This is a genomic window from Stutzerimonas urumqiensis (genome assembly GCF_003640395.1).
In the GTDB taxonomy this organism is placed as follows: domain Bacteria; phylum Pseudomonadota; class Gammaproteobacteria; order Pseudomonadales; family Pseudomonadaceae; genus Stutzerimonas; species Stutzerimonas urumqiensis.
Map to the genome: position 1 here is coordinate 170733 of NZ_RBZQ01000006.1, position 113506 is coordinate 284238.

The window sequence follows — 113506 nt, forward strand, 5'->3', positions numbered from 1 at the left end:
TGACCATTTCCTACCTCGGCATCAGCAAGCGCGCGATCAAGCAGAGCCAGGAAGACGCCGTGCGCGAGCATCCGTTCTGGCGTGCGCTGTCCGGTTTCGCCAGCCCTAAGGTCGCGCCGATCTCGGTCTTCCTGGCGCTGCTCGCGCTGCTCGGCGGGCTCTGGTACAGCCAGAACCTGAAGATCGGCGACCTCGATCAGGGCGCGCCGGAGCTGCACCCGGATTCGCGCTACAACCTCGACAACGACTTCATCATCCGCAACTACTCGACCAGTTCCGACGTGCTGGTAATCATGGTCAAGACCGCGCCGGAAGGCTGTGCGGCCTATGACACGCTCGCCGCGATGGACGAGCTGATGTGGAAGATGCAGAACACCGAGGGCGTGCAGTCGGCGGTATCGATGGTCACGGTCGCGCGGCAGGGCATCAAGGGCATGAACGAGGGCAGCCTGAAGTGGGAGACGCTGTCGCGTAACCAGTTCGTGCTGAACAACTCGATTGCACGTGCCGAGGGCATGTACAACAACGACTGCTCGCTGGCCCCGGTGATCGTCTATCTCAACGACCACAAGGCCGAAACGCTCGAGCACGTGATCGAGGCCGCCCGTGAGTTCGCCGAGGAGAACAACCGCGAGGGGCTGGAATTCGTGCTCGCCGCCGGCAATGCCGGTATCGAGGCGGCGACCAACGAGGTCATCGCCGAGTCGGAAACCACCATGCTCATCGCGGTCTACGCGGCCGTCGGCTTCATGTGCCTGCTGACGTTCCGCTCCATCGCCGCGACGCTCTGCGTGATGCTGCCGCTGGTGCTGACGTCGATCCTGGGCAACGCGCTGATGGCGTTCATGGGCATCGGGGTGAAGGTCGCGACGCTGCCGGTGATCGCGCTCGGCGTCGGCATCGGCGTGGACTACGGCATCTACATCTACAGCCGGCTGGAAACCTACCTCAAGGCCGGCATGCCGTTGCAGGAGGCGTACTACGAAACGCTCAAGTCGACCGGCAAGGCCGTGCTGTTCACCGGTGTCTGCCTGAGTATCGGCGTGGTGACCTGGGTGTTCTCGGCCATCAAGTTCCAGGCCGACATGGGCCTGATGCTGACCTTCATGTTCCTGTGGAACATGTTCGGTGCGATCTGGCTGTTGCCAGCGCTGGCCCGCTTCCTGGTGCGTCCGGCCAAGATCAAGGCGGCGTAGCGATCAGGCGTTGACCGAACCGCGGCCTTAGGCCGCGGTTTTTTTTGGATTGCGGGAAGCCGGGGGCGTGAGGTTCGGCCCTGGCTTCAAGCGCCCTGGCCGGCTGCTGGTCAGCGTGGGTAGAGCGGGGGCAGTGCGCTCTGGTCCTGCTCGATCGCTTGCTGCTCCTGTGCCGGCAGCGCCTGCACCGCTCGCCAGAGACCTTCGCCTTGCCAGCGCTGGCCGGTTTCGCTGTAAAGCGCGCCGTTGAGCTCGTCCAGGGCGTCGGACAGCGGGACGAAGCGGGCTGCCATGTCGGCGAGGGTCTCCGGTTGCTGGCGGGCCCAGGCATCGAGGGCCTGGCGTGTCGCCTGGCTATCGTTGGCCAGGCAGGCGCGCTTGAGGTCGTCGAGCAAGGTGCGCGGGCTCGGACCGCTGGCTGCGCTGCGGTGCACCGCCGGCTGGCGCCGGGCATGCCACCACAGGCCGAAACCCAGCAGCGTGGTGCATGCAAGGACCAGCGTGCTGATCTGCCACGGCCAGGCCGGCCACGCCGAAGGGGCCGCTACAGGAGCGGGCAGTGATTCCAGGGGCGGCTGTTCGATCGTCGGGTTCATCGCCACGTCGAGCGTATGCGCCGGCAGTTCGGTGACCTCGAGCCGATCGGTCTCGGTGTTCCACCAGGTCACGGAAATCGGTGGCAGCGTGGCTTTGCCGGGCTCGGTCGGTACCAGCGCCACGCGCTGCTCGCGACTGCCGGTCACCCCGCCGGGGCCAACTTCGTTGGCCAGGCTCGGCTGGTCCGGGTAACGGCGCAGACCAGGAACCTCGGCCGTTTCGATCGGCGGCAACTGGGCGCTCGACAGGCCTTCGGCCTGCAACAGCAGGCTGCGCGTCAGTGACTCACCGACCTGCGCCTCGGCTGGCGCCGGGGTCCAGGCCTCGACCAGCGTCAGGCGACGGGCCGGCAGCCAGGGCTGGTCCTTCGGATAGGACGGCGGAATCGGTGCCACCTCCAGCGGAATCACCGGCGATTTCACTTCGGTCACCCGGCCCGGCGTCGGCCCGAAGGGCGAATAGCCGTCCGTGGCCGCCACCGTGGTGGCGCTGAACAGCTGCGCGGGGATGGTCAGGTGCCCACTCTGCTGCGGAAAGATCGCGTAGCGCACCTCGATGACCCCATGAAGCATGCCGTTCACCCGCTTCTCGTAGGTACGCGGCTCGCCGAGCCGCTCGACGATGGCGTTTGGCATCTGCAAGGGCGACAGGCTGCTGTCGTCATAGAGTGAGACGGAGTGAAAGATGCGCAGCGTCAGCACGATCTGGCCCTGCACATACACATGATCGCGATCGAGCGTCGCATCGATGAACACCGGAGCGAGCGTTTCGCTGGCGGGGTCGTCGGCTTGCACGGTGAGCTGGATGGGTTCGCTGCGCCATTGCCCGAGGCTTAGTGCGGGTATTTCCAGCGAGCCCGTCTTGCGCGGCTGCAACGTAATGAGCCAGCGCGTCAGGGCCCGCGCCTGGCCGTCGACGGTGGCCAACTGGTTCTGCTGACGGGTCGATGCCACCTGGAAACTGGCGGCGAGCGGGCCGAGGTCCGGGGCGCCGAACTGGGTGGCGTCCTCGGTTTCGAGGGTGAGCTCCAGTGTTTCGTGCAGCGCCAGGCGGGTGCGGTCGACCCGCGCGGTCAGACCGGCGGCGCAGGCTTGCCCGCTCAGCAACAGCAGTACCAGGCAGGGGAGCAGGCGGGTCATGGTCGGGTTTCCTGTCGCATACGTTGCTCGATGAGAAATTTGCGCCTCAGCAGCTCGCCGGGATCATCGGGAATGCGGCGCAGCCACTGTTCGGTGGCCAGTGCGCGCTCCTGACCCGGTTCGTCGCTGGCGGATGGCTGCGGTTCGGCCTCTGACGGCGAGGCGGCCGCACCGCCCGACGCTTCATCGGTCGCGGGGGAGGCGGCCGAGTCCGTTGTGCCGGTCGACGAAGACTCGGACGACGCCTCGTCGGACGATTCGGAGCGACCCTTGGCCTCCTGCTCCGAGGGCGGGCTGGCGGGTGAAGGGGCGGACTGTCCGCCGGTTGCCTCGCGTGCGGGCGGTGCCTCGGGTTCGCCGGCGGCGGGCTGACTGCCGGCGCTTTCGCGTCGTTCGAGCAGGGACTCGACCAGCGCCTTGTTGCGCTCGGCCTGCTCGAGCGTGGGTTGCCGTTCGAGGGCCTGGTCGTAGGCCTCGATGGCTTCGGCCAAGGCCCCCTGCCGGGCGAGGGCATTGCCGCGGTTGTAGTGGTCGGCGGCGGTATCGCCTGCGGCGAAGGCTTCGGCTGCGGCGGTGTAATCCCCCGCGAGGTAGTGGGCGAGGCCCCGCCAGCGGCGGTCCTCGAAGCGCGTCGCGGCTTCTTCGGGTCGCTGTTCCCGCAACAGCCGCGCACCCTGCTGGTCCGCGCGCCACCACAGATCCTGCCAGAGCGAGGCCTCCGCCGGCGGTGCGCTCACCAGCAGCAGCGGGACGCAGAACAGCCAGCCCTTGCGCCCGGCGAAGGCCGCCAGCAGCACCAACGGCAGGAGCAGCCAGTGACCCTGGTCCTCCCAGGTGTCCAGCCGGGTGAGCTCGTCTTGGGTATGCAGCGCCCCCCGCGCCTCCAGCAGCTCGAGTCGACGCAGGTCGGCATCGTCCAGCCGCGCAGTCTGATACCGGCCGCCGAGTTCGCGGGCGAAGGCGCGCAATCCGGCAGCATCCAGCCGGGGCAGCAGGATGGAGCCGGCATCGTCCTTGAGCAGGCTGCCGTCTTCCAACACGATCGGCCCGCCCGCAGCGGTACCGATGCCGAGGATCGACAGCCGCTCGCCATCGTCACCCAAGGCCTCGCGAATGGTGCGCTCGGCCTCGGGATCGATACCGGTACCGATCAGCAGCAGGCGACCATCGGGTTGTCCGCCCTGTTCCAGCAGGGCCAGCGCCTGCCTGACCGCCAGGTCCGTGCGTCGGCCCTCCTCGGGCATGATCGATGGCTTGACCGCTTCGAGCAGGTTGCCGGTGGTGGCGATGTCGCTCGACAGCGGCACGAGGGTATGGGCGCTGCCGGCGAACACCACCACGGCGGTCTGCGCATCGGGGCGGGCGGCGAGCAGGTCGAGCAGCTTGCGCTTGGCCCGTTCCAGCCGCGTCGGGGCGACATCCGAGGCGAGCATCCGGGGGGTGACTTCGAGCAGCACGACCAGCGGATCGGACCGTTCCAGCGACGGCTGTTCGAGCTGCCGCCAGCTCGGGCCGACAAGGCTGATGCCGGCCAGCAGCCAGCCGATGCCGAGCAGGACCCAGGGCAGCCGGCTGTTGCGCAGGCGGCCGCGGGTCAGCAGGTAAGGTTGAAAGCGCTCGGGCAGCAGACGCTGCCAGCGGCCGGTGCGGCGTTGGCGATGCCAGAGCGACCACAGCAGCCAGCCGAGCGCTGGCCAGGCGAGCAGCCAGTACGGGCGCAACAGATGGGGCAGCCAATCGTTCATGGGGCGACTCGCCGGCGTCGACGCGTCAGCCGCTTGGGCCAGAGGCTCGCGACGACGAGCCATCCGCTGCCGACCAGCGCCAGCCCGAGCGGCCAGGGATGCAAGGGATAGGCGTAGCGCGCCTGCTCCGGCGGCTGGGCGGCTGGCTCCAGCTCGTCGAGCACGGCGCCGACCGCGGCGAGCTCCTGGCGCGTTCCGGCCCGAAAATAGCGGCCACCGGTCAGCGCAGCCACCTCGCGCAGTGTCGCCTCGTCCAGCTCGACACCGAGCGAGAAGCCGAACGGCATCGCCGGGTCCGCGGCGTCGGCGGGCGCGCCGATGCCGATGGTGTGGATCTTCACGCCTTGCCGCGCGGCGATGCGCGCGGCGACCAGCGGATCGATCTCGCCGCCATTGTTGGCACCGTCGGTCACCAGGACCAGCACGCGGCTGTCCGCGGGGCGGTCGCGCAGGCGCTTGACCGCCAGGCCGATGGCATCGCCGATAGCGGTGTTGCCGCCGGCGATGCCGATCAGGGCTTCGTCCAGCCAGGCGCGTACCGTCTGACGGTCGAAGGTCAGTGGCGATTGCAGGTAGGCCTGGCTGCCGAACAGGATCAGGCCGACGCGATCGCCGTGGCGCCCCTCGATGAAATCACCGAGCAGCCGCTGCACCAGTTCCAGCCGGCTGATCTGCTCGCCTTCCCATTCCATGTCGGGGTATTCCATCGAGCCGGACACGTCGACGGCCAGCAGCAGGTCGCGGCCGCTGGTGGGTTGCGGTGCGGGCTCGCCCACCCAGAGCGGCCGCGCTGCCGCGGTGAGCAGCAGCAGCCAGATGGCCGCGTACGGTAATTGCTGCTTCCAGCCCGGCAGGCCAATGCCGGCATGACGTCCGGCAAGGGCGGCCAACTCGGGCAGGAAGGCGACCTTCAGCGCCGCCTCGCGACTGTCCGACGCCGGCAGCCACCAGCGCAGCAGCCAGGGCAGCGGCAGCAGGACGAACAGCCATGGCCAGGCGAACTCAAGCATGCTTGCGAATCCAGGTATCGACCGCCTGGTAGAGGCCGTCGATCGCCTTGTCATCGAGTCGGCACTCGGCACGGTAGGCGCCCTCGGCGAGCACCATCCAGCGGGTCAGGCCGGCGGCCGGGCAGCGATTGTCGAGAAACGCGAGCCAGGCGCGGCCGCTCAACGTATGGGGATTGTCCTGCGCATAGCGCGTCCGGCACAGCCGCTTGAGCAGGGCGTTGATCTGCTGGAGCCAGAGGTTGGCGGGCTGGCCCGAGTAGGGACGCGGCAAGGCCGCGAGTTCGGCCAGCGCGGCTTCGCGGTGCGGATCGAGCGCCGGTGGGTTCGTCGCCCCGGCGCGCTGGGCACGCAGCCGCCGGATGAGCCGCCACGACAGCCAGCCACCGACGATCAGCACTGCGAGAAGCGCCCACCACCCCGGGGCCGGCGGCCACCAGGGCACCGCTGGCGGAGCGATCGGCGGGGCGAGCTGATCGAGCGGGTTCATCGCCGCGCGCCTCCTTGCAGGCCCAGGTGCAGGCGCAGCTGCTCGATCAGATCGGTGTGCGTATCCAGCGGCAGCAGGGGCACGCCGAGCTGGCTCGCCAGGCGTTCCCAGCGCGCGGTGCGCGCCTGGGCCTGCTGTTTATAGGCCAGGCGCAGGTTGTGGTCGTGGCTGTCCAGCTCGAGGCGGCCGCGGCCCTGGGCGAAACGCAGCAGGCCGGCGGCTGGCAGGGCGTGGTCCAGCGGATCGGAAACGGGGAGCAGCAACAGATCGACATGACGTCCCAGCAAATGCAGCTGCCGTTTGGCGGCGTCGGTCAGGGCACGGACGTCGCAGAGCACCACCGCCAGACTGCCCGGACGCAGCACCTCGCGGGCCCGGCGCGCCGCCTGTGCGAAGCAATCGGCCGGGTCGGCGAGCCCGGCGCCGAGCGCCCGGTTGGCAGCCACCAGCCGGTCGAGCAGGCGCAGCTGGCTGTGCTTGTCGCGCCGCGGCCGTATTTCGTGATGGTCGCGCTCGCTGAACACGAGTCCGCCGACCCGATCGTTGTTGGCCAGCGCGGCCCAGCCGATCAGCCCGGCGGCGCGCGCGGCGAGCACCGACTTGAACAGGTTCGCGCTGCCGAAGAACAGCCGATGGCTCTGTTCGACGAGGATGAAGATCGGTCGCTCCCGCTCTTCGTGGAAGAGTTTGGTGTGCGGCTCCTGGGTGCGGGCCGTGACGCGCCAGTCGATCGTGCGCACGTCGTCGCCAGGCTGGTAGATGCGCACCTGATCGAAGTCCACGCCGCGGCCGCGCAGCCTGGAATGATGCAGGCCCACCAGCGGGCTGCGCCGTGGCGGGGTCACGAACAAGGGGGTTTCACGGGCGCGATGACGCAGGTCGATCAGCTCGGCCAGGCTGGTGTAGACGCCCTCGTCTTCGGGCGCGGTGGGCACTGGGTCGGGCGGCCGCGGCTGCATCAGGCCACCGCCACCACGTCGAGAATGCGCTGGATGACGCGGTCCTGATCCATGCCGGCGGCTTCTGCCTCGAACGACAGGATGATCCGATGACGCAGGACGTCGAACAGCATGGCCTGGATGTCTTCCGGGCTGACGAAGTCGCGCCCGGCGAGCCAGGCGTGCGCCCGGGCGCAGCGATCGAGCGCGATGGAGCCGCGCGGGCTCGAGCCATAGGCGATCCATTGCGCCAGCTCGGCATCGAACTTGGCCGGCGTGCGCGTGGCCATGACCAGCTGGACCAGGTATTCCTCCACGGCATCGGCCATGTAGAGCCCGAGGATCTCCTTGCGGGCGGCGAAGATCGCCTGCTGGCTGACGCGATGCTCCGGCGCCGCCTCGCCATTGATCGCCTCGCCGCGCGCCTGCTGGAGGATGCGTCGCTCCACCGCGGCATCGGGAAAACCGATCTTCACGTGCAGCAGGAAGCGATCGAGCTGCGCTTCGGGCAGCGGGTAGGTGCCTTCCTGCTCGATCGGGTTCTGCGTGGCCATCACCAGGAACAGCGGCGACAGGTCGTAGGTGCTGCGACCGACGCTGACCTGCCGCTCGGCCATCGCCTCGAGCAGGGCCGACTGAACCTTGGCCGGCGCGCGGTTGATCTCGTCGGCGAGCACCAGGTTGTGGAAGATCGGCCCCTGCTGGAAGACGAAGCTGCCGGTCTCCGGGCGGTAGATTTCCGTGCCGGTGATATCCGCCGGGAGCAGGTCGGGGGTGAACTGGATGCGATGGAACTCGGCTTCGAGGCCGTCGGCCAGCTCCTTGATCGCACGGGTCTTGGCCAGGCCCGGTGCGCCTTCGACCAGCATGTGGCCATCGGCGAGCAGGGCGATCAGCAAACGTTCGACCAGGCGCTCCTGGCCGAGGATCTGGCTCGAGAGAAACTGTCGCAGCGCAAGCAGCGCTTCACGGTGGTCCATCACGGCATCCTGTGTAATCAAACCCGACATGACCCGGCGTCCGTGCGGCGCGCGGGCCGGTGGGCGATTGTATTGCAGGCGCGATGGCGATGCGTACAGCCGGCTCTGGTTTGTGAGCCAGGCGGCGCGGCGGGTGCCTGCCGCTGGCGGATCGGTGCCGGTGTGCGCTAGGGCCAGCTGGCGAGCGCACGACGGTGCGCCTGTTGCGCCTGGGCGGCGACGACCGGCCGCAAACGGACCGCGGAGCCCGGCAGGCACTGGGCGAGACGGGCGATCGCCAGCGGGGTCAGCGCCCCGATCCGCGGGTAGCCGCCGATGGTCTGGCGATCGTTGAGCAGCACGATCGGCTGGCCGTCGGGCGGGACCTGCACCGCGCCCAGCGGCACACCTTCGGAAATCATCGTGCGGGTCTTGCTGCGCAGGGCCGGCCCCAGCAGGCGCATGCCCATCCGATCGCTGCGGGTATCGATCTGCCACGGCGTGTTGAACGCATCGAACAGGCTCTGACCATCGAAGCCGCCGATCTGCGCGCCAACCACGACATCCAGCGTGGCGGAACCAGACCAGTCGGGGATGGCAGTGGCCGGCATGCGGCGGTGTTCCGGCAGCGGACCGCGCCAGCGCAGCACGTCGCCCTCGGCCACTGGTTTGCCGTCGCCTTCCAGCCCGCCCAGGCCTTCGCGCACGACCGTGGCGCAGCTGCCGAGCAGGGCGGGCGCTTCGAACCCGCCGGGCGCCGCGAGGTAGGCGCGCACGCCCAGCTTCGGTCCGTCGAAGGCGAGGCGCTGCCCGCGGCGAACGGCGACTGCGCGCCACGGCGGCAGCGGCGCGCCGTCGAGCGTTGCGCCGAGATCGGCACCCGCGAGCCCCAGCACGCCATCCGCTTCGACAGAAAGCGCGAGCCCGCCGAGGGTGATCTCCAGGACCGGAGCCGCCAAGGCATTGCCGAGCAGCCAGTTGGCCCAGCGCATCGATACCCAATCCAGCGCGCCGCCCTGGGTGACCCCGAGGTGGCGGACGCCGAAGCGGCCATCGTCCTGCAGCAGCGCCAACGCACGGGTTCGTTCGATGCGCAGGCTCATCGGTCGTGCTCCATAGCGGGCATGGCGCTGTCGTCGCCGCCCAGTCGCAGGAAGGCCGCATGGTCGATCGGCTCGAAGCGCACGCGATCGCCCGGGCGCAGCAGGCTATAGCCGTCCTGCCGATAGTCGAACAGGCGCACCGGCGTGCGACCGATCAGGTTCCAGCCGCCCGGCGAGGCGACCGGGTAGGCGGCGGTCTGGCGGTCGGCGATACCGACGCTGCCGGCCGCGACCCGCTTGCGTGGCGTGGCCAGCCGCGGTGTCGCCAGGCATTCCTCGACCAGCCCCATGAAGGCGAAGCCCGGTGCGAAACCCAGCGCAAACACCTGGTAGGCATGGGCCGCGTGGCGCTCGATCACGGTGTCGACCTCCAGCCCGGCGCGCTCGGCGATGAGCGCCAGTTCCGGCCCGACACGGCGGTCGTACCACACGGGCACGAGATGTTCCCGGCCGCCCAGGTCTTCGGCCGCGGTCAGTCCGTTCAGCGCGTCGAGTACCGCGGCGCGCGCCTGATCGACCGTGAGCCGATTGAGGTCGTAGTGGATCAGCAGCGTCGTGTAGGACGGCACCAGGTCGATCAGCGCGCTGCCCAGGCGCTCGGTCAGCCGCTCGGCGGCGGCCAGCAGCCAGGGCATGTTGCGCTCGTCGATGCGGTCGAACAGCCGCAGCGTTAGGCAGTCGAGCGCCGAGACCTCGATCCGCGGCGTCATGCCGGCTCCAGCGCCTGCAGCGCTTCGCGGATACGACGTACCGCGGCGACGGAGCCGGCGTTGTCGCCGTGCACGCAGAGGGTGTCGGAGCGCAACCGCAGGGCGCTGCCGTCGCTGGCCGTCAGGGCGTCGCCGCGGGCCAGGGCGATGGCCTGGGCGACGATCATCTCGCTGTCGTGGTGCACCGCGCCCGGTTCGCTACGGGCGACCAGATAGCCGGCGCGATCGTAGGCGCGGTCGGCGAAGGTCTCGAACAGGAGCGCAACGCCGTGCTCGTCGGCCAGCCGTTGCGCGGCGGTGTTGTCCGCCGTGCTCATCAGCATCAGCGGCAGGTCGCCCCCGTAGCTGGCCACCGCCCGCAGGACCGCGGCGAGCTTGGCCGGGTCGCGCATCATGTCCTGGTACATCGCGCCGTGCGGCTTCACGTAGCGCACCTGCTGGCCCTGGGCCCGGCACAGGCCGTCCAGCGCGCCGACCTGGTAGAGCACCATGTCTTCGATCTCCTGTGGCGAGCAGGCCATCGAGCGGCGACCGAAGCCGACCAGGTCGGGGTAGGCCGGATGGGCGCCGATGCGGACCGAGTGCTCGGCCGCGAGCGCCACGGTGCGGCGCATGGTGCCCGGATCGGAGGCATGGAAGCCGCAGGCGATGTTGGCGCAATCGATGTAGGGCATGACCTCGGCATCGAGGCCCATGCGCCAGGCGCCGAAACTTTCGCCGATGTCGCAGTTGAGCAGCAGCTTGGGCACGGTGGTCCCTCCGATCGGTGTGCGTGTCGATGGCCGCATCTTGGTTTTGCCTCGACGGGTCGTCCAACAAATTATGGCGAGCGCCGGGGATAGGAATTTCCGTTGCCCGGCGCACTTGCGCATCCACTGCGGGCTGGCTCATGGTGCGCCCGAGGGCTTGCGGCGCTATGCAAGCCGGCAACCGCACGGCCAGGAGGCGCGGCGCCATGAACCTGAGATTTCTCGAGACCTTCGTCTGGGTCGCCCGGCTCAAGAGCTTCCGCCTGACGGCAGAGAAGCTGTTCAGCACCCAGGCGTCCATTTCCAGCCGCATCGCCGCGCTGGAGAGCGAGCTGGGCGTGCAGCTGTTCCTGCGCGATTCGCGCGGCGTGACGCTGACCGCCGAAGGCGTGCGGGTGCTCGAATACGCCGAGCAGGTGATGGACACCATGCAGGCGATGAAGCAGGCGATCAGCCAGCCGGGCGATGCGGGCGGACTGATCCGCGTCGGCGCGATGGACACCGTGGTGCACACCTGGCTGAGCCCCTTCGTCGCGCGGCTGATGGAGCGATACCCCTCGGTGGAGATCGAGCTGACCGCCGACACCGCCCGCAACCTGTGCGAGCAGCTGCACAAGGGCTACCTGGACCTCGTCTTCCAGACCGACATGTTGCGCAGCGATACGGTGCGCAACCAGGCGCTGGCGCGTTTCGCGGTCAACTGGGTGGTGTCGTCGCGGTCACTGCTGAACCGACCTTACCACTCGCTGGAGGCGCTGAGCGGCGAGCGCATCATCACCTTCTCCAAGAACTCCCGTCCCCACCAGGACCTGCTCAACCTGCTGCACACCGGGAATATCCAGAACCCGCGGGTGAGCTGCGTGAACTCGGTGGCGGCCATGACCCGGCTGATCCGCGATGGCTTCGGCGTTGGCGCGTTGCCGGCGGCGCTGGTGGTCGACGAACTGGCCGATGGCTCGCTGGCCCTCGTGGAAGGCGTACCGGAGCTGCCGCCGATGGACATCGTGGCGACCTGGCGCACCGGCGTCGGCCTCGAGCTGAGCGAAAACCTGGTGGCGCTGGCGCAGCGGGTGGTCGCCGAGTTCGCCCAGCAGGCGGGCGACGACCGTGTGCTGCTGCCGGACGGCATCGCCGACACCCCGTGAGCGATCGGCGCTAAAGAACCGTCCGCCGTGGCCGACACAGTTGTCTGACAACTACCAACAAAGTGATACCGGCATGCCTATCTACTTGTCATGGAAGCAAAAGTTCCGGCTGCTGATCGGCGTCTCGCTCGTCAGCTTCGTCGTCATGGTGGGCTCGGCCCTCTGGGTCAACGATCGACTGGCCGATTCCTTTCAAGCGCAGCAATCGGCCGCGGATTTCCGCAGCGCATCGATCGAACTGCTCAACGGCTGGCTTCGTCTGCGTGGCCTGCGCGGCCAGCTTTCGGCCGATACCGCGCCGCGCCTGACCGAGCAGCTGGAACGGGTGCAAGCGCAGGCGCAGGCGTTCGAGCAGCGCTCGCGCGCCCTTGGCGATGCCGGTGTCACCGCCGCGGCGCAGCAGATAGCCGCCACCGTACTGGCCGACGTGCAGGCGCACCGGCAGTGGCTCGCGCTCAACCAGACGCTCGGCCTCAGCCCCAAGGACAACGAGCGCCTGGCGCTTGCCAATGCCGGCAAGGCGCTGGATGCGATCAAGATCAGCCTCATCGCGCCGTTCATCAGCGATGCCCTGTCGGCGCAGCGCGACTACCTGTCGACCTTCAACGCCGAGTTCGCCGCCAAGGCCCGCGAGGCGATCGAGGGACTCAACGCGCAGATCGTCGAGCTGGACTGGCAGGACAGCAAGATCGGCGAGGACGCCCGCGCCTTCGCCGCGGTATTCGCTCGTGTCGATGGCTTGATCGCGCAGCTGCGCGACCTGGAATCGGCGATGGCGACGCGCAGCCAGGCGATCGAAGGCGAGGTCGACCGGCTGGATGCCAGCCTCACCGAAGGCATCATCGCGGCCACTGCTAAGGACGTGGAAGCCGCGCAATCCTCGGCGCGGACGATCCTGGGCCTGGCTTTCCTGGCGGCCGCCGCGCTGGTGCTGGTCACCCTGATCCGTGCGTCGCAGGCGCTGCTCGGCCAGTTGGGCAAGGTCAGCGCCTTGTTGTCGCAGGTTGCCGCGGGCGACCTGACCGGCAAGATGGCGGTCGGCAAGAATCCGCGCGACGAATTCAACCGCCTGGGCATGGCCGTCAACGACATGATCGGCAGCATCGCCGGGCTAATCCGCCAGGTCGTGGACGCCAACCGCGACCTGACCCAGCTGCATGCCTACCTCAACGATGCGATGAAGCGCCTGGACGAGAACAGCGGCCAGGTCGAGCAGCAGACCGAGCAGGCCGCGTCCGCCTCGCATCAGATTTCCGCCACGGTGAACGAAATCGCCCAGCGGGCCACCGACGTCGGCGCCGCGACCGATGCCGCCTGCGCCTCGGCGCAAAATGGCAGCCGGGTGATCGGCGGCAGCGTCGACAACATGCGCCGCCTGTCCGGGCTGATCCATGACACCCACGCCCAGGTCGCCTCGCTGACCCGCTGCGGCAGCCAGGTCAGCAGCATCATCGATGTGATCAACAGCCTCGCCGACCAGACCAACCTGCTGGCGCTCAACGCCGCCATCGAGGCGGCGCGTGCCGGCGAAGCGGGGCGGGGCTTCTCGGTGGTGGCCGACGAGGTGCGCTCGCTGGCGCAAAAGACCGTCGCCGCGACCACCGACATCACCCGCATCGTCGCCGAGCTGGATCAGCAGACCCGCAAGGTCGACGAACTCACCGGGTCGGGGCTCGCGCTGGCCAAGCGCAGCGAGGAGGACGCCGGCGAGGTGGCGTCCTCGATCGATCGCATCACCCAATCGGTCGAGCAGCTCGCCTCCGAGATGAACCAGGTGGTCGTGGCGGTGGAAGAGATTTCCGCGACCACCGACGAGATCGCCCACAAGATGGAAGACATCAATACCCACACGGGCGAAACCCGCGATCTGCGCCTGACCCTCGATGGCCATACGCGCGGGTTGTCCGATCAGGTCCGCGCGCTGGGCGAGCGCACCAGTCGCTTCCGCATCGGCTGAGACCGACGCTTCCCTCCAAGGCCCCGTCCGAACGCACGGGGCCTTTTTCGTTGCGCCTCCGGCAGCGTCTATAACCTTTTCTGATCGTCTGGCGCCGATTTTTCTAGTTGGACAGGCGCGGGATGACTGCCGAGACTCGGTCCCACGCCAGCGCTGCGCCGGCGACATAACAACAATGACGACGAGGGAAGGGCCATGATCCTATCGAAGAACCGCTTCGCCCCGGCCATGCTGGCCGGCCTGCTAGGCCTGGCCGGCGCGACCGCCCAGGCTGCCGACAAATGGAACATGACGGTCGAGAACCCCGAGGGGAATTCGATCACCCAGGTGGCCAAGGCTTTCGCCGAAGACGTGGAAAGAGCAACCGATGGCGAACTGAAGATCCGCGTGCATTCCAACTCGGTGCTGTTCAAGCGCCCCGAGGTCAAGCGCGCGGTGCAGACCGGCCAGGTCCAGCTCGGCGACATGCTGATCTCGGCGCTGGGCAACGAAGATCCGATCTTCGAGGTCGACAGCGTGCCCTTCCTGGTGCGCGGTTACGACGACGCGAAGAAGCTTTGGCAGGCCAGCCGGCCGGCCATCGAGCAGCGCCTCGAGAAGGACGGGCTGAAGCTGCTGTACGCCATGCCCTGGTCGCCGCAAAGCATCTACACCCAGCAGCCGGTCACCAGCATGGCGGATTTCGAGGGAATGAAGTTCCGCGCCTACAACCCGGCGACCTCGCGCATGGTCGAGCTGATGGGCGCGATCCCGACCGTGATCAACGTGACCGAAGTACCGCAGGCCTTCAGCACCGGCATGATCAACGGGATGCTGACTTCGCCGACCACGGGCGTCGACACCCAGGCCTGGGACTTCGCCAAGCACTATTACGACGTGCGTGCCTTCATTCCGAAGAACTTCGTGATCGTCAATGCGCGCGCCTTCAAGCGCCTGCCCGAGGCGACGCAGACCGCCGTGCTCGAAGCCGCCGCGCGTGCCAAGGAAAAGGGCTGGGCGACTGCCGAGGCGGAAACCGCCGAGCTGATCGAGACGCTGGCCAAGAACGGCATGCAGGTCCATGCCGACGCGCCCGACGACGTCGAGCAGGGCCTGCGCACGATCGGCGAGACCATGACCCGCGAATGGCTGGACAAGTCCGGCGCCGATGGCGCGGCGATCATCGAGCAATACCGTCAGTGACCCACAGCCACCTGCCGTGCCCGAAGGGCGCGGCTTGCGCAAGAGGTGACGCATGAAATCACTGACACGACTCTATGGCCTGTGCGGCGTGCTGTCGGGGGTGTTCATGGTGCTGATCTGCCTGCTGATCGTGGCGCAGATCATCGCCCGCCTGGCCGGCACGATGGTGCCGGCTTCCGATGAACTGGCGGCCTATGCGATGGCGGCGTCGGGTTTTCTCGGCTTGCCGTATGCGCTGCACCGGGGCGCGCACATCCGCGTTTCGCTGTTGTTCAAGGCACTGCCGGCGCGCGGTCGCCAGGGGCTGGACGTGGTGGCCAATGTCGTCGGCCTTGGCATCAGCGCCTACCTGGCCTGGTACAGCGCGCTGTTCGTCTATGAGAGCTACGTTTTCGGCGACCTGTCCTCGGGGCTGATCCCGGTGCCGATGTGGATTCCCCAAGTCCCGATGGTGATCGGCACGCTGGTGCTGGTCGTGGCGATGCTCGACCGACTCGTCAGCCTGCTGCGCGGTCGCCCCTTCGAGGTTGCCGACGGCCAGGCGGTCATGAGCGAGTGAGCAGGCTTTCTTTCCGGCAATTACTTACGGACGACTTCGCGTGGATTATCTGATCATCGCGACGACCTTGCTGGTCTCGCTCTTCGTGCTGCTGGCCGGTGGCGTCTGGGTGGCGCTGGCGCTGCTCGGCGTCGGCATCACCGGCATGGAATTCTTCGGCGGCGCGCCGGCCGGTTCCATCCTGGCCACCACCAGCTGGGCGGCGAGCGCCAGCTGGACGCTCACGGCGCTGCCGTTGTTCATCTGGATGGGGGAAATCCTCTACCGCACCCGCCTGTCGCAGGACATGTTCCGTGGCCTGTCGCCCTGGGTGCGCGGGCTGCCGGGTCGGCTGCTGCACGTCAACGTGCTCGGCTGCGGCATCTTCGCGGCGGTCAGCGGTTCGTCGGCCGCGACGGCGGCGACCATCGGCCGTATCTCGCTGCCCGAGCTGAAGCAGCGCGGCTACCCGGACGCCATCGCGATGGGCTCGCTGGCCGGCGCGGGGACGCTCGGCCTGCTGATTCCGCCCTCGATCATGATGATCGTGTACGGCGTGGCGGCGCAGGTGTCGATCTCGCGCCTGTTCATCGCCGGGCTGGTGCCGGGGCTGATGCTGTTGACGATCTTCTCCGGCTACCTGGTGCTCTGGTCGCTGTTCAATCGCCGCAGCATCCCGGACGAGCCCGAGCGGCTGGGGTTCGTCGACCGCCTGCGGCGCGCCAAGCTGCTGATCCCGGTCGGCCTGCTGATCGTCGCGGTGATCGGCTCGATCTACGGCGGCTTCGCGACCGCGACCGAGGCGGCGGCCGTCGGGGTGGTGGGGGCGCTGGTCATCGCCCTGGTGTCCGGTTCGCTGACGCGCGAGACCTTCATGGCCAGCCTGCTCGGCGCGGTGTGCACCTCCTGCATGATCTTCTTCATCCTGCTCGGCGCCCATTACCTGACCGCGGCGATGAGCTTCACCGGGCTGCCGGCGGAGCTGGCCGACTGGATCGTCGATCGCCAGCTCTCGCCCTACCTGCTGCTGCTGGCGCTGACCCTGTTGTTCGTGGTGCTGGGCTGCTTCCTGGACGGCATCTCGATCATCCTGCTGACCACCGCGGTGATCATGCCGGCGGTCGAGGCGGCGGGCATCGACCTGCTGTGGTTCGGCATCTTCCTCATCCTGATCGTCGAGATGGCGCAGATCACGCCGCCGGTGGGCTTCAACCTGTTCGTGATCCAGAGCCTCACCGGCCGCGACCTGGGCGCCGTGGCGCGGGCCAGCCTGCCGTTCTTCGGGCTGATCGTGCTGGCGGCGATCATCATCACCGCGTTCCCGGACATCGTCCTGTTCCTGCCGCAGATGGTCCACACCAGCTGAGCCGACGGTCTGCGCCGGTCCGCCTATGCTGTAGCGACGAACGAGGGAACTGGCCGGGCCGGTATCTATCAGAACACGCGTGACGTGCACGACGGATGGCGCGTCACGCTCTTTGAGCCGGCATGGATGCAAGGCTGTCCAGCGCTGAACTCCAACGATGGGCCACCGCGTTCGAACCGGCACAGCCGGCGGATCGGTCACGCTGCAGCACCCGTGCCCGATCCGCCATCACTTCGACAAGATCAAGCGGAGCGTAAACATGGCGTTCTTCAGTGCGACCAGCAAGGCCGACTTCCAGCACCAACTGAAAGCGGCTCTGGCGCAGCATGTGAGTGACGAGTTCCTGCCACAAGTGGGGCTCTTCGCGGAGCAGTTCTTCGGCATCACCCCTCTGACGGAACTCACACAGCGGCGAATGTCCGATCTGGTCGGCTCGACGCTGGCCACCTGGCGATTGCTCGAGCATCGCGAACCGGACGTGGCGATGGTCAACGTCTTCAACCCCGATTACGAAAAGCATGGCTGGCAGTCGACGCACACGGTGGTCGAGGTGCTGCATCCGGACATGCCCTTCCTCGTCGACTCGGTGCGCATGGAGCTGACGCGTCGCCGCTACAGCATCCACACCCTGCAGAACAGCGTGTTGCAGGTCTGCCGCGACGCCGACGACAACCTCGTCGAGCTGTTGCCCAAGGGCTGCGCGAACGAACGCAGCAAGCCCGAGTCGCTGATCTTCCTGGAGATCGATCGCTGCGCCAGTGCCGCCGAACTGCGCGAGCTGGAGCAGGCGCTGCACAGCGTGCTGGCCGATGTGCGGCTGGCGGTCGGCGACTTCCAGGCCATGAAGGCGCGGGCGGCCGAGCTGGCTGTCGGCCTGCGCGAAGGCGATGGCGAGCGCGGTGGCGTCGAAACGTCCGAGGTGCGGGCGTTCATCGAGTGGCTGGCCGATGACCACTTCACCTTCCTCGGCTATGAAGAATTCACCGTGACCGAGGAAGCGGGCGGCGGTCGCATCGTCTATGACGAGCCCTCGCTGCTGGGCCTGTCGCGCCGGCTGCGCACCGGGCTGGACGCCGAGGACCTGCGCATCGAACCGCGCGCGGTCGCCTACCTGGCCGAGCCGCTGCTGCTGTCGTTCGCCAAGGCCGCCGTGCCGAGTCGCGTGCACCGGCCGGCTTATCCGGATTTCGTATCGATCCGCCAGTTCGACGAGCAGGGCCGGGTGCTGCGCGAATGCCGCTTCATGGGCCTGTTCACGTCGTCGGTCTACACCCAGAGCGTCTGGGAGATTCCGTTCATCCGCCGCAAGGTCGAGATCATGGTGGAGCGCTCGGGCTTCAACGACTCGGCTCACCTGGGCAAGGAGCTCGGCCAGGTGCTTGAAGTGCTGCCGCGCGACGAGCTGTTCCAGACGCCGGTCGACGCGTTGTTCGAAACGGCGATCGCCATCGTGCAGATCCAGGAGCGCAACAAGCTGCGCCTGTTCCTGCGTACCGATCCCTACGGCCGCTTCTGCTATTGCCTGGTCTATGTGCCGCGCGACCTGTATTCGACCGAGACCCGCCTGAAGATCCAGCAGGTGCTGATGGATCGCCTGCAGGCGAGCGACTGCGAGTTCTGGACCTATTTCTCCGAGTCGGTGCTCACGCGGGTGCAGTTCATCCTGCGCATCGACCCGAGCCGCGAGCTGCGCATCGATCCGGCGCAGCTCGAGCAGGAAGTCATGCAAGCCTGCCGGACCTGGCAGGACGAATATTCCAGCCTGATCATCGAGCGCTTCGGCGAGGCGCAGGGCACCGTCCTGCTGCACGATTTCCCGAAGGGGTTCCCGGCCGGCTACCGCGAGCGCTTCGCCGCCAACTCCGCGGCGGTCGACATGCAGCACATCCTCAGCCTGAGCGACGACCGCCCGCTGGTGATGAGCTTCTACCAGCCGATCACGGCCGAAGATAACCAGCTGCACTGCAAGCTGTACCACCTCGACAGCCCGCTGCCGCTGTCGGACATGCTGCCGATCCTTGAGAACCTCGGCCTGCGGGTGCTGGGCGAGTTTCCCTACAAGCTGCATCAGCGCAATGGGCGGCAGTACTGGATTCATGACTTCGCGTTCACCTACGCCGAAGGGCTCGAAATCGACCTGCTGGAAATCAACGAGCCGCTGCAGGACGCCTTCATTGCCATCCTCGACGGCCGGGCCGAGAACGACGCCTTCAACCGGCTGGTGCTGACCGCCGGCCTGACCTGGCGCGAAGTGGCGTTGCTGCGCGCCTATGCGCGTTATCTCAAACAGATCCGCATGGGTTTCGACGTTGGCTACATCGCCTCGGCGTTGCTCAATCACACGGCGATCTCGCGCGAACTGGTGCGGCTGTTCAAGACCCGTTTCTACCTGGCGCGCAAGCTGGGCGACGAAGACCTGGCCGACAAGCAGCAACGGCTCGAACAGGCCATCCTGACTGCGCTCGACAGCGTCGCGGTGCTTAACGAAGACCGCATCCTGCGGCGCTACCTCTCGCTGATCAAGGCGACCCTGCGGACCAACTTCTACCAGCCGGACGAGCAGGGCCGGGCCAAGGACTACTTCAGCTTCAAGTTCGATCCGCGTGCCATCCCTGAGATGCCGCGGCCGGTGCCGCGCTTCGAGATCTTCGTCTATTCGCCGCGGGTCGAGGGCGTGCACCTGCGCGGCGGCAAGGTCGCTCGCGGCGGGCTGCGCTGGTCGGACCGCGAAGAGGATTACCGCACCGAGGTATTGGGCCTGGTCAAGGCGCAGCAGGTGAAGAACGCCGTCATCGTGCCGGTCGGCGCCAAGGGCGGTTTCGTTCCGCGCCGGCTGCCGGTCGGCGGTACCCGCGACGAGGTGCAGGCCGAGGCGATCGCCTGCTACCGGATCTTCATCAGCGGCCTGCTCGACATCACCGACAACCTGCGCGAAGGCCAGGTGGTGCCGCCCGCCAACGTGGTGCGCTTCGACGAGGACGATCCCTACCTGGTCGTCGCCGCCGACAAGGGCACCGCGACCTTCTCCGACATCGCCAACGGCATCGCCGCTCACTATGGCTTCTGGCTCGGCGATGCCTTCGCCTCCGGCGGCTCGGCCGGCTATGACCACAAGAAGATGGGCATCACGGCCAAGGGCGCCTGGGTGTCGGTGCAGCGGCATTTCCGCGAGCATGGCATCAACGTCCAGACCGACCCGATCACCGTGATCGGCATCGGCGACATGGCTGGCGACGTCTTCGGCAATGGACTGCTGCAATCGGAGGCGGTGCAGTTGGTGGCCGCGTTCAACCACCTGCACATCTTCATCGACCCGAACCCGGACGCGGCGGCAAGCTTCGCCGAACGCCAACGCCTGTTCGACCTGCCGCGTTCGTCCTGGACCGACTACGACCGCTCGCTGATTTCGGCGGGCGGCGGCATCTTCGAACGGTCGGCCAAGCGCATCGCGATCAGCGAGCCGATGAAAAGCCGCTTCGACATCCAGGCCGACGAACTGACCCCGGCCGAGCTGATTCACGCGCTGCTCAAGGCGCCGGTCGACCTGATCTGGAACGGGGGCATCGGCACCTACGTCAAATCCAGCCAGGAGAGCCATGCGGACGTCGGCGACAAGGCCAACGACGTCTTGCGCGTCAACGGCTCCGAGCTGCGGGCGAAGGTGGTGGGCGAGGGCGGCAACCTCGGCATGACCCAGCTCGGGCGGGTGGAATACAACCTCGCCGGCGGCGCCAGCTACACCGACTTCATCGACAACGCCGGCGGCGTGAACTGCTCGGACCATGAGGTCAACATCAAGATCCTGCTCAACGAGGTGGTCAGCGCGGGCGACATGACCGAGAAGCAGCGCAACCTGCTGCTGGCGGAAATGACCGATGCGGTCGGTGACCTGGTGCTGCACGACAATTACAAGCAGACCCAGGCGATTTCCCAGGCCAATCATCGCTCGGTGCAGCGCGCCGGCGAATACAAGCGGTTGATCGCCACCCTGGAAGCCGAGGGGTCGCTCGACCGTACGCTCGAGTTCCTGCCCTCGGACGAGGTGATGGCCCAGCGTGCCGCGGCCGGCCTGGGCCTGACCCGCGCCGAGCTGTCGGTGCTCATCTCCTACAGCAAGATCGACCTGAAGCAGGCGCTGCTGCGCTCCGATATTCCGGACGATCCGTACTTCGTTCGTGAAATGGAAACCGCCTTCCCGCGCCGGTTGGCCGAAGACTATCGCGAGGCGATGTACCGGCACCGGTTGCGGCGCGAAATCGTCAGTACCCAGATCGCCAACGACCTGGTCAACAACGTCGGCATCAGCTTCGCCCATCGCCTGATGGAGGCGACCGGAATGAGCCACGCCAGCGTGGCCGGTGCCTATATCGTGGTGCGCGACGTGTTCCGGCTCCCGCATTGGTGGCGCGAGATCGAGGCGCTGGACTACCGCGTCCCCGCGTCGCTGCAACTGACGCTGCTCGACGAGCTGACTCGGCTGGCACGTCGTGCGACGCGCTGGTTCCTGCGCAACCGCCGCAGCGAGCTGGACGCGACGCGCGACGTCGAGCATTTCGGCCCTCGGGTCGAGTCGCTCTACACGCGTCTCGACGAACTGCTGCAGGGTGACGCGCACAGCCAGTGGCAGGCACGCTTCCGGCACTACATCGAAGCGGGCGTACCCGAGGCGCTGGCGCGCGTCGTGGCGGGTACCAGCCATCTCTATACGCTGCTGCCCATCATCGAAGCGGCCGAAGCCACCGGTCAGCCGCTGGAGCAGGTCGCGGCGACCTACTTCTCCGTCGGCGGCGCGCTGGAGCTGTCGTGGTACCTGTCGCAGCTGACCTCGCTACCGGTCGACAGCAATTGGCAGGCGCTTGCGCGCGAGGGCTTCCGCGACGACGTGGACCAGCAGCAGCGGGCGATCACGGTATCGGTGCTGAACATGGTCGCGGGCGCCGATCAGCTCGACGACCGGCTCGCGCAATGGATGGATCAGCGCGAGGGGCAGGTGCAGCGCTGGCGGCGGATGCTTGGCGAGCTGCGCAGCGCCAGCCAGCCGGACTACGCCATGTACGCGGTCGCCAGCCGCGAGCTGCAGGACCTCGCGCAAAGCGGGCCACGAGGCTAGCACGCGCAGCATCGCCGCCGAACGTGCGGCGGCGATGCTGCGAGGAACGTATCTTCTTCGGCGCTAAGACAGCGAGGCCGGCATTGCGCCGGCCTCGTTCATTCCAGGGTGTTGCCTCGGCGAAAGCGCGTGATGCGCGGAAGGTCGCGCAGGTAACCGATCATGTCCGGTGCGCCGGCCAGCTTCAGCCCTTCGCCCAGTGCATCGGCGATGGGGTGACGCTTTTCCAGCAGCAACAGCTCGGAGTTGCCTTCGCTACGCAGCAGCGTCAGGCGCGCGTAGGGTGTGCGATCGTCCAGCAGCAGGCTCATGAACTGCCGGTCATTCCAGGCCGGCGCCGGCATCGCGAGCACATGGTAGGTCTGATCCAGCGTTTGCAAGCCGCCGAGATCGAGGCGGTAATCGGTGAGGCGCGCCGGTCGCATCAGCTCGAGCCCGCGCAGGCGGGCATAGGCGATCGCGCTGGCGAAGGCATCGACATGGTGGTCGCCCGCCCAGAACAGCCGCTCGCCCAGCCAGGTGGCCTGGCGCAGTTCGACGGGCGTTTCGCTGTCGATGACGGGCAGCGCGGTGCGCAGCGCACGCATGCAGTCCTTGAAGCTGATGATGCGCAGCCGGCGGCATTCGGGCGTGGCGGCGAAGGCTTCCAGCGTCAGCAACGGCGTGCCGGGAATGCCATGGCCGCCCACGCCATCGACGAGGCGCAGGTCGAATGCGGCGTGAAGCTCGGATTCGCGTGTCACCAGGCGCTGCAAGGCGGCGTGGGCGCGGTCCTTGTCATCCTTCACCGGCCCGGACAAGGCGCCGCGAGGCAGCTCGAGCAGGTATTGAAGCGGTGGACCGTCGTGCCAGAAGATGCTCGGCGAGGGTTCGGGAAGCGGCTGGAATGGCAAGCGCACGCGGCTCGCCTGTTCCAGCACCTGTCGCGCACGCGCGCCGCGGGCACTGAAGCCAAGGCGCGAAGCCAACTGGGAGAGACGGGAACTGAGGGATGGCATCTGCTCGGACAGGCTCGGCATCATGGGCGAGCTCCACGAATTCGTGAGGCAGTGTGGCAGAGCCGAAACGGCGTTGCATCCGTTTTGCACGACCGCTCGGCGACCGGCGTGGCGGGGCGCTGTGGCAGTATCGCTAGGTTCATCCTTGAGGAGCCTCCATGCAAAGCCTGGTACTTGACATTGCCTTGCCTGCAGAACGGCTGGTCGCCGTCTATCAGGGCCGCGCCAATCGGATCATGGCCACCAGCCGGGACGGGCGGCGCGTCAGTCTTCCGGTACACCATTTGCGCCCGTATCTGACTCGCGAAGGCATCCATGGTTCCTTTCGCCTCGAGTTTTCGGACTCAGGCGAGCTCAAAGCCCTGACGCGCCTGGCCTGAACGCCTGCACGGACGGGGCCGGGCGGCTATACTCCGCGCCTGACTTTTTTCCGATACAAGAGTGCGCATGTACAGCCTGGCCCGCGACCTGCTTTTCAAGTTGTCCCCGGAAACCTCGCATGATCTTTCGATCGACCTGATCGGTGCCGGCGGCCGGCTCGGCCTGAACGGCATGCTGTGCAAGACACCGAAACTGCCGGTCACGGCGATGGGAATCGAGTTCCCGAACCCCGTGGGATTGGCGGCCGGGCTCGACAAGAATGGCGCAGCGATCCAGGGCTTTTCGCAGCTCGGATTCGGCTTCGTCGAGATCGGCACCGTCACGCCGCGCCCGCAGCCGGGCAACCCCAAGCCGCGCATCTTTCGTCTGCCGGAAGGGCAAGCCATCATCAACCGCATGGGCTTCAACAATCAGGGGGTCGATGCGTTGCTCGCGCGCGTCGCGGCCGCGCGGTTCAAGGGTGTGCTCGGCATCAACATCGGCAAGAACTTCGATACGCCCGTCGAGCGTGCCGAGGACGATTACCTGCTATGCCTGGAGAAGGTCTACCCGCACGCCAGCTATGTCACGGTGAACGTCAGCTCGCCGAACACGCCGGGTCTGCGCAGCCTGCAGTTCGGCGATTCGCTCAAGCAACTGCTCGAGGCGCTGCGGTTGAAGCGCGAGGACCTGGACGTACGCTTCGGCAAGCGGGTGCCCGTGGCCATCAAGATCGCGCCGGACATGACCGACGAGGAAGTCGCCCTCGTCGCCGAGGCGGTGTTCCAGGCCGGCATGGACGGCATCATCGCGACCAACACCACGCTCGGGCGCGACGGGGTGGCGGGGCTGGCCCATGCGGATGAAGCGGGCGGTCTGTCGGGTGCGCCGGTTCGTGAAAAGAGCACCCATACGGTACGCGTGCTGGCGCAGGCACTCTCCGGTCGGTTGCCCATCATCGCGGCGGGAGGTGTCACCGAAGGCCGGCATGCGGCAGAGAAGATCGAGGCGGGCGCCACGCTGGTTCAGCTCTATACCGGCTTCATCTACAAGGGACCGGCGTTGATTCGTGAATCGGTGGATGCGATCGCGGCGTTGCCGCGTCGGTAGTCGTCCCGGCGGAAGGGCTCCTTGCGGAGCCCTGGGCCTTCAGGCCCGCCGCCCGGGTAGGGCGTGCCTTGTGAATTCGCTGTGATCCGAGATCAGCCTACGGCGTGAAGTTGATTCAAACGATGCAGACCGGCCGTGCCGACCAAGCCATCCCAATTGTCTCCCCGGCCTTCACGCCAGCCGTTGAGCCAGGCATGCCGGGTGTTGGGATGGGTAAAGGGACAAAGGTCGCGGGACTTGCCATGAACGCCGTGTTGATAACCGCGCTGAAATGCTCGTTCCATCGGATCACGCTTGAGTCTTCTCATTGGGTATTGCCCTCAGTGGTTGACTGGTGTTTCCGTGGGTCTGCTTGGAGACCGGGCAGACAGGCTGCCGACGGAATGCGCTGCCGGCGTGGCGCATTCCTCCCGACGGCATTGCGTCGTCGAGTCGAGTCCGTTCTAACCCATTCCAGCGGCCGGCTGGAATGATCGTTTTGTCATAAGCAGGTAACGATCCTGCCGCGTTACCCATAAGCAAGGTGTCCAGCTGCCGGCATTGCCTGTCGAGCGCTGAACCAAACGCACATTCCTGTTCCCTTCGCCTGAAATGGCCCGCTGGAAACCACATGACCGACCGCTACGAATTGATCCTGACCTGTCCCAAGAGCCTCGAAGGGTTGCTGCTCCAGGAGGCCGCCGACCTCGGACTCGAAGCGGCCCGGGAACAGGTGGCTGCGGTGGTCGGCCAGGCGACCCTGGAAACGGCCTATCGGCTGTGCTTGTGGTCGCGCCTGGCGAACCGTGTGCTGCTGTCGCTGGGACGCTTCGAGGTCGATAGCGCGCAGCAGCTCTACGAGGCGATCCATGGGATCGATTGGCATGAGCATTTGCTCCCTGAGGGCAGCCTCGCCGTCGAGTTCAGCGGTCGCGGGGCAGGCATCGACAACACGCATTTCGGCGCGCTGAAGGTCAAGGACGCCATTGTCGATCGGTTGCGCACGGCGTCCGGCCAGCGACCGAGCATCGACAAGATCGCGCCCGACTTGCGTGTTCATGTGCGGCTGGAGAGAGGGCAGGCGGTCGTTTCCATCGATCTGGCCGGGCAAAGCCTGCACCAGCGTGGCTATCGCCTACAGCAAGGTGCCGCGCCGCTGAAAGAGAACCTTGCGGCGGCGCTGCTGCTGCGGGCCGGCTGGCCGGCGCTGGCCGAGCAGGGACGCGCACTGGCCGATCCGATGTGCGGGGTCGGCACCTTTCTGATCGAAGCGGCGATGATGGCCGCCGATATCGCACCGAACCTGCGGCGCGAGCGCTGGGGATTCAGCGGTTGGCTGGGCCATGTGCCGGCGCTGTGGAGCCGCCTGCATGCGCAGGCGCAGGCCAGGGCGACCGCAGGGCTGGCCAAGCCGCCGTTGTGGATTCGAGGCTACGAGGCCGATCCGCGGTTGATCCAGCCTGCGCGCAACAACATCGAGCGCGCGGGTTTGTCCGCGTGGGTGAAGGTCTACCAGGGTGAGCTGGCCACGTTCGAGCCAGTGCCCGATCGCGGCCAGGCCGGTCTCGTCATCTGCAATCCACCCTATGGCGAGCGACTCGGCGACGAGGCCAGCCTGCTGTATCTCTATCAGCATCTGGGTGAGCGGCTGCGGGTGGCTTGCCTGGGCTGGGAGGCGGCGATCTTCACCGCTGCGCCGGAGCTCGGCAAGCGCATGGGATTGCGCAGCCACAAGCAATACGCCTTCTGGAACGGTGCGCTGCCGAGCAAGCTGCTGCTGATTCGCGTCGAGCCGACGCAATTCGTGATCGGCGCACGTGAGGCGGGCAAGGAAGCCCAGGGCCAGCAGGATCGGCCGGAAAGCGCGCCGGTGCGGTTGAGCGAAGGCGGGCAGATGTTCGCCAACCGGCTGAAGAAGAACCTTCGACAGTTCGCTAAATGGGCCCGTCGCGAAAGCATCGAATGCTACCGCCTGTATGACGCCGACATGCCCGAGTACGCCCTGGCGATCGACCTGTATGGCGATCGCGTCCATGTTCAGGAATACGCTCCTCCGCGCTCGATCGACGCCGACAAGGCGCAGGCCCGCCTGCTCGATGCCCTGGCGGCCATTCCCCAGGCGCTCGGGATCGACGCATCGCAGGTGGTGGTCAAGCGACGCGAACGCCAGAGCGGCACTCGGCAGTATGAGCGTCAGGGCTCGGAAGGTACGTTCCGCGAGGTCGAGGAAGGTGGTGTCAAGCTGCTGGTCAACCTGACCGACTATCTGGACACCGGACTGTTCCTGGATCACCGGCCGCTGCGGTTGCGCATCCAGCGCGAAGCGGCGGGCAAGCGGTTTCTCAATTTGTTCTGCTACACCGCGACGGCAACGGTGCATGCCGCCAAGGGTGGCGCACGCAGCACACTGAGCGTGGACCTCTCACGGACCTATCTGGACTGGGCGCGTCGTAACCTCGCGCTGAACGGCTTCTCCGAGAAGCATCGCCTGGAGCAGGGCGACGTCATGGAGTGGCTGGACGCGGACCGCGGCCAGTACGACCTGATCTTCATGGATCCACCCACCTTTTCCAATTCCAAGCGCATGGAAGGTGTGTTCGATGTGCAGCGGGATCAGGTCCGCCTGATCGACCTAGCGATGGCTCGGCTTGCGCCCGGCGGCACGCTGTACTTCTCCAACAACTTCCGTCGTTTCGCGCTCGAAGAAGGGCTCTGCCAGCGTTATCGGGTGGAGGAAATCAGCGATCAGACGATCGACGAGGATTTCAGGCGCAATCCGAAAATTCACCGCGCCTGGAAGATCCAGGCGCGGTGATCGGGTCAGCGTTGCGCGGTGGTGGTACCGGGGGTTTGTCCCGAGAGGCTGACGAGCACCTGGTCGAGGATCGACGAGGCGCCCCATGGGCGCGGGTCGTTGAGAATCGCGACCACTGCCCAGGTGTTGCCGTTGCCGTCGCGGCTGTAGCCGGCGATCGCCCGAACGGTATTGAGGGTGCCCGTCTTGATGTGTGCCTTGCCTGCCACGGGTGTATTGCGCAACCGCTTGCGCATGGTGCCGTCTATGGCGGCCAGCGGCAGCGATGAAATGAACTCGGCAGCGTAGGGGCTCTGCCAGGCTGCTTGCAGCAGGATGGCGAGTTCTCGCGCGCTGACGCGCTCGTCCCTCGACAGGCCGGAGCCGTTCTCGATCACCAGGTGGGGCGCCGTGATGCCTTTCTTGGCCAGCCACTGACGGATCACGCGCTGTGCCGCCTTGGAGTCGTCGCCATCGGCCTCGTTGCGGAATTCCGCGCCGAGGCTGAGGAACAACTGCCGTGCCATCGTGTTGTTACTGTACTTGTTGATGTCGCGGATGATTTCGACGAGGTCCGGCGAATAAGCGCGTGCCAGCAGCTGCGCGCCCTTCGGTACGTCGCCCATGCGGTCCGCGCCGCGGATGGTCCCGCCCAGCTCCTTCCACAGCGCGCGCACCGTGCCGGCGGCGTAGCTGGGGTGGTCGAGCATGGACAGGTATGTCTGGCCGCTACAGCCCTGGGCGAGCTTGCCGGTCACCACGACGGTCACGCCGCCGTCTGCGTTGGCGATAGGGTTGTAGCGTACATCGGGCCAGCCCGGGCACTTGGCGCGCGGCAGCGCCTGGACGCGGTTGTCGATGCGGATGGTGTCGATCGGCGGCTCGGCGACGATCGACACCTTGCCACCATCGTTGCGGGCAATGAAGCGAACGACCTTCAGGTTGACCAGGAGCGAATCCGGTCCGACCAGGAAGGGTTTGTTCTGATCGCCACCATCATCCTTGAACACGGGCAGATCCGGCTTGATGAAATGGCCCCGATCGAGCACCAGGTCGCCTGTCACTTCCCGAACACCGTTTGCCCGCAAGTCACGCAGCAACAGCCAGAGCTTCTCCATGTTCAGCTTCGGATCGCCGCCGCCCTTGAGATAGAGGTCGCCGTCCAGGACGCCATTCTTGACCGGGCCGTCCGCGTAGAACTCGGTGGTCCACTTGTGATCGGGGCCGAGAAGCTCGAGCGCGGCATAGGTGGTGACCAGCTTCATCGTCGAAGCCGGGTTCACCGATACATCCGCATTGACGAACGTAGGGGCGCCGCTGCCGTTGAGCGGCAGCATCGCGACCGACAGGGATTCGCTGGAAATCTTGTTGGCCTTCAGCGCTTGTTCGACGCGGCGCGGCAGCTCCTGATTGGCTGCCACGGCAGGGAGTGAAAGCGGGATGGACAAGGCAAGCATCGCCAGACCACGAAGCGCCGATGTCGCGGCGGAACGGCGAAAAGACAGAATTCGCTGCATGTTTCTGTGACCCACAGCTAGAGGGGAAAAATTGGCGCCATTATGCCCGACGCTCACGGCGATGTGCCGCTATCCGACAGGCGACGATACTTGCACGCTAGCAGAGGATCGCTCCTGCCGCTGCGGGTCGTGCCATGCCCCGGTTGCTGCTAGAGTGCCCGCCCATTTCGAAGAAAAAGGTGCCCGGCCGTGGCTATCCGTTCCCGACGTTTGCGCAAGAAGCTCTGTGTGGATGAATTTCAGGAGTTGGGCTGTGAGTTGCAGCTGAACTATCGCGAGGGGCTGGACGCCGAGGCGGTCCGGTCGTTCTTTCAATCGTTCCTGGACGAAGCGATCGAAGCCAACGGTCTGGGTTTCATCGGCGGTGAGGAATACGGCTTCATCTGCCTGGCTCGTCGGGGCTCGGTGACCGAGGAGCAGCGCCAAGCCGTACAAACCTGGCTGGAAGGGCGCCAGGAACTCGCGGGATTTACGCTGAGCCCGCTGATTGACGTCTGGTATCCGAATACTCCGGTTGGCGCGGCCGGCTGATCCGGATCAAGGAACACTGCCGCTCTTCTCTCGACGCTGGTTGCGTCTACCCAGCCAGCGTTGGATGAGATGCATGAACAAGGCCACCGACAGTGCCAGCAGGACCCCGGTCAACGCGTTGACCAGCCTGATCTGTGGAAGATTCCAGTCCTGCGCGAGCGTTTCGGCCAACAGCACGAAACAGAGCGTCGTCTGCAGGACGAACAGGCCGTAGTGATGCGCCTGAAAGGCGCGGGACAGCGTCACCAGCGGCAGCAGGATCATCACCATCAAGGCCGGCTCGGCGAGGCTATGTCCGAGGTAGATCAGGACGGCCGCGGCCAGAAAGATGGCGAGCCCGGCTTGTATCGCGCGGACGATGCTCTTGTTGAGATCGAGTTGCAGCGTCGTGAAGACCGCCAGGGTCAGCCAGTAGCCACGCGGCTGCTCGGTGAGATTCACGACCAGGCCGGCGAGCGCGGCAGCCGAAACATAGGTGATAGCCTGGACACGCCATTGGCGGATAGGCGTGCGCCGGGCATGCCGTCGCAGAACCTTGAGCAGTCCAAGCAGGCGCGGCATGTACGGCCACATCCGCAGGCCATGCATGCCGCGCAGACCGAACGCCAGCAGCGTGACCCAGAGACCGCCCAGCGCGAAAAGCACGGCAACCGCCTGCGCGTTGCCCAAGGTGCTCACGCCGACCTGCCCCTGTCCGAGGCACAGGCAGATCGCAAGCCCGATGCCGAGCTTGCCGGCTTCCTCGCCAAAGCGCTGGAGCCAGGCCAGCAACAGGGCATAAAAGGCGAACAGGCCTAGGCTTGCAAGTGGATGGTGCGCCGACCAGAAGCCGAGGCCTGCGCTGCAGGCGCCGAGGCCGATCAGCAACAGCATGCGCAGCATGCCGAGGCGATGCAGGGGATCGGCTTTCGCCGCCTGGAATGCGCCAACCGTCGCCCAGAGAAAACCGGGGTGGCCGCTGAACAAGCCGAGCAGCAACGGCAGGGCACAGCCAAAGCCGGTAACGGCAGCGGCACCCCATGCCGGGTGGCCTGGCTTCCAGCGAAGAATCTGCCGCAAGTACCGTCTCATCGCTAAACCGGACTGGAGCGGCCCGTCATCTCGCCAGCCATCTCCGTGGCGTAGCTGTCCGTCATGCCGGCGATGAAGTCGATCACGCGTAGGAAGGACTGATACAGCGGCCACTCTGGACGCGGCGCGTTATTGCCGAGCAGGTCCATGATGCGGCGGTTCTTGAACGACAGATCGCCGCCATGGTGCTGTTCCAATGCCGCGCCGCAGAACGCGTTGAGCAGGATTTCGAGCGTGGTGTAGGCGCCGATCTCATGCAGCGTCTTGCGCTTGTCCTGAAAGATCTTCTGGCGGGCCAGCGCCTTGGCTTGCAGGACGCACGTCTTGGCCGGGCCGTGCATGTGCTCGACCAGATCGCCCGCCAGGGTGCCGTTCAGCAGCGCCTGTTGCTGATCGACGAAGGCGCGTGCGGCGGCGTTGGTCAGATGCTCGATCGCCTTGCCGCGAAGAATCGCCAGCTTGCGCCGGCGAGAATCCTGCGGGCCCAGCTGACGATAGGTCTGCGGCAGGTCATCGCCGACGAGGCCCAGCAACAGCGCCTCGACTTCGGCATAGTCCAGCAACTCCATTTCCAGGCCGTCTTCCAGATCGATCAGGCCATAGCAGATGTCGTCGGCTGCCTCCATCAGGTAAACGAGCGGATGGCGGGCCCAGCGCTGGTCTTCGATCTGTGGCAGGCCCAGCTTGGATGCGATCTGCTCGAGCAGCGGCAGCTCGTTCTGGTAGCAACCGAACTTGTGCTTCTTGTAGCCCAGCGCTTCGGCGTGGCGGGAGGTCCACGGATATTTCAGGTAGGTACCGAGCGTGGCGTAGGTGAGTCGCGTGCCGCCGTCGAACTGGTGATATTCGAGCTGCGTGAGTACGCGGAATCCTTGCGCATTGCCTTCGAAACTGAGGAAGTCATGGCGCTCCGCCTCGCTCATCCGATCCAGCCAGCCGCGATCCGCAGCCTGCCGGAACCAGTGACGAATCGCGTCTTCACCGGAATGACCGAAGGGAGGATTGCCGATGTCGTGTGCCAGGCAGGCTGACTGGACGATCATCCCGAGGTCCGCAGGGCTGCACCAGGCGGGCAGCGCATCGCGTAACACTTCGCCAACCCGCATGCCGAGCGAGCGGCCGACGCAGCTCACCTCCAGCGAATGGGTCAGGCGCGTATGGATATGGTCGTTGCTCGAAACGGGGTGAACCTGCGTCTTGCGACCGAGCCGGCGGAACGCACCGGAAAAGATGATCCGATCATGATCCTTGTGGAAAGGGCTTCGGCCTAATTCGTCGTCGCTCTGCACCGCCTTACCCAGGCGCTCGCGTGTCAGTAGTGTTTCCCACTCCAAAGGGCGATCTCCGTCATCAAAACGCCGTCCATAGTCACGCGTGCTGCCACGGCCAGGCCGGCACGCGCCGAGATTAACACTGGATGACGAAGCTGCTCAGTGCCGCTGAAGCCGTTGCTTGCCTTTGATCAAGGGGTAGACGGCGAGCGCGATCCTTGCCAGCCGCCCGACCTTGCCCAAACGCTTGCCGAAGAGCGCAAGCACCACGGTGGTGGCGAGCATGAGCGGGCGCTTGTTCGAAGCCGAGGCCGTCGCCCGATGCGCCAGCATTCCCTTGAATTGCTGAACCGGGTTGGAGAGCGGCTGGGCGTTGTACAGCAGCTGCTGGCGGTGCATCTCCATGCGCAGGCGTACCAGGTCCTTGCGCATGCTCAGCTCCGTCGCATTACTGAGGGGAAGACTCATGGCAGCAACCTCTCTCGGTTTCGGGCCAGCTCTTCGAGGGTGGCCCTGAAGGGATCGGCACATTCGCGTGCGAGGTTGACGGCACGTAGCACGCATACCGCCAGCGCGATGGCGTACACCAGGCACAGCACGAGGATCGCTGCGATGCGATGCGTTTCCCAGAAGGCGATGACTACAGCGGCCGACAATCCGACAAGTATGAGCAGCGCCAGAATGAGGCTGATGCCGGCCAGCAGGAACAGGCGGAACGTACGAATCTTCTCTTCCTTGAACTCGATACCGATCAGTTCAAGGTGACCTTGCAGCAATCCCACGAAGGCGCCGCCCAGCTTTTTCAACGATGGCTTGGGTGCGTCATCGCCCGGTTGAGTCGCATCCATCGTCCGGTCCTTGTCAGCGGCGCGCGCTTATCAGTCCAAGCAAGAAGCCAACGCCCGCGGCAATGCCGAGCGACTGCCAAGGATGGGTATGTACGTATTCCTCAGTGCATTGGATGGCGGCCTGGCCTTGTGTATTCAGCTGGCCCTGGCGCTCTTTCATCATGCCCTGGGCACGGCTGATGTTGGCGCTGATGCGGGTGCGCAGTTCCTGAGCCTGGGTGCCGGCGGTGTCCTGGGTGTGCTTGAGCAAACGTTCAGTGTCGGCGATCAGTGTCTGGAATTCTTCAATCAATGCATTTTGCGCCGTCCGAAGATTGCGCTTGTGGGCTTCGGTATCGAACAGCGCCCCGTGCGACTGGGAGGCTTGGCTGGTCGTGCCCGTTTCGTCGTCGGTAAGTGGAGTGGTCGGTTCTAGCGCCATCGTGCAGTTCCTTTTTCGAAGAGATGCCTGGGTGGGCTTTCGATGCCACTGCTTTCGAGCATGGACCGCAAGCAAGGTTCCCTCCGGACGACCGCCCAAAAAGAAACCCGCCAATTGGCGGGTTTCCTTACTGCGCGTTGCTATTTACAGCAGCGGCAGGGTGTAGCTGACGATCAGGCGGTTCTGGTCGATTTCGCGATCAGCGCCAGCGGCGGTTTCACCGCGGTAGCTACCGTTACGCCATTTGATGCCCAGGTTCTTCAGCGGACCACCCTGAATCACATAAGCGATATCCGTGTCGCGTTCCCACTCTTCGCCGTTGCCGTTGGCACCGAAATCTTCGCCTTTGACGTAGCGAGTCATGAAGGTGAGGCCCGGAATGCCCATGGCTGCAAAGTTGTAGTCGTAACGAGCCTGCCAGGACTTTTCGTCCGCATCGGCGAAGGCCGGATCGATCATCACATAGTTGACCAAGAATGCATCGGTACCAGTGATGTACGGATAAGCAGTGTCTCCGCTCATGTCCTGATAGCCAAGGCCAAAGGAGTGGCCGCTGAGGCTATAGGTAAACATCGCTCCGATCGCCTTGTTATCGACGTTGGCGTTGCCATCTTCAGTAGAGCGGGCATAGCGCAAATCGGTCTTCAGGGATTGACCTTCGCTGATCGGCAATACATGCAGCAGGTTGACGATGTGCTGCTTGTAGTTCTCGTCCAGGTGACCGTAGTTGTAGGAGGTAGTAAGACCGCTATCGCCCCACTTGTAGCTGGCGCTGGCGAAATCGAACTTGTCGGTTGCCTTGCCGCCCGACACGTTGGTGGCGGTAAGGTCTTCGTAACCGGCTTCGCTACGGAGGCTGTTTTCGGTCAGTCGGCCCAAATCAACAGTCAGGTTCTTGATTTCGCCTGAATTGATGTGTGCGCCACGGAACGTCTGCGGCAGGATGCGCGAGTCGGTTGGAAGCACGGTCGGCAGCTTAGGAATCAAGGTGCCTACTTTCAGCGTCGACTTGGAAATGCGTGCCTTGAAAGTCGGGCCGAACGCACTCATGTCGTCATCGGTCCGGCCATCGGAGCCGACCGGCAGCATGCCAGAACCCGTGCGATCCGGGCTCGAATCCAGCTTGACGCCTAGCAGGCCGATAGCGTCCAGACCGAATCCAACGGTGCCTTCGGTAAAACCAGACTCATAGCGCAGGATGAACCCCTGTGCCCACTCTTCCGACTTGGAATCTTCAGAGGCCAGGCCGGATTGACGGTTATCTGCGTTGAAGTAGAAGTTACGCATTTCCAAGCTGGCTTTGCTGTCTTTCAAGAACTCAGCCTGAGCCATCGATGGAATTGCCAGACTTGCTCCCAGAGTGGCGAGGGCAACGCCACGGGCGATTGGGGTTTTGAGCATTTCTTATATTCTCCTGATATGGGTGATGCTCTGTGTCGCTAGGTGCGGCGCTGTGAATAAAGCATGACGGAATTACAGCGACAGTTAGACTTTAGTCAGCCTGCCTTATCCGTCAAAGTACTCATTGGCACTTGCCTATATCACGGTTGGCTTTCTTGCCGCACGCTTCCCGCTGAGCCGATTGACCGGGTTACCGATGCATCGGCACTAAGCCTTTCATTGTATGAAGTGCTCCCTCAGGCAGCCGTCGAGCCTGCCGGAGGTGGCGACATCCTAGCGTCACATTTCACCGGCGTCGAATGGTTATCCTGCATGGGCTATAGCGTGCGGCACTGTTCACAACTCTTTGCCGAATTCCGGTCATCAAACGACTGTCAGGGGCGGGTGCTAGACTTGCCGGCGATGATGGAGAGAGAACAGTGAACCTACCTGATTGCCAGTTGTTTGGAACCCTTGGTTGCCACTTGTGCGAACAGGCCGAACTGCTGCTGATGCCGCTCGTCGAGCACGGATTGATGGTCGAACTGATCGAGATATCGGATCGGGACGAGTGGTTGGAAGATTATGGGGTGCGTATTCCCGTATTGCGGCGTGCCGACAATGGGGCCGAACTCGATTGGCCGTTCAACACCGAGCAAGTCGTCCGTTTTCTTTTGCCGGCCGATTGCTGAAACCCTGTCTACGCCAGTGCTTGCAAGACGGCCATGCTGAGTGACCCGAGGGTAATGATCAGCGACAACAGGGCGGCCGAGCCCATTGCCAATCCGTGCGGTAGCGTTGGCGCCGTAATGGAGAACTTGTAGAAGCCCAGTGTGACCGCGGCAAGAATGCCAGTGAGCAGTAGCCAGGACATGTGCGTATCGTTCGACGAAAGCGGGGTGCGCATATGATGGCACTGTGCTTCCATCGTGACTAGCTATGGCCGTTCGGCCAACTGAAACGAAAAAACCCCACCGAAGTGGGGTTTTTCATGTACGACCGGACAGCTTCGTACGCGGGAATTGGTCGGAGCGACTGGATTCGAACCAGCGACCTTCTCGTCCCGAACGAGACGCGCTACCAAGCTGCGCTACGCTCCGAGGGCTGGCGCGCATTGTACATAAATTGTTTTGATGCACAAGCGCTTAGCGGGGCTTTCGACAAAGCCGGCCCAGCCGATCCGTATGAGGTCTTCAGAGCTCCTCGATGGTGCGTACCTGATCCTTGTTGACCCGGCCGGGATTGCCGTCCAGTTGCTCGAACTCGTAGAAGCCTTCGTCTTCTTCGTATTCGGGTTCGTCGAGCGTCTGGATCTGCCGACCGTCATTGAGGGTGATTACGCTCGGGCTCGAGCAGGCGGTAAGTGCGGCAAGCGCGATAACCGCGAGGAGGGCATTGAGAGGGCGGCAAATCATGGCGGATTCCTCATATGTCTGGGATTGCATCGCTGTGATGGGTGCGAAAGACGTTAGTTCCCGCTTCGCGTTTGGAGTTCGGCGAGCGTATTGAGGTTGGCCAGGCGCTCGTCATGTGGGGCCAGCTCAAGGAGAGAGGGCGAGTTCGTCAGCAGTATGCGAAGCAGGCTCCGTTCGCCGTTGGCCCAGGCCTGTTCGATCGTCGGAGCGAGCAAGACTGGCAGCACGCTAAACAAGGGTTCGAACTGCCCGCCACGCTTGCACAGAACAGGACGGGACGGATCGACCTTCGCCAGTTCGATGAGCTGGCGCACGAGCACCGAGTCGATGCGAGGACAGTCGCACGGCAGAATCAGCAGCGAAGCATGCCGGGCTACGGCCAGACCCGCCCGTATACCGGCGAGCGGGCCGGCAAACCCTGGTCCGGCATCCATGACGAGCCGATCCGCGTACGTTCGGTAGATTGTCGCGTTGCGGTTGCAGGAAATGATCAGGTCATCGGTGAGTCCACGTATAGCGTCGTGAACCCAGGAAACCATGGGTTTGCCACGCCATTGCACCAGTCCCTTGTCTGCTCCACCCATGCGAGAACCTTGGCCGCCAGCGAGGATCAGGATCGAGCAAGAGGGTGCGTCAGTCACGTCAGGGCTCCGCCGAAAAGCCTGTGATATAACACCCCGAACTTCGACTTCTCAACGGAAAGGCCCCATGAGTCATCTGGCTTCGCAGGATTTCGTAGCGCTCAATATCGCCGTCCTGACGGTGAGTGACACCCGTACGTTCGAAACCGACACCTCGGGACAACTGTTCGTCGACTCGCTCACCGAGGCCGGTCATCGCCTCGCTGCACGGGTGCTGCTGAAGGATGACCTGTACCGGATACGCGCACAGGTCGCCAGCTGGATTGCCGAGGATGATATACAGGTGGTGCTCATTACCGGCGGAACGGGCTTCACCGGGCGTGACAGCACGCCCGAAGCGGTTGCCTGCCTGCTGGATAAGCAGGTCGATGGCTTCGGCGAGCTGTTCCGCCAGCTTTCGGAGCGGGAGATCGGCACCTCGACGATCCAGTCGCGCGCGCTGGCCGGCTTGGCGAACGGAACCCTGGTCTGCTGTCTCCCCGGCTCGACCGGTGCATGCCGGACTGCCTGGAACGGCATTCTTCGCGAACAGCTCGACGCGCGGCATCGGCCCTGCAATTTCGTCGCGCACTTGAAGAAAGCCCTGCCATGCGAGACGCGCGGATGAGTTGCTGCGCCGGGGACGGCTTGATCAGCGTCGAACAAGCACTCGAGCGGTTGCTGGGCCAGGCGCAACCCCTACAGGAAGTCGAGCGCGTCCCGCTGGCGTCGGCTCGAGGCCGAGTGCTCGCCAAGCCGCTGGTGACCGAGATCGATCTGCCGCCGTGGCCGAACAGCGCGATGGATGGGTACGCCATTCGGTACGCGGAAGCCGGCGTACCGTTGCCTGTGAGCCAGAAGGTCTTCGCCGGCACCGCTCCCGAGCCGCTGCAGCCGGGAACCTGCGCGAGGATTTTTACCGGCGCCCCTGTTCCGGCGGGTGCCGACGCGGTCGAAATGCAGGAAAACACCGAGTTGCTCGACGAGCAGCGGGTGCGATTCCTACAGCCGATCAAACCCGGCCAGCACATTCGTCCGCAGGGAGGGGAGGCCCGGTGCGGAGATGTGATGCTGCCGGCGGGCACGGTGATCGGGCCTTTCGAACTTGGCCTGGCGGCGTCCATCGGCGCGGACAGTCTGGAGGTCATCCGGCGGCCTCGCGTCGCGTTGCTGTCGACAGGCGATGAACTGATCGAGCCCGGCCATGCGCTCGGCGCGGGGCAGATTTACAACAGCAACCGCTACCTGCTCGCGGCCTGGCTCGAGCGGCTCGGTTGCGAGGTGATCGATGCCGGCGTCCTGTGCGATGACCTCGAAGCGGTCAAGCAGCGCCTTGGTTCGCTGGCCGGAGCCGACCTGATCCTCTCGACGGGCGGTGTATCGGTCGGAGAGGCGGACTTCCTGGGCCAAGCACTGCGCGCGGCCGGCGACATAGCCTTCTGGAAGCTCGCCATCAAACCGGGCAAGCCCCTCACGTTCGGACACTACGAGGGGACGCCCGTCATTGGCTTGCCCGGCAATCCCGCTTCGACGCTCGTCACCTTCGGCATGCTGGCCCGCCCGTATCTGCTGCGCCGGATGGGCGTCGCGCAGGTGGCGCCGCTAGGCTTCGAGGTGCCGATCGGCTTCGATTGGCCCAAGCCAGGTACGCGGCGTGAGTATCTCCGGGCGCGGCTGGAAGGCGGCGTTGCGGTGCTCTATGCAAATCAGAGCTCATCGGTCTTGCGGGGCGCTGCCTGGGCGCACGGGCTGGTCGAGATACGCGAGGGAAGCACCTTGCGCGAGCGCGACACCGCCACCTTCATTCCGTTTTCGGAACTGCTTGGCTGACAGGCGCTGACGGTGGCGACCAGGCATGCGATGCCTGCGTCGCCGCCGCACCAACCCCTTTTCCGATTGTCTACTGCTCCTGTTCGGGCCGGCTGCCGGCGGTTCGAGTGCCTTACTACACAAGGAGACAGTGATGCAGGAGAGAAATGTCTGGGTCGATTACGCCAAAGCCATCGGCATCATCCTGGTGGTGTACGGGCATGTGGCCAGGGGCGTATTCAATGCCGGCCTGCCGATGGACGAAGGCAGCTATCGGTTGGTCGATAGCATCATCTACAGCTTCCACATGCCCTTGTTCTTCTTCCTCTCCGGGTTGTTTTTCTACGACTCGCTGATGAAGCGTGGACGTACCGGTCTGGTCGTCAACAAGGTCGACACCATCGTTTACCCCTTCATTGTCTGGTCGCTCTTGCAGGGGCTGCTGGAAGTCGTCCTGTCGAACTACACCAATGGCCAGGTCACGCTGACCGAGGTGCTGTCGCTGTTATGGATGCCCAGAGCGCAGTTCTGGTTTCTGTATGCGCTGTTCTTCATTTTCGTGGTGTGCACGTTCATTTATGCCATGTTCGATCGGCGCGCCTTCCCTGTGTTGTTCATTGCCTTTGCCATGCTCTACGTGTTCAAGGAGCCGTTGAGCATCGATACCATCACGCGCTTCGTATTTGGCAACGCCGTGTTCTTTGCGCTAGGCGTGTGGTTCAACGAGATCAAGGGCTTTTTCGCCGAACGTTGCGTGGCGCTCAGTGCGCTCTTCGGTGTGCTGTTTCTGGCCGGTCAGTATGTGTTTCATGTCACCTTCGGCCTGAACTACGAGGTGGGCGGCGTGCCGGTGCTGGCGCTGGCGACGGTCTCGATATTGTTCGTCGTGTCCGTTTCGATGTGGGCGGGACGATCGCCGAATCGCTTCATGATGTACGTCGGTGCTTCGTCGATGACGATCTACCTGATGCACATCCTCGCCGGAAGCGGAGCCCGGGTGATCCTCAGCTCGTTTCTCGGCATCGACTCCGTTGTGCTTCACCTGATCGTCGGGACCGTGATCGGCCTTGCTGGTCCGCTTGTCGCCCAGGTCATCATCGAGCGCTACAAGCTGTATTTCCTGCTGACCCCTCCGAAGCCGTTGTCGGCGACGCGACTGCGCGTGCGCAAGGCGATGGCCTGACGTAAGACACGCAGAAGGCGCCAGGATCGCTGACGCCTTCTTGCTTTCCTTCTTGTGTCTTCACTCAGTGCGGGCGAACGACCAACGCAGGTGCGCTTTCGTGCCCCTCCGAGGGCTCGTGCGCGTCATCAGCCGAGTGAACATGCCGCTCGGTGTGGCTGTGCCGCCGTCGTTTATGGCGCTTCTTGCGCCGGCTGGGTTTGGTGTGTCCGCGAGGATGATCCTGATCGCCGCTGAGCAGCTGAGTGATCGCCAAGCCACTCAAGACCCCCACGATATTGACGGTCAGGTCCGCCAGTGAGGTCGTGCGGTCGGGGGACAGGGTTTGCAGCAACTCGATTCCGGCAGAACCGGCGATGATCGTCAGGCACAGCAGCGGTAACGGAAGGCGGGGATAGGCATAGTGCGCGGTTACCGTCAGGACCGTGAACGCAAGCCAGTGGTAGAACTTGTCGGCGCCCGAGAACAGCTGCGTGTTGGGTGTGCTCTTGACGCCCAGATAAAGAATGGAGACCACGGCGATCCAGAACGCGAATCTCCAGGGATTGATGCGGTACTTCATGAACCACTCCTTGTACGGGCGGGGGCCAGCCGGTTTGAGACTCCCAGGGGAGCAAGCGCCGTAGCGTCTCCTTGAATGGACGGTTAGAGGCCTGAAAAGAAAAAGGCCACGAGGCCAGGGCTAGCCCTGGCCTCGTGCCCTCGGCGGATCGGTGTGCCACCGATCCGCTGGGCGGTGAGGGACGCTGTCGTGTCACCGGGACAGGTTGTAATCGGCGGCTGCACCGGTGCCGATCACGCTTGCCGATGGCAGGAGCTGGCTGATGAAGCGATTCCAGCGCGTGATGTTGGCCGGTCCGACGAAGACCACGTCCTGCGGTTGCAGCGGAAAGTGCTTGGCCAGCGCGAACGCGGTTGGCGATTCGGCATTGAGCTGGAACACCGTCGCGGTTTCGGTCGCGATGTTCTCGGCGCCGCGAATGACGTAGACCGCCTCGCCGTCGGCCGTGTCCTGGCGCAAGCCGCCGGAGCTGCCGATGGCATCCATCAGATTCAGGCTGGTGGCCTTGAAGGTCATGGCCTGGGGCTGCATGACTTCGCCCAGGACATAGATCTTCTTCTGATCGTTGTAGGGCAGGTGCAGTTGATCACCGTTCTTCAGGTAGATCTGGTGAATCCATGAATCCGGACGGTTGAGCGAGTCGATGTCCAGCAGGTATTCCTGCCCGTCGCGCTTGAGCGTAAGGCCGGTGAGATCGGCGTTCTCGGTGTCGATGCCCGCCTGGCCCAGTGCCTGGGTGATGGTCATCGGCGCGGTGGTGATCGGCACCTCGCCGGCGGTATCGAAGGCGCCGGTCATGATGACGCGCTGGCTACCGAAGCGAAGGATGGCGACGTCCACCTGGGGGCTGTCGATATAGCTCTTCAGGCGATTGGCGATGGTCGAGCGCAGCTCCTCGATCGTCATGCCCGCGGCCTGGATGTTGCCGATGTACGGGTAGAACAGGGTGCCGTCAGGGCGTACCAGGCGACCGTTCGCATCGATCTGCTGCTGCGGGCCGGAGGGGGCGGTCAGCTCGGGGTGGTCCCAGACCGTGATGTACAGCAGGTCGTTCGGGCCGATTTCGTAGGCTTGCGGCTTGTAGGACAGCAGCACGTCCTTGCTGGCGGTGCCGTCGGTGGAGGACAGGTCGCCTTTGAGCAATTCGGGGGTGATGCGGACCAGCTTGACGTTGCCGTCTTCGGCCGTCGCACCCTTCTGATCGAATTCATCCGGATCCAGGTGCTGGCCAGGAGCGAAGGCACAACCCTGCAGAATGAGCGTGGAAGCGACGGTCAGCGCGAGTAGCGATTTCATGCGTTGTTCATCCTTGACGGAGAGTTTTCGGGAGCTGTGAGTCTTGTTGCGCTCACGTTTACGAAAAGGGGCGGCGTACGGGTGGTGCTCGGCTTCATCGCTCCGAGCTCCAGGGCGACCCGAAAGAGGCGGTAGCCAACGTGCGTTCTCCTTATAGATTTGTCATCGGCTGGCAGGCCGGACCTGACGAGTCGGGCGGCCAAGGGCCGGCCCGATCGAAGTGATTCCGCCTGCTGGGCATCAAAACGATATCGCTTTGACATCGAAGTGCTGCCTTGCAGTAGGGATAGACCGTCTCGTCAGATGAGGGTTCAGCGCGCGAGTTATTTCCGTCCTGTTACGTGTCTTGTTTGGCAGGTTTGGCCCGGTGATGCTTGCGGGCACGCTCGCGCAGGTAGGCGGGCACGATGTAGAGGGCGTCCTGCACGTAGCGTTTCACCAGCCGGCCGGGTTCGGACAGCATGCGGTGGAACCACTCCAGGTGGGCCTTTTGCATCCAGACCGGGGCACGCTTGATGCTGCCGGTCGCAAAGGAAATCGAGGCGCCGATACAAAAGCCCATACCGCTTCGCTCGTGCGGCTGGATCATTGCCGCGAGCAACTCCTGACGCGGCGCGCCGACGGCGTAGAAGACCAGTTCGGACGGATGCGCCTTGACGAAGTCGAGGCAGCGCTGGACCTCGTCAGGCTTGTTGATGAAGCCCATCGGCGGGTTGTGGTGGTAAAGGGTGATACCGGGGTAGAGGTCGCGTAGCTTGCGGCACTCGGCCTCCTGCGAGCCGATCAGCACCAGCCGCAGGCGCTCGCGATCGGCCCAGCGAAGCAGGTCTATCGTCAGGTCGCTGCCGGGAATAACTTCCTCGATCGGCACGTCGAGCGAGCGGAGCAATGGCGTCAGGATGCGGCTGTCGCATACCCGCAGGCGGGCCCGCGCGTAGGCATCGCGAAGGGGCTGGCTCGTCTCCAGCTGGGCGAGGTGGTCGACATTGGGCGTGACGATGAACGAGTACGGCTGTTTGACGCCGTCCCGAATGCAAGCCAGCAGAGCCGCCTTACTGCCGGTGTAGAACTGCACACCGAATGCCTGGTTTGTCTCACTTGACACTCATCGTTACTCCCTTGAAGGCGCCCTTGATGCCTGACCAGGCGAGGGCGGGGCGTCTGATTTCCTTGGCGACGGTGATCGCCGACAGAAAACAGGCCGAGGCCAGTGCGAACACCGGCCCGTAGAAACGCTTGTTGAAGCGAGTCGCCGCGCGATTGCGGTAGTAGTGATAGAACGCCGAACGACCGCCATTGGAGCTGAGCGACCCGTAGTGATAAAGCCGGCTCTGCGGAACGACGTGGATGCCGATGCCCAGGCGCTTGGCGCGGAACTGCCAGTCCACCTCCTCGGAATACATGAAGTAGGTTTCATCCATCAGACCGACCTTGTCGATCAGCGCGGCGGAGAAGGCGAGGCTGCACCCCATGACGTAGTCGGGCTGTTCGCCGGTCTGGATCATCTCTTCGACGGTACGGCCCTTGCCGAGCAGCTTGGCCTTGCCCAGCAGCGGGAAGAGCTTTCCGCCGCCATAGCATTCCAGCCGACCGTTGTCGGCGGCCAGAATAGCCGAGCCAACGAACTGGCGATCGTTCTCGCGCAATGCGTCGAGCAGCGGCGTCAGGGCATCGGAGTCGACGTAGGTATCGTTGTTCACGACCCAGAAGTTCGTCACGTCCAGGTTCGCCATGGCCCACTTCAGGCCGTAGTTGTTGCCCCCGGCATAGCCGTTGTTCTCTGGATTGGCGAGCACCGTGGCGCGGCTTGGCGCCTTGGCTGCCTGCCATTCGCGGAACGCTTCGACCGAACCATCCTGCGAGTCGTTGTCGATGATCACGACGTGGTCCAGCGCAGGGCAGTGCGCCAGCAGGCTCTCGACGCAGCTGATGGTTTCAGTAGCAGCTTTGTAGTTGAGAATAAGCGCGACGTTCATGGATACGTTCCTGACTGCGAAGGTGGCGAGCTTTGAGCGAATGGATCACGTAGAGCATGGCGAATACCGGTTGGCAGTACTCGAACAGACCGTTGAGCGGCCATATCACGAAGAACGCCAGCACCGTCGGGTAGATGAAGGTCATGTCGCGGGTGATGGTCTTGGCCATCCGGTGATAGAAGAACAGCGTGATCGGCACGATCAGGAAGGCCAGGAAGCCAAAGCGGAACAGGGTGCCGAACAGCCCGACGTCCGACAGGAAGAAGTGCTCGCCGAAATAAGGCACGAAGCCGTCCTGCCACATCAGCGACAGCGAGCCGCTGGGCAGCCAGTTGACCATGTCCAGGTGGCCGAAGATCAGCCGGATGGTCTGCGATCGCACGCCTTCCTCGATGTCGCCATCCAGCGTTTCGCCATAGAAGTCGGCATTGAACCCCAGCACTTCGAGCAGGCTCGGGTAGAAATAGAAGGGCGACAGCAACACGCACAGGGCCGCCGCCCAGATGACCGCCTTGGCGCGCAGGCAGAACAGCGTGAAGCACAGGCACAGCACGATGAGCTGGCGCGTCTGGGTCGCGAATACCAGGGTCAGCAGCAGGATCGCCGCGATGATCAGGTAGAAGTTCTTGCTGCGCTTGTCGCCGTCGATCGGCGAGGCGCCCTTGGACCACACCTGGATGCAATAGAAGTAGGCCAGGCACAGCAACAGCGGGCCGATGGACGAACGATCCGGACGGTCGTCCGAGCGCACTTCTTCGCGCAGGTCGGGAATCACGCCGAATTTGAAGCACCAGGACAGGAAGGCCGCCATGAGGGCCGCGTACAGGAAGGCGCGCTCGAATTGCAGCGTGGTCAGTCGCTTGGATAGAAACAGCAGCGGTGCGAACCCGAGGCAGAACATCACCCGTCGTTCTTCGACGATGCCGTAGAAAATCGGCTGGCCATAGGTGAAGCGGGAGAACACCGCCGGCAGCAGGACGAAGACGAAAATGCTGTAGGCGCAGTAATAGATCAGCAGGCGGAATTCACGCGGCGCCTCGTCGGTCTGGCCGAGCACCAGCACGAACACGAAGAGGATGCACATCGCCAGGTAGGCTTCGTTGATGCCGGTCAGACCATAGGGGTTGTGCGGACTTTCCCCGAATACCGAAAAGTGCAGCGCGATCGTCAGCACCAGGATCGGAAAGTAGAAAATTCGTGAACTGATGGTTGTCATGGCGAACCTGAATCCCTAGTTGTTTGTCCCTGTGCGGCCATCCGCTTCACGCCGTCTCGAGCGCACGCTTCTTGATCTTCTTGCGCCTGACCAGCAGCCCTGTAAAGGCCTTGAAGCTCTGGTACAGACCGATCTCCCGCATGCCCTTGCCGAGTTCGAACCCCTTGTAGCTCGGTGTCTTGAGCAACAGCAGCTTCATCGCCATCAGCCGCGGCAGGATGGTGGTCCTGCGGTAGTACTGGAAGGGCTGGATGGCGAAGATGCCGCCGACGTCGAAGGCTTCGGCTTTGACCACGCCATCGGCCTCGGCGTTGCGGAACAATGCGCGCCCCGTCTCGGAACGGATCAAGATCAGCGAGTTGCCTTCCCGCTCCTCGAACGAGGGGTAACCCTTCTCGTCACCTTCCCAGCCATCGGCGCAGACGATGTCGGCGAACTCGCCGATGCCATCCGGGCAGATCTTGCAGCGGGTCTGCAGGTGCCGGTTGAGGACCTTACCCCAGGAGTCGTTGTAGGTCATGGTCTTCGCTTCGCCGTTCCTCAAGGTGGCCTTGGTCAGGCCGGGCCAGCCGTCACCGCGATAGCGGAAGGCCGTCACCTCGTCGCGTGGCGCGCCGAGTTTTTCCAGCACCTGATGAGTGCCTTCCAGGCTCGGGGTTCCCGCGCACATGAAGGAAACGACATACGGAATGTTTTCCCGCAGGCGTGGGCTATGTGCCTGCATCTGGCGGACGGCGGCGACATCGCAGGGCTTGCCGATGAAGAGGTACTTCTCGGTCGACATCCCGACCCAGCGCAAGGCCTCGGCGGGGGAGGCTGGTGCGTAGCGCGAACCGGACGAGGCGATCACGTTCTGCCGGGAGCGGCTGATGACCGCGACGTTCTCGAGCGGATCCTGCTCGGATGCCTGAATCTGGATCACGCCATCGACCAGCCCCTTGGCCAGGCAATACTGCGCCAGGGCCGAGATCACGCCACCCGAAGAGCCGGCCCGGCGGATTTCCTCGTCGCCGGCATAGCCTTTGAGCGCCTCCAGCACTTCGCCCCAGATGGGGTGGTAGTGCTCGGTCTTGTACGGGCGGATGTCCAGCCCGAGCGCCGGGCATGAGGCCCCGAACGCACGGCTGGTCTGCTCGCTGGCGATGGGCTTGTCGCTGAACGCGGCGTTGAGGAAGGGACGACGATAGCCGTCGCGGTTGATCCGCATCTGGATCGCGTCTTCCTCGGCCACTGCGCTGCACATGCCGCAGCCGCTGCACAGGTCGTTCTTCAGGATGCGATTCAAGCGAGCTTTCATAACGAACCAGTCCTCATCGTCGGCGCCTCAGCGCTCGTCCGTTGGCGGCGGTAGATCGAACTCACCGCGCCGCCGTAGATAATCGTCAGCACGACCATGCCCAGGGTCGAAACCCAGGGCGCGGCCTGAATGCCGTAAAGCGGGATGAACCACCAGTAGCAGGCGACGGTGATCACGCCGGAGGCGATGATGCCGAACGTCCGCAGGAAGCCGGTACCCAGCGCCATGAGCTGTACGCCCAGGCCCGCCGCGACGAAGCGCGCCGCGGTGAAGCAGGCGAACGCCAGCCACAGGGTGTTGAGCTCGGCGTAGTCCGGGCCCAGGAAGTGATTGGTGAACAGCGGCCCGATGAAATAGAACGCTAGCGCGAAGATCAGGCCCAGCACGACGTACTCGAGCTCGATCCGCGCGCCGTAGCGCAGCAGATCGCGCGCGCCGGTGTGTAGCCGATGGGCGAACCGCGGGATATGCACGCTGGCCAGCAGGACGCTGAAAGGCACCGCGCCTTGCAACAGGCGCGAGCCGGCGAAGTAAATGCCAGCCGCCTCGCGTCCGGCGAGGTGATTGACCAGGATGACGTCGAGCTGCGCGAAGATGTTGGTCGCGCCGCTGTCGACCGCGAAGCTCGTCGAGCTGGCAAAGCGCTGCGCGACGGCCTGGCGCGTCGAGCGCAGGATGCTGCCCAGATGCACCAGCCGGGACAGCGCCCCGAGCGCCATCGCCGCATAGATCAACCGCGAAACCAGGAACGCCAGCCCCACGGCGATCACGTCATTGCGCAGCAGGATCGCCAGTGCGATGAGCGCGAAATGCAGCAGGGCGGTCACCACCACGATGCGCGTCTCGCGCTGGAACTGGCCGATGCTGCGGAACACCGTCAGGGTCAGGTCGCCGTAGGAGAACGCCAGCTGGCCCAGAAGGAACAGCACCGCGGCGATTCGCTCCTCGGTCGTCAGGTCCAGCCCCAGCAGGATCAGCGGAACCAGCACCAGGCAGGCCGGAATGACCAGCAGGGTCTTGGCCGCCAGGCTCGAGGACATGATTTCGCCGGCTCGCTCGCGCTCTGCGCCAATATCGCGCAGCGCCCGCATGCCGAAGCCGTAATCGGTCACCAGGGCGACGATGGTCGACCAGGTGATCACGATCGAAATGAAGCCGAAGTCCGTCGGGCCGAGCGTGCGAGCCAGAATCAGCAGGGTGCCGAGCGCCACGGCGGTCCGTGCCGCGGTGGTCACTCCCATCAGAGCGTGATCGCGCATGTCAGTCCTGCAGGACAGGCTGGCCCTGGCGTAGCGAGGTCATCAGCGACTCCAGCGAATAGCTGTACGCGGCGAGCTTGCGCTTGATGATCTCGGCGCTGGCCGCCACTTCCGCCTTGAGCTGGTCGCGCTCGGCCATGTGGGCGAACACCTTTGCCAGCGCTCCTTCCGTGGTCTCGGTTTTCAGATCGACGACACGGTGATAGTCGAGCGACTCGTACAAGCCTGCGAACTTGCGGCTGTAGGCGAGCGGCACGACCGGCACGCCGGCGGAGAACGCGGCGATGGTGGCGTGCATCCGGGCGCCGATGAAGAAGTCCATCCCACTGACGTAGGACTTGGCCTCGATCGGACCGCGGAAGCGCGGTGCGACCTTCAGCGCGGGGTAGCGCTCTTGCAGGCTGCGCGATACGGCGTAGTCGTCCTCGGCCGGAAACCCGAGCGGAATGACGTGCGGTACCAGATGGACCTCATGACCCTCGGCCAGCAGACGGGCGATCAGTGCGTCGGTGAGCGCCTTGTAGTCGGCCTTCAGGCCGAACTGGTTGGCGGTACCCTCGTAGCCACCGTGGTGGAGCAGGGCGGAGACACTGATGCCTACGGCCAGCCGCGACGGGTCGCGTGGCTCGATCTTGCGCTCGAAGGGCAGGTGGAACGCCACGTCGATGACTTCGTCGCGGTTGGTGATGCCCAACTGCTCGAGCACGGCGAACGACTGGTGATCGCGCGCGAAGACCAGCGTGCTCTTGCGCATCGCCCAGGCGGCCGCCTTGGCATTGGTATCCGACTTGAACGGGCCGATGGTCTGCGGCGAGAGGATCAGCGGTACCCGCGCCGCCAGCGCCATGCCCTTGCTGAGCAGCAGCTTGATCAGGCGCTTGCTGCCATAGATGTCGGAGAAGCTGTCGCCTTCGCCGATGTCGAAGATCGCATCACAGGACTTGATCGCCTGGAACAGCCCGACGGGATTCTTCAGCAGGCTTTTCTCGTTGAACTCGATGAACTCGTACTTGAACCGGTCGGCCGCTGGCGGGTAGTCGCAGGGGCCGGACGAGCCGATGATCAGAAATTCGGGCTCGATTCCCTTGCGTCGCGCGGCTTCATCGATGAGCAGCATGTTCGACAGGCTGAGTGCGCCGACGCCTAGATTGCCGGAAGAGAACGAATGCCAAAGCAGTCCGAATTTCATGGTCGAGGTGTCTCCAAAGGGGGTTGTTCGTGGGCGAGCGACGGTCAGGCGTCGGGCGTCTGTTCGGGCGTCTGGACCGCCGGCTCGGGGCCGAATTCGGTGCAGTCGTTCTCAAGATGCTTTTGCAGCACGGCCATCTGCGGCCGGTCCTTGCCGTCGCGCGGTTCGACCGACAGCGCGTAATCGCCCCAGCCGGGGCCGCCCGCCCAGTACGCGCTGGGTACGCAATGCTCGTTGAGGTAGGCGAGCATGTTGTCCATCGCCTCGAGCATGGCGGGTGAGTCGCCCGGTATGCCGTATTCGCCGAGGAAACCCTTCTGGCCGTTGGCCTTGAGCCACTCGACGAAGGGGCGCGCCCGCTCGACGCCGATCATCGGGTCCACGTTCTGGGCATCGCCTTTCTGGTAGCGCCCCGAAAAGTCGGGGTCGAAATAGAGGTGGCCTTCGTAGACGATCCGGTCGGCCGGGTCTTCGATGAGCAGGTTCTTGTTGACCTGGGGCCAGTGGAAGGCGCTCGACCAGCGTTCGCCTTCGATGAAGATCAGCGTTTCGTCATCCACTTCGCGGATCGCGTCGACCGCCGCCTGCGCCGCGCCTGGCCAGAGACCGGCGGTGCCGTGCGGCTCGTTCATGATGTCGTAGCCGAGCAGGGCAGGGTGGTCCTTGAATTTCTCCGCGAGCTGGCGCCAGACATCGGCGAAAGCCTCGTAAGGCACGTTCGGGCTGCCGATGATGTCGCCTTTGTAGCGGGCATAGTTGTGCATATCGAGGATGACCTTCTGGCCATGGTCCTCGGCGTAGTCGAGCGTGCGCTCGAGCAGTCGCAGGTAGTCGAAGTTCAGCCCCTTGTCGAGATCGTGCTGGATACGCTCCCAGATGAAGGGGAAACGAATCAGCTCGATGCCTTTTTCCTGGTAATAGGCGAAGTGCTTTTTCTCCGGGAAGAAGTAATTGGTGCCGTGTTTTCCCGGAAGGGCGCCGGGCGCGAAGCCGGCCGCGGAAAGGTTGATACCCACCAGCGCAATGCCGGCTTCGTCCTTATCGTTCGCCGCGAGCGTGGGTGCCATCCAACCGAGGCACAGGCCAAGGGCGAGGGCGGCGCTGAGGGTGCGTCTTTCGAAAAAGCTGTTCATGGCTGTACCTGGATCAACCTGTGTCGATGCGTTTCGCACGAGTTCGGGTTGCGAACCGCCGTTCGGCGCTTCACACGGGGCTCCGTCAGGCAGCGGTGGCTGCGAGGCGGATCATTGACAACATGAGCGTCGTCCAAATTCCATTTCAGTTGCCGGCCGCATGTTCTTGTTGGAGGGGCCTGGTGCAGCTGCGGTGGGCGGGTGCAGGGCCGCCCACCGCAGGTGTTACTTGGTGGTCTGGTATTCGTACTGGTAGTAGCCGTATTCGCCATAGGCGGATGTCTTGCGTTCGACGGCGTTGAAGATCACGCCCTTGACCAGCAGTCCGTTCTGTTCGAGGCGACGCTTCGCCGCTTCGATTTCCTTGATGCCGTTGAGGCCGTAGCGGGTCACCATCAGCGTGGTGCCGGCCTGGCTGCCGACCAGCGCGGCATCGGTCACCGCCAGGATCGGCGGGGTGTCGAAGATGACCAGGTCGTACATGGCGCCGACTTCCTTGACGAAGCGAGCGAAGTTCTCGTGCATCAGCAGTTCGGACGGGTTCGGCGGGAGCTGGCCGTGCGTCACGACGTGCAGGTTGTTCAGCTGCGTCTTCTGGATGGCATCGAACAGGGTGATGCGCCCGGAAAGGATGTCCGACAGGCCTTTGTCCGACTGGCAGCGCATGACCTTGTGCAGGTAACCCTTGCGCATGTCGGCATCGATCAGCAGGACCTTCTTGCCGGACTGGGCGGTGACGACCGCGAGGTTGCTGGTCACGAACGACTTGCCGACGCCCGGGCTCGGGCCGGTGATCATGAGGACGTTGTTCTTGGCCTCGATCATGGCGAAGTGCAGGCTGGTACGCAGGCTGCGCATCGCCTCGGTGGCCAGGTCGGCCGGATCGTTCACCGACAGCAGGTAGGAGGCGCTGCTCTTGTCGCGCTTGAAGTTGGCCAGGCGCTTCTCCAGCTGGCCTTGCTTCTCGCTGAACGGGATCGCGGCGTACACCGGAATGCCCTGGCGCTCGATGTCCTCGGGGTTTTCCACGCCGCGCTTGAGCGCTTCGCGAACGTATACGAAGAGCACCGCGATCAGGCCGCCAAGCAGCGTGGCGACGATGACGACCAGCGGCTTGTTGGGCTTGACCGGATCGTCCAGGTCGGCCGCGGCGTGGTCGATGATGCGCACGTTGCCCACGGTGCCGGCGCGGATGATGTCCAGCTCCTGGGTCTTGTTGAGCAGCATCGAGTAGGTTTCGGTCGCCACTTCCACGTCCCGGTTCAGACGCAGCAGCTCCTGCTGGGTGGACGGCAGCGTCTTGATCTGCGCTTCGAGTTCGGCCTTCTTCTGCTCGAGCAAGCCGATCTGATTCATCAGCGCCTGGAAATTGGGGTGCTGGCGGGTGAAGCGGCGCTCCATCTCGCTGCGTTGCAGGTTGAGCTCGGAAATCTGCTTTTCCAGATCGACAATACGGTCGAGGACAGACTGCGTTTCCGCACTGATATCCACCGAACTTGCACCGGTCTGGTACTTGTTCAAGGCTGTCTGGGCGCGTTCGAGCTGCTTGCGGACTTCCGGTACCTGCTTGCTCAGGAACTCGAGGCTCTGGGTGGCTTCGGCCGCGTTGCGTGCGACGTTCTGCTCCACATAGAGCTGGGCGACTTCTTCCAGGACGCGCACGGCCTTTTGCGGGTCGGTGTCTTCGAGCGTCACGTTGACGATGCCCGACTGCTTGCCGCGCTCACCGGCCGCCAGGCGCTCCTGGTAGCTCTCGGTGGTGTTGTAGGTGCGGTTCTTGATGACCGTGAAGGTCGTGCCCGGCCGCGCGATCAGCTTGGTCACGGTGATGGTGAATGCGTCACTGGTGACGGTATCGCCGACGCTGCCCTGCAGGACGACTTCGCCCGATGGGTCGCGCAGGATGAAGGCGTTGCCCTCGGCCGCTTCGAGCGTCAGCTCTTCGCCGTAGAGCGTCTCCGGCACGATGAGGTCGGTGATCTCGAGCACCTCGCCACCCCAGGCGTAGGTGTCGAAACCGGCGGGGTACCAGCCCAGCTCGCCTTCCTCGGAGGGTTCGAAGCGGCGCGCCATGAACCCGCCGATGATCGGGAAGTGGTGCGGCTTGATGATGATGTCGAGGTTCAGGTTATCGACTGCCTGGCCCACGACCGAGCGCGACTTCAGCAGCGCGATTTCGGTCTGCGCCGGAGAAACCGGCGGATTCGACGAGACGACGTCGGTCAGGCTGGGCAGACCGTTCTTGGGCTCGATCTGGATCATCGCGGTGGCCATGTACACCGGCGTGGCGAGCAGAGCGTAGGCGATGCCGAGGGCGGCGAAGAAGCCGGTGATGCCGAGGATCAGGCCGCGGTTGTTGACGAAGGTGGCAAAGAGGTGGGCAAGGTCGATGTCCTTTTCCTCTTTGGTTTCGTAGATCGGACGAGGCATGGTTGTCATCGAAGTTCCTTCTTCTTTATTTCAGGTAAGGAAGCCAGCTCTCGACGGACTGCGTCAGGAGGCTGTAGACGTGTTCGAAGGCAGGGCGGGCCTGACGGTAGGGGTCTGGGATTTCCAGGTCGTCACGCCATTTGCCGATGAGAAAGGTCTTGCCATGCACCTCGGGCGCGATTTGCCGCAGGTGCTGGATATGGCTGTGTTCCATCGCAAGGATCAGATCGGCCTGGTGCAGCATGTCGCTTTCGACTTGCCGCGCCCGGTGGGTCGGGAATTCCAGCCCGTTGTCCTGCAAAACGTCGTGGGCGGTCTTGTCCATCGGATGTCCTACTAATGCTCCGATACCTGCCGAGCTGACGGCGAGGTCTCGTCCCTGAAGCTTGTGGGCGAGCAACGCCTCAGCGGTTGGGCTGCGGCAGATGTTTCCCACACAAACGACCAGAATGTTCTTGAACATGGGTCAGCTCCCCGAACCGCGGACAGCGGTTCGCGACTGCCACGAATCGGCGAACAAGACTGAGAGATTGGCGTTGGTCATTAAGTTCCTTCCGCGTGATACGGCAAGTACGCGGTGCGCGTCCTGGCTAATGTCTGGCTGGTGGATGTGCGAGGCGGGCGTGCCGCCGCCCCGCGCAGTCGTCAGTACACGTCCTTGTTGAACAGCAAGGCCGGTACCGTTCTGAAGAGGATGTAGAGGTCGAACCACACCGACCACCGCTCGATGTAGTCGAGGTCGAACTCGACGCGCTTTTCGATCTTCTCGAGCGTGTCGGTCTCGCCGCGATAGCCATTGATCTGCGCCCATCCGGTGATGCCCGGCTTGACGCGATGGCGCGCGGAGTATTCGGCGACAGCCTCTTCGAACAGGACCCCGGCGGCCTTGGTCGCGGTGGCATGGGGTCGCGGGCCGACCATCGACATGCTGCCCAGGAAGACGTTCAGCAGCTGGGGCAATTCGTCCAGGCTGGTCTTGCGGATGAAGCGGCCGACGCGGGTGATCCGATCGTCATGGCGCGTGGTCTGGCGGTCGGCGTTGGCGTCCGACTTCTCGTGGTACATCGAGCGGAACTTGAATACCTCGATCAGCCGGTTGTTGTAGCCATAGCGCTTCTGGCGGAACAGCACCGGGCCACGCGAGTCGAGCTTGATGGCCAGCGCGATCAGCAGCATGACCGGGGCCGCTGCCAGCAGGGCCAGGCTCGACAGGAGGATGTCTTCGAGACGCTTGAACAGCGGCGACCAGCCGCGCAGGGGCAGGTCGGAGGCGATCAGGGTCGGCAGGCCGGCGACTTCGGTGATGCGCTTGTTGGCATGACGGAAGGCGACCATGTCCGGCACCAGCAGCACGTTGACCGGCAGGCGGCGCAGCTCGTTGATCAGCTGGCCGATGCGGCTGTCGGCGAACCAGGGCAGGGCAACCAGCACCTGGGTGACCTTTTCCTCGCGGATCATGCGCTCCAGGTCACGCATGTTGCCGAGCAGCGGCAGGTTGCCGAGGGTGCTGGGCAGGCGTTCCAGACGGTCGTCGATGAAGCCGAGCACGCCGGTGCGGATGTCGCGGTTGTGCTGCAGGTATTCGGCGACGCGCACGCCGTTGTCGGTGCCGCCGAGGATCACGGCGTTCTGCAGGAACATGCCGCGGTTCATGAGGCGGCGGAAGATCGAGAGCATCAGCAGGCGCTCGGCCCCGAACAGCACCATGCTGGTGGCGAACCAGAAGGCCAGGTGCGAAGGCTCCAGGTAATCGAGCAGGCCCATGCCCTGGTGCATGAAGATCAGCAGCGTGAACGCCGCGGCCCAGGCCAGCAGCATCGACCGGAAGCGGAGCAGCGTGCTGAAGATTTCCTCGCTGTAGATCCCGAGCGTCTGGAAGATCACGATGCTGAGGATGCCGAAGAACACCAGGAAGGCACTGAACGGCGCGCCGGCATTAGGCATGTCCAGCGGCAGGAAAGCCATCAGCAGCACGCCGGGCAATACCGCCGTGATGCCGTGAATGAGCCTGACGCTGGCAAGGAAATAGTCGACGAAACTGGGGTGTGCGTACTCGAGGGTTCCTACGGACTGAAAGCGCATACAAGGCTCCTTCCTCAGCTATTGCTAGCTCGATACTCAATTAATCGCCGCGACACGTGGGCCCTTGATGGCAGGCGGCCATCGCATCCCGTCTCCGGACCCCACCTCCGACCGCCGCTCTCGACCCGAGTTCACAGCATGGCCACTTGCCGTCAAAAAAATGCTTAATCCTGGTTCGAAGCGGCAGATCCTTGTTTTGCCGCGGAATTTTCCTGCCGACGGGTTGTCGTCGCCGGTTGGATCGATCCGTCTTTTCCAGACCGACGGCAGCGGCAGGGCCGATACAACTTCGTCTGCCGGGCTGGGTCTGAGCTTCTGGGATCGATACGGAGCATTGTTATGAACGACGCCAAGGCCTTCCTGGTCCTGCATGGCAAGCAGGCCTGCAACGACGAGGTACGCGAGGCCGTCAAGGCGCAGCGCGAACTTGGCTGGGACATCGCCGTCCGGCTGACCTGGGAAGCCGGCGACGCGCGCCGGGCGACACTCGATGCGCTGGATGCCGGCTACCCGACGGTGATCGCCGGCGGCGGCGACGGCACGCTGCGCGACGTGTGCGAGACCCTGGTGACCGCGCGCGCGCAGGCCAGCCTGGCCATGATGCCGCTGGGCACGGCCAATGACTTCGCCCGATCCGCGGGCGTGCCGGCGCTCCCCTTCGATGCGCTCGCACTGCTCGACGAGCCGGCCGTGACCATCGATATCGGCCAGATGAACGACCACTTCTTCCTGAACATGGCGACGGGCGGCTTCGGCTCGAAGGTGACCGCGACGACATCCGAGGAGTTGAAAAAAATGCTCGGGGGCGGTGCCTATCTGCTGACAGGGCTGACGCATTTCGCCGACGTGCATTCGATGTATGGCGAGTTCGATGGCCCCGATTTCCACTGGGCCGGCGAATTCCTCGCGATCGGGATCGGCAACGGCCGCCAGGCCGGCGGCGGGCAGGTGCTGTGCCCGCAGGCCAGCGTCGACGACGGTTTGCTGGATCTGTGCATTGTCCCCGCGCCCGAGGGGCCGCTCGACACCTTGAGCACCTTGTTCAATGGCAGCCTGCACGGCGTCGATTCGGTGGCGGTGACGGCCCGGCTTGCAAACGTCCGGGTTCAGGCGCCCGAGCCGGTCTACGTCAACCTCGACGGGGAGCCGCTGTGCTGCCGAGACATGCAGTTCAGCGTTCGCCCCAAGGCGCTGCGGGTGCATCTGCCGGCACATTCCCCCTTGCTGCGCGACGCCTTGCCACTCGCGACCGAGCCAATGCCCGGCAGCGGCTGAGCGACCCTCCGGATCGGCCTTTGCGCAACAGGAGTGATGGCGCGATGATGGCGCTCGATCGCCGACAGACTGCGGTCAAGAGTCCGCACTGGCGGCCGATACCCCTTGGGTCAGTTCATTAAGGAGCCTGCAATGGCCGGCATTCTCGATACGGTCGATCAACGCACCCAGCTGGTGGGCGAGAATCGCCTGGAAATTCTCATGTTCCGCTTGTCCGGCCGTCAGTTGTTCGCGATCAACGTCTTCAAGGTGCAGGAGGTCGTTCAGCTGCCGAAGCTCACGCTGATGCCGCACCGCCATCCGCATGTGCGCGGCGTAGTCAACCTGCGCGGACAGACCCTGCCCGTCATCGATCTTTCCCAGGCGATCGGCCTGCGGCCGCTGACGGTCGATGAGCGCAGCACCATCATCGTGACCGAGTACAACCGCTCCGTGCAGGCGTTCCTGGTCGGCGGGGTGGACCGCATCCTCAACCTGAACTGGGAATCCATCATGCCGCCGCCCGGCAGCGCGGGGCGTCATCACTACCTGACGGCGATCACCAAGGTCGAGGAGCAGCTGGTCGAGATCATCGACGTGGAAAAGGTGCTGGCCGAGATCGTGCCGTACGACACCCGCATCGCCGCCGAGCGCCTGGCCGATCCGTTGCTGGAAAAGGCCCGCGGACGCGAAGTGCTGCTGGTCGACGACTCGACGGTCGCGCTGTCCCAGCTGCGCGAGACGCTCAGCCAGCTCGGGTTGAAGATCCACACCGCCAGCGACGGCCTCAAGGGGCTGAATACCCTGCGTGGCTGGGCCGATGCCGGCCATTGCCTGACCGACAAGCTGCTGATGGTATTCACCGACGCCGAAATGCCAGAGATGGACGGCTACCGTCTGACGACCGAAATCCGCCATGACCCGCGGCTGCGCGACCTCTATGTCGTCCTGCACACGTCGTTGTCGGGCAGCTTCAACCAGGCGATGGTGCAAAAGGTCGGCTGCGACAATTTCCTCTCCAAGTTCCAGCCCGACAAGCTGGTGGACGTCATTCGCGATCGCCTGATGCGCGACGAGCCGGCCTGATTCCTGGGTTATCCTGCGCGCCTTCGTCCTGGAGGTGCGCATGGAGCTGTCCTCGATCTACCGTTTCCCCGTCAAATCCGCCGCCGGTCACGCCCTGCAGCGGGCTGAGGCCGATGCGTTGGGCCTGGTCGGCGATCGTCGCTGGATGGTGGTCGCCGCGGACAGCGGGCGCTTTCTCACCCAGCGGGTGCTTCCTCAGATGGCGCGCATCCAGCCGCAGTGGCTGGGTGGTGACGGCCTGTTGCTGCGTGCTCCGGGTCTGCCCGATCTGCCTGTCGCCTTGCCCGGTCGCGGGGCGGAAGCTCGTCTGGTAACCATCTGGGGGCGCCAGGTCAGCGCGCCCGATGCGGGCAATGCGGCAGCCGACTGGCTCGGTCAGGCGCTCGGGCGGCCCTGCCGGCTGGTGTATCTGCCGGCGGAGCAGGGGTTGCAGGTCGATCTCGATTACGCCTCGCCCGGCGACAAGGCGGCCTTCAGCGACGGTTTCCCCTTTCTTCTGATCGGCCAGTCTTCGCTGGATGACCTGTCGGCGCGCGTCGGTCGGGCCCTCGACATGATTCGTTTCCGGCCGAACCTGGTCGTCGCGGGCGCCGCGCCGTTCGCCGAGGACGACTGGCGGCGCATCCGCATCGGCGACATGACGTTTCGCGTCGCCAAGCCCTGTTCGCGCTGCGTCATCCCCACGGTCGACCCGGTGACGGGCGAGCGCGCCGCGGATGGCGAGCCGCTGGCGACGCTCATGCGCTACCGCAAGCGCGAGGGTGGGGTGTTCTTCGGCCAGAACCTGATCGCCGATGGCCCCGGCGTACTGGACGTTGGCATGCCGGTCGAGCGGCTGGAATGAAAAAAGGGACGGCCAGGCCGTCCCTTCGTTCGAGGCCGCGGCCAATCACTGGCTGTCGAAATAGCGCTCGTGCCATTCCACCAAGGGCTGAGGCGCATTGAGCTTCTGCCCGTAGATCACTGCGTAGGTCAGCACGTTCTGCACGTACTGGCGGGTTTCGTCGAAGGGAATGTTCTCCACCCAGACATCGACGGGCAGGTGGCGAGCGTCGCGCAGCCATTGCCGGACACGTCCGGGACCTGCGTTGTAGGCGGCCGAGGCGAGCACGCGGTTACCGTTGAACTGGCCGTAGACCTGGCTCAGGTAGGCCGCGCCGAGCTGCACGTTGGTCGCCGGATTGAGCACCTGGCTGTTCGATGACAGCGGAATGTCGAAACGCCGGGCCGTTTCCTTGGCGGTCGCCGGCATCAGCTGCATCAAACCCGTGGCGCCGGCATGGGAACGAGCATCGGCCATGAAGGCGCTTTCCTGCCGGGTGATGGCGAATACCCAGCTGGCATGGATGTCTCGCGCGCGCGCCGCCTGCACGAGGCTGCTGCGATAGGCCATGGGGAAGCGAATGTCCATATCGTCCCAGTATTCCGCCTGGCTCATGGTGCGGATCGCCGGGAAGTACCACTCCATGTCATAGGCGATGCGCGCCTGGGCGACCAGTTCGTCGCGATCGAAGAAGCGGCTCGCGTGGTACCACTCGCGCCGGCCGTCGACGATCTGGCCGCGGGCGTGGAATTCCAGCGCGCGGCGTATGCCGGGCGCGTTGCGAACGCGCGCGATCAGGGCATCGCTCAGTTCGAGCGGATCGTGGTTGAGCTTGTACGGGGCCTTGATGCGATCGGCTGACATGAACCCGTAGAAATCGCGCTCGCCGGACACCGGTCCGTAAAGCGAAGCGATCTGCTGATCTTTTTCGGGCTGCGCCAACTCGAGGGTGCGCGCCTTCCAGTAGCGCCAGCGGTTGGTCTGCGCCAGCGAAGCGGGGAATCGCGCGATCAGTGCATGGGCCTCGTCCCAGCGGCCAAGGCGCAGCAACAGCCGTGCGCGCCACTCGCTGACCGTGTCGTCGCGCAGCTCCGGATCGTATTCAGCCATGACCGCCAGGGCGCGCGGATCGAAGCGACGTGCCAGGGTCAGGCCCACCTGACGGGCGATGGCCACCTTTTCCTCGGCCGAGAACGACAGGCGGCGGGCATAGCCGTCGAGCAGCTGGAGCGCCTTCTCCGGGTCCTGTCGTGCCAGCCGGCGCAGACCGACCGAGACAATGTCGCCCATCGCTTCGCTCGGCGGCGCGAAGCGTCCGGTCTGCTGCAACAGGCGTGGCTTCTGCGCCGTCTCGACCAGCAGCTTGGCTTCGTCCTTCAGCGAGGTCATGCCTTTGCTCAGGTAGTTGGCCAGGCTGTAGTTGCCCGCTTCGACCGCCAGCTTCGCGCGCTTCCAGCGCATCTGTTCGGTGAGCTGGCCCTCGGCCGCCCAGTTGTCGAACAGCCGATCGCAGGCATCGGGCTGGGACTTGCCGACCAGCCACAGACGTTCGGCCGTCTTGAAGCCTTCGGCCAGCTGATCGTGCCCCAGCTGGTACTGCCCGTAGAGGCAGTCCAGCTCGGTGAAATTCATCTTCGGATCGTAATAACGGACGAAGGTGTCCCAGTCGCCGCGCTTGGCCAGCCGACGCAGCCAGCGCAGCTTCATCCAGTTGGCTTGCGGCAGGTCGCCGTGATCGGCCAGGAAGCGCTCGATCTCCGCGTTGCTCGCACTGTCGAGACGGTTGGTCAGGTCTTCGTATTCGAGATAGGGCGCCAGCGGGTAGTCGGCCAGCGCATCGGCGCTGCGCAGGTACGGGCCGCGGTCGCCCTTGGCCAGGGCGCGTTTGGCTTCATCGTAGAGTTGGCGTTGCTGGGTGAGGCTGGTTGCCTGGGTGGCCTCGATCGTGAGCGTGCCGAGGACGAGGCAAAGGAACAAACGGGAAAATCGGCCGCGCATGAAAGACTACCGGGGCGAGGGAACGGCGGGTTCGGGCGGCTAGCTTAACGCGGGGCCAGGGGCAATCAACCGTACGGCCAGTCTTGCATGCGGATTAATGCCGGGCTTCCGACGAACGCCCCTCTTCGGGCCGATCGATGGCCGTGATGATGCGCGCGGCGTTCGGCGCAAGTGCCTTCTGCTACTATGCGCGGCCTGTTTTCGGAGGTACCCATGACCCTGCTCAAGTTCACCGACGTGTCCCTCGCCTACGGCACTACGCCGCTGCTGGATCATGTGTCCTGGCAGATCGCGCGCGGGGAGCGGGTCTGCATCATCGGCCGCAACGGAGCCGGCAAATCGAGCCTGCTGCGCCTGGTGCAGGGCGGTTCGCCGGACGATGGCGAGATCTGGCGAGCGCCTGGACTGAAGATCGGCGAGCTGCCGCAGGAGCTGCCGCGGGCCGATGCGCGTACCGTCTACGACGTCGTGGCCGAAGGGCTGACGGGCGTCGGCGAGCTGCTGGCCCGCTACCACCATCTGAGCCAGAACATCGTCACCGACGCCGACCTCCAGCAGCTGATGCATGTTCAGCAGGAGCTCGAGGCCCGTGACGGATGGCGTCTTGGGCAACTGGTCGAAAGCACGCTCAGCCGCTTGCAACTGCCGGCCGAGAAGACGCTGGCCGAGCTGTCCGGCGGTTGGCGTCGTCGCGTCCTGCTCGCCCAGGCGCTGGTCAGCGAGCCCGATCTGCTGCTGCTCGACGAACCCACCAACCATCTCGACATCGGCGCCATTGCCTGGCTCGAGGATGCGCTCGCCGGGTTCAATGGCGCGGTCCTGTTCATCACCCACGACCGCGCATTCCTGCAGAATCTCGCGACGCGGATTCTCGAGCTCGATCGCGGCAACCTGATCGACTGGAACGGCGACTACGCGAGCTTTCTCGTGCACAAGGAGCAGCAGCTCGCGGCCGAGGAAACGGCCAATGCGCTGTTCGACAAGAGGCTCGCGCAGGAAGAAGTCTGGATTCGCCAGGGCATCAAGGCTCGCCGTACCCGCAACGAAGGCCGCGTGCGGGCCCTCAAGGCGATGCGCGCCGAGCGCAGCGAGCGGCGCGAACGTCAGGGCAAGGCCAGTTTCCAGGTGGAATCCGCCGAGAAGTCCGGCAAGCAGGTCATCGTCGCCGAGCAGGTCTCGTTCGGTTACCCGGGCCAGCCGCCGCTGGTTCGCGATTTCTCGATGGTGCTCCAGCGCGGCGACCGCATCGGCCTGCTCGGCGCCAACGGTACCGGCAAGACCACCCTGCTCAAGCTGTTGCTCGGCGACCTGCAGCCGACCGAGGGCCGGATCGAGTTCGGCACCAAGCTCGAGGTCGCCTATTTCGACCAACTCCGCCATCAGCTCGAGCCGGAGAAGACGGTCATCGACAACCTCGCCGAGGGGCGCGAGTTCATCACCATCGATGGCCAGAACCGGCATGTCTTGAGCTATCTCGGCGACTTCCTCTTCAGCCCGCAGCGGGCACGCACGCCGGTAAAGGCGCTGTCCGGCGGAGAGCGCGCCCGGCTGTTGCTGGCCAAGCTGTTCAGCAAACCCGCGAACCTGCTGGTACTCGACGAGCCGACCAACGACCTCGACGTGGAAACGCTCGAGCTGCTCGAGGAGGTGCTGCTCGGGTTCCAGGGCACGGTATTGATGGTCAGCCACGACCGCGTGTTCCTCGACAACGTGGTGACCAGCACGCTGGTGTTCGAGGGCCAGGGCGTGGTACGCGAGTATGTCGGCGGGTATCAGGACTGGCTCCGCCAGGGCGGCTCGACGCGGCTGCTTGGCGTCGGCGAAGGGCCGGGCAAGGCGGGGCAGGGGGCCGAGCCGTCGACCGCGCCGGAGCCCGCGCAGCCGACCAGCGCAGCCCAGCCGGCGGCACCAACGCCGCGTAAGAAGCTGAGCTACAAGTTGCAGCGTGAGCTGGAGGCGTTGCCCGGCGAGATCGAGCGTGTCGAGACGGCCCTGGCGGCAGCGCAGGCGGAAATCGCCGCGCCGACCTTCTACCAGCGACCTGCCGGCGAGACGACCGAGGTGCTCGCTCGCCTCGATGCCCTGCAGAACGAACTCGACCAGCTGCTGGAACGCTGGGCCGAGCTCGAGGACTAGTAAAGGCGGAGCCTCGGATGGCCATCGAATATCGGATCACGCTCGACGACGAGCACGAGTTCAACTACCGCATCGTGCTTGACCGGGTCCATGACCCGGAGTCGGCCGCTCGTGCGCCCGCCTGGACGCGCCTCGGGCATCATCAGTGCAGCAACTGCCCGCTGAGCAGGGAGCGCTTCGCCCACTGCCCGGCGGCGGTGGACCTGCACCGGGTGATCGAGGATTTCCAGGGCCTGCCTGCGATCCAGAAGGCGCACGTTCGCGTTCGTACGCCCGATCGCGAGTACGCGAAGCTGGTCGGGTTGGAGGAGGGGCTGCGGGCGCTATTGGGCGTGATCATGGCGACCAGTGCCTGCCCGGTGCTGTCGCGGCTGAGGCCGATGGCGCAGCAGCATCTGCCGTTCGCCAGCAACCAGGAGTTCGTGCTGCGTGCCGTCTCGCTCTACCTGACGCGGCAGTATTTCAACCTGCGCGAGGGGCGGCAGCCCGACTGGGAATTGCGCGGGCTGGTGGAGGCGTTCCAGGCCTTGCAGCTGGTCAATCAGGCGTTCTGGCAGCGCATTCACGACACCTGCAAGGGCGATTCGAACCTCAAGGCATTCCTGACATTTTTCTCGATGGCGTCGAGCCTGACGTATTCGCTCGAAGCGCAGCTGCGCAAGATACGCCCGCTCGTGATGATCACCGACGACGACATCGAGACCGCGTGATCCCGCGTGCCCGTTGCTGCGGGGCACGCGGGCGGCGGGCGCTCATTCCCCGCGGTTGAGCCGAACCGCAAGCACATCGCAGGGTGCGCCGTGCAGCACGTCATTGGCCGTCGAGCCCAGCAGTAGCGCCAGGCCGTGTCGGCCATGACTGCCGACCAGGATCAGATCGCAACCCTGTTCACGCGCCAGTCGGTGAATTTCCTGGCGTGGCTGGCCGTAGGCGAGGTGGCGCTGTTCGGAGGGCAGGCCCGCGTAGCGGCCGGCGAAGGTATCCAGCCGCTCGCGGGCCTGGTCGAACTGCTGTTGCTGCAGCATCGACAGGTCCATCGGCACGTCTCCGCCAAAGGCCATGGCCATCGGTTCGATCACATGCACCAGGGTGAGTTTGGCGCCGCTGGCGTTGGCCAGGTCCTGCGCGCGCTCGACTACGGGATGGCACTCGTCGTTAAGGTCGGTGGCAACCAGAATGTTCCGGTACGGCATGGTGTCTCCTCCTGAGCAAGTAGGTCTGTCGCAAGTATGGCACCGGCATGGCGGACATTCCCACCGCTGTGGCATTGCGGCATCTTGCGAGCGGTCGACGGCAGCCGCGACGGGGTTCGGGGACCGCGCGGAGGGCTGCTATCATGCCGGCCGGACCGAATGCGCGCTGCGACGATCCGTTCCACAGAGAGACTCCCATGCTGATCTTCGAAAACGATTACTCGATGGCCTGGGCCGCTTACGGCATCGCTGCCCTGGGCTGCCTGCTGGTCTGGTTCCGGATGACGCGGCCGCTCTGGCGTTGGCTGCGCGAACCGCTGCGGCTGCTGGTCGCCGTGCTGCTGGCGACGCCGACCATCGTCGATGCCGAGCGCGAACTCTTCGCCCCGGCGATTGCCATCACGGCCCTCGATATCCTGCTTGACGTAGGCAACAACGCCTGGCGCGCGGTCGCCGACCTGGCGTTGTATGGTTTCATCGCCTTCGCGCTTTACCTCATTCTGGCGGGGGTGCGCTGGCTGTTCGAGCGTCGGCGGGCGCACCGTGGCGAACCCGCGCAGCCCGCCGAGGCGGATGGGCGAACGCTGCGCGAGCGGCTGGCCGATGGCGAACGCTTCGATGGGCCACGCGCAAGCTTCGGCGGCGCGGGGGGACCGCGCGTCGAGCCACGGCTCTAGCGAACCTCACACCGAGACGACCCGTCGAATCGATAACGGCCCGGGGACCAGCAGATGTGCGAATTGCTAGGCATGAGCGCCAACGTACCGACCGACATCGTGTTCAGCTTCACCGGCCTGATGCAGCGCGGCGGCAAGACCGGCCCGCACAAGGACGGCTGGGGGCTGGCCTTCTACGAGGGCAAGGGCTTGCGGCTGTTCCAGGACCCGGTGGCCAGCTGCGAGTCGGAGGTCGCCAAGATGGTCCAGCACTACCTGATCAAGAGCGAGGTGGTGATCGGCCACATTCGCCAGGCCAACGTCGGCAAGGTGTCGCTGGTCAATACGCATCCGTTCGTGCGCGAGCTCTGGGGCCGGAACTGGTGCTTTGCGCACAACGGCCAACTGGCCGATTTCCGGCCCGCGCAGGGGCACTATCGGCCGGTCGGCGAAACCGACAGCGAGCTGGCGTTCTGCGACCTGCTCAACCGCATTCGCCACGACTTTCCCGAGCCGTGCGCGGCTGAGGCCATCTTGCCGATCATGGTCGAGGCCTGTGCGCAGTACCGCTCGCATGGGGTGTTCAACTGCCTGCTGAGCAACGGCGACTGGCTGTTCAGCTTTTGCACCACCAAGCTGGTCGAGATCACCCGCAAAGCTCCGTTCGGCCATGCGCAGTTGCGGGATGCCGAGCTGACCGTCGACTTCCAGCATGAAACCACGCCCAAGGATGTGGTCACGGTGCTGGCCACCGAGCCGCTTACCCAGAACGAAACCTGGACGACTCATCGCTCCGGTGAATGGAGCCTGTGGCGGCTGGGCGCCTGTGTCGCGCGCGGGCAGGTGGAGTCGCCGGCATGTTGAGAAGCTACCTGCGCCTGGTGGTGTTTGCGCTGGGATTGCTGGTGGGCGTGCAGGTGCCGGGCTTCATCGAGGCCTACGACCGCCACGTCGAGGCGAGGCGCCTGGAGGCGCAGGAAGGGTTGCAGGGCTTTCGGGAGACCGCTCGGCGGTTTTTCTCCGGCGACATGGCGGCGCTGGTCGAGCATTACCGCAACAGTGAGGATGCGGTGTTCCAGAGCGATGCGCAGAGCATCGAGCGGCTGGTCGAGCGTGCCCGCATCCTCGAACTGGAGTGGCGCGCCATGCAAGGGCCCTGGTACGCGCGCGTATGGCACCTGGCGTTCAGGGCCGATCGCTCGCTGATCGCCGAGGTCTGGCGGAGTTACCACTTCCAGGTTCTGCTCAGTCCGGCGGCCATCGCCTGGGGCTTGGGCTGCGCGCTCGTGCTGGCCTGGCTGGTGGAGTTGGCCGGTTTGCTGCTGTTTCGCCTGGCCGGCGGTCGGCGGCACCGTTCCCGGCGCCGTCGCCTGGCCTGATTGGTTCAACCGCGCGAGAGAAACCGCATCCCTTCTTCGAGCCCGCTGAGCGTCAGGGGGTACATCCGGTCCTCGACCAGTTCACGCACGATGCCGGTCGAGCTGGTATAGCCCCAGGTGTCCTTCGGGTAGGGATTGATCCAGACGAGCTTCTTGTACTTCTCCATGAAGCGCTGCATCCACACGTAGCCGGCTTCTTCGTTCCAGTGCTCGACGCTGCCGCCCGGCTGGGTGATCTCATAGGGGGCCATGGCCGCATCGCCGACGAACACTACTTTGTAATCCGGGCCGTACTTGTGCAGCAGGTCGAGCGTCGAAGTGCGCTCGGAAGTGCGGCGGAAGTTGTTCTTCCACACCGATTCATAGATGAAGTTGTGGAAGTAGAAGTACTCCAGGTGTTTGAACTCGGTCTTGCAGGCCGAGAACAGCTCCTCGCAGACCTTCACGTGGGCGTCCATCGAGCCGCCGATGTCGAACAGCAGCAGCAACTTGACCGTATTGCGTCGCTCGGGCCGCATCTGGATGTTGAGCAGGCCGGCGTCCTTGGCGGTGTGGTCGATGGTGCCGTCGATGTCCAGCTCCTCGGCGGCGCCTTCGCGCGCGAACTTGCGTAGCCGACGCAGGGCGATCTTGATGTTGCGGGTGCCGAGCTCGACCTGGTCGTCGAGGTTCTTGTATTCGCGCTGATCCCAGACTTTCACGGCTCGACCCTGGCGCTTGCCGGCGTCGCCGACGCGGATGCCCTCGGGATTGAAGCCGCCCGAGCCGAACGGGCTGGTGCCGCCGGTACCGATCCACTTGTTGCCGCCGGCGTGCTTCTCCTTTTGCTCCTCGAGGCGCTTCTTGAATTCCTCGATGAGCTTGTCGAGCCCGCCGAGTGACTGGATCTGCGCCTTTTCCTCGTCGGTCAGCAGCCGCTCGAATTCCTTGCGCAGCCATTCCTCGGGAATCAGTGCCTGCAAGTATTGGTCGAGGTTCTCCAGACCCTTGAAGTAGGCACCGAAGGCCCGGTCGAACTTATCGAAGTGGCGTTCGTCCTTGACCATGATGGTGCGGGCCAGAAAGTAGAACTCGTCCATGTCGGCGAAGACGACCTTGTGGTCGAGCGCATCGATCAGGTCGAGCAGTTCGCGCACTGAAACCGGCACCTTGGCCGCGCGCATTTCATTGAACAGGCCAAGCAGCATAGCTACCTCTGGCCGCGCCCGCTCCGGCGCGGCGGATGTGATGACTGTCAGGCGTCGTCCGCATGTTGCGGCAACCCGTCCCGGATCTCGTACCAGTCGGCTTTCGATCCGGTGTAAATGTGTGACTGCGGCGGCGGTGGCAGCGGCGAATCGAGGGTGCCCGCGGCAACGCCGACCTCATGCTCGCGATTGTCGACGAACTGGAGGTTCGCCCCGCAATGCTTGCAGAAGGTTCGCGTCACGTGCTCGGACGAGTGGTAGACGCCCAGCTCCTCCTTGCCCTCGGTGAAGTGAAAGCGATCCAGCGGCACGCTCGCGTAGGTGGCGAACGCCGCGCCATGCACCTTGCGGCACATGCTGCAGTGGCAATGAGTCAGCGAATCGATGTCCGCATCGATGCGGTATTTGACCGCGCCGCAAAGGCAGCTTCCGGTATGCATGTCGAATTCTCCAGCCGAGGGTTCGAACGGTGCCGGGGCGGTGGCGAATCGACTCAGCGGCTGGCGCGGCGGCTCATGAACGCCAGGCGTTCGAGCAGCTGGACATCCTGCTCGTTCTTCACCAGCGCGCCGGCCAGTGGCGGAATCGCCTTGGTCGGATCGCGCTCGCGCAGAACGGCTTCGCCGATTTCGTCTGCCATCAGCAGTTTCAACCAGTCGACCAGTTCCGAGGTCGAGGGTTTCTTCTTCAGGCCCGGCACCTTGCGCACGTCGAAGAAGATATCCAGCGCTTCGCTGACCAGCGATTGCTTGATGGCGGGGAAATGCACGTCGACGATCTTTTGCAGCGTGTCGCGATCGGGGAAGGCGATGTAATGAAAGAAGCAGCGGCGCAGGAAGGCGTCCGGCAGCTCCTTCTCGTTGTTCGAGGTGATGATGATGATCGGACGCTGCCTGGCCTTGATGGTCTCGTTCGTCTCGTAGACGAAGAATTCCATCTTGTCGAGTTCCTGCAACAGGTCGTTGGGGAATTCGATGTCCGCCTTGTCGATTTCGTCGATCAGCAGGATCACGCGCTCCTCGGCTTCGAAGGCCTCCCAGAGCTTGCCCTTCTTGATGTAGTTCTTCACGTCGTGGACCTTGTCCACGCCCAGCTGCGAGTCGCGCAGACGGCTGACCGCGTCGTACTCGTACAGGCCCTGGTGCGCCTTGGTGGTCGACTTGATGTGCCAGGTGATCAGCTTGGCACCGAAGGATTCGGCCAGCTGCTCGGCGAGCATCGTCTTGCCGGTGCCGGGCTCGCCCTTGACCAGCAGGGGTCGTTGCAGGGTGATGGCGGCATTGACCGCGAGCTTCAGATCGTCGGTGGCGACGTAGGACTGAGTGCCTTCGAACTTCATTGGGATTTCCTTTGTGCTGGGGCCCGGGCTGACGCGTGAGCAGGCGATCGACTATACCGGCGGTCGCCGATGCTGTGAACGAAGTGCCGGCATTCAGTCACTGAATGATCGTTGCGCCCGCACCTGGCTGCGGGCGGCCCGTCATTGCTCGGGGTTTTCGAAGCGCGGCTGGAAGGCTTCGATGAAGGCGTTGCGCAGGATGGCAACGAACATCTGGAACGGGCTGACCTCCGGGTCTTTCAGGCTGCCATCGAGTTCGACGCGCGTCGCGACCTGATCCTTCGGCTGGTTCTGCAGGACGCTCTCCGCCGCGCCCACCAGGCCCTCCCAGACATTGCGCCAGAAGCCCTTGTCCTGCTGCTCGACGTCCTGTTGCCAGTCGAACACTTCGGCGTGGTGCAGCAGCGGCTTGATGTAGCCATCGAGCTGGCTGTCGACCACGTCGACCTCGACGACCAGATCGCCGGTGCCGCTCTTGAAATCGAAATTGGCGTAGGCACGGGCGAAGTCGTTCAGGCGGGTCAGTTGCACGTCGACGATGCGCAACATGAAATGGAAGTCCTCCATCCGCACCAGAGGGTCGAACTCGGCCTGCACATCCAGCGGCGCATGGGCGAGAAACAGTGCGCTGCCGACGAGGCTGGCGCTGCGCTTGGCCTGCGCGTCGCCCGCGTTGCTGAGCCCGTGGACGGTCAGGTCGATCTGGTTCGCATAGAGGTTGACCGGCGGCTCGGAGGTGAAATTGCGAAAGTGCACCGCGCCGTCGATGACTTCCACGATTTCCAGCCGGATCGGCACCATTTCGCGCAGCTTGTCGCGCCAGTCGACGCCTTCGCCGGTCTGGTCCTCTTCCCCTTCACCGTCGACGAAGTTCAGCTCGGGACTGTGCAGCGTCAGCTTCGCCACCAGTGCCCCATCGCCGAACAGCGACGCCCAGCTCACCGCGATGTCCACTTCCGGCACTTCCAGGAAGGGAATCTCCGCTTCGTCGGTCACCTGTTCGATGGTCAGCCCGTTGAGCTGGTAGGCGCCTCGCCAGAGCGAAATGTCGACGTCATCGATGTGCCCGGAATAACTGCCCATGTCCGCCATCTTCTCGTTGAGATAGTCGCGAACCAGGCCGGGCAACGCCACGCGCAAGGCCACCAGGAGCAGCGCGATGACGATCAGGGTGACGAGAGTGATGCGAGCTGACTTTCTCATGCCTAAACTGACTGCCTTCGGAAACAGGGGTTCAGCGTGTTCATCGCCCTTTTCCGCACCCACGGCACGCCAGGCAAACGACAAAGGAACAGTGACCATGAGCCGCATATACACAGATAACGCACAGTCGATCGGCAACACGCCGCTGGTCCGGATCAACCGGCTGGGCCCGCAGGGCGTGACGCTGCTGGCCAAGGTCGAGGGTCGCAACCCGGCGTACTCGGTCAAGTGCCGCATCGGCGCGAGCATGATCTGGGCGGCAGAGGAGTCGGGCCGTCTCAAGCCCGGCATGACCATCGTCGAGCCGACTTCCGGCAACACCGGCATCGGCCTGGCATTCGTCGCGGCGGCCAAGGGCTACAAGCTGATGCTGACCATGCCGGCCTCCATGAGCCTGGAACGGCGCAAGGTGCTCAAGGCGCTGGGCGCGGAACTGGTGCTGACGGAGCCGGCCAAGGGCATGAAGGGTGCGATCGAGAAGGCCGCGGAGATCGCCAACGCCGATCCGGCGCAGTATTTCCTGCCGCAACAGTTCGAGAACCCGGCCAACCCGGCGATCCACGAGAAAACCACCGGGCCGGAAATCTGGAACGACACGGACGGTGCGATCGACGTGCTGGTTGCCGGCGTCGGCACGGGCGGAACCATCACCGGCGTGTCGCGTTACATCAAGGGGACGCAGGGCAAGCCGATCCTGTCGGTGGCGGTCGAGCCGGCGGCGTCGCCGATCATCACCCAGGCGATGGCTGGCGACGAACTCAAGCCCAGCCCGCACAAGATCCAGGGGCTCGGTGCCGGGTTCATCCCGAAGAACCTGGACCTCTCGATGGTCGACCGCGCCCTGTGCGTGACTGACGAGGAATCCAAGGAGATGGCCCTGCGCCTGATGCGCGAAGAGGGCATGCTCTGCGGCATTTCGGGAGGCGCCGCCGTGGCTGCGGCGGTCCGGCTGGCCCAGGAGCCCGACATGCAGGGCAAGACGATCGTCGTGGTGCTGCCCGATTCGGGCGAGCGCTACCTGTCGAGCATGCTGTTTGCCGACCTGTTCACCGACCAGGAAATGGTGCAGTAAGGCCCACGGCGCCAGGCCGCTTGTTGGGCCTGGCGCCGGTGTCTGCGATCAGGGTGCGCGCCGCTCCGGCTCCAACTCGGCGGTTTGCACCTCCGAGGGTATAGCCGGCTCCGGCTCGGCCGGCGCGGGCTTGAGAACCAGCCACAGCGCGATGGCGATCAGCGTGCCGCCTTGCAGGTAAGCCCAGGACAGCGGCTCGTCCAGCAGCAGGACGCCCCAGAACACGCCGAACGGTGGGATCAGGAAGGTCACGGTCAGCGTACGTACCGGGCCGATATCGGCGAGCAGGCGGAAATAGAGGATGTAGGCGAAGGCCGTGCAACCGATCCCCAAGGCCAGCAGGCTTGCCCAGAGCGTGCCGTCGCCCCAGGAGGCCGGCGGTTCGATCGCGACCGACACACCGAACAACGGTAGCATCGCCAGGGCGGCGCCGGCCTGGCTGGCGAAGGCCACCAGGCGGCTGTCCAGACCGCCGCGGTCGTTGATCCAGCGGCGGGTGAGGAAGCCGCCCAGGCCATAGCAGGCGGTCGCACCGAGACAGGCGAGGGCGCCGACCAATAATTCCATGTCGTAGGCCACCGGCCCGGTGCGGGTCAGCAGCGCAACGCCCACCAGCCCGAAGCAGACCCCGGCCAGCTTGGCGCCGGTCATCTTCTCGGCGAAGAGCAGCGCACCGATCAGCACGCCCATCAAAGGCGTCGTGGCGTTGAAGATCGCCGAGTAGCCGGCCGGCAGCAACTGTGCCGCGACCGCGTAGCAGGCGAAGGGAATGCCGGAATTCACCACGCCGAGTACCAGGCAGGCGCCCAGCTTGCCGTCGAACGACCAGCGCGTTCGCATCGCCAGCAGGATGGCCAGGAGCCCGACCGTCGCCAGCAGCACGCGGAAGAACGCCGTCGGGAAGGTGCCGAGCACCGGCGCGATGATGCGCATGAACAGAAAGCTGGCGCCCCAGATGGCGGCCAGGCCGGTGAGACGAAGCAGATCGAGGGTACGCATGCGAGCGACTCCAGAGGGACCTGGCCAGTCTCGTCCGCGCATCCGTGAGTGGCAATCCGAATCCTGCTCATCGAGTTCGCGACCAAGCCGACATGCGGCACCAGCGGACAGATGGCAGTTCTCCAGAAAGGTGGGCTGAAGCCCACCCTGCCGGCAGCCCGGACAATGAGTGGGTTCTGCGCATGCCGTCGTGGCCCAAGGACGCCTTCGCCTCCTCGGCGTCATCATCGCGACCAAAGTGCTGCTTTCCTTGCCCTGGTCCGCTGGCTACTCTCGCCGTCCAGGCTCCCTGAGAGAACGCTCCATGTCACAGCAATGGCCGGCCGCGGAGATCGCCCGCCGCATCCTTCTCGGTTTCGATGATTATCGCGACCATTTCCGCCAGATCACCGAGGGCGCGCGGCAGCGCTTCGAACAGGCGCAGTGGCAGGAGGCGCAGCAGGCCTCCGCTGCGCGGATTCGGCTCTACGAGGAGAAGGTCGCCGAGACCGGCGAGGCGCTGCGTGCGCACTTCGCTGACCTGGATCTGTTGCAGGTCGAGCGCTGGCCCGAGGTCAAGCAGGCCTACATCGACCTGATTGACGTGCGGCTGGACGATGAGCTGTCCGAGACCTGGTACAACTCGATCTTCTGCTGCCTGTTCAGCCATGACTGCATCAGCGACAACACTATGTTCATCCACAGCACGCGTCCGGCCGTGCGCCTTCATGCGCGCCCGGCGCAGACACGCGTGTACCGGCCGGCGGGCGATCTGGCCGGCATGCTGCGGCGGATGCTCGACGAGTACGCCTTCGCCGTGCCTTACGAGGACATCGATCGGGACGTCGAGCGCCTGCTCGGCGAGCTGGTCGACTGCCTGCCCGACTGGGTCTGCAAGGACCCGCAGCTGACCGTCGAGCTGTTCTCCTCGGTGCTCTATCGCAACAAGGGCGCCTATCTGGTCGGGCGCATCCAGACGCTCGACGAGCAATGGCCGCTGGTGATTCCGCTGCTCAACCGCGAAGGCCGCGGCATCGTCCCCGACACGCTGATCACCGACGAGGCCGAGGTTTCGATCATCTTTTCCTTCACCCGCTCGTACTTCATGGTGGAAGTGCCGGTTCCGGCGGAGTTCATCGGCTTTCTCAAGCGCATCCTGCCCGGCAAGCACATCGCCGAGCTGTATACCTCCATCGGCTTCTACAAACAGGGCAAGTCGGAGTTCTACCGCGCGCTGATCAACCACCTGGCGACGACCGACGACCGCTTCGTCATGGCGCCGGGCGTGCGCGGCATGGTCATGAGCGTGTTCACGCTGCCGGGCTTCAACACGGTGTTCAAGATCGTCAAGGACCGTTTCTCGCCGACCAAGAACATCAGCCGCGACACCGTCATCGAGAAGTACCGGCTGGTGAAGAACGTCGACCGCGTCGGGCGGATGGCCGATACCCAGGAGTTCGCCGACTTCCGCTTTCCGCTGGCCAAGTTCGAGCCGGAGTGCCTGGCCGAGCTGCTGGAGGTCGCGCCCTCGACCGTGGTGGTGGAGGGCGACACCGTGCTGATCCGCCATTGCTGGACCGAACGCCGCATGACGCCGCTCAACCTCTATCTGGAATCGGCCAGCGAACAGCAGACCCTCCAGGCGCTGGAAGACTACGGGCTGGCGATCAAGCAACTGGCCGCGGCGAACATCTTCCCGGGCGACATGCTGCTCAAGAACTTCGGCGTCACCCGGCACGGCCGCGTGGTGTTCTACGACTACGACGAGATCTGCTACCTGACCGAGGTGAATTTTCGCTACATCCCGGAGGCGCGTTACCCCGAGGACGAGTTGTCCTCGGAGCCCTGGTACTCGGTCGGGCCGAACGACGTCTTTCCCGAGGAGTTCCCGCGCTTCCTGTTCGCCGACCAGGCCCAACGCCGGTTGTTCGCGCGGCTGCATGGCGATCTGTACGACGCCGACTACTGGAAGAGCCTTCAGCAGGCCATCAATGCGGGCAAGGTGATCGATGTCTTTCCCTACCGGCGCAGGGCGTCGGATGCCGAGCGAACCCATCGAGCGGAGCATTGATCGCCGATCGCTGTCCATTGCAGGCTCGCCGGTTCGCCGGCAGGCCCAAGACGATAAGGCCGTGCGTCGACACGGCCTGTTTTGCCTGGGTGCGAATCCCTCTAGCCGAACAAGGACAGTGCCGTGTCGTTTCACACCAATCACAACACCTGCGGCGCCTGGCTGCTGGCCGCGGCCACAGCCGGCCTGTCGCCGCTCGCCTGCGCCCAGGAGGCGCTCGAGACCGAGCCGCTGATCATCACCGCGCCGCGCACCGAGTCGGCCTGGATTCGCACGCCGGCCGCCGTCGGTAGCGTGTCGTCCGCCGATGTCGAAGGCGAGCAGCGGCTTGCGCTCGATCGTCTGCTGGCGCCAATCCCCGGCGTGCTGACGCAGAACCGCTACAACCTGGCCCAGGGCATGCGCCTGTCGATTCGCGGTTTCGGCGCGCGGGCGAGCTTTGGCGTGCGGGGCGTGCGGGTGCTGGTCGATGGCGTACCGCTGACCATGCCTGATGGGCAGACCGAACTGGACGGCCTGGACCTCGGTTTGGTGGAAAATGTCGAGGTCCTGCGTGGCCCGGCTTCGACGCTGTACGGCAACGCCGCCGGTGGCGTGCTGCTGATCGAGACCCGCGAGCCTCCGGCCGTGCCTTATACGCAACTCGACCTGAGCGTCGGCGAGCTGGGCTATCGCCGGGCGCGTGTCGAGGCCGGCACCAGCGTGGGCGACTGGGGCGGGCTGGTCGCGTTCAGCCGGACCGAGCTCGACGGCTATCGCGAGCACGGCTACGCCGAGACCTACAACGTCACCGGCAAGCTGAAGTGGTACGCCACCGCCGGCCAGCTGGGATTGACCGTGAATGCCATCGACAACCGCATCGAGGATCCGGGCGGCCTGCGGATAGGCGAGGTCCGTGCGGATCGCGATCAGGCGGCGCCGAACAACCTGCGCTTCGGCGGCGACGAGACGATTCGCCAGCAGCGCATGGCGCTGATCTGGGATGGCTACGCACCGGGCGAGGACAGCTACCGGCTGCGCACCTGGTACGGGCATCGCGATTTCGCCAACCGCCTGCCGTTCCAGGACGGCGGGCAGGGCGCGTTCGACCGGCATTTCGCCGGCGCCAGCGCGCAGTACACCCATCGCACCACCGCATTCGGCCTGCCGCATGCCGTGACCGGCGGGGTGGATGTGGAGGCGCAACGCGATAACCGCACGCGTCATGACAATCTGCTCGGCGAGCGCGGCGCACTGACCAGCGACCAGCGTGAAAAAGCCGACAGCTGGGCGTTGTTCGTCGAAGACCAGGTCAGCCTGGGCGAACGCTGGCTGGCGGCGCTTGGCGCCCGCTATGACGTGGTCGAACTGGAAGTCGACGATGCCTTCGTGACGGCCACCGATCCGGACGAATCCGGTTCGCGCAGGCTCGAGGACTGGAACTACAGTGCCGGCCTTAGTTACCGGCTCGATGCGCACCACAGTCTCTACGGCCGTGTTGCCACCTCCTTCGAGACGCCGACCATCAACGAGCTGGCCAACCCGGCCGGCGGCGGCTTCAACCCGTCGCTGGGCCCGGCGCAGGCGTTCAACCGTGAGGTTGGGCTGAAGGGCGAGTGGTCCGATCTGCGCTACGAGGTCGCGATCTTCCGCGTCGATATCGAAGACGAGCTGGTGCCCTACACTCTGGCAGGGCAGGCCGGGCGCAGCTATTACCGCAACGCCGGCGAATCGCGCCGCGACGGCCTCGAGGCGAGCCTGGACTGGCGCTTCGCGCCGAGCTGGCAGCTCATCGCGGCCTACACCCTCAACGACTTCGAGTACGTCGACTACCGGACCGAGGACGGTGTGTTCGACGGCAACCGGCTGCCGGGCATCGCCCGCCAGGCGCTGTTCACCGAACTGGCCTACGAACGCGACGGCTGGTACGGCCGCATCAACCTCAATGCCTTCGGCCCCCAGTACGCCGACGATGCCAACCAGACCCGCATCGGCGGCTATGCGCTGATCAACCTGCGGCTGGGCAAGCGCTTCGAATGGGCCGGCCAGCAGTTCGAGCCTTACCTCGGTATCGACAACCTGGCCGACCGGGACTACTACGACAATATCCGTATCAACGCGACCTTCGGCCGCTACTTCGAGCCGGGGCCGGGGCGCACCCTCTACGCCGGGCTCAAGGCGACGTTCTGACCGTATGACTCCGCCCGGCGAACTCATGTCGGCGGTACCGGTCGCACCTTATGAGGGCCGGCGCATCGGTGACGATGCGAGGCCTCCGATGTCGGGCCAGGCGGCACGGCCCGAGCGGCGCTGGCTGCGGCCGGCGCAGGAGCGGGCGTCACGGAATGAATCAAGTCGCCGCACCGGTGGCAATGGGCTAGGCTGTCAGGCAGGCAGCATGCGCCGCCGGCGGTACCCAACCATTGCGTTGTAGGAGGGTCGATTCATGAAAGCATGGCTCAATCGTGTCAGCTGGAACCTGGCGGTGCTGTTGGGGTGGGTCGAACCCCCGCGGCCGCAGCCGATTCCGGTCCGGGTCCAGCCTCGCCGGGCGCCGCCGCGCCGTTGAGCCTGCCCCGTCAGGCGGTGTGCTCCAGCACGGAGACCGCCGCCTGAGCCGCCACCTCACCGATCACCAGAATCGCCGGGCTCTTGAGCGCGAAGGTGAGCGCGTGGGCGGCCATTTCGCCGAGCGTCGTGCGGCATTCGCGTTGCTGTGGCAGTGAGGCATTTTCGATCATCGCCACAGGTGTCGACGCGGGGAGCCCACCGTCGAGCAATCCACTCTGAACCTGCTCCAGCCGCGCCACGCCCATGTACACGACCAGCGTCGTGCCGGTGTTGGCCAGCGCCCGCCACTGGAGGCTGCTTTCGTCGAGCGTGTGGGCGGTGACCAGCGTGACGCCCCGTGCCACGCCACGGTGCGTGAGCGAGATGCCGCATTGCGTGGCCCCGGCCAGTCCGGCGGTGATGCCGTTGACCAGCTCGACCTCGATCCCGCGTGCGGCCAGCCAATCGGCTTCTTCCTTGCCGCGTCCGAAGATGCAGGGGTCGCCGCCTTTCAGGCGCACCACGCACAGGCCCTGCCGCGCGTAGCGCGCCATCAGCCGATGGATGAACGCCTGCGGTGTCGAGCGACAGCCGCCGCGCTTGCCGACAGGAATCACCCGCGCGTTCGGGCAATGCTCGAGAACGGCGGGGTTGACCAGATCGTCGATCAGCACCACCTCGGCTTCACCCAGTGCGCGCACCGCCTTGAGCGTAAGCAACTCCGGATCGCCCGGACCCGCACCGACCAGCCAGACTTTCGCTGCCATGCCATTTCCTCGTCGGGCATTGCCCGTACCTCGTTTGCTTCCGGCGCCGCCGTGGGCGAGCGCCGATCGTCCTGTGCTACGCATCGACCGGCTGCCGAGCGATCAGGCGTCGGATTTCCGGGATGCAGGAGCCACATTGGGTGCCGCAGCCCAGCTCGCGCTTGAGGCCCTCGAGATCGAGCCCGGCGGCGATTCCGGCGCAGACACGCGCCTGGCTGATGTCCATGCAGTTGCACAGCGTCTTGCCGGCGGGAGCGGTCGTCGCCCGTGGCGCCTCGCTCAGCGGCGCGAGCAGCCAGGGTCGCAGCGCCGGGTCGAGTGTGCCGTCCTGCCAAAGCTGCTTGAGCCAATCCCGTGCAGCGGTTTCGCCCGCCAGGCGCAGCGACAGCAGGCGTCCCTGTTCCACGCGTACCCGCTTGCCGACGGCGCGGCGTGGATCGTCATAAGTCAGGACCGGTCCGTCGGCGAGATCCAGCAGGCGGTCGATCATCTCCAGCCATTCGCTGCCGGGCGCGTCCTGGCGTGCGGCGCGGATCACCAGGGCCGCGCGGTCCCGCCCGGCGAGCGAGAAGCTGGCGTAGTCAAAGCCTTCGAACATCGGCCGCACGGCTTCGAGCCGCGCCTGCACGCGGCCCTCGGCGAGCGCGAAGAAGTGCCACGGCAGGTCGACCCGTTCAATCTCGATGCCGGCGTGCTTGAGTTCCGGTTGCTGCGACAGGGGATCGCGCGCCGGCAGGGTCAGCGCGTTGATGCCAAGCCCTTTCAGAAAGCGGTCGCCCCAGTGCATCGGCACGAAGGCCTGCTCCGGCCGCAGGCTGGGATCGGCCTGCACCGGCAGCACGAGCCCGGCGCGGCGACTGCGCACGCGCACCAGCTCGCCCTCGACGAGGCCACGCTGCGCCAGCGTCTGCGGGTGCAGGCCGAGCAACGGCTGCTCGACGTGACCGAACAGCCGGGCCGCCGTGCCGGTGCGGCTCATGCCGTGCCAGTGGTCGCGCAGTCGGCCGGTGTTGAGCGTGAGCGGGTAACGCGTGTCGCGCGATTCAATCGGCGGAACGTAGGCATCGGCGATGAAGCGGGCTCGACCGCTAGGCGTCGGGAACCGTCCGGCGGCGTACAGGCGTGCGGTGCCCGTTGCGGCGCCGGTAGGGAAGGGCCACTGCTGCGGGCCGTGCACGTCGATCCGGGCGTAATCGAGGCCGCTGTAATCCAGATCGCGGCCGGCGGTGAGCGCCTTGTATTCCTCGAACAGGGCCTGGGGCGTCTGGAAGTCGAACAGACTTGGCGCCCCCGGACGCAGGTGACGCTCGAGGCGACGCGCGAAATCGCAGGCGATGGCCCAGTCAGGACGTGCCTCGCCGGGTGCGGGTACCGCCTGGCGCACGCGGCTGATGCGCCGCTCGGAGTTGGTCACCGTGCCGTCCTTTTCCCCCCAGCTCGCGGCCGGCAGCAGCAGATCGGCGTGGCGACAGGTTTCGGTCGTGGCGAAGGCTTCCTGCACCACCACGAAGGGGCAGGCGGCGAGCGCCTGGTGCACGCGCTGCTGATCGGGCAGCGACTGCGCGGGGTTGGTGCAGACGATCCACAGGGCCTTGATCCGCCCGTCATGCACCGCTTCGAACAGCTCGATCGCCGACAGCCCCGGCTGTGCCGGCACGGCGGGCACGCCCCAGTAGGCGGCGACCTCGGCACGGTGCGCGGGATCGGCGACTTCGCGATGCCCCGGCAGGAGGTTGGACAGGCTGCCCGTCTCGCGGCCGCCCATCGCATTGGGCTGGCCGGTGAGCGAGAAGGGGCCGGCGCCAACCCGGCCGATCTGGCCGGTGGCCAGGTGCAGGTTGATCAGCGCGCTGTTCTTCGCGCTGCCGGCGGTCGACTGGTTGAGCCCCATGCACCACAGGGACAGAAACGACGCCGCACCGCCGATCATTTGAGCGCAGGCGAAGAGGTCACGGACGTCGATACCACAGCGCTCGGCCACCTGCGCCGGCGTGTAATCCTGCACCAGCGCTTCGAGTGCGTCGAAGCCTTCGGTATGCGACGCGATGAAGCCGCGATCGACGTGTCCGTCCCGAAGCAGCAGGTGCAGCAAGCCGTGGAACAGCGCAACGTCGGTGCCTGGCAGGATCTGCAGGTGCAGGTCGGCCAGCTCGCAGGTGTCGGTGCGCCGCGGGTCGACGACGATCACTTTCATTTGCGGGCGCCTGGCACGAGCTTCTTCGAGCCGGCGGAACAGCACGGGGTGGGCGTAGGCCATGTTGCTGCCGGCGATGAGCAGGCAATCGGTCTGCTCGATGTCTTCGTAGCAGCACGGCGGTGCATCGGCGCCGAGGCTGCGCTTGTAGCCGACCACGGCCGAAGACATGCACAGGCGGGAGTTCGAATCGAGGTTGTTGGTGCCCACCAGGGCGCGGGCGAGCTTGTTGAAGGCGTAGTAGTCCTCGGTCAGCAACTGGCCGGATACGTAGAAGGCCACGCTCTCGGGCCCATGCTGGCGGAGCGTGTCGGCGAATACGCCGGCGGCATGGTCCAGCGCGCTGTCCCAGGCGACACGGCTGCGCGGCAGCCCCTTGCCCAGGCGCAACTCAGGGTGCAATGCACGCGCATCCAGGTCGCCGGTGAGGTGCAGGGTCGTGCCCTTGCTGCACAACCTGCCGAGGTTGGCGGGATGGGATGAATCGCCCGCGACACCGAGAATGCGCTCGCCGTCATGCTCGATCAGCACGCCACAACCGACGCCGCAGTAGCAGCAGGTCGAGGCCGTGGTTCGGGCGGGCCGGGTCATGCCGGTTGCTCCGAAACGGTAAGCCTGTGGGCGGTCGGGAGCGCCTGGCGGGCGAGGTCGGTGGTCGTTTCGCCGCTGCCGGTGACGCTGCCGCTGTCGGTGTGTTGATGCCCGGTCGGCCCGAACATCAGGCGATCGCGCAGGTCACTCAGGTTCCGGCGTTCGCGGACCTGGCGCAGGTACCAGCCGCTGTCGCGGGTATCGCCGTACAGGCAGGCGCCGACCAGCCGGTCGCCGCGCATGACAAGTTTCTTGTACACGCCGGCGACGGGGTCGCGCAGGGTGATGCTTTCGGTGCCTTCGCCGCCCAGGAAGTCGCCGGCCGAGAACAGGTCGATGCCGGTGACCTTCAGCTTGGTCGAAGTCACCGAGCCCTCGTAGCGCGAGAAGCCGAGCATCGCCAGGTGATTGGCGCAGACCCTGGCCTGCTCGAACAGCGGTGCGACCAGACCATAGCCGACGCCGCGGTGGCTGACGCATTCGCCGACGGCGTAGATGCGCGGGTCGTAGGTTTGCAGGGTGTCGTTGACCAGGATGCCGCGATGGCAGGGCAAGCCCGCCTGCTGGGCCAGTTCGCTGTTGGGGCGGATACCGGCGGCCATCACCACCAGGTCGGCCGGCAGGGTTTCGCCGTCGGCCAGGCGCACGGTGCGAACGCGGCCTCGCTCATCGCCGATCAGGTCGGTCGTCTGCCGGTTCAGCAGAAAGCGCAGGCCACGCGATTCCAGCTCCATCTGCAACAGCTCGGCGGCGGCGCGGTCGAGCTGGCGCTCCATCAGCCACTCGCCGAGGTGCACCACCGTGACGCTCATGCCGCGCAGGGCCAGCCCGTTGGCCGCTTCCAGGCCGAGCAGGCCACCGCCGATGACCACCGCATGGCGATGCGTGCGGGCGGTTCGCAGCATGGTCTCGGTGTCGGCGATGTCGCGGTAGCCGATGACGCCGTCCAGCCGGTTGCCGGGAATCGGCAGCGTGAAGGGCCGCGACCCGGTGGCAATGAGCAGGCGGTCGTAACGCGCTTCGGTGCCGTCGTCGGCGATGACGCGCCGGCGTACGCGGTCGATCGTCACCACGGTCCGCCCGGTCAGCAGGCGAATGCCGTTGGCCGCATACCAGGAGGTCGGGTTCAGGACGATGTCATCGAAGGTCCGCTCGCCCGCCAGGACCGGCGACAGCAGGATGCGGTTGTAGTTGGGGTGCGGCTCGGCGCCGAACACGGTGATGTCATAGAGCGCGGGCGAGAGCTCGAGCAGCTCCTCGAGCGTGCGGATGCCCGCCATGCCGTTGCCGATCACCACCAGTCTGAGTTTCTTCATGCCGTCCTCCGCGTCCGGTCTGCCGGATCGCGCTGTCGTATCGATGAAAAGGCGTCCGTCGGTTGCCCGTCAGGGGACGCCTTTGTCCCGATCCGCTCACTGGAAGGCGGCACCCAACGTTGGGGCCACGCTCGTTGCCGCAACCGTTGCACTGGCCGTGCCAACCCGGCGTCGATGCCCGCCTGATGGCGGTTGCAGGCGGTTGCCGGGCATTCGGCGGCCGCGCTGCTGCACCAGCTTGAAGCGATGGCGTACACCGCTGGTGCACGGCGCGCGAGGTTGACGCGCCACGGCGGGCGCTTCTACAGTTCGTCTCAGCGCCGATTTACACAGCTACTTGCGGGGCGCGGGAGCGAAGCTCTGATAAATACCGCTAAAGCGCTGGTTCGGTGCCGCCTCCCACCGCTTCCCAGCGGAACCCGTGAGGCGAGATTTCGAGATGACCCTACCCGCCACCCCCCTTCGTTTCGGACCGCTGGCCTCCGGGCTGCACCGCACGGCTTCGTCGCGCATTCTGCTGGTCGGCCGGCACCAACCCTCGCTGCTCAGGCGGCTGGATGGCTGGTCACGTCGATGTGGCCGACCGAATGCCTTTCTCATCCAGTTCAACGCGCCGGGCGAGCCGCTGCACCGGTTCGCCCGTGACAGCTTCGATCTGGCCGTGGTCGAGGCGCTGGACCCGTCGACACTCGCCGAACAGGTCCAGCAGCTGGTGCGTGTCGCCCGCCAGGGGCTGATCATGCGGCGCTGAGTCGTTGTCCGGGCGATCTCAAACGCGCGCAGCCGTGACCCGGGCCGAACCCCAGGTGGCACGCCAGCGCATCTTCACGGCATACAGGCCGAACCAGGCGAGCACGCCGAGCAGCGCGAACAGCCACAGCCCCATCTGATAACCACCGCTGTGCTGCTTGATCGCACCGAGGCCGGCGGTCAGGCAGAAGCCGCCGATGCCACCGGCCATGCCGATCAATCCGGTCATCACGCCGATCTCGCGGCTGAAGCGCTGCGGCACCAGCTGAAACACCGCACCGTTGCCGGCGCCCAGGCTGAGCATGGCGACGACGAACAGCGCGAGCGCCGCGACCGGATTCGGCAGGTCGAAGCCGACCGCCGCGATGGCGAGCGAAGCCAGCATGTACATCACCAGGAGGGCGCGAATTCCGCCGAAGTGGTCGGCCAGTGCGCCACCCAGCGGCCGCATGAGGCTGCCGGCGAACACGCAGGCGGCGGTGTAGTAGCCGGCCTTTACCGGGTCGAGGCCGTACTGGTCATGGAAGTAGCCGGGCAGGGTGCTGGCCAGGCCGAGAAAGCCGCCGAAGGTGATGCTGTAGAAAAACATGAACCACCAGCTGTCGCCGTCACCGAGCGCCTTGAGGTAATCGCCCAGCGACTTGGGCGCCGGTCGGTTCGGCGCGTTGCGGGCGAAGGTGGCGAACAGGCCGAGCGTCAGCACCAGCGGGATCAGCGCAAGACCGAATACGGCGTTCCAGCCGAACAGCGCCGCCAGACCCGGCGCGAACAGCGCGGCCAACACCGTGCCCGAGTTGCCGGCGCCGGCGATGCCCATCGCCTTGCCCTGATGCTGTGGCGGGTACCACTGCGACGCTAGCGGCAGCGCGACGGCGAACGACGCGCCCGCAATCCCGAGAAACAGCCCCAGCAGCAACGCCTGCTCGTAGGTATGCACGCCCATCAGCCAGGCCGCAGCCAGGGCGAGGATCACCAGCACCTGTCCGACGAGGCCGGCGGTCTTCGGCGCGGTGCGGTCGGCCAGCAAGCCCATGAACAGCCGCAGCACCGCGCCGGACAGGATCGGCGTCGCGACCATGAAGGCGCGTTGCTGGGTGGTCAGTTGCAGGTCGCTGGCGATCTGGACCCCAAGCGGTCCGAGCACGTACCAGACCATGAAACTCAGGTCGAAATAGAGAAAGGCGCAAAACAGGGTCGGCGCGTGGCCGGCTTTCCAGAAGCTCGTGGACATCGGAATACCTTCATGCGGGCTATGGCGTACCCCGTCGCTGATGCCGCGAGCGGGGGGTTAGATTGCGTGCGACAGTCGTCGCGCGACCCAACGCCGGGTCCTGGCGGCAACCGCCGTTGGTTGCCCGCGAAGGTGAGTTAGCAAGGGGCGCGCCAAACCCGCCAGGCGCGCCGCCGGCCGCCTTCATGGCCGCCAATGGGTTCGCACGAGCGCCGAAACGACGCGTGCGCGGGCCTGTGCGCCTCGTTGCGGGGCATCGGTCATCGCGAATGGCTGTGTCGCTCGGTCGGATGCGTTCTCGCCCGGAACACGCCGGCGCTGGCGGCATGACCCATCGGTCGGATTGCAAAGACGGCCGGATGCAGTAGGCTGCCGGAAGCGGAAAAAACGCGGATATCACAATAAGAACGCCGAGTAGTCCCCAGCATGAGCGCCAACATCAGCCTGCATCGCAAATTCGTCTCCCCTGAAATCATCTTTGGCGCCGGGTGCCGGCACAGCGTCGGCAACTACGCCGCCAACTATGGCGCGCGCAAGGTGCTGCTGGTGTCCGATCCAGGGGTGGTGGCGGCCGGCTGGGTGGCCGACGTGCAGGCCAGCCTGGCGGCGCAGGGCATCGAGCATTGCCTGTTCACCGAGGTCTCGCCCAACCCGCGCACCGAAGAGGTGATGCAGGGCGCCGAGCATTACCGCGCGCAGGGCTGCAACGTCATCGTCGCGGTCGGCGGCGGCAGTCCGATGGACTGCGCCAAGGGCATCGGCATCGCGGTTGCGCATGGGCGGCACATCATCGAGTTCGAGGGCGTCGATACGCTGCGGGTGCCCAGTCCGCCATTGATCCTGATTCCCACCACGGCGGGCACCTCGGCGGATGTTTCGCAGTTCGTGATCATCTCCAACCAGGATGAGCGGATGAAGTTCTCGATCGTCAGCAAGGGCGCGGTGCCCGACGTCTCGCTGATCGACCCGGAGACGACCCTGAGCATGGATCCGTTCCTCTCCGCCTGCACCGGCATCGATGCGCTGGTCCATGCCATCGAGGCGTTCGTATCGACCGGCCACGGCCCGCTGACCGATCCCCATGCGCTGGAGGCGATGCGGCTGATCAACGGCAACCTGACCGCGATGATCGCCACGCCGGGCGACATCGCGCTGCGCGAGAAAATCATGCTCGGCAGCATGCAGGCCGGGCTGGCGTTCTCCAACGCCATTCTCGGCGCAGTGCATGCGATGTCGCATAGCCTCGGCGGGTTTCTCGACCTGCCGCACGGGCTGTGCAACGCGGTGCTGGTCGAGCACGTGGTGGCCTTCAACTACAGCGCGGCGCCCGAGCGCTTCAAGGTGGTGGCCGAGACGCTGGGCATCGACACGCGCGGCCTGACGCACACGCAGGTGCGGGCGCGGCTGGTCGATCACCTGATCGCCTTCAAGCAGGCCGTTGGTTTCAACGAGACGCTGGCACTGCATGGCGTCGGTATCTCGGACATTCCGATGCTGTCCGAGCACGCCATGCAGGACCCGTGCATCCTCACCAACCCTCGCGAATCGACTCAACGGGACGTCGAGGTCGTCTATGCCGAGGCCCTCTGACGACCCTCGCCAGGCACTGACCGACCTGCTCGGCCTCGGCAGTCACTCGGTCCGCAAGAGCCATTACCCCGAGCTGATCAGCCGGCTCGAAGAACTCGAGGCCGAGCGTAATCGCTACAAGTGGCTGTTCGAGCATGCGGTGCATGGCATCTTCCAGGCGAGCCTGCAGGAAGGCGTGCGCGCCGCCAATCCGGCGCTGGCGCGGATGCTCGGCTATGCCAGCCCCGAGGATGCGCTCTGGTCGCTGACCGACCTGGCGGCGCATCTGTTCGTCGGCGGAGAGGCCGAGCTGCAGCTCATCCGCCAGGCGCTTCAGGCGCACCGCGCGCTGCTCGGCTACGAGACCCGGCTGCGCCGGCGCGACGGGCGGGAAATCCACGTGATGATGAACCTCTTGCTCAAGCCGGACGAAGACGGGCTGGTCGAGGGGTTCGTCGCCGACATCACCGAGCGCAAGCAGGCCCAGCTGCGTTTGGTGCAATTGAACGAGCAACTCGAACATCGCGTGGCCGAGCGCACCCACGAATTGCGAACGATGAACCGACACCTCTCCGAGGAGATCGACGTGCGCATGCGCGCCGAGCGTGCGCTGCGCGAGGCCCGCGACGCGGCGCAGGCGGCCAACCTGAGCAAGGACAAGTACCTGGCCGCGGCGAGCCATGACCTCTTGCAACCGCTCAATGCCGCACGGCTGCTGATCTCCACGCTGCGAGAACGCCACCTGCCGGCTGCCGAGCAGACGCTGGTCGAGCGGGCGCACCAGGCGCTCGAAGGTGCCGAAGACCTGCTGACCGACCTGCTGGACATTTCCAAGCTCGACCAGAGCGCGATCAAGCCGGACATCGATGTCTATCGCCTGGACGAGCTGTTCGCACCGCTGGTGTCGGAATTCCAGACGGTCGCCGAGGCTGCCGGGCTGACGCTGCGCGCGCGCATCCCGGCCGTGGCGGTGAGCACCGACTTTCGCCTGCTGACGCGCATCCTGCGCAATTTCCTCAGCAACGCCTGTCGCTACACCGATCGCGGCGCGGTGCTATTGGCGGCGCGACGGCGGGGCGACCAGCTGCGCCTGGAGGTGTGGGACACCGGGCGCGGCATTCCGACCGACCAGATCGGCGCCATCTTCCTGGAGTTCAACCAGCTTGGCCGGCAACGCGCTGAGGAGCGCAAGGGCGTGGGGCTCGGGCTGGCGATCGTCGACCGGATCGCCAGCATGCTGGGCTATCGGGTGCAGGTGCGCTCTCGGGTAGGGCGGGGTTCGGTGTTCAGCATCGATGTGCCGCTCGCCGTCGAGGCTCCGGTGCGCGCGGCGGCTCGCAGCGTTCCGACGCGAATCGGCGACCCGCTGCCGGGACGGCGGCTGCTGGTGATCGACAATGAACGGCGCATCCTCGACAGCATGGCGGCGCTGCTCGAACAGTGGGGGTGCGAGGTCCTGCTCGCCACCGACCAGGCCGGTGCGATGCAGGCCGTGGGCGACCTGCCGCCGGACCTGGTGCTGGCGGACTATCACCTCGACGAAGGCGCCACGGGCTGGGACACGGCGCTGGCGCTGCGCGCGCGCTTCGGCGCCTCGTTGCCGGTGGTGATGATCACCGCCGATCGCAGCGACCAGTGTCGCCAGGCCTTGCAGGGCGCAGGCGTGCCCGTGCTCAACAAGCCGGTGAAGGCCGGCAAGCTGCGTTCGGTCCTGAGCCATCTGCTGGCGGAACGCGCCTAGCGCGTTCCCTGCTGACGAGCGTTATCGCGCAAACACTGGCAGCGAAGATCCCAAGGTGTCGAGCGGCCCTCGTGGCATGGCGTGGGCATGCCGGCTGGATAGGAACCTTTCGCACGGTGATCCCGACCACATCGAGCGTCACCGATACCGCCCAGAATGCACGCCCCATGCACAAGGATGTCGACAATGGCCAAGCCCGCCGCTCGCCTTACCGATTTGAATGCCTGCCCCAAAACCGGACACGGCACTAACGCCACCACCAGTGGCTCTCCCAATGTGCTGATCAATGGCTTGCCCGCTTTGAGGGTCGGAGACAGTACGGGCTGTGGAGATGCGGTTGCCGAGGGTATCGGCAGCATCTTGGTGAACGGCCAGCCCATCGCCTTTCTGGGCAGCGCCACGGCCCACGGCGGAATCATCATCACAGGCTCCGGTGACGTCATGGTCGGAACTCAATCGGGTAGCGCACCCTTTACCGCACCTGAAGTTCTACCCAGACATAGCGAGCAGTACCAGCTGATCGACAGCAACACCGGTCAGCCCGTCGAGGACGCGCTTTATTGCGTGGAATGTGCCGATGGTCAGCGTTTCGTGGGGTACACCAATGCTTATGGCAATACCGAGCGAGTGTTCACTCAAGACCCCCAGGCCGTGATCGTCCGCTGGGGACGGGACGCGGCCAAATACCTCAAGCAAAAGGGCATTAGCTTCTAAGGACAGATGCAATGACAGCACCGCACACAGGAATGACAGGCACGCAACACGCCATTCAACAAATCCCTATTACCCTGCAGAGAGACTTCATCACCGTAGTCGGCGCATCGCATATGACGATGATGGAGAGGCTGCGGGGTCAAAAGGGCAACAAGATGCGCTTCATCAATCAGGGCATCCGGCAGATTCGCCTCTACCCGGAAGCGAGCGCGGACGACAGCACCCAACGCATCTTCCTGATATTCACCGAGGACTATGAACGCCGCCTGCTCGATGCCGTGAAGGATGTGGTCGAAACACGTTACGGCGCCAAATACAGGGAGCTCGATTCGATCGCCCATCTTCTCGACTTCATCAACTTACGCATCAGCAAAAAACGAGAGATAAAGCAGCTCGATCTGTTTGCCCATGGGTTGGTTGGAACCATCGAGTTTGGATACGAGTTAGCCAAGGCCGATAGCTACCGCATGCGCGACGCCCAGGCACTGATGCTCAAGGCGGAAGCGTTCGACCTGAGGGGCAAGATCCATTCCTATGCTTGCCGGACCGGCCTCGGCATCGATGCCGATGTATACGTGAGTGAAGGGGAAAACCCGCTCTACGAACAGAGCTTGGCGCAGCTTATAGCCAACGCCGCGCAAACCCCGGTCTGGGCGTTCCCGCGGCGCAGCAATTACGATCAGACCTATGGCAATGCCGATGACCGTGCCGGGCTAACCACCGCCCGCAATAAGATCAACGCGGATGCACACGCCATGAAGGCATACAGGCGCCAGCTCAGCGACTATCTCGGACGGTTAAACGCTCACCGAAAGGCGAGCAACGACACCGACGCTGAACCTCCTGGCGAATCTAAGCCACGGCCTCCTCGCAAACAGTCGCGACGAATACGAGCAGTCCATAGGGTACCCGCTGGACGCCGAGGGTGCGGTTCGCCCCGTTCGAGCCGGGGAATCGCCGACTGGGGGGCCGGCTACGTTGCTGGAATTCAAGCCGCTATGAAATCCAGGATAACGACGTTTCTATGGTGCGCCGCAATCGCCATCAATCTAATCGTTGGACCTGATCTCAATGCCAAGGAGGGCGAGATGCCTAAGAAAGTAATGATGTACTACGGTGGCTTTGATAATGAAGCGATGTTCGATGCGAGCCAGTGGTTTGCTCGCGGCATGTACAAAACGCGGAACATCGAGGCCGACGGAGGCGCCAGCAATGTCACCATGTTGCGTAGCCAGCCCAAGCCGTTTACCCGCGGGCAGCTAAGCGAACTTCCATATGCCGCAGCCGAGGCGTTCGATGGCAGCTATTTCGAAAACATAGATACCGAGGCGTTCATACTTAACCCTCCGAAGCTTGCCCACCGCATCCGCTACGCCTACAGCGCGTTCGCCGAACCAAACAAGCCGGAAGACTATTACTACCTCTATCTGGAACTAGCCGGTAGACGTTTCGCGATCACCTTTTCTCGCGACGCTCAAACGGGTGAAAACCTCACCGGTAAGGCCGTCAAGGAAATCGTTGGTGATTACGCCTCGCAAGCCGAGCACCGTAAAGCCTTTGTCGAAATAGACGAATTCGAGCGTAAAGCACGCTGATCGCCACAGTGCCGCGTCGATCCGGCGGCAGCGAGTCTTCATATGAGAAAACGTCTATACGCCTTACTCGCTGCCGGCGCGCTACTGCCGCTGACGGCGCTGGCAGTCTATGCCGCCGTTACCCGAGTAGACCCCAACCCCCAGCATGCCGTAGGCGAGCAACTCGACGAGCTGAACGGCGTAGCCATTTACTACAACGGTGGGGTCAACAGCGTGCAAGGTCGTAACCTGACTCGAGACGGTTACAACCTGGGTCTTCGTTATCAGTGTGTCGAGTTCGTCAAACGCTACTACTTCGAACGTCACGGGCACCGCATGCCAGACACCTACGGGCATGCCAAAGACTTCTTCGACCCGACCCTCAGCGATGGCGGCCTGAATGCCAAGCGAGCCATGTGGCAGTTCGCCAACGGCGGCACCATGTCGCCGAAGGCGGATGACCTGCTGGTCTTCGCCCCCTCACTGCGCAACCGCTACGGGCACGTTGCAATCATTGCCAGTGTCGGCCGCGACACACTGCAGATCGCTCAACAAAACCCAGGTCCCTTTGGCAGCTCCAGGGAAACCCTGGCGCTAAGCTCTCGTGAGGGCCGCTGGTATCTCGGTGATGGCCAGGTACTGGGCTGGCTCCGGCTTCCATCGCCGAGTGATGCCATTAGCGATGGCCAATGATCCGAGGCAACGAAACTCGAGACAACGAAAAAGCCCCACCCGGCAGGCCGGGTGGGGCTTTTCGCATGGCGGGGCGTCAGGCGCAGACGGCGGTCATTTCCTTGTGGGTGTCGATCAATACCTGCACCACGCCAGGATCGGCGAGTGTCGAGATATCGCCGAGGGCGTCGTACTCGGCCGTGGCGATCTTGCGCAGGATGCGGCGCATGATCTTGCCCGAGCGGGTCTTCGGCAGGCCCGGCGCCCACTGGATGACGTCCGGCACGGCGATCGGGCCGATCTCGCGGCGAATCCATTGCTTGAGTTCCTGCCGCAGCTGCTCGGAGGGCGCCTCGCCGGCATTGAGCGTCACGTAGACGTAGATGCCCTGGCCCTTGATGTCATGCGGCACCCCGACCACCGCCGCTTCGGCGACCTTGGCGTGGGCGACCATCGCGCTCTCGATCTCGGCGGTGCCCATGCGGTGGCCGGAGACGTTCAGGACGTCGTCGACGCGGCCGGTGATCCAGTAGTAGCCATCCTCGTCGCGGCGTGCGCCGTCGCCGGTGAAGTACATGCCCTTGAAGGTACGGAAATAGGTGTCGACGAAGCGATCATGGTCGCCGTACAGGCTGCGTGCCTGACCCGGCCAGGAGTCGATGATCACCAGGTTGCCCTCGGCGGGTCCTTCGATGAGGTTGCCGAGGTTGTCGACCAGCGCTGGCTGTACGCCGAAGAACGGACGCGTGGCCGAGCCTGGCTTGAGCGCCGTGGCGCCCGGCAGCGGGCTGATCAGGATGCCGCCGGTTTCGGTCTGCCACCAGGTATCGACGATCGGGCAGCGCTCCTGGCCGATGGTCTTGTGGTACCAGTCCCAGGCTTCGGGGTTGATCGGCTCGCCGACCGAACCCAGCAGGCGCAGCGAGGCGAGGCTGGTGCCCTGCACGCAGGCATTGCCCTGCGCCATCATGGCGCGGATGGCGGTCGGCGCGGTGTAGAGGATGTTGACCTTGTGCTTGTCCACCACCTGCGCCATGCGGGTGACGTCCGGGTAGTTGGGGATGCCTTCGAAGAGCAGGGTGGTGGCGCCGTTGGCCAGCGGGCCGTAGACGATGTAGCTGTGGCCCGTCACCCAGCCGACGTCGGCCGTGCACCAGTAGATCTCGCCCGGCTTGTAGTCGAACACGCGCTCGTGGGTCATCGAGGCGTAAACCAGATAGCCACCGGTGGTGTGCAGTACGCCCTTGGGCTTGCCGGTCGAACCGGAGGTGTAAAGGATGAACAGCGGCTCCTCGGCGCCCATCTCCTTGGGGGCGCAGACGCTGCCGGCGACCTGCATCAGATCCTCGTACCAGATGTCGCGATGCGAGTGCCACTTGATGTGCCCGCCGGTGCGCTTGACCACGATGATCTTCTGCACGCTGCAGGTTTCCGGGTTGGTCAGGGCCTCGTCGACGTTCTCCTTGAGCGGGGTTTTCTTGCCGCCGCGCAAGCCCTCGTCGGCGGTGATGACCACCTTCGACTTGCAATCGATGATGCGGCCGGCCAGCGCCTCGGGCGAGAAGCCGCCGAAGACCACCGAATGGATCGCGCCGATCCGGGCGCAGGCGAGCATGGCGACCACGGCTTCGGGAATCATCGGCATGTAGATGGTGACCACGTCGCCGCGGTGCACGTCCTGGCCGCGCAGCGCGTTGGCGAACTTGCTGACTTCCTCGTGCAGCTCGCGGTAGGTGATCTCCCGATGCTCGGACGGGTCGTCGCCTTCCCAGATGATCGCCACCTGGTCGCCACGCTCCTCGAGGTGACGGTCCAGGCAGTTGTAAGACACGTTGAGGGTGCCGTCGGCGAACCACTTGATGTCGACGTGGTGATCGTCGAAGGAGGTCTGCTTGACCTTGGTGAACGGCTTCATCCAGTCGATGCGTCGCGCCTGCTCGCGCCAGAAGCCATCCGGGTTGACCACCGATTGCTGGTACAGCGCCTTGTAGGTGGCCTCGTCGGTCAGCGTCTGTGCGACGACCTCGGGACGGACAGGGTAAAGGGAAGCGGTCATGGATATCCTCGGCCTGGCGGCATTGTGTTCTTGTCCTCACTTTGTACGGCGAGGCGCCAGTTCCGGGCTATACAACGATGGTGGAGTGCGGCTAAGACCAAGGTCGAATCGCGCGCCGGGCGGCACGGCGATCGAAGCGTCATGTCGTCAGACAACTTTTGCTACCATACGCGGCATTTGAAACTCAACGTCGGATCAATATGGAAAACGCAAGCACTGCACCCCGTGTCCGCCGCAAGCATCGCAGCCTGGCCCAGGAACTGGTCACCGAGCTGTCACAGCAGATCCGCGATGGCGTGATCAAGCGCGGCGAAAAGCTGCCGACGGAGTCGGCGATCATGGAAGCGCAAGGCGTCAGCCGAACGGTAGTGCGCGAAGCCATCTCACGCCTGCAGGCGTCGGGGCTGGTCGAGACGCGCCACGGCATCGGCACCTTCGTGCTCGACGTGCCCAGCAGCACCGGCTTGCGGATCGATCCGGCGACCATCGTCACCTTGCGCGACGTGCTGGCGATCCTCGAGTTGCGCATCAGCCTGGAGGTCGAGTCCGCCGGTCTCGCCGCGCAGCGACGCACGCCGGAGCAACTGAAGGCGATGCGCGAGTTCCTCGACGCGCTGAACGACAGCATGATCCACGCGAGCGATGCCGTCGGCTCGGACTTCCAGTTCCACCTGCAGATCGCGCAGGCCACCGAGAATCGCTATTTCAGCGACATCATGAATCACCTGGGCACCGCCATCATTCCGCGCACGCGGGTGAATTCGGCCCGCCTGGCCCATGACGACCAGTCGCACTACAACGCCCGCCTGATGCGCGAGCACGAGGAAATCTACGACGCCATCGCCCGGCAGGACCCGGACGCGGCGCGCGCGGCGATGCGCCTGCACCTGACCAACAGTCGCGAGCGGCTGCGTCAGGCGCATGAGGAGGCGGAGTCGGGGCAGGCCTGAAGTCTCGCATGACCCAAAAAAACGCCCGCTGGATGCGGGCGTTTTGCTGTGCGCGTTCCGCGGCGTCAGTCCTTCTTGTAGCTGAGCAGCACGATCCCGGCGATCACGATCAGGCCGCCGAAGATCTGCCCCATCGCCAGCATCTGGTCGAGCACGATCCAGCCCATGATGAGCGTCGCGACCGGCTCGATGTTCATCACCGGTGCGTTGCGCGGCATGTCCAGTCGCGGCACCGAGACGAACAGCAGCGTAAAGCCGGTGCAATAGAGCACCACCAGCGTGGCGAGCGCCGTCCAGCCCGTGCTGCTGGCGGGCAGGTCCAGCCCGCCGGGCAGGACGCCGCTGAAGCCGGCGATCGCACTGGTGGAAAACACGATCGACATGGTCAGCATGCTGCGCACCGAGCCACGCAGGGTCGACAGCTTGTGATCGGTGATCCAGAGCGCCACCGCGAACACGGTCGCCGCCGTGAAGGCCAGCGCGATGCCCAGAATCCACTCCGGTTGCATGCGCTCGCCGGAACTCAGGCGACCGGGCACGTCGAGCACGAACACCAGCCCGACGAGGATCACCCCCATGAGTATGGCCCGGCGCGCGGTCGGCTTCGGGCCGCCGAGGCCCCAGGTGAGCAGCACCAGCAGGATCGGGAACACATTGGCTACCAGCAGCGCGATCGCTACCGGCACCCGTGCCACGGCCGAATACAGGCAGATGCTCTGCGTCGCGATCAGCAAGCCCAGTACCAGCTGCCAGCGCCAGGCACCCGGCGGCAGGCGGATGGGCTGGCGCTGCCACCACACCAGCATCCCCAGCGCCAGCAGCGTACCCCCCGAACGCATGAGGATCGCCAGCAGGACACCCGCGCCGTCATCGAAGGCGACGCGGGCGGCCACATGGTTGCCGGCGAAGGCGCATCCAAGGCAGAGCAACGTCGCGATCGCGATGTGGCGGGGGAGGGGAGCGGGGTTATCGGTAGCAGTCATGTCGCAACTCACTCGGGGGTGGATGGAATACCAGGTTCGAAGGGAAAAAAGAAACGGCTCCCACCGATTGCTCGGGGGAGCCGCGGTTTCGTGTAGCTAATGTGTGCCTGTCAGAGCACCACGCTCGGCAGCCACAGGGAGATGGCCGGAATGTAGGTGACCGCCATCAGTACGGCGAACAGTGCCAGGTAGAACGGCAGCAGCGCCTTGACCGTGTTTTCGATCGTGACCTTGCCGATGGCCGCGCCGACGAACAGTACCGCACCGACCGGCGGGGTGATCAGGCCGATACCCAGGTTGACCAGCATGATCATGCCGAAATGCACCGGGTCGACACCGATGTCAGTGATCACCGGCATCAGGATCGGCGTGAGGATGAGGATCAGCGGGGCCATGTCCATCAGCGTGCCGAGCGCCAGTAGCATGAAGTTGATGCACATCAGCACGACGTAGCGGTTGTCCGAGATGGTCAGCAGCGCCGTGGTGATCTTCGAGGGAATCTGCATCAGCGTCATGATGTAGCCGAACGCCGAGGCGAAGGCGATCAGGATCATCACGATCGACAGGGTGCGCACGGTGCGGTGCATCAGCTTGGGCAGCTCGCTCCACTTGTAGTCCCGGTAGATGAACATCGTGACGAAGAACGCCCAGACCACGGCGATCGAAGCCGATTCGGTCGCGGTGAACACGCCGGAGAGGATGCCGCCGAGGATGATGACCATCGTCATCAGGCCCCACAGCGCCTCGACGCAGATCTTCAGCGCCTGGCGCAGCGGAATGGTTTCGCCCTTGGGGTAGTTGCGCTTCTTGGCGAAGAACAGGCACATGCCCATCATGACGGCGCTGAGCAACAGGCCCGGGCCGATACCGGCCACGAACAGCGCGGCGATGGAGATGGTCCCGCCCGCGGCGAGCGAGTAAAGCACCGAGTTATGGCTAGGCGGGGTGAGCAGCGCCTGCACCGAGCCGCTGACCGTCACGGCGGTCGAAAACTCGCGCGGGTAGCCCTTTTTCTCCATTTCGAGGATCAACACGGAGCCGACGGAGGCGGTGTCGGCCAGTGACGAGCCCGAGATGGCACCGAAGAAGGCCGACGCCATGATGTTCACCAGCGACAGCCCGCCGCGAACGAAGCCGACCAGCACGCCGGCGAAAGCCACCAGGCGGCGAGCCATGCCACCTTCGGCCATGATCGCGCCGGCCAGCACGAAGAAGGGAATGGCCAGCAGCGAGAATTTGTTGATGCCGCCAGCGACCTGGATCATCACCGCGCCGAACGGGATGTCGATCCACCAGGCGCCGATCAGTGCCGACAGGCCCAGTGCATAGGCGACCGGCATGCGGAAGGTGATGAGCAGCGCGAAACTGCCGAGCAGAATGAGCGCGTCCATTTACACGGCCTCCTTGCTTTCTTCGAGGGCTTCGTAATCGACCGCCCGGCGTTTGCTCTGGTCACCCAGGAACAGGCGTTCGAGGATGAAAATCAGGGTCAGGAAGCCACCAATCGGGATCGGCGAGTAGGTGATGCCTACGCGCAAGGTGGGAAGGGTGCTCATGTACTGGTTCCAGGTGGTGATGCACAGCTTGGTGCCCCAGATAGTCATGAACAGGCAGACGATCACCATGACGATCTGCACGAAGAGAGCGATTGCTCCTTGCCAGGACTGCGGCAGGCGTTCGGCAACCATGTCCATCGCCATGTGTGCGCCGGCACGGTAGCTTGCTGCGGCGCCAACGAAGGTGAACAGCACCATCAGCAGGATGGCGACGGGTTCCGGCCATCCCGAGCCGCTTTCGAGGACGTAGCGGGCGAACACGCCCCAGGGGATGATCAGGGACATCAGGGCGACGGAAAGCCCGGCGACCCAGATGCAGGTTGTGTAGATCACGTCATTGACGCGCAGGATCGTGTTTTTCATGACTTCACCACGAGCGCGGCGGCCGAAGCCGCCGCGTATTTTTGAGTGACCGAGGTTACTCGACCGCTTCGATACGCTTGATCAGGTCGGCGAATTCGGCGCCGTACTTCTCGCGAACCGGAGCGGTGGCTTCATAGAAGGGCTGCTTGTCCACTTCGATGAATTCCACGCCAGCTTCCTTGAGCTTGGCGACGCTTTCCTCGGTTTTCTTGTCCCACAGCTGGCGCTCTTCCATCTGCGCTTCCTTGGCGTACTTCATGACGATGTCCTGCTGCTCGGGGGTGAGCTTGTTCCAGGTCGTCTTGGAAATCACGATCGGCTCGGGAAGGATCAGGTGGCCGGTGAGGGTGTAGTTCTTGGCCTCACGGTAGTGGTTGTGCTCGAGCATGGTCGGCGGGTTGTTTTCCGCGCCGTCGATCACGCCGGTCTGCAGGGCGCTGTAGATCTCGCCGGTAGCCATCGCCACGCCCTGTGCGCCCATGGCGTTGAGGGTGTCGATGAACAGCGGGTTGCCGATCACGCGGATCTTCATGCCCTTGAGGTCTTCGATGCTGCGCACAGGCTCCTTGGTGTAGAGGTTGCGCACGCCACCGTCCATCCAGGCCAGGCCGACCATGTTGAAATCGGAGTTGGTGATCTTGTCGAGGATCTCCTGGCCGATCGGGCCGTCGATGACCTTGCGCATGTGCTCGTGGTCGCGGAACACGAACGGCATGTTGAAGGCGTTGACCTCGGGGATGACCGGGCCGAGCGTGCCGAGGCTGACGCGGGTCATCTGCACCGCGCCGAGCTGGACCTGCTCTACCACTTCCTTCTCGGAGCCCAGCACGCCGCCGGAGAACATGCGGAACTTCAGTTCACCGTCGGTGGCTTCTTCGATCTTCTCGCCCATGTGCTCCTGAGCCACCACGGTCGGGTAGCCTGCCGGGTGCACTTCGGCGATCTTCAGGGTCATTTCGGCGTTCGCCGCGCCAGCGAAGGTGAAGGCGAACGGGAGCGCTGCGAGAAGCAACTTGCGTTTGAAATTCATGTGAATCTCCGTTTTGTTGTTGTTGGGTTGCCGCGTTGCGAACGGGCGACCCCCGAGGGGCATCACCCGGTGTTGTGCTCGATTATCCGAAGAGCGGTTCCTCCAGCCCGGTGACGCCGGGGTTCAGGGCGAAGACGCCGCCGGCCAGCGGCTGGTCGGTCAGATCGCCGCCAGGCCGGATGGAGGTGACGAACAGGGTGTCCAGGTTGGCGCCGCCGAAGGCGCACATGGTCGGTTTCTTCACCGGTACGGGCAGCGAGCGGTCAAGGCGGCCATCCGGGGTGAAGCGGTGTACCAGGCCTTCGTCGTTGCCGCAGATCCAGTAGCAACCTTCGGCATCCACCGCCGCGCCATCGGGACGGCCCGGGTACGCGTTCATGTCGATGAACAGGCGGCGGTTGCTCGGCATGCCGTCGTCGAGGTCGTAATCGAACGCCCAGATCTTCTGCACGCTCGGGTGCGAATCGGAGAGGTACATCGTGCGGCCATCGGGGCTGAAGCCCAGGCCGTTGGCCACGATGAAGTCGTTCAGGACCGGCTTGACCGCACCCTCGGTCGCGCCATCGAAGCGATACAGCGAACCGACGCTGGCGCCCGCCGCCATGTCCAGCAGCATGGTGCCGGCCCAGAAACGGCCCTGGCGATCGCAGCGCCCATCGTTGAAGCGCATTGCCGCCCGCGGATGGTCCACCGAGGCCAGCCGGGTCGCGGCCAGGGTGCCGTCGGCCTGCGGCATCACCTCGAAGACGCCGCTTTCCATGCCGGCGATCCAGCGATTCTCACCACCGGCGCGCCGTGCGATGCAGGCGATCATTTCGTCGCCGGTCCAGCGCGTGACTTCGGCGGTAGTCGCATCCCAGCGCAGCAGCTGGCGGGCGGGGATATCGACCCAGTAGAGGGCCTGCTCGCTGCTCACCCAGACCGGGCATTCTCCGGTGGCGTTGCGCGCGTCGACGATGAGTTCTGCTTGGGTTGCCATTGCGTCTCTCTTTTTCTTGTTCGCGGGCGAGGGTGTCGCAGTGGGTCAGTCGAACGGGCCTGCTGCGCAGAAGGCGCCGCCCTGATAGATCGCGTTCGGATCATCGGCAGGGACAGGGGGCTGGGCTTCGACTTTTTCGCGGAACGGCTCGGAGCTGCCTTGCGGTTTGAAGCCCAGGTGAGCGGCGAGGCGGTTATCCCACCAGATGTCGCGGTTGTCCGACATGCCGTAGACGACCGTGTGGCCCACGTTCGGGGTGAACAGGCTGCGGCCGATCAGGTCGGTGAGGTCTTCGTAGGTGAGGAAGGTGCTCATCATCCGGCGGTTGGCCGGCTCCGGGAAGGAAGAGCCGATGCGGATGCTCACGGTCTCGATGCCGTAGCGGTCGTAATAGAAGGTCGCCATGTCTTCGCCGTAGGACTTGGACAGGCCGTAGTAGCTGTCCGGACGGCGTGGTGCGTGGGCGTCGATCGTTTCGGTCTGCTTGTAGAAGCCGATGACGTGGTTGGAACTGGCGAAGATGATGCGCTTGATGCCATGACGGCGGGCGGCTTCATAGATGTGGAAGACGCCCTTGATGTTCGCTTCGAGGATTTCCTCGAACGGGCGCTCGACCGAGACGCCGCCGAAGTGGCAGATGGCATCGACGCCTTCGCAGAGCGCATGGACGGCCGCCTTGTCGCTCAGGTCGCAGGGCACCACTTCTTCGTGGGGACCTTCGGCCGGCGCCATCGGCGAGATGTCGGAAAGGCGAATGATGTTGGCGAAGGGGCGCAGACGCTCTCTAAGGACTTTCCCCAGGCCACCGGCGGCGCCGGTGAGAAGCAGGCGGTTGTAGGGCGTGCTGGTCGGATTCGTCATGGTCTGGCCTTTGTCGTTGTTTTTGCTGTCATCGGTTGTCAGATGACTTGCGCCGATTATTTTGCAGCCTGCCCTTCTTTGTCAACCCGCTGTCATGGCGAAACAGTAGCGACCGGTCGATCCTCGCCGACCCCTTCGCTGGGCGGCCAACCGCTCAAGCACGCTCGTTTGATGATCGATGCGACGCATCTGATCCCTCGAACTGCCACCAACGTAGAAGCTGGCATGCCGGGGCGCCATTGAACCAATGTCGCAGACGCGGGCTATCGCCCGGCTCGAAGCCCGTCTGATGGTTGTACGATGACGGTGGAGCCCGAAATAGAGCGGGGCAACGGCGGAGAGGGAAAGGGAAGGGGGCGAGAGGCAAGCGCCCCCGCAGGGGCGCTTGGAGAAGGGTCAGGCCTGGGCCAGTTCCGTCGAGGCATTCTTGCGAGCACGCAGGCTGCCGACCACGTGCCAGGCGACAGACAGCACCGCCAGCAGCAGGAAGGCGCCGGAGATGGGGTTCGTCAGGAAGCCCACGAAGTTGCCGTCCGACAGCATCAGACCGCGCCGCAGGTTCGTCTCGGCCATCGGCCCCAGGATGAAGCCGATGATGAAGGGCGCCGGCGGAATGCCGCCCTTGACGAAGCCGTAGCCGATCAGACCGAACAGCAGAATGGTCCAGACATCGAACACCCGGCTCGACAACCCGAAGGCGCCCACCACGCACAGCACCAGGATGATCGGCAGCAGGATGTGCTTCGGCACGGCCAGCAGCTTGATGAAGATGCGCAGCCCGTAGAACTCCAGCAACAGCATCAGCACGGCCGATACGATCAGCGCCACGAAGATGGTGTAGACCAGCGCGCCCTGGCTGATGAAGAGCATCGGGCCGGGCTGGATGCCGTGGATCATGAAGCCGCCGAGCAGGATCGCCGTCACCGCGTCGCCTGGAATGCCGAGGGTCAGCAGCGGAATCATCGCCCCGCCGATGCCGGCGTTGTTGGCGGTTTCGCTGGCGACCACGCCGTCGAGCACGCCGGTGCCGAACTTCTCGGGGTACTTCGAGCGCTTCTTGGCGACGATGTAGGACACGATGTTGGAGGTACCCGCACCGATGCCGGGCAGGATGCCGATACCGATGCCGATCAGCGCCGAACGGGTGGCATTCGGAATCTGGCCGAAGAACTCCTTCATCGAGAATCCGAACCCCTTGATCGACTTCATGCTGACGCTGCCGATCGCGGCATTCTTGCCGCTGCGTACGCTCTCGGCGACTTTGATCACCTCGGAGATGGCGAAGATGCCGATCAGCACCACCAGCATGTCGAAGCCGCTGTTGAGGTTCGGCTCGTCGAAGGTGAAGCGGCGGATCGCATCGACCGGCGCGATGCCGACCGTGGCAAAGGCGAAACCGAGCGTGCCTGCGAACAACCCCTTGACCATCGAGCCGGTCGACAGCGTTGCGATCAGCGTGAGCGAGAACACCGCGATGGCGAAGTATTCATGCGGGCCGAAGCGCAGCGCGACCTTGGCCAGCAGCGGGGCGATGGTCATCAGCGCGATGATGCTGGCGATCGTCCCGAGGAAGGAAAACACCACGCCGGCGCCGAGGGCCTTCACGCCTTCGCCTTTTTCCATCATCGGGCCGCCGTCGAAGGTCGTCGCGACCGAGGACGGCGTGCCGGGGATTTTCAGCAGAATGGCCGAGATCAGCGCGCCGGAGGTGGCACCGACGAACAGGGCCACCAGCAGCGAAAGACCCGCTGCCGGGCCGAGCGCGTAGGTCAGCGGAAGGCACAGGGCGATGGCCATCACGGCCGTCAGGCCCGGTACCGCGCCGAAGACGATGCCCACGGCCACGCCGAGCACGATGAGGATCATGATCTGCACCGACATCACAGCGTCGACGCCCGTTAAAAAGAGTTCCCACATGATCCGGTCCTCAGAAGTTGAACAACGGCCCGGAGGGCAGCATCAGGTCGAAGCCGTAGCGGAAGGCTACGTAGATGGTGGCCGAGCTGATGATCGCGATAGCCACGTACGCCAGGTGGTTGGTCTTGTGTCCGGTTGGGGTCAGCACAAGGAACTGCACGTAGAGGTACAGCGCAGTCATGATCGGAAAGCCGACGAGGTTGAGCAGGCCGGCATAGATCACGATCAGGCCGAGCGTCTTGGCGACGGTGCCGTAGTCGCTGGCACCGGCGGCCTTCTCGGCTTCGGCTTCGATCTTTTCCTCGGTGGTCAGCGGGCCGACGTCGGGTTGCCGGCTGGCAAGCAGTTGCAGGACGCCGAGCAGGCAGATCGTGCCGGCGAGGATGTACGGGACGAAGGCCGAATCGATCAGGCCCTTGTCGGGTAGTTGCATGGTCATCGCGAGGTAGATCAGACCGATGGCGAGCATGGCGATGCCGATCGCCAGCTCCTTCATGCGGATGGTCTTCATGGCGGGCTCCCGGTGGGTGAAGCGGGGGAAGCCGGCGACCCGAGGCCGCCGGTGGCGGGGCTTACTGCTGGCGCAGCAGGTCGCGGTACTGCATGTAGTCGGTGCGGGTTTCCTTCAGCAGGCCCGGTGCGACGTCATGTCCGTAGAAGGTGACCGGCTGCTTGAAGCCCTTTTCCAGCTCCTTGGCGTAGGCCGGGGTCTCGGTGATCTGCTTCATGATGTCGGACATCTTCTGCACGATCGCCGGATCGGTGCCCTTGGGGAAGGCGATGATGTAGGGCTTGTCCATGACGAAGTCGAGGCCCTGTTCCTTGAAGGTCTTGATGTCGCCAAGCAGCGGGTTCCGCTCCTCGTTCGGCTGGGCAAGGATGTGCATGTCGCCCGTCTCGACGTAGTCCTGCACCGCGCCGTAGGTGATGGCGGCGACGTCGATCCGCCCGCCGAGCAGCGCGGTGATCTTCTCGGCCGCGCTGCCGGCGTCGACGATCTTGAGGTCCACGTCGGCCATGTCTTCGAAGATCAGCCCTTGCAGGTGGGAGAACCCGCCCAGCTCGGTGCCATAGATCACGTCGTCGGGGCTTTCCTTGGCCTTCTTGATCAGCTCGTCGAGCGTTTCGATGCCCGATGCCTTGCTGGTGACGAAGACCGCACCCTTGTCGACGGCCGCGATGCAGCAGATGTCCAGCGCATCGTAGCTGTAGTCGATCAGGCCGGAGACTTCGTTCACCAGCAGGTGTCCGGTGTGGCCGAACAGTATGGTGGTGCCGTCGGGCTCGGCATTCTTCACCTGGGCGAGGGCAACGGTGCCGCCGCCGCCATTCATGTTGGTGATCACCATGTTCTCTCCAGTGATGTCGGAGAAGTACTTGGCCATGGTGCGGGCGTTGAAATCGGTGTCACCGCCGGCACCGGCGGGCACTATCACCTGGACGGTGCGGCTGGGCCACTCGGTTTCGGCGGCGTGGGCGATGCCGGCGGTCAGCGCGATGCAGGCCGAGGCGATGGCGGTGCGAAGGGTTTTTTTCATTATTGTGTCCTCTTTGACGGGGTTCGCTTTAGCGCGAGGTGCGCCCAAGGCTGGGCTGCTTGGGGTCGTACTTCCAACCGGGAACCAGGTACTGCATGGCCATCGCGTCGTCGCGCGCGCCGGTGGCGACCTTCTTGTAGAGCTCGTGCGCGGCCATGATCCGGTCCATGTCCGGTTCGATGCCCAGGCCCGGCTTCTGGGGAACGGCGACTTCGCCACCGACGATTTGCAGTGGTTCGCGGGTCAGTCGCTCCTGGCCTTCCTGCCAGATCCAGTGGGTATCGATGGCCGTGATGCGCCCGGGCGCCGCGGCGGCGGCGTGGGTGAACATCGCCAGCGATACGTCGAAGTGGTTGTTGGAGTGCGAGCCCCAGGTCAGGCCGAAGTGCTCGCACAGCTGCGCCAGCCGCACCGAGCCCTGCATGGTCCAGAAATGCGGGTCGGCGAGCGGGATGTCGACCGCGTCGAGGCGCACCGAGTGGCCCATCTGGCGCCAGTCGGTGGCGACCATGTTGGTCGCGGTCGGGATGCCCGTGGCGCGCTTGAACTCGGCCATGATCTCGCGACCGGAATAGCCGTTCTCGGGGCCGCAGGGATCTTCGGCGTAGGACAGGATGTGGCCCTGTCCCTTGCAGAGGGCGATGGCTTCGTCGAGCGACCAGGCCCCGTTGGGGTCGAGCGTGACGCGCGCATCCGGGAAGCGTGCCTTGATGCCGGCGATCGCCTGCATCTCCTCGCTGCCGCGCATCACGCCGCCCTTGAGCTTGAAGTCGTTGAAGCCATAACGCGCGGCGGCCGCTTCGGCGAGGCGGACGATGGCTTCGGGCGTGACCGCTTCCTGATGGCGCAGGTGATACCAGTCGTCACCGGTGCTGGCGAGGTAGGGCAGGTCGGTGCGGGTGCGGTCGCCAATGTAGAAGAGGTAGGCGAGCATCGGCACGCGATCGCGCTGCTGGCCCGCGCCGAGCAACTCGGCGACCGGCACCTGGAGATGCTGGCCCAGCAGGTCGATCAGGGCGGCTTCCACCGCTGTGATCACATTGTCCAGCCGCAGGTTGATCTCGTGCGGCTGCTTGAGTACCTCCGCTTCGGCGTCGGAGGTCACCTGATGGCTGGTCGTCTGCGGACCGCTGACGTTACCGGCGATGGCCGAACGCAGGCTGTTCAGGGTGCGGTTGTACAAACCGATCGGTTGTCCGATCACTAGTCCCTTGGTGCGCTCCAGCGCCTGCCGGATGCCTTCGCCGCCCGGTACTTCACCCATGCCGGTGCGGCCGGCGCTGTCGGTGAGCAGCACGAGATTGCGGGTGAAGTAGGGAGCATGCGCGCCACACAGGTTGAGCAGCATGCTGTCATAACCTGCAACAGGTATGACCTGCATCTCCCGTACGGTAGGGGTCGCTGTCATCGGTTCAGCCATTACCAGTTAACTCCGGTGTTGTGATTGTTGAGGAGGGACGGCTCGGTTGCCCGCGCGGCGCGAGAAGCGATCGCCAGCCTGCGAGGGCTTGCGCGCCGTGGTGCGCGGGCATTGGAAGCGAAAGGTGAAGACGGCGAGGGTGCTTGAAGCGCGCCGGCAAGAGGCGCGTCGGAATCATGCGTTTGAGCGGGGCGGTGTCGAGGCATGGCCGTGGACTCGCTTTCTTATTGTTGGATCGTTGTCGTAAGTTGTCATACGAGTTGAGGGATTTTTTAGCAGCCGTACTTCCGGGCTGTCAAACAAAAAAGCCGCCGTATTTTCAGGGGGCCATCGCTGTGCATGAAACCTGTCATACCGAACCGAACGAAGCTTTCAGCAGGCTTTCAATGCCTGGTGTGCAGGACCGTCGAGGGGCAGAAAAAAGAGTTGGCGTTATGGTAGTTGTACGATAACGTATCTCACAGGCTGAAGCCTCGCTCCCTCATCACCCTCGTTAAACAGGATGTTCGAATAATGAACCCACAAGAACTGAAGGCCATCCTCTCGTCTGGTCTGCTGTCGTTCCCGCTGACCGACTTCGACCAGAACGGCGATTTCAATCGCGATGGCTACGTCCAGCGCCTCGAGTGGCTCGCTCCCTATGGCGCCTCGGCGCTGTTCGCCGCCGGCGGCACGGGCGAGTTCTTCTCGCTTGCCCCGGATGAGTACCCGCAGATCATCAAGACTGCGGTCGACACCTGCGCCAACAGCGTGCCGATCCTGGCAGGCGTGGGCGGCCCGACCCGTCAGGCCATCCAGTACGCGCAGGAAGCCGAGCGCCTGGGCGCCAAGGGCCTGCTGCTGCTGCCGCACTACCTCACCGAAGCGAGCCAGGATGGCGTCGCGGCGCATGTCGAGCAGGTGTGCAAGTCGGTCAAGATCGGCGTCGTGGTCTACAACCGCAACGTCTGCCGCCTGACCGCCACTCACCTCGAACAACTGGCCGAGCGCTGCCCGAACCTGATCGGCTACAAGGACGGACTGGGCGACATCGAGCTGATGGTGTCGATCCGTCGCCGACTGGGCGATCGTCTGAGCTACCTCGGCGGCCTGCCGACCGCGGAAGTCTATGCCGCGGCCTACAAGGCGCTGGGCGTGCCGGTGTACTCGTCGGCGGTGTTCAACTTCATCCCCAAGACGGCGATGGACTTCTACCACGCCGTCGCCCGCGACGATCACGAGACCGTCGGCAAGCTGATCGACGATTTCTTCCTGCCGTACCTGGACATCCGCAATCGCTGCAAGGGCTACGCCGTCAGCATCGTCAAGGCGGGCGCGAAGATCGCCGGCTACGACGCAGGCCCGGTGCGTGCGCCGCTCACCGAGCTGCGCCCCGACGAGTACGAACGCCTGGCCGCGCTGATCGCCAAGCAGGGCGCGCAGTAAGCGACCCATGCGCGCCGACGGTTGCGTCGGCGCGCCATCCGCCGTGGTGTAGCGACCGGCGGTATTCCCGAGGACTTTTCGCATGGCTGACGTAACGCGTTACGACAACTTCATCGACGGCCAGTGGGTCGCCTCGAACCGCTACGAACCGAACATCAACCCATCCGACCTGTCGGATGTCATCGGCGACTACGCACAGGCCGACGCCGGCCAGGTTCAGGCGGCGATCGACGCGGCGCGCCGGGCCTTTCCCGCGTGGTCGACCTTCGGCATCCAGGCGCGCGCCGACGCGCTCGAACAGGTCGGGCTGGAAATCCTCGCCCGTCGCGACGAGCTCGGCACACTGCTGGCGCGGGAGGAGGGCAAGACCCTGCCCGAAGCCATCGCCGAAGTCGTTCGCGCTGGCAACATCTTCAAGTTCTTCGCCGGCGAGTGCCTGCGCCAGGCCGGCGAAACGCTGCCCTCGGTGCGCCCCGGCGTGAGCGTCGAGATCACCCGCGAGCCGCTGGGCGTGGTCGGCCTGATCACCCCGTGGAACTTCCCGATCGCCATCCCGGCCTGGAAGATCGCCCCGGCGCTGGCCTACGGCAATTGCGTGGTCATCAAGCCGGCCGAGCTGGTGCCGGGCTGCGTCTGGGCCATCGCCGAAATCATTTCCCGGGCGGGTTTCCCGGCCGGTGTGTTCAACCTCGTCATGGGCCACGGAAAGGAAGTGGGCGAGGCCATCGTCGGCTCACGCCAGGTCGATGCGGTCAGCTTCACCGGCTCGGTCGGCGTGGGGCGTGGCATCGCCCAGGCCTGTGTCGCGCGCGGCACCAAGGTCCAGCTCGAAATGGGCGGCAAGAACCCGCAGATCGTGCTGGACGATGCCGATCTGGACGTCGCCGTCGAGCTCTGCACGCAGAGTGCCTTCTACTCCACCGGCCAGCGCTGCACGGCGTCCAGCCGCATCATCGTCACCGACGGCATCTACGACCGCTTCGTCGCGGCGATGACGGCGCGCGTCGGCAGGATCAAGGTCGGCTCGGCGCTGGCGCCTGGGGTCGACGTCGGTCCGGTGGTGTCCGCCGCGCAGCTGGAACAGGACCTGCGCTACATCGCGCTCGGCAAGCAGGAGGGCGCACGCCTGGCCTGCGGGGGCGAGCGCGCCAGCGGTGCGACCGAAGGCTATTACCTGGCACCGACGCTGTTCGTCGACAGCACCGCGGACATGCGCATCAGCCGCGAGGAAATCTTCGGACCGGTCGCCAACGTCGTCCGGGTACGGGATTACGAAGCGGCCCTGGCGATGGCCAACGACACGGAATTCGGCCTTTCCGCCGGTATCTGCACCACCTCGCTGAAATACGCCAACCACTTCAAGCGACATGCGCAGGCCGGCATGGTGATGGTCAACCTGCCGACCGCGGGGGTCGATTACCACGTACCGTTCGGCGGGCGCAAAGGCTCGTCCTACGGGCCGCGCGAGCAGGGTCGCTACGCGCAGGAGTTCTACACGACGGTGAAGACCACCTACATCGGTTGAGTCGATGGGCAAACCGGTCGCAAGGCTTTTTGTGGCGCGACTTGGTCGTGAATGGGTTGAAGCGATCGCGAGCAAGCTCGCTCCTACAGGGTGGGGCGGTGACGGGTCGGGTCGATTGCATGGGTAAACGCGGTCACAGTGCTTTTTGTAGGAGCGACCTTGGTCGCGAATGGGTTGAAGCGATCGCGAGCAAGCTCGCTCCTACAGGGTGGGTCGGTGACAGGTCGGGGCGATTGCATGGGCTGGCGCCGAGCGCTGGGCAAGCGTGGTCCCAATGCTTTTTTGTAGGAGCGATCTTGGTCGCGAATGGGCGGCAAGGGCTCGCGAACAGGCTCCCGCCTGAGTATCCGTAAGCCGTGCGGGCTCTAGCCCCGCCGGTGCAAACAACAACATGCCGGGCCAACCGGAGAGCGAAATGAGTGAAACCGTGCAGTTGATTCATCACCAGGATTCCCCGCGTTGCATCCGCCTGAACGAGGCCGACAACGTGGCCGTGGTCGTCAATGACGGCGGCGTACCGACCGGTGCGCAGTTCGCAGACGGGCTCGTGACGGTCGAAGCCGTGCCGCAGAGCCACAAGGTCGCGCTGGTCGACATCCCCGCGGGCGAGCCGGTGCGCCGCTACGGGCAGATCATCGGCTATGCCCTGGAGCCGCTGCGCCGTGGCAGTTGGGTCAAGGAAACCCAACTGAAGATGCCGAGCGCGCCGCCGCTCGAAAGCCTGCCGCGCGCCACCGCCGTGCCGGAAAAGCTCGAGCCGCTCGAGGGCTTCACGTTCGAGGGCTACCGCAACGCTGACGGTACCGTCGGCACGCGCAACATCCTCGGCATCAGCACCACCGTGCAGTGCGTCACCGGCGTGCTCGAGCATGCCGTGGCGCGCATCCGCAAGGAGCTGCTGCCCAAGTACCCGAACGTCGACGACGTCGTGGCGCTGACCCACAGCTATGGCTGCGGCGTGGCGATCAACGCCCGTGACGCCTATATCCCGATCCGCACCGTGCGCAACCTGGCGCGCAACCCGAACCTGGGCGGTGAGGCGCTGGTCATCAGCCTCGGCTGCGAAAAATTGCAGGCCGAGCAAGTGATGCACGAGGGCGACCCGTCGGTCGACCTGCGCGACCCCTGGCTGTATCGCCTGCAGGAATCGAACACCGGCTTCGGCGAGATGATCGAGCAGATCATGGCGCTGGCCGAAACGCGCCTGAAGAAGCTCGACGGGCGCCGCCGCGAAACCGTGCCGGCCGCCGAGCTGGTGCTCGGCATGCAATGCGGCGGCAGCGATGCCTTCTCCGGCATCACCGCCAATCCGGCGCTCGGTTACGCGGCCGACCTGCTGGTGCGCGCCGGGGCCACCGTGATGTTCTCCGAGAACACTGAAGTGCGTGATGCGGTGTACATGCTCACCGCGCGGGCCGAGACGCCTGACGTCGCCGAGGCGCTGATCGCCGAGATGGACTGGTACGACCAATACCTGGAGCGCGGTGCCGCCGATCGCAGTGCCAACACCACGCCCGGCAACAAGAAGGGCGGCCTGTCGAACATCGTCGAGAAGTCGCTGGGCTCGATCGTCAAATCCGGCAGCGGCGCCATCAACGGTGTGGTCGGTCCGGGTGAGCGGGTCGATCGCAAGGGCCTGATCTTCTGCGCCACGCCGGCCAGCGACTTCGTCTGCGGCACGCTGCAACTGGCCGCCGGCATGAACCTGCATGTCTTCACCACCGGCCGCGGCACGCCCTATGGCCTGGCGATGGCGCCGGTGGTCAAGGTCGCGACCCGCACCGAACTCGCGCAGCGCTGGCCGGACCTGATCGATATCGACGCCGGGCGCATCGCCAGCGGCCGCTCGACCATCGAAGAGCTCGGCTGGGAGCTGTTCCACTACTACCTGGACGTCGCCAGCGGTCGGAAGAAGACCTGGGCCGAGCAGCACAAGCTGCACAACGACCTGGTGCTGTTCAACCCGGCGCCCATCACCTGATCGATGCGGCCCCGCGTCGCCAGGCGTAGCAACAGCGCTGCGCCTGCAACGGATACGGCGTTCGCCCTCGGCGCGCACCGTATGCGCATCCTGGCCAGAAGCCGGGGTGCGGTTACCTCTCCGAACCCGCGCAGCCCGGCGGACGGCACGCCACAAGCGTACCGACCTGCCGGGTGCCGACCGGCGAACGGGCGTGCCCGTTCGTGCGGTCGACCGCTTGGGGCCTGTTCAGGGCTTGGCATGGTGCGCCGGTCCGTTGAGGCAGGACAGATAGACGTGCAGCGTCTTGCCGGCAATGCCGTGGTGCGATGGCATCAGCCTGTCGCTAAGCCGTGCGTCCTGAACGTCGCTTGAAGCAGGCAGTCGATTGATACGGGTAAGCGCTACGAGGAAATACCAATGGCTTCGTACAAAGAACTGCACCTGCGTCGGGGCGATCTGGCGCTTTCCGTCGCGCCGGGGTTGGGCGGTGCGATCACGCGGTTTCGCCATGGCGACCTCGACCTGCTGCGCCCCTGGGATGGCAGCGACAACGTTCGGCTGACCGGTTGCTTCGTGCTGGCGCCATACTCGAACCGGATCGGCAACAGCCAGTTCACCTTCGAGGGGCAGACCCATCGCCTGCGCCGCAACGCACCCGAATTCGAGCTGCCGTTGCACGGCGTCGCCTGGAAGCGGGCTTGGGCGCCGACGGCCATGGACGGCACCAGCCTCACGCTGGAGGTGCAGCATCGCGCCCAAGGGGCGAATGCACAGGACTGGCCATTCGACTTCCAGCTCACCCATCGCCTGCGCCTCGACGCCGACGGGCTCGGGCTTCGCCTCGTCCTGACCAACACAGGGCAAGTCCCGATGCCGGCCGGGCTGGGTTGGCATCCGTATTTCCTGCGGCATGACGCGGTGGAGATGGCGTTCGACGCCAGTTCGGTATGGCTGGCGGACGACCAGCAACTGCCCAGTCAGCAGGTGAAGGTGCCGGCGGAATGGGAGTTCTCGACGCTGCGTCCGGTGGGCGAGCCGGGGCTGGATAACTGCTTCGCCGGTTGGGGCGGACAGGCCCGGCTGCGCTGGCCCAGTCGCAACCTCGACCTGCGCCTGTCCAGCGAGGCGCCGTTGCGTCACCTGGTGGTCTTCACCCCGCCGGCCGAGCGGGGCATTCTCGCGCTGGAGCCGGTTTCTCATGCCAACAACGCGCTCAATCTGCCCCATCCAGCCGCTCACGGCATGCTGACGTTGCGACCGGGCGAATCCATCACGGCAACCTGCCGGATGGACGTACGCGCCGGGTAGCGACCAATCGGGGCGTGCTCGTTCCTGCGAAGCCATTGCCGAGAACGCCTACGAGCCTTAGCCAGCGCCCCCCTGTAGGAGCCCGCTTGCGGGCGATCCGGCGAACATCGCCGGCAACCCCAGCTCCCAACGCGCACCCGGAGCTGGCTCCCAATCAGCGCCGCCGGTTGGATGCGCGACTAATCGGAGTTGGGGCAGCCGAGAACACCTGCGACCCTTAATCAGCGCCCCCTGTAGGAGCCCGCTTGCGGGCGATCCGGCGAGCATCGCCGGCAACCCAGCTCCCCAAGCGCACCCGGAGCTGGCTCCCCCCAATCGGCGCAACCGGTGAATGCCCAACAGGCCAGCCCACCTGGCGGTAGCCGGTTGAAAAAGTACCGGTAGACGGCGATGAGGGCTTGGACGGCGGCGCGATGGCCTGTCAGGCTTGCCGAGGCCCGCCTGACCACCTTTTGCTAGACTGCGCGCCCGCTGCGACGCCCTGCGATACGAACCGACCGTCGATGAACCACACCGAATCCCATACGCCCGCGCCGCTGTCCCGGCGATTTTCCGTTGCCCCGATGATGGACTGGACGGATCGCCATTGCCGGTTCTTCCTGCGGCGATTCTCCGAACGGGCACTGCTGTACACCGAGATGGTCACCACCGGCGCGCTGCTGCATGGCGACTCCGCACGCTTCCTGCGCCATGACCCGGCCGAGCATCCGCTCGCCTTGCAACTGGGCGGCAGCGTACCGGCCGAGCTCGCCGCATGTGCACGGCTGGCCGAGCAGGCCGGCTACGACGAAATCAACCTGAACGTCGGCTGCCCGAGCGACCGGGTACAGAATAACCTGATCGGCGCCTGCCTGATGGCGCACCCGGCGCTGGTCGCCGATTGCGTCAAGGCCATGCGCGATGCGGTGAGCATCGACGTCACGGTCAAGCACCGGATCGGCATCAACGGACGCGACAGCTACGCCGAGCTGTGCGACTTCGTCGGCCAGATCGCCGAGGCGGGTTGCCGCAGTTTCACCGTGCACGCGCGCATCGCCATCCTGGAAGGGTTGTCGCCCAAGGAGAACCGCGAGGTCCCGCCGCTGCGCTACGAAGTGGCCGCCGCGCTGAAACGGGACTTCCCCGATCTGGAGATCATCCTCAACGGCGGCATCCGAACGCTCGACGATTGCGAGGCGCACCTGGCGACCTTCGACGGCGTCATGCTCGGCCGCGAGGCCTATCACAACCCGTACCTGCTGGCGCAGGTCGACCAGCGCCTGTTCGGCAGCGAGCGCCCGGTGATCAGCCGGACCCAGGCCCTGCTGGACATGCGCCCGTACATCGAGCGTCACCTGCAGGAAGGCGGCTCGCTGCATCACGTCACCCGCCATGTGCTTGGGCTGGCCCAAGGCTTCCCGGGTGCGCGCCGGTTTCGCCAGCTGTTGTCGGTCGACATCCACAAGACGCCGACCCCGCTGGCGCTGTTCGAGCAGGCCATCGATCTGCTCGGGGGGCGTTGAAGGTCGACCATGAAACGCGCAGAGTCGGTTACGACTCCAACTCACTGCGGCCCGCTCGGCCCCTTGCGAGCAGGGCCACGTCAACTCAGAGGACAGGGCGCCACATGACTTCCAAGCTGGAACAACTCAAGCAATTCACCACCGTCGTGGCCGATACCGGCGATCTGGATGCGATCGAGCGACTCAAGCCGGTGGACGCCACCACCAACCCTTCGCTGCTGCTCAAGGCCGCCGCCCTGCCGCGCTACGAGCGCCGCTTGGGCGAGGCCATCGCCACCGGTCGCGGCGATCTGGGCCTGACCTGCGACTTGTTCGCTACCGCCGTCGGCCAGGAAGTGCTCAAGCTCATTCCGGGCCGCATCTCGACCGAGGTAGACGCACGCCTGTCGTTCGACACCCACGCCACACTCGAGCGCGCCGAGCGCCTGATCGGCCTTTACGAGCAGGCCGGCGTATCCCGCGATCGCGTGCTGATCAAGATCGCCTCGACCTGGGAAGGCATACGCGCCGCCGAGCAGCTGGAAAAGAACGGCATCCAGACCAACCTGACGCTGCTGTTCTCCTTCGCCCAGGCGGTGGCCTGCGCCGACGCCGGCGTCTTCCTGATCTCGCCCTTCGTCGGTCGCATCTACGACTGGTACAAGAAGAGCGAAGGCCGCGACTACACCGGTACCGAAGACCCCGGCGTGCGCTCGGTCAGCCGCATCTACGACTACTACAAGGCGCACGGCTACGAGACCGTGGTGATGGGGGCGAGCTTTCGCAACGTCGGCCAGATTGAAGCGCTGGCCGGCTGTGATCGCCTGACCATCAGCCCCGAGCTGCTCGGCCAGCTGGCCGATGCCCAGGGCACCCTCGAACGCCAGCTCGCGCCCGGTCGTGGTGCCGAGGCGCGGGTCACGCTCGATGAGCCGGCGTTCCGCTGGGCGCACAACGAAGACGCGATGGCCACCGAAAAGCTCGCCGAAGGCATCCGCCAGTTCGCGCGCGACCAGGAAAAGCTCGAGGCGCTGATCCAGGCGAAAGGCTGAAGCAAACCTCCGGCCGCTCACCCTGTCGGAGGTTCGCGATGGCTTCGGCGAACGATGTGGCCCCCGCCCCGATTGGTCGCTATCGGGCGCGCTCTGGCGCGTCGATTTGGGGTTCGGGTTCGGAGCTGATTTGCCGGCGATGCTCGCCGGATCGCCCGCAAGCGGGCTCCTACAGGGTGGCGCTGTCGGAGGTTCGCGATGGCTTTGAGAGAACGATTTGGCGCCCGCCCCGATTGGTCGCTATCGGGCGCGCAGATTCATCTGGCGCGTCGATTTGGGGGTTCGGGTTCGGAGCTGATTTGCCGGCGATGCTCGCCGGATCGCCCGCAAGCGGGCTCCTACAGGGTGGCGCTGTCGGAGGTTGAGGTCGTCGTCGGCAATGGCTTCAGGAGAACGGTTCGCGTTGTGCCAGCCGGAGCGCACTGTCATCCGACGATCCGAAGGGAATTCCTCACGGCCAATGGCCTCTACCTTCAGGACCGTTTTTCGATTGGAGGCTGCAACCATGACGCGAACCCCTCGTGCAGACCTGGACTGGCAGCTCAGGGCTGGCTCGGAAGAGCAGATGCTGCGCCATTTTCTCAATGCCGGCGGCGTGCCGGGCGACCCGGAGGAGCCGGGCGTGCCGACCCAGCCTACCGAGCCGGGCGAGCCGACCGTGCCGGATCAGCCGCCACCGGCGCCGGTGGCCTGAGCGCCGTATTGGCCGAGCAGGCGGATGACTTCCTCGTCGTCCGTCTGCGAGAAATCCCGGTAATGCAGCCCGACGCCGACGAAGCGTTCGGGACGCGCCAGGCACACCAGCTCATCCACCGCGCGGCTCAGCTCGTCGATCACTTCCGCCGGGCCAACGGGCACGGAGAGTAGCAATTTCCGCAGACCCGTGGCCGCCAGCGCTTTCAGGCCGGCCCGAACGGTCGCACCGGTGGCGATGCCGTCGTCCACGACGATGACGTCGCGGCCGGCCAATGACGGCGCCGGGCGGTCGCCGCAATAGCGCTGCCGCCGACGCTTGAGCTCGTCGAGCTGGCGACGCATTTCCGCGTCGAACCAGTCCTCCGGCAGCCTCGCATGCGCCATCAGCCACTCATTGACCACCCATTGCGGCGGCTGGCCGTCCACCACCGCCCCCAAGGCGACCTCCGGGTTGCCCGGCATGCCGATCTTGCGCACGAGCAAGACATCGAGCGGCGCACCCAGACGGCGGGCGATAGGGGCGGCGACCGGCACGCCGCCGCGGGGCAGCGCCAGGAGAATCGGCGACTCGAGGGCGAGCGGGGCGAGGGCGTCGGCCAGCTGCTCGCCGGCATCGGTGCGGTCGCGGAACGACACGGCCTCGTCCATCGTCGTCACTCACCGAAGGGGTAGGTGTCCGGCACTGCCGTCTCGGCCGGTTGGCGCGGGCCGATGGGCGTCACCGGTGTGGTGTCCTCGAACCAGAGCATGGCATCGAACTGCTCGGCGAGAATCGCGCGGAAGTAATGGCTCTGCCGCTCGGTGTGCGGCCGATAGATCACGCCGATCGCACGTTCCAGACGGGGCCGCGCCAGCGCCGCACGTAGCGCCTGGCGGTTGTCGCCGCGCCAGTCGGTCAGCGAACGGGCATGGCCGGCCTTGAGGAAGAGTTGCTCCCAACTGTCGGGGCGCGAGGGACGAACGTCCTTGACCTGCATGGGCTCGTCCCAGTTGTCCGCCGCGGCGACCTGCCCGCGGTCGGTCGACATGCCGATCAGCACCGCATCGCGACCGAAGGCAGTGCGGCACAGCTCGCCGATGTTGAACTCGCCGGACCAGCCCATCGAGGTCGCGGCCGCGTTGCCGATATGCGAGTTGTGCGCCCAGACCACCGCCTTCGCATCGGGGCCGCGGTGGTCGAGCAGCGCCCGCAGGGTGTCGAACATGTGGCGGTCGCGCAGATTCCAGGATTCGGTCGAGCCGCGGTACATGGTGCGGTAGTACTGCTCGGCCGCCAGCACCACGCGAGCGTTCTGTTCGGCATTGAAGAAGCGTTCGCCGTCCTCCTTCATGTAGTCCAGGCGCTGGTCGAGCAGGGCGCGCAGTTGCTCGATCGCGGCTTCTTCGCACGAGGGCTCGCCGAACATGGCGACGCTGTGCCCGTAGAGCGCCGGTTCGCTCTGCCAGGGCGTGAGGCAGCCGTAACGCTCGCGCGCCTGGGCCGCAGCCTGCGGGTCGACGCCATCGAGGTAGCGCAGCACTTCGGTGAGCGATGAGCCGAGGCTGTACACGTCGAGCCCGCGAAACTCCGTCCGCGCCTCGGGCGGCAGACCGTCGTTGTGCTGGCGCAGCCAGCGGGTGAACTCGGCGACCTCGCGGTTGCGCCACATCCACGTCGGGAACCGTTCGAAGGCATCGTGTTGCCAGGTGGCAGGCGCGCGCTGGCGCACGTGTCGGTCGATCTGCGCGGCGTCCGGCCAGTCCGCTTCGGCGGCGACGATATTGAACCCGTGCCGCTCGACCAGTCGACGGGTGATGGCGGCGCGCGCCCGATAAAACTCGGACGTGCCGTGGCTGGCTTCGCCGATCAGCACCACGCGTGCGTCGGCGTAGCGATCGAAGGGCTCGGCGAAGCGTGTGTCGTCCAGGGCGCCTAGCGGCTCGCCGTGTTCGCGCAGCAGCGCGACCAGCTGCGCCTCGTCGAGCTCCGGCACGGCGCGTAGCAGGGTCTCGTTCATGGCGTGGGCTCCTGTCGTCTTTGCACTAGCGACCGGGGCCTTTCGGGCTTGTTCCGGCGCATCGACGAAGGGTCATGGCGACGTGCGGTGGAAACTGCCGCCCTCGACGCTCGTCAAAAGGTGTTCGGCGCCTGTTGGCGCCGCGTGATCATGTCGAAGAGGGGCGTTTCATGACCACCTGGATCATCGCGTACAGCAAAGATGGCAACACCTCCACGCTCAAGACCGAGGCCGAGCGCAAGCTGGAAATGGAAGACGCCGTTGGCCTGGTGATGCGCAAGGCCGAGCAGGACTACGCGGACGAGGCGCACGAGGTCAGCGAGGACGAGGACATGACGCCCGCCCAGCAATTGGCCGAGCGTTACGGCATCACCATCACGGGCATCAGCGAGGCGTAGTGAGGCCGGACGCGTCCAGCGGCCAGACCGCCCCATCACCCACCAGATAAATGCGCTGACCCGGCACCGGTTCGATCGTCATCGAGCCGGTGAAGTCGCCGAATGCAGGCAACAGGCTCATGCGCTCGCCCATGCAGAAGCAGGGCAGGCGCACCCGCTGCCGGCCGCGTCCGGCGAGGCTGAACGCGGGATGCACATGCCCGGCGAGCACGCTGTGGGTGGGGTGGGGCTCCGGCTCGTGTTGCAGGGCGAAGGGGCCGAGCAACAGCGGCTCCGGCACGACCTCGATACCGAGCGAGGCCGGCGG

99 protein-coding genes, 1 tRNA gene and 1 pseudogene (2 of these 101 only partly in view) are annotated in these 113506 nt (G+C 65.2%); 42 read left to right on the top strand and 59 right to left on the bottom strand.

Annotated features, from left to right (window positions below; all coding sequences use genetic code 11):
* Positions 1–1196, top strand: partial view of an efflux RND transporter permease subunit gene (locus tag D7325_RS13435; RefSeq protein ID WP_120996404.1) — the 3' portion only. 1153 nt of this gene lie to the left of the window's left edge; the window shows 1196 of its 2349 coding nt (coding positions 1154–2349); its start codon lies off the left edge, out of view; the stop codon is at positions 1194–1196.
* Between the two features lie 110 nt (positions 1197–1306).
* On the opposite strand, the gene D7325_RS13440 is transcribed toward D7325_RS13435, so the two are convergent.
* The 9 genes from D7325_RS13440 to D7325_RS13480 form a co-directional block, all read right to left on the bottom strand.
* On the bottom strand, positions 1307–2932 hold the full coding sequence (locus D7325_RS13440; protein ID WP_120996406.1) for a BatD family protein: 1626 nt from the start codon (positions 2930–2932) through the stop codon (positions 1307–1309).
* Positions 2929–4677 carry a vWA domain-containing protein gene (locus tag D7325_RS13445; RefSeq protein WP_120996408.1) on the bottom strand — a complete coding sequence of 583 codons (1749 nt, stop codon included), beginning with the start codon at positions 4675–4677 and terminating at the stop codon, positions 2929–2931. The genes D7325_RS13440 and D7325_RS13445 overlap by 4 nt, the downstream gene beginning before the upstream one ends.
* Positions 4674–5687 carry a vWA domain-containing protein gene (locus tag D7325_RS13450; protein WP_120996410.1) on the bottom strand — a complete coding sequence of 338 codons (1014 nt, stop codon included), beginning with the start codon at positions 5685–5687 and terminating at the stop codon, positions 4674–4676. Before D7325_RS13450 ends, D7325_RS13445 begins: the two co-directional genes overlap by 4 nt.
* The gene (locus tag D7325_RS13455; protein WP_120996412.1) at positions 5680–6174 is read right to left on the bottom strand and encodes a DUF4381 domain-containing protein; all 495 of its coding nucleotides are present in this window, start codon (positions 6172–6174) and stop codon (positions 5680–5682) included. The genes D7325_RS13450 and D7325_RS13455 overlap by 8 nt, the downstream gene beginning before the upstream one ends.
* Positions 6171–7133 (bottom strand): DUF58 domain-containing protein, encoded by a 963-nt coding sequence (locus D7325_RS13460; RefSeq protein ID WP_120996414.1) that lies wholly within the window; start codon positions 7131–7133, stop codon positions 6171–6173. The genes D7325_RS13455 and D7325_RS13460 overlap by 4 nt, the downstream gene beginning before the upstream one ends.
* Positions 7133–8092, bottom strand: a complete 960-nt coding sequence (locus D7325_RS13465) for an AAA family ATPase (protein ID WP_120996416.1) — start codon at positions 8090–8092, stop codon at positions 7133–7135. Before D7325_RS13465 ends, D7325_RS13460 begins: the two co-directional genes overlap by 1 nt.
* Before the next feature lie 167 nt (positions 8093–8259).
* Positions 8260–9174: a 5-oxoprolinase subunit C family protein gene (locus D7325_RS13470; RefSeq protein WP_120996418.1), complete on the bottom strand. Its 915-nt coding sequence runs from the start codon at positions 9172–9174 to the stop codon at positions 8260–8262.
* Positions 9171–9884 (bottom strand): 5-oxoprolinase subunit PxpB, encoded by a 714-nt coding sequence (gene pxpB / locus D7325_RS13475; RefSeq protein ID WP_120996420.1) that lies wholly within the window; start codon positions 9882–9884, stop codon positions 9171–9173. Before pxpB ends, D7325_RS13470 begins: the two co-directional genes overlap by 4 nt.
* Positions 9881–10633, bottom strand: a complete 753-nt coding sequence (locus D7325_RS13480; protein WP_120996422.1) for a 5-oxoprolinase subunit PxpA — start codon at positions 10631–10633, stop codon at positions 9881–9883. The genes pxpB and D7325_RS13480 overlap by 4 nt, the downstream gene beginning before the upstream one ends.
* 206 nt (positions 10634–10839) lie before the next feature.
* Here D7325_RS13480 and D7325_RS13485 point away from each other — a divergent pair, with 206 nt between their 5' ends.
* The 6 genes from D7325_RS13485 (at position 10840) to D7325_RS13510 (ending at position 21931) form a co-directional block, all read left to right on the top strand.
* Positions 10840–11778: a LysR family transcriptional regulator gene (locus D7325_RS13485; RefSeq protein ID WP_120996424.1), complete on the top strand. Its 939-nt coding sequence runs from the start codon at positions 10840–10842 to the stop codon at positions 11776–11778.
* Between the two features lie 73 nt (positions 11779–11851).
* Positions 11852–13735, top strand: a complete 1884-nt coding sequence (locus tag D7325_RS13490) for a methyl-accepting chemotaxis protein (protein WP_120996426.1) — start codon at positions 11852–11854, stop codon at positions 13733–13735.
* A 195-nt stretch (positions 13736–13930) separates the two neighbouring features.
* Entirely contained in the window at positions 13931–14917 is a 987-nt protein-coding gene (locus D7325_RS13495) for a TRAP transporter substrate-binding protein (RefSeq protein WP_245962080.1), read from the top strand.
* Between the two features lie 52 nt (positions 14918–14969).
* Entirely contained in the window at positions 14970–15476 is a 507-nt protein-coding gene (locus D7325_RS13500) for a TRAP transporter small permease (protein ID WP_120996428.1), read from the top strand.
* Between the two features lie 40 nt (positions 15477–15516).
* On the top strand, positions 15517–16821 hold the full coding sequence (locus D7325_RS13505) for a TRAP transporter large permease (protein ID WP_120996430.1): 1305 nt from the start codon (positions 15517–15519) through the stop codon (positions 16819–16821).
* Positions 16822–17080: 259 nt separating this feature from the next.
* On the top strand, positions 17081–21931 hold the full coding sequence (locus D7325_RS13510; RefSeq protein ID WP_120996632.1) for an NAD-glutamate dehydrogenase: 4851 nt from the start codon (positions 17081–17083) through the stop codon (positions 21929–21931).
* Between the two features lie 98 nt (positions 21932–22029).
* Here D7325_RS13510 and D7325_RS13515 read toward each other — a convergent pair whose 3' ends face one another.
* Entirely contained in the window at positions 22030–22950 is a 921-nt protein-coding gene (locus tag D7325_RS13515; RefSeq protein ID WP_120996634.1) for a DUF6685 family protein, read from the bottom strand.
* A 137-nt stretch (positions 22951–23087) separates the two neighbouring features.
* On the opposite strand from D7325_RS13515, the gene D7325_RS13520 reads away from it, so the two are divergent.
* Both D7325_RS13520 and D7325_RS13525 read left to right on the top strand, forming a co-directional pair.
* On the top strand, positions 23088–23309 hold the full coding sequence (locus D7325_RS13520; protein ID WP_120996432.1) for a DUF2835 domain-containing protein: 222 nt from the start codon (positions 23088–23090) through the stop codon (positions 23307–23309).
* A gap of 67 nt (positions 23310–23376) precedes the next feature.
* Positions 23377–24399, top strand: a complete 1023-nt coding sequence (locus D7325_RS13525; protein WP_120996434.1) for a quinone-dependent dihydroorotate dehydrogenase — start codon at positions 23377–23379, stop codon at positions 24397–24399.
* A 92-nt stretch (positions 24400–24491) separates the two neighbouring features.
* Here the strand turns inward: D7325_RS13525 and rmf are convergent, their stop codons facing one another.
* Positions 24492–24707, bottom strand: a complete 216-nt coding sequence (rmf, locus tag D7325_RS13530; RefSeq protein WP_120996436.1) for a ribosome modulation factor — start codon at positions 24705–24707, stop codon at positions 24492–24494.
* 302 nt (positions 24708–25009) lie between these two features.
* Here rmf and rlmKL point away from each other — a divergent pair, with 302 nt between their 5' ends.
* Positions 25010–27193, top strand: coding sequence for a bifunctional 23S rRNA (guanine(2069)-N(7))-methyltransferase RlmK/23S rRNA (guanine(2445)-N(2))-methyltransferase RlmL (rlmKL, locus tag D7325_RS13535; protein WP_120996438.1), 2184 nt, complete (start codon positions 25010–25012; stop codon positions 27191–27193).
* A 5-nt stretch (positions 27194–27198) separates the two neighbouring features.
* On the opposite strand, the gene dacB is transcribed toward rlmKL, so the two are convergent.
* Positions 27199–28629: a D-alanyl-D-alanine carboxypeptidase/D-alanyl-D-alanine endopeptidase gene (dacB, locus tag D7325_RS13540; protein ID WP_245962081.1), complete on the bottom strand. Its 1431-nt coding sequence runs from the start codon at positions 28627–28629 to the stop codon at positions 27199–27201.
* A gap of 249 nt (positions 28630–28878) precedes the next feature.
* Between dacB and D7325_RS13545 the strand changes: the two genes are divergently transcribed.
* Positions 28879–29220, top strand: coding sequence for a YggL 50S ribosome-binding family protein (locus tag D7325_RS13545; protein ID WP_120996442.1), 342 nt, complete (start codon positions 28879–28881; stop codon positions 29218–29220).
* Positions 29221–29226: 6 nt separating this feature from the next.
* Here the strand turns inward: D7325_RS13545 and D7325_RS13550 are convergent, their stop codons facing one another.
* The 6 genes from D7325_RS13550 to D7325_RS13575 form a co-directional block, all read right to left on the bottom strand.
* Positions 29227–30291 carry an FUSC family protein gene (locus tag D7325_RS13550; protein WP_120996444.1) on the bottom strand — a complete coding sequence of 355 codons (1065 nt, stop codon included), beginning with the start codon at positions 30289–30291 and terminating at the stop codon, positions 29227–29229.
* A gap of 2 nt (positions 30292–30293) precedes the next feature.
* Positions 30294–31625: a deoxyguanosinetriphosphate triphosphohydrolase gene (locus D7325_RS13555; protein ID WP_120996446.1), complete on the bottom strand. Its 1332-nt coding sequence runs from the start codon at positions 31623–31625 to the stop codon at positions 30294–30296.
* A gap of 96 nt (positions 31626–31721) precedes the next feature.
* The gene (locus D7325_RS13560; protein ID WP_120996448.1) at positions 31722–32030 is read right to left on the bottom strand and encodes a hypothetical protein; all 309 of its coding nucleotides are present in this window, start codon (positions 32028–32030) and stop codon (positions 31722–31724) included.
* Positions 32027–32410, bottom strand: a complete 384-nt coding sequence (locus tag D7325_RS13565) for a phage holin family protein (RefSeq protein WP_120996450.1) — start codon at positions 32408–32410, stop codon at positions 32027–32029. Before D7325_RS13565 ends, D7325_RS13560 begins: the two co-directional genes overlap by 4 nt.
* A gap of 13 nt (positions 32411–32423) precedes the next feature.
* Complete coding sequence (locus tag D7325_RS13570; protein ID WP_120996452.1) at positions 32424–32831, bottom strand: ElaB/YgaM/YqjD family protein; 408 nt, start codon at positions 32829–32831, stop codon at positions 32424–32426.
* Between the two features lie 144 nt (positions 32832–32975).
* Positions 32976–34232, bottom strand: a complete 1257-nt coding sequence (locus tag D7325_RS13575; protein ID WP_120996453.1) for an OprD family porin — start codon at positions 34230–34232, stop codon at positions 32976–32978.
* 419 nt (positions 34233–34651) lie between these two features.
* On the opposite strand from D7325_RS13575, the gene D7325_RS13580 reads away from it, so the two are divergent.
* On the top strand, positions 34652–34903 hold the full coding sequence (locus tag D7325_RS13580) for a glutaredoxin family protein (protein WP_120996455.1): 252 nt from the start codon (positions 34652–34654) through the stop codon (positions 34901–34903).
* A gap of 8 nt (positions 34904–34911) precedes the next feature.
* Here the strand turns inward: D7325_RS13580 and D7325_RS19110 are convergent, their stop codons facing one another.
* The 4 genes from D7325_RS19110 to mobA form a co-directional block, all read right to left on the bottom strand.
* The gene (locus tag D7325_RS19110) at positions 34912–35085 is read right to left on the bottom strand and encodes a hypothetical protein (protein ID WP_162988053.1); all 174 of its coding nucleotides are present in this window, start codon (positions 35083–35085) and stop codon (positions 34912–34914) included.
* Positions 35086–35234: 149 nt separating this feature from the next.
* Positions 35235–35311, bottom strand: a tRNA-Pro gene (locus D7325_RS13585).
* A 93-nt stretch (positions 35312–35404) separates the two neighbouring features.
* Positions 35405–35626 (bottom strand): YgdI/YgdR family lipoprotein, encoded by a 222-nt coding sequence (locus tag D7325_RS13590; protein ID WP_120996457.1) that lies wholly within the window; start codon positions 35624–35626, stop codon positions 35405–35407.
* A gap of 53 nt (positions 35627–35679) precedes the next feature.
* Positions 35680–36267 (bottom strand): molybdenum cofactor guanylyltransferase MobA, encoded by a 588-nt coding sequence (gene mobA, locus D7325_RS13595; RefSeq protein ID WP_120996459.1) that lies wholly within the window; start codon positions 36265–36267, stop codon positions 35680–35682.
* A gap of 67 nt (positions 36268–36334) precedes the next feature.
* On the opposite strand from mobA, the gene moaB reads away from it, so the two are divergent.
* The 3 genes from moaB (at position 36335) to D7325_RS13610 (ending at position 39238) form a co-directional block, all read left to right on the top strand.
* On the top strand, positions 36335–36874 hold the full coding sequence (gene moaB / locus D7325_RS13600; RefSeq protein WP_120996461.1) for a molybdenum cofactor biosynthesis protein B: 540 nt from the start codon (positions 36335–36337) through the stop codon (positions 36872–36874).
* Positions 36871–38076 (top strand): molybdopterin molybdotransferase MoeA, encoded by a 1206-nt coding sequence (locus tag D7325_RS13605; RefSeq protein ID WP_120996636.1) that lies wholly within the window; start codon positions 36871–36873, stop codon positions 38074–38076. Before moaB ends, D7325_RS13605 begins: the two co-directional genes overlap by 4 nt.
* Positions 38077–38209: 133 nt before the next feature.
* A complete protein-coding gene (locus D7325_RS13610) occupies positions 38210–39238 on the top strand; it encodes an acyltransferase family protein (protein WP_120996463.1) in 1029 nt (342 codons plus the stop codon).
* Positions 39239–39302: 64 nt separating this feature from the next.
* On the opposite strand, the gene D7325_RS13615 is transcribed toward D7325_RS13610, so the two are convergent.
* The 12 genes from D7325_RS13615 to D7325_RS13670 all read right to left on the bottom strand — a co-directional run bounded on the left by D7325_RS13615 (position 39303) and on the right by D7325_RS13670 (position 53678).
* Positions 39303–39800: a VanZ family protein gene (locus tag D7325_RS13615; protein WP_120996465.1), complete on the bottom strand. Its 498-nt coding sequence runs from the start codon at positions 39798–39800 to the stop codon at positions 39303–39305.
* A gap of 192 nt (positions 39801–39992) precedes the next feature.
* Entirely contained in the window at positions 39993–41096 is a 1104-nt protein-coding gene (locus tag D7325_RS13620) for a polysaccharide biosynthesis/export family protein (RefSeq protein WP_120996467.1), read from the bottom strand.
* A gap of 337 nt (positions 41097–41433) precedes the next feature.
* Positions 41434–42201, bottom strand: a complete 768-nt coding sequence (locus D7325_RS13625) for a WecB/TagA/CpsF family glycosyltransferase (RefSeq protein ID WP_120996469.1) — start codon at positions 42199–42201, stop codon at positions 41434–41436.
* Complete coding sequence (locus D7325_RS13630) at positions 42191–43072, bottom strand: glycosyltransferase family 2 protein (RefSeq protein WP_120996471.1); 882 nt, start codon at positions 43070–43072, stop codon at positions 42191–42193. The genes D7325_RS13625 and D7325_RS13630 overlap by 11 nt, the downstream gene beginning before the upstream one ends.
* A complete protein-coding gene (locus tag D7325_RS13635) occupies positions 43032–44288 on the bottom strand; it encodes a hypothetical protein (RefSeq protein ID WP_120996473.1) in 1257 nt (418 codons plus the stop codon). The genes D7325_RS13630 and D7325_RS13635 overlap by 41 nt, the downstream gene beginning before the upstream one ends.
* A gap of 46 nt (positions 44289–44334) precedes the next feature.
* On the bottom strand, positions 44335–45585 hold the full coding sequence (locus tag D7325_RS13640) for a Coenzyme F420 hydrogenase/dehydrogenase, beta subunit C-terminal domain (RefSeq protein ID WP_120996475.1): 1251 nt from the start codon (positions 45583–45585) through the stop codon (positions 44335–44337).
* Complete coding sequence (locus tag D7325_RS13645; RefSeq protein WP_120996477.1) at positions 45582–46844, bottom strand: oligosaccharide flippase family protein; 1263 nt, start codon at positions 46842–46844, stop codon at positions 45582–45584. Before D7325_RS13645 ends, D7325_RS13640 begins: the two co-directional genes overlap by 4 nt.
* A gap of 1 nt (position 46845) precedes the next feature.
* A complete protein-coding gene (locus D7325_RS13650; RefSeq protein ID WP_120996479.1) occupies positions 46846–48033 on the bottom strand; it encodes a polysaccharide pyruvyl transferase family protein in 1188 nt (395 codons plus the stop codon).
* Positions 48034–48077: 44 nt separating this feature from the next.
* Entirely contained in the window at positions 48078–49166 is a 1089-nt protein-coding gene (locus tag D7325_RS13655; protein ID WP_425452308.1) for a glycoside hydrolase family 5 protein, read from the bottom strand.
* Positions 49167–49391: 225 nt separating this feature from the next.
* Positions 49392–51605: a polysaccharide biosynthesis tyrosine autokinase gene (locus D7325_RS13660; RefSeq protein ID WP_120996481.1), complete on the bottom strand. Its 2214-nt coding sequence runs from the start codon at positions 51603–51605 to the stop codon at positions 49392–49394.
* A 16-nt stretch (positions 51606–51621) separates the two neighbouring features.
* Entirely contained in the window at positions 51622–52059 is a 438-nt protein-coding gene (locus D7325_RS13665) for a low molecular weight protein-tyrosine-phosphatase (RefSeq protein WP_120996483.1), read from the bottom strand.
* 182 nt (positions 52060–52241) lie between these two features.
* Entirely contained in the window at positions 52242–53678 is a 1437-nt protein-coding gene (locus D7325_RS13670) for an undecaprenyl-phosphate glucose phosphotransferase (protein WP_120996485.1), read from the bottom strand.
* A gap of 339 nt (positions 53679–54017) precedes the next feature.
* Here D7325_RS13670 and yegS point away from each other — a divergent pair, with 339 nt between their 5' ends.
* The 3 genes from yegS to D7325_RS13685 all read left to right on the top strand — a co-directional run bounded on the left by yegS (position 54018) and on the right by D7325_RS13685 (position 56862).
* On the top strand, positions 54018–54953 hold the full coding sequence (gene yegS, locus D7325_RS13675; RefSeq protein WP_120996487.1) for a lipid kinase YegS: 936 nt from the start codon (positions 54018–54020) through the stop codon (positions 54951–54953).
* A gap of 132 nt (positions 54954–55085) precedes the next feature.
* A complete protein-coding gene (locus D7325_RS13680) occupies positions 55086–56018 on the top strand; it encodes a chemotaxis protein CheV (protein ID WP_120996489.1) in 933 nt (310 codons plus the stop codon).
* A gap of 40 nt (positions 56019–56058) precedes the next feature.
* On the top strand, positions 56059–56862 hold the full coding sequence (locus D7325_RS13685; protein WP_120996491.1) for an MOSC domain-containing protein: 804 nt from the start codon (positions 56059–56061) through the stop codon (positions 56860–56862).
* Between the two features lie 45 nt (positions 56863–56907).
* On the opposite strand, the gene D7325_RS13690 is transcribed toward D7325_RS13685, so the two are convergent.
* Positions 56908–58839, bottom strand: coding sequence for a transglycosylase SLT domain-containing protein (locus D7325_RS13690; RefSeq protein WP_120996492.1), 1932 nt, complete (start codon positions 58837–58839; stop codon positions 56908–56910).
* A gap of 213 nt (positions 58840–59052) precedes the next feature.
* Between D7325_RS13690 and D7325_RS13695 the strand changes: the two genes are divergently transcribed.
* Together D7325_RS13695 and D7325_RS13700 are read left to right on the top strand one after the other, a co-directional pair.
* Entirely contained in the window at positions 59053–60975 is a 1923-nt protein-coding gene (locus tag D7325_RS13695) for an ATP-binding cassette domain-containing protein (protein WP_120996494.1), read from the top strand.
* A gap of 17 nt (positions 60976–60992) precedes the next feature.
* Positions 60993–61685, top strand: a complete 693-nt coding sequence (locus D7325_RS13700; RefSeq protein ID WP_120996496.1) for a DUF6901 family protein — start codon at positions 60993–60995, stop codon at positions 61683–61685.
* Positions 61686–61727: 42 nt separating this feature from the next.
* Here the strand turns inward: D7325_RS13700 and D7325_RS13705 are convergent, their stop codons facing one another.
* Positions 61728–62168 (bottom strand): universal stress protein, encoded by a 441-nt coding sequence (locus tag D7325_RS13705; protein WP_120996498.1) that lies wholly within the window; start codon positions 62166–62168, stop codon positions 61728–61730.
* Between the two features lie 197 nt (positions 62169–62365).
* Here D7325_RS13705 and D7325_RS13710 point away from each other — a divergent pair, with 197 nt between their 5' ends.
* Genes D7325_RS13710 through D7325_RS13720 form a run of 3 tightly spaced genes read left to right on the top strand, consistent with a single transcriptional unit; the run spans position 62366 to position 64203 of the window.
* The gene (locus D7325_RS13710; RefSeq protein WP_245962082.1) at positions 62366–62845 is read left to right on the top strand and encodes an MFS transporter; all 480 of its coding nucleotides are present in this window, start codon (positions 62366–62368) and stop codon (positions 62843–62845) included.
* A 54-nt stretch (positions 62846–62899) separates the two neighbouring features.
* Positions 62900–63688, top strand: coding sequence for a class II glutamine amidotransferase (locus tag D7325_RS13715; protein ID WP_120996500.1), 789 nt, complete (start codon positions 62900–62902; stop codon positions 63686–63688).
* Positions 63682–64203: a DUF2937 family protein gene (locus D7325_RS13720; protein WP_120996502.1), complete on the top strand. Its 522-nt coding sequence runs from the start codon at positions 63682–63684 to the stop codon at positions 64201–64203. Before D7325_RS13715 ends, D7325_RS13720 begins: the two co-directional genes overlap by 7 nt.
* 5 nt (positions 64204–64208) lie before the next feature.
* Here the strand turns inward: D7325_RS13720 and D7325_RS13725 are convergent, their stop codons facing one another.
* From D7325_RS13725 to D7325_RS13740, 4 genes are all read right to left on the bottom strand, one after another.
* A complete protein-coding gene (locus tag D7325_RS13725) occupies positions 64209–65390 on the bottom strand; it encodes a vWA domain-containing protein (RefSeq protein ID WP_120996505.1) in 1182 nt (393 codons plus the stop codon).
* Positions 65391–65437: 47 nt separating this feature from the next.
* Positions 65438–65830, bottom strand: a complete 393-nt coding sequence (locus D7325_RS13730; RefSeq protein WP_120996507.1) for a GFA family protein — start codon at positions 65828–65830, stop codon at positions 65438–65440.
* Positions 65831–65883: 53 nt separating this feature from the next.
* Entirely contained in the window at positions 65884–66729 is an 846-nt protein-coding gene (locus D7325_RS13735; protein ID WP_120996509.1) for an AAA family ATPase, read from the bottom strand.
* Positions 66730–66870: 141 nt separating this feature from the next.
* Positions 66871–67932, bottom strand: coding sequence for a DUF748 domain-containing protein (locus tag D7325_RS13740; RefSeq protein WP_120996511.1), 1062 nt, complete (start codon positions 67930–67932; stop codon positions 66871–66873).
* A gap of 97 nt (positions 67933–68029) precedes the next feature.
* Between D7325_RS13740 and cysK the strand changes: the two genes are divergently transcribed.
* Positions 68030–69004: a cysteine synthase A gene (gene cysK / locus D7325_RS13745; RefSeq protein WP_120996513.1), complete on the top strand. Its 975-nt coding sequence runs from the start codon at positions 68030–68032 to the stop codon at positions 69002–69004.
* Positions 69005–69052: 48 nt separating this feature from the next.
* On the opposite strand, the gene D7325_RS13750 is transcribed toward cysK, so the two are convergent.
* Positions 69053–70003: a DMT family transporter gene (locus tag D7325_RS13750; RefSeq protein WP_120996515.1), complete on the bottom strand. Its 951-nt coding sequence runs from the start codon at positions 70001–70003 to the stop codon at positions 69053–69055.
* A gap of 304 nt (positions 70004–70307) precedes the next feature.
* Here D7325_RS13750 and aceK point away from each other — a divergent pair, with 304 nt between their 5' ends.
* The 3 genes from aceK (at position 70308) to D7325_RS19400 (ending at position 74601) form a co-directional block, all read left to right on the top strand.
* Positions 70308–72053 carry a bifunctional isocitrate dehydrogenase kinase/phosphatase gene (gene aceK, locus D7325_RS13755; protein WP_120996517.1) on the top strand — a complete coding sequence of 582 codons (1746 nt, stop codon included), beginning with the start codon at positions 70308–70310 and terminating at the stop codon, positions 72051–72053.
* Positions 72054–72176: 123 nt separating this feature from the next.
* Positions 72177–74222 (top strand): TonB-dependent receptor family protein, encoded by a 2046-nt coding sequence (locus tag D7325_RS13760; protein ID WP_245962083.1) that lies wholly within the window; start codon positions 72177–72179, stop codon positions 74220–74222.
* A gap of 256 nt (positions 74223–74478) precedes the next feature.
* On the top strand, positions 74479–74601 hold the full coding sequence (locus tag D7325_RS19400) for a PA1414 family protein (protein WP_342769574.1): 123 nt from the start codon (positions 74479–74481) through the stop codon (positions 74599–74601).
* Positions 74602–74611: 10 nt separating this feature from the next.
* Here D7325_RS19400 and cobA read toward each other — a convergent pair whose 3' ends face one another.
* The 3 genes and pseudogenes from cobA to D7325_RS13775 all read right to left on the bottom strand — a co-directional run.
* Positions 74612–75349, bottom strand: coding sequence for a uroporphyrinogen-III C-methyltransferase (gene cobA, locus D7325_RS13765; RefSeq protein ID WP_120996519.1), 738 nt, complete (start codon positions 75347–75349; stop codon positions 74612–74614).
* A gap of 76 nt (positions 75350–75425) precedes the next feature.
* Positions 75426–78134, bottom strand: coding sequence for a nitrate reductase (locus D7325_RS13770; RefSeq protein WP_120996521.1), 2709 nt, complete (start codon positions 78132–78134; stop codon positions 75426–75428).
* A gap of 95 nt (positions 78135–78229) precedes the next feature.
* A pseudogene (locus tag D7325_RS13775) lies at positions 78230–79450 on the bottom strand (NAD(P)/FAD-dependent oxidoreductase); the annotation flags it as partial.
* Positions 79451–79889: 439 nt separating this feature from the next.
* On the opposite strand from D7325_RS13775, the gene D7325_RS13780 reads away from it, so the two are divergent.
* Complete coding sequence (locus tag D7325_RS13780; protein ID WP_120996525.1) at positions 79890–80201, top strand: aldo-keto reductase family protein; 312 nt, start codon at positions 79890–79892, stop codon at positions 80199–80201.
* 18 nt (positions 80202–80219) lie between these two features.
* Here D7325_RS13780 and D7325_RS13785 read toward each other — a convergent pair whose 3' ends face one another.
* On the bottom strand, positions 80220–81431 hold the full coding sequence (locus tag D7325_RS13785; RefSeq protein WP_120996526.1) for a nitrate/nitrite transporter: 1212 nt from the start codon (positions 81429–81431) through the stop codon (positions 80220–80222).
* Positions 81432–81857: 426 nt separating this feature from the next.
* Here D7325_RS13785 and ercA point away from each other — a divergent pair, with 426 nt between their 5' ends.
* From ercA to D7325_RS13810, 5 genes are all read left to right on the top strand, one after another.
* Complete coding sequence (gene ercA, locus D7325_RS13790; protein ID WP_120996528.1) at positions 81858–83021, top strand: alcohol dehydrogenase-like regulatory protein ErcA; 1164 nt, start codon at positions 81858–81860, stop codon at positions 83019–83021.
* Positions 83005–84741 carry a PAS domain-containing hybrid sensor histidine kinase/response regulator gene (locus D7325_RS13795; protein ID WP_120996530.1) on the top strand — a complete coding sequence of 579 codons (1737 nt, stop codon included), beginning with the start codon at positions 83005–83007 and terminating at the stop codon, positions 84739–84741. Before ercA ends, D7325_RS13795 begins: the two co-directional genes overlap by 17 nt.
* Positions 84742–84927: 186 nt before the next feature.
* A complete protein-coding gene (locus tag D7325_RS13800; RefSeq protein ID WP_120996532.1) occupies positions 84928–85455 on the top strand; it encodes a PAAR domain-containing protein in 528 nt (175 codons plus the stop codon).
* 11 nt (positions 85456–85466) lie between these two features.
* Positions 85467–87050 (top strand): hypothetical protein, encoded by a 1584-nt coding sequence (locus D7325_RS13805; protein ID WP_162988054.1) that lies wholly within the window; start codon positions 85467–85469, stop codon positions 87048–87050.
* A 42-nt stretch (positions 87051–87092) separates the two neighbouring features.
* Positions 87093–87722, top strand: a complete 630-nt coding sequence (locus tag D7325_RS13810; RefSeq protein WP_120996536.1) for a CHAP domain-containing protein — start codon at positions 87093–87095, stop codon at positions 87720–87722.
* A gap of 76 nt (positions 87723–87798) precedes the next feature.
* Here the strand turns inward: D7325_RS13810 and acs are convergent, their stop codons facing one another.
* Positions 87799–89757 (bottom strand): acetate--CoA ligase, encoded by a 1959-nt coding sequence (gene acs, locus D7325_RS13815; RefSeq protein WP_120996538.1) that lies wholly within the window; start codon positions 89755–89757, stop codon positions 87799–87801.
* A gap of 200 nt (positions 89758–89957) precedes the next feature.
* On the opposite strand from acs, the gene D7325_RS13820 reads away from it, so the two are divergent.
* Positions 89958–90707 (top strand): FadR/GntR family transcriptional regulator, encoded by a 750-nt coding sequence (locus D7325_RS13820; protein WP_120996540.1) that lies wholly within the window; start codon positions 89958–89960, stop codon positions 90705–90707.
* Positions 90708–90772: 65 nt separating this feature from the next.
* Here D7325_RS13820 and D7325_RS13825 read toward each other — a convergent pair whose 3' ends face one another.
* The 10 genes from D7325_RS13825 to D7325_RS13870 all read right to left on the bottom strand — a co-directional run bounded on the left by D7325_RS13825 (position 90773) and on the right by D7325_RS13870 (position 101354).
* Positions 90773–91690, bottom strand: coding sequence for an EamA family transporter (locus D7325_RS13825; protein WP_120996543.1), 918 nt, complete (start codon positions 91688–91690; stop codon positions 90773–90775).
* A 110-nt stretch (positions 91691–91800) separates the two neighbouring features.
* On the bottom strand, positions 91801–93081 hold the full coding sequence (locus D7325_RS13830; protein ID WP_120996545.1) for a TRAP transporter large permease: 1281 nt from the start codon (positions 93079–93081) through the stop codon (positions 91801–91803).
* Positions 93082–93609, bottom strand: a complete 528-nt coding sequence (locus D7325_RS13835; RefSeq protein WP_120996547.1) for a TRAP transporter small permease — start codon at positions 93607–93609, stop codon at positions 93082–93084.
* Between the two features lie 55 nt (positions 93610–93664).
* Positions 93665–94639: a TRAP transporter substrate-binding protein gene (locus D7325_RS13840; protein ID WP_120996549.1), complete on the bottom strand. Its 975-nt coding sequence runs from the start codon at positions 94637–94639 to the stop codon at positions 93665–93667.
* A gap of 82 nt (positions 94640–94721) precedes the next feature.
* Complete coding sequence (locus tag D7325_RS13845; RefSeq protein ID WP_120996551.1) at positions 94722–95618, bottom strand: SMP-30/gluconolactonase/LRE family protein; 897 nt, start codon at positions 95616–95618, stop codon at positions 94722–94724.
* 45 nt (positions 95619–95663) lie between these two features.
* Positions 95664–96479 (bottom strand): NAD-dependent epimerase/dehydratase family protein, encoded by an 816-nt coding sequence (locus D7325_RS13850; protein ID WP_120996553.1) that lies wholly within the window; start codon positions 96477–96479, stop codon positions 95664–95666.
* Positions 96480–96875: 396 nt separating this feature from the next.
* Positions 96876–98396, bottom strand: a complete 1521-nt coding sequence (locus D7325_RS13855) for a tripartite tricarboxylate transporter permease (RefSeq protein ID WP_120996555.1) — start codon at positions 98394–98396, stop codon at positions 96876–96878.
* Positions 98397–98406: 10 nt separating this feature from the next.
* A complete protein-coding gene (locus tag D7325_RS13860; protein WP_120996557.1) occupies positions 98407–98907 on the bottom strand; it encodes a tripartite tricarboxylate transporter TctB family protein in 501 nt (166 codons plus the stop codon).
* A gap of 61 nt (positions 98908–98968) precedes the next feature.
* Positions 98969–99934, bottom strand: coding sequence for a Bug family tripartite tricarboxylate transporter substrate binding protein (locus D7325_RS13865; protein WP_120996559.1), 966 nt, complete (start codon positions 99932–99934; stop codon positions 98969–98971).
* A 28-nt stretch (positions 99935–99962) separates the two neighbouring features.
* Positions 99963–101354, bottom strand: a complete 1392-nt coding sequence (locus tag D7325_RS13870; protein ID WP_120996561.1) for an enolase C-terminal domain-like protein — start codon at positions 101352–101354, stop codon at positions 99963–99965.
* Positions 101355–101867: 513 nt separating this feature from the next.
* Here D7325_RS13870 and kdgD point away from each other — a divergent pair.
* The 7 genes from kdgD to D7325_RS19115 all read left to right on the top strand — a co-directional run bounded on the left by kdgD (position 101868) and on the right by D7325_RS19115 (position 110802).
* Entirely contained in the window at positions 101868–102779 is a 912-nt protein-coding gene (gene kdgD, locus D7325_RS13875) for a 5-dehydro-4-deoxyglucarate dehydratase (RefSeq protein ID WP_120996563.1), read from the top strand.
* Positions 102780–102861: 82 nt separating this feature from the next.
* Positions 102862–104304 (top strand): aldehyde dehydrogenase family protein, encoded by a 1443-nt coding sequence (locus tag D7325_RS13880; RefSeq protein WP_120996565.1) that lies wholly within the window; start codon positions 102862–102864, stop codon positions 104302–104304.
* A 427-nt stretch (positions 104305–104731) separates the two neighbouring features.
* Positions 104732–106285 (top strand): galactarate dehydratase, encoded by a 1554-nt coding sequence (garD, locus tag D7325_RS13885; RefSeq protein WP_120996642.1) that lies wholly within the window; start codon positions 104732–104734, stop codon positions 106283–106285.
* A gap of 399 nt (positions 106286–106684) precedes the next feature.
* Positions 106685–107575, top strand: coding sequence for an aldose 1-epimerase (locus D7325_RS13890; RefSeq protein WP_120996567.1), 891 nt, complete (start codon positions 106685–106687; stop codon positions 107573–107575).
* A 503-nt stretch (positions 107576–108078) separates the two neighbouring features.
* On the top strand, positions 108079–109077 hold the full coding sequence (dusA, locus tag D7325_RS13895) for a tRNA dihydrouridine(20/20a) synthase DusA (RefSeq protein ID WP_120996569.1): 999 nt from the start codon (positions 108079–108081) through the stop codon (positions 109075–109077).
* 104 nt (positions 109078–109181) lie between these two features.
* Positions 109182–110108, top strand: a complete 927-nt coding sequence (tal, locus tag D7325_RS13900) for a transaldolase (protein ID WP_120996571.1) — start codon at positions 109182–109184, stop codon at positions 110106–110108.
* Between the two features lie 505 nt (positions 110109–110613).
* Positions 110614–110802, top strand: a complete 189-nt coding sequence (locus D7325_RS19115) for a hypothetical protein (protein ID WP_162988045.1) — start codon at positions 110614–110616, stop codon at positions 110800–110802.
* Here the strand turns inward: D7325_RS19115 and D7325_RS13905 are convergent.
* A complete protein-coding gene (locus tag D7325_RS13905; RefSeq protein WP_120996573.1) occupies positions 110775–111452 on the bottom strand; it encodes a phosphoribosyltransferase in 678 nt (225 codons plus the stop codon). The genes D7325_RS19115 and D7325_RS13905 overlap by 28 nt on opposite strands.
* Before the next feature lie 5 nt (positions 111453–111457).
* The gene (locus D7325_RS13910) at positions 111458–112801 is read right to left on the bottom strand and encodes an erythromycin esterase family protein (protein WP_120996575.1); all 1344 of its coding nucleotides are present in this window, start codon (positions 112799–112801) and stop codon (positions 111458–111460) included.
* Positions 112802–112971: 170 nt separating this feature from the next.
* On the opposite strand from D7325_RS13910, the gene D7325_RS13915 reads away from it, so the two are divergent.
* Positions 112972–113199 (top strand): hypothetical protein, encoded by a 228-nt coding sequence (locus D7325_RS13915; RefSeq protein ID WP_120996577.1) that lies wholly within the window; start codon positions 112972–112974, stop codon positions 113197–113199.
* Here D7325_RS13915 and pdeM read toward each other — a convergent pair.
* A protein-coding gene (pdeM, locus tag D7325_RS13920) for a ligase-associated DNA damage response endonuclease PdeM (RefSeq protein WP_120996644.1) crosses the window boundary here: on the bottom strand, positions 113186–113506 show its end. It continues 360 nt past the right edge of the window; only the last 321 of its 681 coding nucleotides appear in the window; its start codon lies off the right edge, out of view; it ends in the stop codon at positions 113186–113188. The two genes, D7325_RS13915 and pdeM, sit on opposite strands and share 14 nt — an antisense overlap.

What these genes read in the sequence shown, in the direction of transcription:
- D7325_RS13440 (WP_120996406.1), bottom strand. Translation starts at nt 2,932, where the DNA reads ATGACCCGCCTGCTCCCCTGCCTGGTACTGCTGTTGCTGAGCGGGCAA.
- D7325_RS13445 (WP_120996408.1), bottom strand. Translation starts at nt 4,677, where the DNA reads ATGAACGATTGGCTGCCCCATCTGTTGCGCCCGTACTGGCTGCTCGCC.
- D7325_RS13450 (WP_120996410.1), bottom strand. Translation starts at nt 5,687, where the DNA reads ATGCTTGAGTTCGCCTGGCCATGGCTGTTCGTCCTGCTGCCGCTGCCC.
- D7325_RS13455 (WP_120996412.1), bottom strand. Translation starts at nt 6,174, where the DNA reads ATGAACCCGCTCGATCAGCTCGCCCCGCCGATCGCTCCGCCAGCGGTG.
- D7325_RS13460 (WP_120996414.1), bottom strand. Translation starts at nt 7,133, where the DNA reads ATGCAGCCGCGGCCGCCCGACCCAGTGCCCACCGCGCCCGAAGACGAG.
- D7325_RS13465 (WP_120996416.1), bottom strand. Translation starts at nt 8,092, where the DNA reads ATGGACCACCGTGAAGCGCTGCTTGCGCTGCGACAGTTTCTCTCGAGC.
- D7325_RS13470 (WP_120996418.1), bottom strand. Translation starts at nt 9,174, where the DNA reads ATGAGCCTGCGCATCGAACGAACCCGTGCGTTGGCGCTGCTGCAGGAC.
- pxpB (WP_120996420.1), bottom strand. Translation starts at nt 9,884, where the DNA reads ATGACGCCGCGGATCGAGGTCTCGGCGCTCGACTGCCTAACGCTGCGG.
- D7325_RS13485 (WP_120996424.1), top strand. Translation starts at nt 10,840, where the DNA reads ATGAACCTGAGATTTCTCGAGACCTTCGTCTGGGTCGCCCGGCTCAAG.
- D7325_RS13490 (WP_120996426.1), top strand. Translation starts at nt 11,852, where the DNA reads ATGCCTATCTACTTGTCATGGAAGCAAAAGTTCCGGCTGCTGATCGGC.
- D7325_RS13495 (WP_245962080.1), top strand. Translation starts at nt 13,931, where the DNA reads ATGATCCTATCGAAGAACCGCTTCGCCCCGGCCATGCTGGCCGGCCTG.
- D7325_RS13500 (WP_120996428.1), top strand. Translation starts at nt 14,970, where the DNA reads ATGAAATCACTGACACGACTCTATGGCCTGTGCGGCGTGCTGTCGGGG.
- D7325_RS13510 (WP_120996632.1), top strand. Translation starts at nt 17,081, where the DNA reads ATGGCGTTCTTCAGTGCGACCAGCAAGGCCGACTTCCAGCACCAACTG.
- D7325_RS13515 (WP_120996634.1), bottom strand. Translation starts at nt 22,950, where the DNA reads ATGCCGAGCCTGTCCGAGCAGATGCCATCCCTCAGTTCCCGTCTCTCC.
- D7325_RS13520 (WP_120996432.1), top strand. Translation starts at nt 23,088, where the DNA reads ATGCAAAGCCTGGTACTTGACATTGCCTTGCCTGCAGAACGGCTGGTC.
- D7325_RS13525 (WP_120996434.1), top strand. Translation starts at nt 23,377, where the DNA reads ATGTACAGCCTGGCCCGCGACCTGCTTTTCAAGTTGTCCCCGGAAACC.
- rmf (WP_120996436.1), bottom strand. Translation starts at nt 24,707, where the DNA reads ATGAGAAGACTCAAGCGTGATCCGATGGAACGAGCATTTCAGCGCGGT.
- rlmKL (WP_120996438.1), top strand. Translation starts at nt 25,010, where the DNA reads ATGACCGACCGCTACGAATTGATCCTGACCTGTCCCAAGAGCCTCGAA.
- dacB (WP_245962081.1), bottom strand. Translation starts at nt 28,629, where the DNA reads ATGCTTGCCTTGTCCATCCCGCTTTCACTCCCTGCCGTGGCAGCCAAT.
- D7325_RS13550 (WP_120996444.1), bottom strand. Translation starts at nt 30,291, where the DNA reads ATGAGACGGTACTTGCGGCAGATTCTTCGCTGGAAGCCAGGCCACCCG.
- D7325_RS13560 (WP_120996448.1), bottom strand. Translation starts at nt 32,030, where the DNA reads ATGAGTCTTCCCCTCAGTAATGCGACGGAGCTGAGCATGCGCAAGGAC.
- D7325_RS13565 (WP_120996450.1), bottom strand. Translation starts at nt 32,410, where the DNA reads ATGGATGCGACTCAACCGGGCGATGACGCACCCAAGCCATCGTTGAAA.
- D7325_RS13570 (WP_120996452.1), bottom strand. Translation starts at nt 32,831, where the DNA reads ATGGCGCTAGAACCGACCACTCCACTTACCGACGACGAAACGGGCACG.
- D7325_RS13575 (WP_120996453.1), bottom strand. Translation starts at nt 34,232, where the DNA reads ATGCTCAAAACCCCAATCGCCCGTGGCGTTGCCCTCGCCACTCTGGGA.
- D7325_RS19110 (WP_162988053.1), bottom strand. Translation starts at nt 35,085, where the DNA reads ATGTCCTGGCTACTGCTCACTGGCATTCTTGCCGCGGTCACACTGGGC.
- D7325_RS13590 (WP_120996457.1), bottom strand. Translation starts at nt 35,626, where the DNA reads ATGATTTGCCGCCCTCTCAATGCCCTCCTCGCGGTTATCGCGCTTGCC.
- moaB (WP_120996461.1), top strand. Translation starts at nt 36,335, where the DNA reads ATGAGTCATCTGGCTTCGCAGGATTTCGTAGCGCTCAATATCGCCGTC.
- D7325_RS13605 (WP_120996636.1), top strand. Translation starts at nt 36,871, where the DNA reads ATGAGTTGCTGCGCCGGGGACGGCTTGATCAGCGTCGAACAAGCACTC.
- D7325_RS13610 (WP_120996463.1), top strand. Translation starts at nt 38,210, where the DNA reads ATGCAGGAGAGAAATGTCTGGGTCGATTACGCCAAAGCCATCGGCATC.
- D7325_RS13615 (WP_120996465.1), bottom strand. Translation starts at nt 39,800, where the DNA reads ATGAAGTACCGCATCAATCCCTGGAGATTCGCGTTCTGGATCGCCGTG.
- D7325_RS13620 (WP_120996467.1), bottom strand. Translation starts at nt 41,096, where the DNA reads ATGAAATCGCTACTCGCGCTGACCGTCGCTTCCACGCTCATTCTGCAG.
- D7325_RS13630 (WP_120996471.1), bottom strand. Translation starts at nt 43,072, where the DNA reads ATGAACGTCGCGCTTATTCTCAACTACAAAGCTGCTACTGAAACCATC.
- D7325_RS13635 (WP_120996473.1), bottom strand. Translation starts at nt 44,288, where the DNA reads ATGACAACCATCAGTTCACGAATTTTCTACTTTCCGATCCTGGTGCTG.
- D7325_RS13640 (WP_120996475.1), bottom strand. Translation starts at nt 45,585, where the DNA reads ATGAAAGCTCGCTTGAATCGCATCCTGAAGAACGACCTGTGCAGCGGC.
- D7325_RS13645 (WP_120996477.1), bottom strand. Translation starts at nt 46,844, where the DNA reads ATGCGCGATCACGCTCTGATGGGAGTGACCACCGCGGCACGGACCGCC.
- D7325_RS13650 (WP_120996479.1), bottom strand. Translation starts at nt 48,033, where the DNA reads ATGAAATTCGGACTGCTTTGGCATTCGTTCTCTTCCGGCAATCTAGGC.
- D7325_RS13655 (WP_425452308.1), bottom strand. Translation starts at nt 49,166, where the DNA reads ATGAACAGCTTTTTCGAAAGACGCACCCTCAGCGCCGCCCTCGCCCTT.
- D7325_RS13660 (WP_120996481.1), bottom strand. Translation starts at nt 51,605, where the DNA reads ATGACAACCATGCCTCGTCCGATCTACGAAACCAAAGAGGAAAAGGAC.
- D7325_RS13665 (WP_120996483.1), bottom strand. Translation starts at nt 52,059, where the DNA reads ATGTTCAAGAACATTCTGGTCGTTTGTGTGGGAAACATCTGCCGCAGC.
- D7325_RS13670 (WP_120996485.1), bottom strand. Translation starts at nt 53,678, where the DNA reads ATGCGCTTTCAGTCCGTAGGAACCCTCGAGTACGCACACCCCAGTTTC.
- yegS (WP_120996487.1), top strand. Translation starts at nt 54,018, where the DNA reads ATGAACGACGCCAAGGCCTTCCTGGTCCTGCATGGCAAGCAGGCCTGC.
- D7325_RS13680 (WP_120996489.1), top strand. Translation starts at nt 55,086, where the DNA reads ATGGCCGGCATTCTCGATACGGTCGATCAACGCACCCAGCTGGTGGGC.
- D7325_RS13685 (WP_120996491.1), top strand. Translation starts at nt 56,059, where the DNA reads ATGGAGCTGTCCTCGATCTACCGTTTCCCCGTCAAATCCGCCGCCGGT.
- D7325_RS13690 (WP_120996492.1), bottom strand. Translation starts at nt 58,839, where the DNA reads ATGCGCGGCCGATTTTCCCGTTTGTTCCTTTGCCTCGTCCTCGGCACG.
- D7325_RS13695 (WP_120996494.1), top strand. Translation starts at nt 59,053, where the DNA reads ATGACCCTGCTCAAGTTCACCGACGTGTCCCTCGCCTACGGCACTACG.
- D7325_RS13700 (WP_120996496.1), top strand. Translation starts at nt 60,993, where the DNA reads ATGGCCATCGAATATCGGATCACGCTCGACGACGAGCACGAGTTCAAC.
- D7325_RS13705 (WP_120996498.1), bottom strand. Translation starts at nt 62,168, where the DNA reads ATGCCGTACCGGAACATTCTGGTTGCCACCGACCTTAACGACGAGTGC.
- D7325_RS13710 (WP_245962082.1), top strand. Translation starts at nt 62,366, where the DNA reads ATGCTGATCTTCGAAAACGATTACTCGATGGCCTGGGCCGCTTACGGC.
- D7325_RS13715 (WP_120996500.1), top strand. Translation starts at nt 62,900, where the DNA reads ATGTGCGAATTGCTAGGCATGAGCGCCAACGTACCGACCGACATCGTG.
- D7325_RS13720 (WP_120996502.1), top strand. Translation starts at nt 63,682, where the DNA reads ATGTTGAGAAGCTACCTGCGCCTGGTGGTGTTTGCGCTGGGATTGCTG.
- D7325_RS13725 (WP_120996505.1), bottom strand. Translation starts at nt 65,390, where the DNA reads ATGCTGCTTGGCCTGTTCAATGAAATGCGCGCGGCCAAGGTGCCGGTT.
- D7325_RS13730 (WP_120996507.1), bottom strand. Translation starts at nt 65,830, where the DNA reads ATGCATACCGGAAGCTGCCTTTGCGGCGCGGTCAAATACCGCATCGAT.
- D7325_RS13735 (WP_120996509.1), bottom strand. Translation starts at nt 66,729, where the DNA reads ATGAAGTTCGAAGGCACTCAGTCCTACGTCGCCACCGACGATCTGAAG.
- D7325_RS13740 (WP_120996511.1), bottom strand. Translation starts at nt 67,932, where the DNA reads ATGAGAAAGTCAGCTCGCATCACTCTCGTCACCCTGATCGTCATCGCG.
- cysK (WP_120996513.1), top strand. Translation starts at nt 68,030, where the DNA reads ATGAGCCGCATATACACAGATAACGCACAGTCGATCGGCAACACGCCG.
- D7325_RS13750 (WP_120996515.1), bottom strand. Translation starts at nt 70,003, where the DNA reads ATGCGTACCCTCGATCTGCTTCGTCTCACCGGCCTGGCCGCCATCTGG.
- aceK (WP_120996517.1), top strand. Translation starts at nt 70,308, where the DNA reads ATGTCACAGCAATGGCCGGCCGCGGAGATCGCCCGCCGCATCCTTCTC.
- D7325_RS19400 (WP_342769574.1), top strand. Translation starts at nt 74,479, where the DNA reads ATGAAAGCATGGCTCAATCGTGTCAGCTGGAACCTGGCGGTGCTGTTG.
- cobA (WP_120996519.1), bottom strand. Translation starts at nt 75,349, where the DNA reads ATGGCAGCGAAAGTCTGGCTGGTCGGTGCGGGTCCGGGCGATCCGGAG.
- D7325_RS13770 (WP_120996521.1), bottom strand. Translation starts at nt 78,134, where the DNA reads ATGACCCGGCCCGCCCGAACCACGGCCTCGACCTGCTGCTACTGCGGC.
- D7325_RS13780 (WP_120996525.1), top strand. Translation starts at nt 79,890, where the DNA reads ATGACCCTACCCGCCACCCCCCTTCGTTTCGGACCGCTGGCCTCCGGG.
- D7325_RS13785 (WP_120996526.1), bottom strand. Translation starts at nt 81,431, where the DNA reads ATGTCCACGAGCTTCTGGAAAGCCGGCCACGCGCCGACCCTGTTTTGC.
- ercA (WP_120996528.1), top strand. Translation starts at nt 81,858, where the DNA reads ATGAGCGCCAACATCAGCCTGCATCGCAAATTCGTCTCCCCTGAAATC.
- D7325_RS13795 (WP_120996530.1), top strand. Translation starts at nt 83,005, where the DNA reads ATGCCGAGGCCCTCTGACGACCCTCGCCAGGCACTGACCGACCTGCTC.
- D7325_RS13800 (WP_120996532.1), top strand. Translation starts at nt 84,928, where the DNA reads ATGGCCAAGCCCGCCGCTCGCCTTACCGATTTGAATGCCTGCCCCAAA.
- D7325_RS13805 (WP_162988054.1), top strand. Translation starts at nt 85,467, where the DNA reads ATGACAGCACCGCACACAGGAATGACAGGCACGCAACACGCCATTCAA.
- D7325_RS13810 (WP_120996536.1), top strand. Translation starts at nt 87,093, where the DNA reads ATGAGAAAACGTCTATACGCCTTACTCGCTGCCGGCGCGCTACTGCCG.
- acs (WP_120996538.1), bottom strand. Translation starts at nt 89,757, where the DNA reads ATGACCGCTTCCCTTTACCCTGTCCGTCCCGAGGTCGTCGCACAGACG.
- D7325_RS13820 (WP_120996540.1), top strand. Translation starts at nt 89,958, where the DNA reads ATGGAAAACGCAAGCACTGCACCCCGTGTCCGCCGCAAGCATCGCAGC.
- D7325_RS13825 (WP_120996543.1), bottom strand. Translation starts at nt 91,690, where the DNA reads ATGACTGCTACCGATAACCCCGCTCCCCTCCCCCGCCACATCGCGATC.
- D7325_RS13830 (WP_120996545.1), bottom strand. Translation starts at nt 93,081, where the DNA reads ATGGACGCGCTCATTCTGCTCGGCAGTTTCGCGCTGCTCATCACCTTC.
- D7325_RS13835 (WP_120996547.1), bottom strand. Translation starts at nt 93,609, where the DNA reads ATGAAAAACACGATCCTGCGCGTCAATGACGTGATCTACACAACCTGC.
- D7325_RS13840 (WP_120996549.1), bottom strand. Translation starts at nt 94,639, where the DNA reads ATGAATTTCAAACGCAAGTTGCTTCTCGCAGCGCTCCCGTTCGCCTTC.
- D7325_RS13845 (WP_120996551.1), bottom strand. Translation starts at nt 95,618, where the DNA reads ATGGCAACCCAAGCAGAACTCATCGTCGACGCGCGCAACGCCACCGGA.
- D7325_RS13850 (WP_120996553.1), bottom strand. Translation starts at nt 96,479, where the DNA reads ATGACGAATCCGACCAGCACGCCCTACAACCGCCTGCTTCTCACCGGC.
- D7325_RS13855 (WP_120996555.1), bottom strand. Translation starts at nt 98,396, where the DNA reads ATGTGGGAACTCTTTTTAACGGGCGTCGACGCTGTGATGTCGGTGCAG.
- D7325_RS13860 (WP_120996557.1), bottom strand. Translation starts at nt 98,907, where the DNA reads ATGAAGACCATCCGCATGAAGGAGCTGGCGATCGGCATCGCCATGCTC.
- D7325_RS13865 (WP_120996559.1), bottom strand. Translation starts at nt 99,934, where the DNA reads ATGAAAAAAACCCTTCGCACCGCCATCGCCTCGGCCTGCATCGCGCTG.
- D7325_RS13870 (WP_120996561.1), bottom strand. Translation starts at nt 101,354, where the DNA reads ATGGCTGAACCGATGACAGCGACCCCTACCGTACGGGAGATGCAGGTC.
- kdgD (WP_120996563.1), top strand. Translation starts at nt 101,868, where the DNA reads ATGAACCCACAAGAACTGAAGGCCATCCTCTCGTCTGGTCTGCTGTCG.
- D7325_RS13880 (WP_120996565.1), top strand. Translation starts at nt 102,862, where the DNA reads ATGGCTGACGTAACGCGTTACGACAACTTCATCGACGGCCAGTGGGTC.
- D7325_RS13890 (WP_120996567.1), top strand. Translation starts at nt 106,685, where the DNA reads ATGGCTTCGTACAAAGAACTGCACCTGCGTCGGGGCGATCTGGCGCTT.
- dusA (WP_120996569.1), top strand. Translation starts at nt 108,079, where the DNA reads ATGAACCACACCGAATCCCATACGCCCGCGCCGCTGTCCCGGCGATTT.
- tal (WP_120996571.1), top strand. Translation starts at nt 109,182, where the DNA reads ATGACTTCCAAGCTGGAACAACTCAAGCAATTCACCACCGTCGTGGCC.
- D7325_RS19115 (WP_162988045.1), top strand. Translation starts at nt 110,614, where the DNA reads ATGACGCGAACCCCTCGTGCAGACCTGGACTGGCAGCTCAGGGCTGGC.
- D7325_RS13905 (WP_120996573.1), bottom strand. Translation starts at nt 111,452, where the DNA reads ATGGACGAGGCCGTGTCGTTCCGCGACCGCACCGATGCCGGCGAGCAG.
- D7325_RS13910 (WP_120996575.1), bottom strand. Translation starts at nt 112,801, where the DNA reads ATGAACGAGACCCTGCTACGCGCCGTGCCGGAGCTCGACGAGGCGCAG.
- D7325_RS13915 (WP_120996577.1), top strand. Translation starts at nt 112,972, where the DNA reads ATGACCACCTGGATCATCGCGTACAGCAAAGATGGCAACACCTCCACG.